Raw genomic sequence first — 90324 nt, 5'->3', positions numbered from 1 at the left:
ACCCCACGCCCCCCCAATACCCCCCCCTCCTTTTATTCCCACCGCTCCCCACGGCCAGACACCTCCCGCTTCGGGCCGCGGCCCCCCCCCCCCCGGCCGGCGCGTTGCCCCCTGCTCCGGGGCGCATTGCCCCGTGGTGGCGGAGCGCGGAACGTGGAGTCCGTTTCCGGGCCGGCCGACAGCCGCGCCGCGACGAACGTGCTGCCGGGCTGCCGACGCAGGACCGGATCGACCGCCCGACGCGGCTGGGACGAAGCCCGTCCCGGCTCGTCTCCTCGTCACTGTCCGAGGACCGGTAACGGGCAGTTCGCAAGGGAGCCGGCGCCCACCCGCGACCGCGACGGAGTCCGAGGCAGCAGTCACCGCACCGGGAAGAGCCGGCCTGCATTCGGTCCCTTCCCGGGGCTGCGGGACAGGGCCGTCCGATTGACAGACCGGGTGAAGCTGAACAGTACGCATGGTGGCTCCGTATGAAGGTTGTGCCCTCTCCGCGGGATCACCATCGGGCCGGGTGCGGCTCCGGTCGCGCCAGGACGTTCTCGTGCCGTGGGCGCTTGCCCACCCGGCGTGGGCGATTCGAGGAAGCGAGGCCCTGCGATGACCCGTTCGGACACCGAAGACGAACTCATTCCCCGGGGAAGGGCGATCCTCCGTCTCCTCTCGGAGGCCGACCTCGTCGAGCGCCTGCGTTCCGGTACCGAGGCCGAAGGGCCTGCCGTCCGGGAGCTGCAGCGGCGGCACCTGCCCGTCGTCGTCGGCTACGCGCAGCTCCACACCGTCAGCGCCCCGGCCGGCAGACAGCTCGCCGACGAGGCGTTCTTCCGCGCGGTGGAGGAAGTCTGTGAAGGCGTCGATCCGTCAGGGACCTGGCGTCATCACGCGCTGACGCACGTCGGCGAAGCCGCGCTCCGCTGGGCCGCGGACGACCGACGGGAATGGCTGAGACCCGACTTCCTGGCCTGGGCGCGCACGGCGGACACCGGCGGCGGATCCACGTCCCCCAACGCCATGATCAGTGCCTTCTACCAGCTGCCGGAACGGCTGCGGTCCGCCCTGTGGTACGCGGTCGTCGACGAAGAGCCGTACTCCGAAGTCGCCACGCACCTCGGCACCACCTCGGGTGCCGTCCCCGATCTCGCAGCCAAGGCGCAGGTCGCCATGCGGGACGCCTATGTGCAGGAGCACTTGTCGCGGCGCGGCACAGCGGAGTGCCGTGGGTTCAGGCGCCTCGTCGAAGCCGCCGCGCGGGCGCGGGGCGGCGACCGGCACCCGGACTTGTCCGCGCATCTGGCCCTTTGCGTCGACTGCGGGGCCCTGCTGTCCGGACTCACCGGACTTTCCGGGAGTCCACGGTCACTGCTGGCCGAGGGACTGCTGATGTGGGGCGGCGTCGCCTACACCGAGCGTGTCCCGACGCGCGGCACGCCCGAGACGAAGCCGCTCGAGCAGGGCACTGCGCACGGATCCGACGGACGGACGACCCAGCCGGACGTTGATGCCGCACTCGGCGAGGTCCCGAACGGTCCCGGCCGTCGCGGGCCCGCTCATCGCTCCGGCTCGGGACACCGGACCGTCAAGGTCGCCGGCGGCGTGGCCGCGGTGGTCGCCGTGGCCGCGGTGGCCGCGGTGGCCGCCTCCGACGTCCTGCCCGAGAGCTGGAACGTCAGCGGTCTCGTTCGCCCCCAGCCGAGCCGTCCGGCCGACCCGTCCCCGTCCTCCACGCCCTCCCGTTCCGCCGGCGGAAGCCCATCGGGCGGTCCGACTCCGGATCCGGGCCGGAAGGCCCCCGGGCCGGTACCTGTCGGCGAGCCCTCCCAGATCGTCCATGCGGCCACCGGGCTGTGCCTGGACGTGGAGAACCAGCTGGTGGACAAACGTGTCAGTGCCGTCGCCGCGCCGTGCGGCTCCGGGGCGACCCAACGATGGACCTACGACACCGACGGGCACCTGCACAACGAGGCCGACTCCGACTACTGCCTCAAGGTCGGCGGAGACAGCGCGGTCGTCGGGATCCGGCCCTGCACGTCCGACGACCCGGAGAAGCGATCGCGGATGACGTTCGTCATCAGTGAGAACGGCGCGATCCAATCCAAGCCACAATCCGACCAGGTCATCGTCCCCGTCACCACGTCCTCCGACGAGGAACGGCCGTTGGTGCTCAAGGAGAGCTCCGGGGCGGGCGACGAACGCTGGGGGACCCGGCCGGTCGGGGGCACCGGGGCGTCACCACTCCCCGCGGCGAGCGCCTCCTGACGAAGGCGCCCCGCGCCGACGCCCGGTACGCCACTCCGCCGACCCGGCGCCGTCGGGGCCGTTCCCGGTGCCGGCGGCTTCGCCGGAAGCACCGGGAACCGGGCCCCGCTCTCTTCGGGTCAGGCCGAAGTGCCGGGGGCCGCATCGGCCCGAGTTCGGTGATCCCCGCGAGCGGACTCCAGCAGGTGTCGCCAGGAGGCCACCTCCGGCCGGCGCCGCAGCAGCGCACGGCGCTGGCGCTCGGTCATACCACCCCAGACGCCGTGCTCGATGCGCTCGTCGAGCGCGTAGGCGAGGCACTCCATGAGTACGGTGCAGCCGGCGCAGACGGTCTTGCTGAAATTCTGCGCGGCGCCCCGGACGAACAGCGCGTCGGGATCGACGTTCCGGCACGCCGCCCGCACACTCCAGTGGTTGTCGGGATCCCCGGGTACGAGATCCGGCCGAGGGTCAGGTGTCCGGCCTCTGGCGGACGCTGCCGATGCCTCGCCCGCCGCACGCGGCCGGGGCGATCGAGGTTCAGGCTTCCGGGAATTGACGGCAGGCTTGCCCATGATGTGCGTCCTCACCGATGCCTACGAGGTTAGCTGTCGGGTTCGGACGTGAGTTGCCCGGCCGGGCCGCGTGATCCGCGGCTCTTCGGCTTCACCCCGAGCCACACCGTCGAACGTCCCAGCGCTTCGGTGTCCTGGTCCGTGCTGCGCTGCCTACGGTCTTCGGTCTGGCGGAAGACTTCGGGTCCCCCGCTCCTGCCTGCGGCGCTTTCGCGTCTGCTGTTCCCGTCGGTCGGTGGCAGGACTCGGCGTTCCGGTCCGGCGGAGCTCGCTGTGGCGGGCTGCAATGAACTAAGCACATCCCCGGGGAGAGTTCAATCCCCTCCGGGGTCGCCCCGTGGGGGAGAGGTGTGCCTGGTCGGTACGGGATTCCGCTGGACGGAAGGGCAGGGCCGTGGGGCGGGGGATGTCGAGACCGGCCGGGAACTCGCTGGGCCGCCCCCGGATCAGTGTGCCGGAGCACAGGACCACCGGGCGGACCCGAGCGGTACGGTCACCCCGCCTGCGTACTCCGCCGGGGTGGCACACGCCACGGCAGGGAACCGGACCCGGTTCCGGAACGACTGTCAGGACGAGCGACAGACGGACGGCACCGGATTGAACACACACGCCGGGGCGTCCGTACTCCGAGGCGAACGCACGCCTTACCGACACTCAGGAGCTGCGCCATGGCACGGAAGCACTACCTCGTCACCGGCATGAGCTGCGGGCACTGCGCGGCGAGCATCACGGAGGAGGTCTCCCAGGTTCCCGGTGTGCACGAGGTGGACGTCGACGTCGCGGCGGGCTCGGTCGCCGTCGGCGGTACGGACCTGGACGACGCGCTGCTGCGTGCGGCGATCGTGGAAGCGGGGTACGAAGTGGCCGAAACGGCCACGGCCTGACGGGACTTCCCGTGATCGGGCGGCCATCGAGCGGAGCCGGACCCGGTGGCCGGCACGGCAGGGAGAGCGGCGCGGCCCCAGCGGAGCGCCGTCGTGCCGGGTCGCACCGGGCTGCGCCTGCCGCACCTGGCCTTCGACCGGCTCGGGTCGGCGCCGCGCCGCGCGTCCGACCCGACGACGAGGAGCGAGGGCGCGCCGGTCCCTGCCGGTCACGCGGTGATGGCTCCGGGTATGGCCGAGATGTTCCTCCCGGTGATCTGAAGCGGTCCCGGGGCTGTCCTGATCCCGGCCTCGTGGCACCGTGACGCCGGTCGGGGGCGTCCGGCTGATGTGATGCACACCATGGAGCGGCGGGGGAACCCGAACGCGCCCTGGACCGACTCCTGCAGCGTCATGGCCGGCTTCGGGTGGAGGGGGAATCACCCGGTTGGCTCGGGATGTGTCCCGGGATCAGTTCCGGGCGGCTACCACGGTGGGCGCCCCGAGAGCGCGAAAGGGTGGGACCCATGAGTGACGTCGACGGGCTGCACGGCCTCGAGCCGGTGGCGACCTTCTGCGGCAACTGCAATTGCGGATGCCCCGAGTTGTTCATCGACCCGGCCGCTCCGGCTGACCGCCGCGTCGTTCTCACGGACGACTTCGGCAGCGGGTGCAGATGAGCGCCGATCAGTTCTCCAACCTGATCGACGACGCCAAGTCCGGGAAGCTGGACGGAGTGGCGACGGCCTGAGCCTGCCGCCGCCCAGTACGCCTCCTCCCGCTCGGGTCGTGACACCGGGCTCTCGGCGGGTCCTCACCCCTGGGGCTGGTGGTAGGACCCCTTCGAAGTCCGCGGCGGACGCCTGATCGCGGGCCGATGTGAACCGAGCGGGAGGGGGCGTGGTCACGCCGGACCGTTCGCGACCGTCACACCGAGGTCCGGAGGCGCGCCGTACCCCTCGTGGCCCTGGGAAACGGCGGGGGAGTGCCGGGCGCATTGCGCAAGACCTGGGCGAACGTCTGCGGTCGAGAGGTGGGGCACGGTGGTGGCGCCCCACCTCCCGCCATCCGCGCCGCGGGAACCCTACCGGCTCGCGTACGGGAGCAACGCCATCTCGCGGGCGTTCTTGATCGCTGCGGCCAGTTGGCGCTGCTGCTGGGCCGTGACGCGGGTGACCCGGCGGCTGCGGATCTTGCCGCGGTCGGAGATGAACCTGCGCAGCAGATCGGTGTCCTTGTAGTCGATGTAGGTGATCCCAGCCGTGTCCAGGGGATTGGGGCGGGACTTGAGCGGCTTGCGGGGGTCTTGGCGGCGGGCCATGCGTATTCCTTCCGTGATGGGTTGCGGGCCGGGCTGTTGCGCGGCCGGGGGCCTATGCGACGTGGTCGAGGAGAGTGTCGAACGCGGCCGGAAGCTGCTCCCATGCCTCGGGCCCTGCGGCGTACTCGGCGTCGGTGAGCAGGCAGGACTCGAGGACTTGTACGAGCCCGTCGCGGTCGAGGCCGGGGGAGGTGAAGACCAGGTGCTGGCAGCGGTCGCCGTGCTCCGGGTGCCAGTCCAGTGCGGCAGCGGCTCGGCGCACGGGCGGGACCAGATCCCAGGCGGCGTCCGGCAGGGAAGCCAGCCACGGGCCGGCGTTCTCCACACACAGGGCTCCGCCGGCGGCGTCCCAGGCGAGCAGGGTGTCGGGGCGGTCGGCGAGCCAGAACCGCCCCCGACTGCGCGCGGCGGCGCAGCAGAGGTCTTCCAGTGCCTGGTAGAGGCGTTCGGGGTGGAAGGGGCGGCGGCAGTGCCAGACGAGGGTGGCGACTCCCGCTTCGTCCGCCTCCTGGGGCAGTAGGGCGCAGGCCGGGTGCTGAGCGGCGGCCGCCGCTTCCACGTCGAAGCCGGCGAAGGCCAGCCCGGCGACTTCACCGGAGCCGGCGGTCACCCTGCGGGCAGTCGGGTGGAGTTGGGCAAGGAGTGCGCGGTCCTCGTCGTCGGCCTCCTCGCTGTCGACGAGAGCGAGCACGGGCGCGTACTCCAGCTGACGGGCCCAGGTGTCGCCGACCGTGCGCTGGTCGGTGGTGGCGGCGGCGAGACCGACTTCGGCCAGGTCGTCGCCGTTGGCGAGGTAGGGGAGCACGAGGGCGGGGTCGACGGCCGTGAACACGTTGGTGACGCGGATCGCGTCCCCGCCGTGGGCGGCGACGACCTCGGTCATCGCCTTGGGTTCGACGGAGTCCCACAGTTCGACGACGGCGAGACGGGTGAGGCCGGCGTCGGCGAGCCGTTCCAGCTCGGGGACCAGGTCCTCGCGCAGCGCGCAGCACGCGCAGTCGTTGACCAGCGGGGTGTCGCCACGGGACAACTCGCCGGAGGCGTCGCGTACCTGGCGCAGGACGGTGCCGTGTTCGGCGGCCGTGGACAGGTCGTGGTGCAGTGCGACGCTGCCGGGGACGGTGTGGAGCAGCCGGTCCACGACCTCCCGGCGGGCCTCGGAGTGGAGCCCGCAGACGATGACGACGGGCAGTGCGCCTTCGTGCCGCATCAGAGGGCTCCGCGTCGGCCGTAGCGGCGCTCGAACCGCTCGACCCGCCCGGCGGTGTCCAGGACGCGGGCGGTCCCCGTGTAGAAGGGGTGGCTCACGTTGGAGATCTCGACGTCGACGACGGGGTAGGTGTTGCCGTCCTCCCAGTCGATGGTCTTGTCGCTGGTCATGGTGGAGCGGGTGAGGAACGCGTGGTTCGCCGCGCGGTCGCGGAAGACGACGGGACCGTACGCGGGGTGGATTCCGGGCTTCATGGGACGTCCTTCAGGTCGGGGTCAGCAGGGTGTGGCGGCGGGGGGTCAGCGTTCCTCGCGGAAGTCGACGTGGCGCCGGGCGATGGGGTCGTACTTGCGCAGGACCATGCGGTCGGGGTCGTTGCGGCGGTTCTTGCGGGTGACGTACGTGTAGCCGGTTCCGGCGGTGGAGCGGAGCTTGATGATCGGGCGTACCTCGTTGCGTGCCATGACGGGTACTATATGGGAATGGTTTCCATTACCAAAAACTAGTTGTCCGTCGAGAGGAAGCAGAGAACCTTGTCCGCCCACTGTCAGCTGACCGGCGCGAAGCCGGGCTTCGGCAACACCATCTCCCACTCGCACCGGCGCACCTCGCGCCGGTTCGACCCCAACATCCAGCGCAAGCGCTACTGGCTGCCGAGTGAGGGCCGGTACGTCCGGCTGACGCTCAGCGCCAAGGCGATCAAGACCATCGACAGCATCGGCATCGAGGCCGCTGTGGCCCGTATCCGCGCCCGGGGAGTGAAGGTCTGATGGCCAAGAAGAGCAAGATCGCCCAGAACGAGAAGCGCAAGGCGACCGTCGAGCGTTACGCGGCCCGCCGTGCGGAGCTGAAGGAGATCATCCGCCGCCCGTCCTCCACCGAGGCCGAACGACGGGCGGCCGTGGAGGAACTCCGGCGCCAGCCCCGCGACGCGAGCGCGACCCGGGTGCGCAACCGGGACAGCGTGGACGGGCGGCCGCGCGGCCACCTGCGCAAGTTCGGCCTGTCACGTGTCCGCATGCGTGAGCAGGCTCATGCCGGGTTCCTCCCTGGGGTCACCAAGTCGTCCTGGTGACCGTGCCGCGCTCGTAGTGGGCGGTACTCCTGGCCGTGACCCGGCGGGGTCACGGCCAGGGCTGCCCCGGGGGCGGTTCCGGCCCTCTGCGAGCGCCCGCCGTCCTCGGCTCTCGGCGCGCCGGTCGACGCTGAGGTGGGCTCGATGTGGCCGTGTCGCCGGTACGGACGGTGGCACCTCGCCCGGCGGCGGGCTCGCCGGAACCTGCACCGGCGCAAGGCGCGCTCGGCGGCGGGGGACGTGGGACTCGCGGCTTTCCGATCCCCACCGGCCGGGGCGTACGGCCCGGGTCCCGCGCACGGTCCACGCGCAGAGCCCGGGAGGTTCGCAGGCCAGGTCCGTGAGTCCTTTGCGATGTGCCGCAGCCGCCACGCCGGATGAGGAGTGATCAACCCATGGCATCACCGAGGATTGCGCGGGGGGTCGCAGCCAGAACCGCAGGTTCCGTTGTCCGGGGGACGGTGAAGATGGGCGAGGCCACCGGTGATCATCGGTGTGTGGAGACTGAAGACATGCGGTGGCCGCAGGCCACGGCGCAATCCCTGCCCGCCGGCAAGGATGTGAAGAAGGGCACGCGCACCGTCGGCGTCCGGCGCCATTGCACCGGCACCGCCGGGAGGATCGAGAACGCCCAGGGCGTCGTGTACCTCGTCTGCGCATGCCGCCGCGGACACGCGGCGGTGGACCGTGAGTTACCACCAACAGGCCGCGAACCAGACACAAAGATCACCATCTGCGGCTGTAGTACCAAGCGCCTACAGCCGTGCCGGATTCGGTGGATCGTGCTGCCACGCGCCTTCCGTCTCCGGTGGGATGCGGGCGATGTACCGGGTTGGGCAGTGCCGTGGCTGCGACCACTGCCCAACCCGGAGTTCTCAGCTCTGAGCCACGAGTTCGGGATGTGCGTGCTCGTGCTCGCAGGTGTCCCCGCCGATGCCGTAGGTGTCCCAGGCGGGGAACGGGTCGTCGGTCGGCGGCGCCTCCCCCTCCGCCAGGAGGCAGTCGGTGAGTGCGGTGTGCAGGGCGTCCGGGCGCAGTCCGGTGCCGATGAAGACGAGCTCCTGGCCTTCGGGCGTATCCCTGTCGTGGGTGCCGGACGGCTCGAAGCGGGCGACCGATCCGGCCTGCGACCACAGGCCGGTGACCAGCAGCCGGCTCGCGAGCCGGAAGAAGCCCTTGGAACGCAGCACCTGACCGTAGGCTCCGCTGTCGAGCCCTTCGGTGACGAACGTCCACAGGCGGCCGGGGTGGAACGGCCGGGCGGAACGGAAGACGGTGCTGGAGATGCCGTACTCATCGGTCTCCGGCACATGATCGCCGTTGAGCTCCATGACCCAGCCGGGCGCCTGTTGGGCACGTTCCAGGTCGAACAGCCCTGTGCCGAGCACATCCTGGAGGGCCACGCGTCCGTGGGTGGCGGTCACGATCCGGGCTACCGGGTTGAGACGGGTGAGCGTAGCGCGAAGCCGCGCGCCCTGCTCCTCGTCGACGAGGTCCAGCTTGTTGAGCACGATCACATCGGCGAACTCGATCTGGTCCATCAACAGGTCGCTGACGGTGCGTTCGTCGTCCTCGTACTGGTCGAGTCCGCGTTCGGCGAGCCCGTCCCCGCCTTCCAGTTCCGGCAGGAAGTTGGCGGCGTCGACGAGCGTGACCATGGTGTCCAGGCGGGCCAGGTCGCCGAGGGTGGCTCCGTCGTCGCGAGGGAACGCGAAAGTGGCTGCCACGGGCATCGGCTCGGAGATGCCGCTGGACTCGATGAGGAGGTAGTCGAATCGGTCCTCGCGGGCGAGCCGGTCCACCTCCTCCAGCAGGTCGTCGCGCAGGGTGCAGCAGATGCACCCGTTGGTCATCTCGACCAGGCGTTCCTCGGTCCGCGACAGGGCCGCCTCGCCGCCGCGTACGAGCGCGGCGTCGATGTTGATCTCGCTCATGTCGTTGACGATGACCGCGACGCGCAGGCCCTCGCGGTTGCTCAGAACGTGATTGAGCAATGTTGTCTTGCCCGCTCCGAGGAAACCGGACAGAACGGTCACGGGAAGTCGGTCGTGCTGCACCGCTCAGCCTTCCGGGCGCAGTAGTCCGCGCTCGTAGGCCTTGGCCAGGCGCTGGGGTACGAGGTGGCTGGCGCCGTCGACGGTGATCAGTACCAGTTGCGGCGCGGTGGCCTTCCACTGGGCGCGGCGGTGGCGGGTGTTGCTGCGGGACATCTTCCGCTTGGGTACGGCCATGGCGTTCTCCTGGGCGAGGTGGACTGCGCCGCACGTTACATGAAAATGGTAGCCATTATCAAAAAGGAGTCCTGTCCCGCAGATCAGCGCCAGGGCGACACCGGTCGGAGACGCAGGGCTGAGGTCGCCCCCGTCGCTCCGAGTCGTCCACCGCGGTGCGCGCCGAGCCGGTGGCCTCACCCGCGGTGCGTGCGCTCTCTCAGCCGGCGGAAGGGGCCCGGTCGAGGTACGGCATCGCCGGCTCCGGGATTCCCCGGACGGAGGTGACGTCGAGGGCCGGCGCTGCGGACGTGGTGCCCAGGGTGCCGCTCGGATGCCAGGTTCCGGTCACCCTGACCCAACTGTCGGCAGGCGGCGCCTTCGCACCGTGCATCGTGACGGACAGCGACTGCGCGTCGGCGGCGCAGCAGGAGAAGAGGAGCCGGGTGAGATCCCAGGTCCCGTTCTCGCCGGGAGTGGCGAAGCCCTGCAGGAGGACGGTGCGGCCCTTGAGGTTCTGCTGTTCCTGCTGCTGCACTCGCGCGATGAACTCGGTCAGCGAAAGGGGGACGGGGTCGTGGGCGGGAAGCGGCTCGAAGTGCTCGTAGTCCTCGACGATCTTCGGATTGTCGCGTGTCGCGCTGTACGAGCCCAGGGCCGGCGGGGCGAAGAGGAGGAGGGCGAGCGCGGGCGGCAGCAGAAGCCAGGCGATGCGAGGCCCGTGGGTGTGGTGGTGGCCGTGCGCCGACTCCGGGGCGGGGTCGGCGCGCGGGCCGTCGTGCCGAGGACGTGAGGGGACGGGAAGCCCGTCGTGCCGGGCGCCGATCGCTCCCAGTGCGCAGAGGACGATCCCGGACGCCACCAGGAAGGGCTGCAGCTCCTCCTTCACATAGCGCAGGCCGATGTCGCTGAACAGGGACACCCGCAGGACCCCGGCGCCGGTCAGCAGGAGCAGCAGCGGCTGGAAGGTGCGTCTCACAGGAGCCACCACCCGACGAGGACACTGCACACGACGGCGACGACGGCGGTGGCCGCCGAGAACCGGAGGGCGAAGGACCGTCCGAACGTCCCTGCCTGCAAGGCGATGAGCTTCACGTCGACCATGGGCCCGACCACCATGAAGGCCAGGCGGGCGGTGGGCGAGAAGCCGGTCAGTGAGGCTGCGACGAAGGCGTCGGCCTCCGAGCAGACGGCGAGGACGATCGCGAGCGCGGCGAGGAACAGGACCGACATCCAGGGCGATGCCGAGAAGGTGTCCAGGAGCGACCGCGGCACGGCGATGTTGAACGTGGCCGCGGCCATGGCGCCGAGTACCAGGAAACCACCGGCGTGCAGGAAGTCGTGCTGGAAGCCGAGCCGGAACTCCTCCCAGCGGCTGTGCCCGTGCTGGTGCCCGGTGTGCCGGGCCGGCATCCGCAGCCACTCCGATCGCCCGAGCTTCAGCCACAGCCAGCCCATCGCGACGGAGACGGCGAGCGAGGCGACGAGCCGGGCGGCGACCATTTCCGGGTTGCCCGGGAAGGCGACGGCGGTCGAGGCCAGCACGACCGGGTTGACCGCAGGCGCGGACAGGAGGAACGCGAGGGCGGCCGCCGGCGTCACACCCCGCCGGATCAGACTTGCGGCAACAGGCACCGAGGCGCACTCGCAGCCCGGCAGCACGATCCCGGCGGCGCCGGCCACCGGTACCGCGAGGGCGGGGTTGCGCGGGAGCACCTTGCCGAACACATGCGCAGGAACGAAGGCGTTGACCGCCCCGGAGATCAGTGTGCCCAGGATGAGGAACGGAAGAGCCTGAACGGTGATGGCGACACAGATCGTCTGCCAGGCCCGGAAACCGGGATGGGTGAGCCAGTCGGCTGCGCCCGCGTTCCAGGCCAGTCCGGCGACGACCAGTACCGAGGCCGCGCCTGCGGTGAGAACGGACGCCGGAGCGGGGCGGCCGGTGCCGGGGTCCGCCCCGTGGGGGCCGGAAGCGTCGACCCTCAGGTGTCTCACCGACCCGTTGGGTTCGTTCACGTCGTCTCCGATTGTTCGAAGGAGGCATCACGATATCCGTGTCGGCAGCCACGTCCTGACGGCCCGGCTGCCGCTCGGCCTCGTCGGGCACACGGTCGGGTCGGCGCCTTGGTCCCTGCCTCGTCAGCCGCCGCTGCTCGGCGGCGTCGGCAAGCATGTGGGCCACAGTGGGGGCGAGCTGTCACGCCGGGTCGGTCTGCGACGTGGCTGCGGCCACCGTCAGAGTCCCGACGTCCGCGTCCCCTGATGCCGAAGTGCATCTGTTTCGCCCTTTATGTGCAGGTGGGCCAGGCGCTCGCCATGGACTCCTATTGAAAATGAGTATCATCATCGTATAGAAGTACGGGGTGCTCATCTCGCGACAGCGGCTGGAGCGCCCGACGGCCGGAGTCCGGCCCTTCGCGCTCACCGCACTCCGGCATCCCATGGTCTCCTCGCTCCTGACGGATCACCGGGCCCTGCTGGCCGACCTCCTGGACGGCCTGGGGTCACCGCTGCACATCGTGCTGCCCGAGATCTTCGAGGAGAACGTCGTCGCACTCCGCCGGGCGTTCGCCGAGGCGGGCGCCACCGCCGACATCCTGTTCGCCAAGAAGGCGAACAAGGCCGACTGCTACGTGAGGTCGGCCGCCGCCCTGGGTGTCGGAATCGACGCCGCCAGCACCCCCGAACTGGTCAAGGCCCTGGCAGGCGGAGTGCCGGGACACCGGATAGGGATATCCGGCCCGGAGAAGGACGACACGCTGCACACCCTCGCCGTCCAGCACGGCTGCCTGGTGGCCGTCGACTCGATCAGTGAACTCCGTCGGCTTGCGGCAACGGCACGGCTCGCGCGGCGGCAGGCCACCGTGCTGCTGAGATCCCGGACGGCCGGCCAACCGGGAAGCCGCTTCGGGATGTCCGCCGCCGAGCGTGAGACCGCCGTCGGTCTGTGCGCGGAACTCGCCGATGACATCAGCCTCCGGGGATTCTCCTTCCACCTGAACGGCTACTCCACCGCGGAACGCGCGACGACGGCGAACGAGATGATCGAGCACTGCCTCGACGCCCGGCGGCGTGGCTCACACTCCGCGGAACTGGTCGACATCGGCGGCGGGTTGCCGGTTCGCTATGTCGAGCCCCGGCTCTGGGACGAGTTCCTGGAGCAGAACGACCCGGCCCATTACCACGCGGCCAAGGACTTCAACGACTTCTATCCGTACGGCGGAGAGCCCGCCGACCGGGCAGTGCGCGCGATCATGAGGCATCCGGTCGGCGGTGGCGAGAGCCTGGCGGCGAAGGCGGAACGCGTCGGCGTCCGGTTCGTCGTCGAGCCCGGCCGGGCCCTGTTGGACCAGGCCGGATTCACCATGTACCGGGTTCAGCAGGTAGACGACCGGCGGGACACCGACGGCTACGCGATCGTCACCGTCGCGGGCAGCAGCTTCAGCCTCTCCGAGCAGTGGTTCAGCAGCGACTACCTCCCCGACCCGCTGCTGATGTCAGCCCGGCCCACCGCCGACGCGACGTTCCCGGCCTGCGTCGCGGGCTCGACCTGTCTGGAAAGCGACCTGGTGACCTGGCGGAAGATCGGCTTCCCGCGGCCCGTACGGCGCGGTGACCACCTGGTCTACCTCAACACCGCCGGCTACCAGATGGACTCCAACGAATCGCCGTTCCACGACGCCGCACTGCCGTTGAAGGCCGTCGTCCGGCTCGGTGACGGCACCGCCCCACCGCGCTGGCGCCTGGACGGCATCTGACGCGACCCGAACGAATCCGATGCGACCCCCAACGAAGGAGTGACCTCGCATGTCACAGGGCTACGCCCCACCCGGGAAGTTGTGGCTCCTGCCGCAGTCCCAGCAAGAAGGGCTGGACCTCGACCACCGGCAGGTGATCGAGGTCGTCGAGAAGGCCTACCGCGCATTGCGCGAAGGCGGCTCGAACAACCCGGTCAAGACGATCATCGACGATCCCGACCATCACTCGCTGAGCTATTCGATGGTGGCCAGGGACGCCGGCAGCGGCACCGTCTGCTTCAAGGCCGTCTACGAGTTCGACCCGCGCCGCACCCGGGACAGTTACCGGTTCCACTCGTTCGTCTTCCTCGTCGACGACGCCACCGGTGCGCCCATCGCGCTGATGGACGTGGTGAAGCTCGGCCCGTTGCGGTCCTCGGCCACCACCGCGCTCTTCGCCCGCGAGGCATGCCCGGACGCACGCAGCGCCCTGGTCGTCGGCACCGGCGTCCAGGGGCAGGCGGCACTGCCGATGCTGGTAGCGGCTCTGCCGAAGCTGGAGCGGTTGCAGGTGTTCGGCACCTATCCCGAGGGTCTGCGCGCCGTCCAGGACAGCGTCGACGGCCGCGAGGTGGAAATCGTCACGGATCTCCGGGAAGCCGCAGGGGAGGCGGACATCGTGATCGGCGCCGCCGGCCTCTCCGCCACGCAGGAGGTCCGGCGCGACTGGATGAAGCCGGGCTCGGTCGCCGTACTGCTCGGGTACGGCGTGCACGCAGACGTGTGCCACGGCGCGGACCACCGGATCGCCACCGACACCGTCCAGATGCACGCCACCTGCGACGACCTGCGCGGCGAGGACGGCAGCCTGCCGTCGGTGGACGCCCAGCTGCCGGACGTCCTGCTCGGCCGGGCACCCGCCCGACGCCATCCGGACGACGTGGTCTTCGCCTACAACAGCGGTATGGCGGTCACCGACGCCGCGCTGGGCCGGTACATAGCCGATCTCGCGCTGGCGAGCGAGCGCGGGGAAAAGGTCGACTTCTGGTGAGCAGTACCCGAACGAACGGCACGACCTATGCGACAGAGACCGGCGTCGGCCGGTGGGTCGGAAACTCGCGGGCGCTGCTCAAGCTCGCGTTGCCGTTGATCCTGACCAACTTCGCCCATGTCGCGCTGACCACGGTGGACATCGTGATGCTGGGCAGGCTCGGCGCGGTGGAGATCGCCGCCGCGGGGCTGGCCCTCGCGTTGTTCAACCAGTTGCGCACCACCGGCACGGGTCTGGTCACCGGCGTCGGCAACCTGGTGGCCGAGGCGCGGGTGCAGGGCGACCGGGAACGCGTCGGCGCCCTGCTGTTCGCCGGCTTCTTCTGGGCGACCGTCTGCGGTGTGGTGTTCTGTGCGGCGCTGCTGCTGATCGGCCCGCTGCTCGTGCTGCTGGGGCAGGACCCCACGGTGGTCGACAAGGCAGGCGAGTTCCTGCTGGTCCTGGCGCCGGGCATGCTGCCGTGCCTGTGGTTCCAGAACCTGCGGCACTTCACCACCGGGCTCAAGCGCCCCGGGCCGCTCCTCGCCATCACGATCGCGTCGGTCGGTGTCACCATCGGCCTCAACTACGTCCTCATCCACGGCAGGTTCGGCCTGCCCGCATTCGGCTTCGTCGGCGTCGCGATCGCGACCGTCACGGTGTTCCTGCTGTCCTTCCTGGCGTTCGTCGCTGTGATCCTGCGCGACGGCGTCCTGCGGCCGTACCTCGTCTCGCCCGACGCACGGCGCTGGGACGGGGACGCGGTCCGGTCCGTCTGGCGTCTCGGCCTGCCGATCTCGGGGACCTATGCCTCGGAGGCCGGGTTCTTCAGCGTGCTCACCCTGATCATCGGCTCCCTGGGCGTCGAGGCCCTGGCCGCGCAGACGGTGCTGAACCAGATCGTCTACATCGTCTTCATGATCTCCGCCGGCCTGTCCCACGCGGCGTCGATCCACATCAGCGAGGCCGGCGGCGGCAACGACTATGCGGCAGCGCGCAGAATGGGACTCCTGGGCACGACCTGGGGCCTGATCGCGACGCTGGTGATCGCCGTCGGGTACCTGGCGATCCCGGAGCGGATCGTGTCCCTGTTCATCTCGGCCGAGCACGCCGGCAACGCGGACATCATCGCGCTCACCGTGACCGGGCTGCTGATCGCGGCCCTCATGCAGGTCTTCGACGCCACCCAGAACATCGGCAACGGCATCCTGCGCGGTATCGGCGACACCGCCGGGCCGTTCCGCATCTCCCTCGTCGGCTACTGGCTGATCGGGCTGCCCGCCGGCTACCTGCTCGGGGTGGCTGCCGACGGGGGCGTCGAGGGCGTCTGGATCGGCCAGACCATCGGCCTCGCGGCCACCGCCGTCATCCTCCTGGCCGCCTTCCTGCGCCGCGTCGACCGGCTCCACCGGGAGACGTCCGGCGCACCCGTCCCGGAACCGGAGTCGTCATGAACCCCGTCCTCGCACCGGCCTCCTCGGCCTCACTGATACGCAGAGAGGTGGCGGGCCTGCCCCGCTACGATCCCGGCGCCGACCCCGACGAGGTGGCGGCCCTCAGCGGCTCCGGTCGCGTCATCAAACTCTCCAACAACGAGAGCCCGTTCACCATCTCCCCGGCGGTCGCGGAAGCCGTACGCCTGGGCCTGGCCGGAGGCGTCTCCCGCTATCCCGACCCGACCGGCAAGCGGCTGGCCGGGGCCATCGGAAAGAGCCTGGACGTACCGGCCGAGCGCGTCGTCCTCGGCAACGGTTCGGAGAACATCCTCGAGCTGCTGTGCCAGGCCGTCCTCGATCCCGGCGATCTGGTGGTCACCCAGGCGCCCGGCTTCAGCCTGCACGAGATCTTCCCGCGTGTCATGGGCGCCCGGGTCGAAAAGGTTCCGGTCACCGCCGAGTTCGGGTTCGACGCGGCCGCCTGGCGCGACGCGCTGGCCGCAGGCCCGAAGCTCGTCTTCCTCGCCAACCCGTGCAACCCCACCGGAGCGATGCTCAGGGCCGGCCAACTGGAGCAAGTCGTGGCCGGCACCCCGGAGTCGGCCCTGCTGGTGCTCGACGAGGCGTACGGCGAGTTCGCCCGGCCCGACCCGGAGTACCCCGACGGCCTGGAGGCCCTGCGCGGGCAGAACCGGCCGTGGATCGTGCTGCGCACCTTCTCCAAGGCCTACGGCCTGGCAGCCTTCCGGGTCGGGTACGGCATCGCCTCCGATGCCGCCCTGATCCAGGCACTGGACCGGGTCCGTACTCCGTACAACGTCAACCAGCCGGCCCAGGACGCCGCCATCGCAGCGCTGGGCGACCACGAGCACCTGGCGAACACGGTCCGCCGGACCGGCCTGGAGATCGCCAGGGTCACCGACCGGTTGCGCGGCGCGGGACTGCGCGTGGTCCCGTCCTCGACCAACTTCCTGTTCATCGACACCGGCTGCCGCTCCGACCGGGTCGCCCGGGAGCTGCACCGCGCCGGAATCATCGTCAAGGCGTGGCGCGAGCCGGGATACGAGAACCACATCCGAGCCTCACTGTCGACCCCCGAGGAGAACGACGTCTTCGTGCGGTGTCTGACGGAGATCTGCGCGAAGGACAAGCCGTGATCAAAAGCAGGGTATCCGACCTGATTGGGCGAACGCCCATGCTCAGACTGTCGGTTGCAGACGGTTCGGCCACCGTCGTGCTGAAGATGGAGCAGTACAACCCCACCGGTACCGCCAAGATCCGGATGGCCAGGAACATGGTGGACGAGGCGGAGGCGGCGGGGCTGCTCGCCCCCGGCGGGTGGCTGGTCGAGTCCACCTCCGGCAACACCGGGCTCGGCCTGGCGCTCATCGCCGCCGAACGCGGATACAAGTTCACCGCCGTGGTGGACAACCACTCCAGTACGGACAAGTTGCGGGGCATGCTCGCCTACGGGGCCGACATCCTCAACGTCGCCGGGGACGAGGACGGGCTCGCCACCGCCGAACGCGACACCGTGGCCGAGCGGCTCGCGGCCGAGCACGGCGCGTACTGGACCGCGCAGCACCGCAACCAGGGGAACCCCAACGGCTACCGGCCGCTCGCCCGCGAACTGCACGACGACCTGGGTGACGACATCCACTACCTGTACGGGGCCGTCGGCACCGGTGGTTCGCTCTGCGGCACGGGCCGCGTCCTGCGGGAACGCATCCCGGATCTGAAGATCATCGGTGTCGAGCCGGTGGGGTCCGTCGTCTTCGGTGGCAAGGGCGCGCCCTACCACCAGTCCGGGACCGGTACGCCCGAAGGCTCGGAGATCGGCGGCGTCGTCGAGTACGAACTGTTCGACCAGGGCCTCAAGGTCAGTGACTCGGAAGCCTTCGAGACCTGCCGCTACCTGGCCAGGAACTTCGGCATCCTGATCGGCGGTTCGGCGGGCGGCGTGGTCTACAAGGCCCTGGAGCAGGCGCAGGGCGCGGGGCCCGGGACCACCATCGTCGTGCTGGTCTGCGACGGCGGTGACAAGTACCTGGACACCGTGTTCAACGACGACTGGATGGCGGCCAACGGCTTGTTCGACGAGCAGGTCGTCCACCGGCTGGCCGCGATGCTGCGGTAACGCCCGCACCGGCGGAACCGTCAGGACCCCGCGCTCCGGGCGCCGGGTCCCCGGGGCGTGCGTCCATGACGCGCGCCCCGGCTCCGTCGGGCACCCCCGTCCCGGTGTGCCCGGACGCCGCTGCGGGCCGCCGCCGAGCGGCGAACTCCCGTGCGCGGAAGCCTCTTCGGCCGCGTTCGCCGGGCTTTCGTCGGCAGCGGGAACAGGGCTTCGGCACCCCCGTCCGACCTGCTACTCTGCAGCAGATGAAAACGAAAACGATTACCATAATAGGTACGGCCCTGGCGGCTCTCTCGGCCACGGGGTGTGCCACGGACTCGTCCACCGATGCCCGCGGTCAGGACGCGAAGTCCGGAAAGAGCGCGACGGCCTACCCGTTCACCCTGAGGAACTGCGGTACCGACGTGACCTACAAGGCCGCGCCGAAGAAGGTCGTCACCCTGAACCAGACCGCCGCCGAGATCCTCATCCACCTGGGGGTGGGGGACCGGATCGTCGGGTCGGGCTACGAGGTCGAGAAGACGCCGGACGCGATCGCCGAGCAGTACGAGAGGATTCCGGTCCTGTCCGCGCCCGGGGCGGAGATCAAGCACGAGAAGCTGCTGGAGGCACAGCCGGACTTCGTGTACGGCTCCTTCGCGAGCATGTTCACCAAGGAGCAGTCCGGCGAACGCAAGCAGTTCCACGACCTGGGCGTTCCCACCTACCTGACCGAGTTCGACTGCACGTACCACGAGAGCGTGGCGAACGCGGACTTCACGATGTTGTTCGAGGAGTACCGCCGGCTCGGCAAGATCATGGGCGTGCCCGAGGCCGGAGAGAAGCTGGCGGCCGAGCAGCAGGCCGTGGTGGACAAGGCGGTGGGCGCCGTCGAGAAGCGGGACAAGCCGCTGAAGGTCATGTGGTTCTACTCCACCTACGAGGGCACCCCGTGGGCGGCGGGCCCCGGGGGCCTGCCGCAGCACATCTCGCAGCTCGTCGGGGTCGAGAACATCTTCGCCGACGCCAAGACCAAGTGGGCCGAGGTGAGTTGGGACGAGGTCGCCGCGCGGAATCCGGATGTCATCATCCTGGCCGACCTGACCCGGGGCGAACCCAACGACACCGCCGAGGAGAAGATCGACCTCCTCAAGAAGGACCCGCTCACCAGCAGGCTCGCGGCCGTGAAGGGCGATCGGTTCGTCACCATCCCCGGCAGTCACATGGATCCCGGCTACGGAAGCGCGTCCGCGGTTCCCGCGCTCGTCGACGGCCTGAACAAGCTCGGGTGACCTGTCGACATCATGACGACGAGTTCACACACGACCGCCGCGCGCACCGGAGAGCCGACCACCAGAGGTGACGAGGTTCCGGTGCGCCGGCGGCGCGCCTCGACCGTGGCGCTCCATCTTCTGGCCGTCGCAGGGCTCCTGGTGTCGATCGTCACCGCGTCGCTGTTCGGGAGCGCCGACATCCGGCCCCTGGACGTGGTCTCCACGATCCTCCGGCACATCGGTCTGGGCGGCATCGCCCCCACTCCTCCACTGCCGGGACTCCTCGACGCACTGATCTGGGAGTCCCGCTTCCCGCGGGTGCTGCTGGCCGTGGCCATCGGCATGGCCCTGGCGGTCTCGGGCGCGGTCCTGCAAGCGGTCACCAGGAACCCCCTGGCCGACCCCTATCTGCTGGGAGTCTCCTCAGGTGCCTCCACCGGCGCGGTCGCCGTACTCCTGCTGGGCATCGGCGGAAGCATCTCTCTCTCGACCGGGGCCTTCGTCGGCGGCCTGGTCTCCTTCGCCCTGCTGCTCCTTCTGCTCGGCGGGGGGCGCGTCGCCAGCCCTTCCCGGGTGGTGCTGACCGGCGTACTCGTGTCCCAGTTCTTCGCCGGGGTCACCTCGGTCGTGCTCATGGTCAGCGGCGACGCGAACTCCACCCGCGGCTTCACCTACTGGCTCCTCGGCACCCTCGGGGGCGCCCGGTGGGAGGGGGTGACCGTCACCGTCGTGATCATCCTGGTCGGGGTGGTCGCCGTGCAGTTCTTCGCGCCCGCCCTCGACGCCTTCACGTTCGGGTGGGACTCCGCCGCCGCCCTGGGCATCAACGTCACCGCGGCCCGCATCTGGCTGATGGTGCTGACCGCGGTCATCACGTCCGCCGCCGTGGCGGCCTCCGGCGCGATCGGCTTCATCGGGCTGCTCATCCCGCATGGCGTTCGCATCCTGACGGGCCCGATGCACCGCACCCTGCTGCCCCTGTCCGCGATCGTCGGCGCCGTCTTCCTCATCTGGGTGGACGTGTTCGCGCGGACGGCGTTCGCGCCCCACGAACTGCCCGCCGGCGTCATCACCGCGCTTCTCGGCGCGCCCGCGTTCGCGCTGGTCCTGAAGCGTCTGGAGTCCTGATGGGTCGTATCACCACCACCCGGCTCTCCTGGTCTGTCAAAGGCCACCGGCTGCTGGACGGCATCGAGATGGCGGCCCACGACGGGAAGGTCGTCGGCCTCCTCGGCCCCAACGGCTCGGGCAAGTCCACACTGCTGCGGCTCCTCGCCGGACTGCGCCGCCCCGACACCGGAACCGTCCGCTACGACGACACGGGCCTGCGCGAACTCGGCCGACGGGTGCTGGCCCGACGGCTGGCCGTCGTCGAACAGGACGTGTCCGCCCACCACCACGTCAACGTCCGCCAGGTCGTGGAACTCGGCCGCACCCCCTTCCGGGGCCGTTTCGGCGCGCTGAGCGAGCGCGACCGGGGGATCGTCGACGCAGCGCTCGAACGCACCGAGATCGCCGACAAGCAGCACCAGAGCTGGCACACCCTCTCGGGAGGGGAGAGGCAGCGCACCCAACTCGCCCGCGCCCTCGCCCAGGAGCCCCGGGAGATCCTGCTCGACGAACCCACCAACCACCTCGACATCCGCCACCAGCTCGAACTCCTCGATCTGCTGACATCACTGGACGTCACCTGCGTCGTGGCCCTCCACGATCTCAACCTCGCCGCCCGTTACTGCGACCACGTCATCGTCCTCGACCACGGGCAGGTGGCCGCCGCGGGCGACCCGGAGACCGTGCTGACCCCGGACCTGATCAGGTCGGTCTACGGCGTCGACGTCCTCGTCGACCGCGAACACGTCACCGGCACCCTCCGCGTCACCTACCTGGCCGCCACCGCCAGGCAGACGACTGCCACGAAGGCGATGCAGCTCGATCACCAGTAGAGCCCACCGGCCGGCGACCACCACGACCTCGGCGCTGCCGCCCGGGGGTTCGGTGCGGCTGTGGTTGCCCGGAGCGCAACGAAGCCTCCGGGCAACCGACTTCAGGTTCCGGAACAGGCCGGGTTTCCGAGGACAGCGAGAACGAAGAAGGGCCGTTCCGGGCGGCGTTGCACTCTTCCCGCCCTCATGCCCGACGCGGCCGTGTCACTCCTCCCGGAAAACGGCCTTTGCCACGAGGTCACCCCGTGCTTCCCGGGACGCGGGTTCAGTCCGGCGCTGCTGCGTCAACGGATCCGGCAGCGCGATCAGACCGCTCGCCGAGTCGCGCGCAGTACGACGTCGTCGACGTGGTGGGTGCTGGCCGCGCCGGAGGGCCGCGGCCGGGTCTCGTGGATCTCGACATGCCAGGTGTCCGGCTCGGCGGTGAGCGCGGCGGCGAACTCGTCGACCCCGACGAACGCCTCCGGGTCGTACATCCGGGTCTGGGTCGCGACGTCCACCGGGTCGTGCAGGGGGCTGAGGTCGTGGTGCACGACCAGGAGCGTGCCGCCGGGGGCCACGGCGGCGAGCAGGCTGCGCAGACCGCGCTGGTCGGGCGTGCGCTTGAACGAGCCGTACTGCAGCGAGACCAGGTCGAAGGTCTCGCCGCCGAAGGGCGCGGGATCGTTGGCGTCGCCTCGGACGAGGTCGACGGCGAGCCCGCGGCGTTCGGCCTCGGCGCGCACCCGGGCGAGCGCGTTGCCGGAGATGTCGGTGGCGGTCACCTTCCAGCCGCGCTCGGCCAGCCAGAGGGCGTCGGCGCCTTCGCCGGTTCCCACGTCCAGCGCCCGGCCCGGGGCCAGGGCGGAGACCTCTCGGACGAGGGTGCCGTTGGGGTTGACGCTCCAGGTCCGGTCGGGGCCCCCGTAGCGGTGGTCCCAGTCGGCCTCCTCGCCCGAGCGCCGGACGGCGGCGCGCAGATCCTCCTCGGCGAGACTGAAGGCGATCACGGCGCCGACCTGGCTGCCCTGGGCGGCCGACGGCAGCACCTGCAGACTCGGGTCGGTGACGTTGCCGGCCGCGTAGATCCCCGGTACGTCGGTCTCGCCGCGCGGGTCGACCGCCAGGACGTCGCCGGCGCCGGTCGGGTGCGGGGTAACGCCGAGCCCGACCCCGGCCAGCACGTCGGCGCGTGCCCGGAACCGCGCACCGACCACGACGGCGTCGGCCTCGAGGACACGACCGTCGCCGAGCTCGACCCCGGACACCTCGCCGTCCGGCCCGGTGAGTACCCGGCGGACCTCGCCGCGCTCGACGACGACGCCGGAGGCGGCAAGGGCTTCGACGACTCCCTCGTCGAGTCCGGCCGGGTCGTGCAGCACGACGGCCAGCCGGTCGGTCAACTGCCGGAACAGCGGGGTCGGGTGGAGACCCAGGGGGTGAGTGACGATCTGCACCAGGCGCTGGTCGCGCACTTCGAAGCCGTGGCAGAACGGGCAGTGGATCACGCTGCGTCCCCACCCCTCGGCGACTCCGTCGATCGCGGGGAGCTCGTCGGACAGGCCGGTGGCGGCGAGGACGCGGCGGGCGACGAGCACATGCCCACCGGTGAGGTCGAGCCGGAACCGGCCGTCGTCGCGACGGTGCACGCCCACGACTCGGCCGGCGAGCACCTCCCCGCCGTACGTGCGTACCTCCGCGCGCCCGGCCTCCATCAGCTCGTCGGGCGCGACCCCCTCGTGCCCCAGGTAGCCGTGCATGTGCGCGGCCGGGGCGTTGCGCGGGGTGCCGTCGTCGACCACGACGACGCTGCGCCGCTGGCGGGCGATCTGCAGGGCGGCGGCGAGACCGGCGGCCGAGCCGCCGATCACGGCGACGTCGCAGTGGCGTTCCAGGGTGGGGTGCTGGACGCGGCTGATGTGCCGGGTGTGCTCGGAATGGGCTGAGTGCCGGCTTTGCGCGGTGTGGTTGCTCATGGGTCCGACGGTACGGGCGTCCGGCGTTCTCGGCAAAGCCCCTTGCGTAATTAGCAAGAAGTGCCAGGATGGGGGCATGAACAGAGTCGCCGACATCGAGGCCCTGGCGCGGTCGCGCCTGCGCAGCATGCGCACCACCCTGGGGTACTCCCTCGACGAGCTGGCCGAGCGCACCAACCTCAGCCCGTCCACCATCAGCCGCGTCGAGACGGGCAAGCGCACGCTGAGCCTTGATGTGCTCGTGCCGCTGGCGAACGCCCTCCAGGTGAGCCTCGACGTGCTCTTCGAGGTACCCGATGACGACGACGTCGTCATCCGTCCCGTCGCGCACAGCAGCGGGACGCGGACGACGTGGCGGCTGAGCCGTCCGGACGGGCGCACGGTCGCGATGAAGATGCGCCTCGAGCCGTCCGACGCGTCGCCCGGCCAACGGGTGCACCCGGGCCACGACTGGTTCCTCGTGCTCGAGGGGCGCGTACGGCTGTGGCTGGGCGAGCGGCAGATCGACGTCGACGCGGGGGAGGCGGCGGAGTTCGCGACGATGGTCCCGCACGCGATCACGGCCCTGGACGGGCCGGCCGAGTTGATCATGGTCTTCGACCGCGATGGACAGCGCGCGCATGTGCACCAGTGAGCTTCATCGAGTCGGCCACCGATCAGGTGGTGGCCGACGAAAGCGCGACGAGCGAGGCCCCGAGTCGGGGTGAATCGGCAGGTGGTCACCGATCCAGCCGGCCGATCCCGGGCAGTCCCCGGACGAGTGGCAGCGCGTCGGCCGAGGTGACGCACCCGAGGGCTGAACCGGGGGATCTGGTCCGTGACTGGTCCGGAAGCACTGGTCAGGAGGGGCGCAATCGTGGGAGGCACCGGGAGTTGGCGCGCAAGCCGCGCTCGGTCGGGAGCGAGCTGAGCGAAAGGCGCCTGACGGGTGAGGACCCAGTTCAGGCGCCTTTCCGCAGGCGTCTAGAAGAAGCCCAGCTTCTTCGGCGAGTAGTGGCCGAGGCGTCGCGGCGGCGGGTTGATCAGTGCCTGCCAGTGCCTCCCGACCCTGACGCCCCCGGGTCATGGTCGCAGAACCACGGTTTGAAGGGGCGGCGCCGGCGCACTATGGCTGTGAGTGCGCTTCCGCTGCTTTTCTCCATTCGTCGGCAGAGTTCCGCTTGGCGTGACCGGCGCTGTTTCCGCAGGTGAGAGACGGACGGTCACACGCCGCGTGAGAGCCGGCGGAAAGGGCCATGGTGAACCGCTTGGGAGCTGAGAAGGGCATTCGCCCAGCTGAGCTGCCTCAGGCTCGCTGCCCCGTGAATTGGCCTGACGGTGTGGGCCCTCCTGGCCTGATGGCGACTCGACCGGGCCGTAGCGCCGTGATGACCCATCAGCGTGCCCTCTGTCACGATGCCCCGGTCAACATCATGATCAGGAGAGACCATGGGCACCTGGGACATCGGCCCCTTCGACAACGACACCGCAGCGGACTTCGGCGGCGACCTTGACGAGGCAACCGCAGGCGAACGTGAGGGTGTCGTTCCCGGCGCTCTCACGCACGTGATCGACACCGTGGGCTACCTCGAAGCACCCGAATCCGAGAGGCCGTAGCCACAGCCGCCCTTGTCGCCTCCCAGTGTCCTGGCGGTGAGCCTGCCGATCCGTTCTATGGACCGGAGGATCCCCTTCCCGACCTCACAGGCCCGCGCGACCTCGCCCTTCAGGCCCTCGAACGTGTTGTGACCGAACCGTCAGAGTTGATGGACCTCTGGGACGAGTCGGATGGCGGAGCCTGGCGCGCAGACATCCGCCGTCTGAAGGATGTGCTGCTGCCGCAGCCTCCAGATGAGCAACTCAACCTGATGTGACCCACCGCAACCGCTCGAGTCCTACCCGAAAGGCCACCATGAGCTGGGACGTGCTCCTCCTCCGCCTGCCTGACGGCGTCACCTCGGTGCAGGAGATCCCCGCCGACTGCAGCCCGGCCCCGCTCGGCCGGCGGCACGACGTACTCGCGGCCGTCACCCAAGCCTGTCCCGAAGCTGATCTCTCGGACCCCACCTGGGGCGAACTCTCCGGTGCTGCTTGGTCCATCGAATTCAACATCGGCTCGGTAGACCCCGTGGACTCGGTCATGCTCCACGTCCGAGGCTCCGGCGACGACGTGCTGATCCATATTTTCCGCCTTGCCGAGGCTCTGCGGTGCGGAGTGCTCGACTGCGCAGAAGGGGACCTGATATCTCCGGGGCAAACGTCGGGCTGGCATTCCTTTCAGCAGTTCCGTGATCGCCTAGTCGGGCCCTCTCAGTGATGCCCCAGGCCGCAGCAACTAGCGGTTGCGTCCTGGGAAGTGGTGTACGGGTTCGACGACTCCTCCGGGCAGCAGCCACCGGTCGTCCTCGCGGTAGGTGGGGTGAACGAGCAGGACGCGGCCGACTTGGTCAGTGACGAGCGCGGCGGCACCGACCCACACCGTGTGCCGGGGGACGGCGTGCTGCCCTGCGGACAGGGCAGCACGCGGTGCGACATCATCCGAACGTGAGACGGGAGTGGTCACTTGGCGGTGCCTTCCTTATCGGTGGGGCGGGCATGGGTTCGGCACGGGACGGGAGCGGTGATCAGGAGGTACCGCCGTTCATCCGTCGCTGCAGCTCCCTCGGCCGGTGAGCAGTGCAGCGGGGCCGGGAAAGATCGGCCAGTCCACGGTGATGCGGGTGTGCTTCTTGGCAAATACGTGCAGTTCGTGGTCTCTGATCGGAGGGGCGCAGCTGGCGGGCGGTGATGCGGGGGCAGAGGGCGCCGCGGTGGTTGTGCTGCCAGTGCCGGACCTGCTCGACCATCTCCTGTGGAGCGAGATGTCCTCGGGTGCCGTGGCCATGGACAACGAACTCGTACAGGCCCTTGCCGTCGTCTCCGTCGCCGATGCGCTCGGTGGCCAGTCGCGCGGGGGAGTTGCCGCGGACGATCGCGGCGCCGGGCCAGTGCTTGGGCGGCGGGTTCAGGACCCCTTTGTCGCCGTCGGAGTCGACCGAGAGGCGGCAAAGCCCGGCAGGGCGCCGGCGAGGTAGAGGGTGAGGGCGTCGAAGGGGTCCTGGCCGCCTACGGTGACGTGGGTGTGTGTCACGGTCGGCTCGCAGGTGAGGGCTGGGGCGAGTTCGTCGACGGGCAACGGGGTGCCGTCTTCCCAGGACAGGTGGACGCCGGTGCCTGGGACGGTGCGGCGATTCCTGTGCCAGGCGCCGTCGCCCTGCATGGCGACAAAACCGCAGACGATGAGCGGCTCGTCGCTGTGCAAGGCCCCGTCGCGCTTGGTGAAGCTGATGGCCCAGTGGTACCCGTGTAGACGCACCGGTGCGAGGAGACGGCCGCCCTCGGCCAGGGCGTCGATCCAGGGCAGATCCCAGGTGTCGACGGTGACCACGATGGCGTTGAATTCGCCGTCCGGCACCACCTCGGCAGGCCGGTGCTCGGCGTCCGCGGTGACCGCGCGGATGCGGCCGTATCCGGTCTCGGTCAGGAAGCGGGTGGTCCGGTCGGTGACGGCTGGGTCGATGTCGAGGGTGGTGACATGGCCGGTCGGGCCGGCGAGTTCGGCGATGAGAGCAGCGTTGTAGCCGCCGGAGCCGAGAAGCCGACGGATTCGCAGAATCTCAAAGGGGAATCCACGGGAACCCGAGGGTTGTCTCGCCTTATTGCTTCCGACGCGTGGGTTCGCTGCTGAATCACGAGCGTGCGGGAGTCACTGCGGCATTCTTCGCGGCCTGCGTATGGCCGCCGATGGGGAGAGTCACGACCTCCGCTTGCGGTGCGTGCCGAGTGTGAGGTGACTGCAGGCGGTGGCCTTTGCTGGGGGGCCGACGGTCGGCGACGTTGGTTGGTGTCGGCGGAAGGCTCGGTGAGCCTTCCAGTGTGGCCCCGCCGCCCAGCGCGTCAGTCGGTCCCGACCAGTCGTCCCTACCGAAGATCACGCGGTTACCGCTGAGTGGGTGGTCGGGCTCCAGCACGTCCCCGTGGTGTGCGGGTCGCCGGCCAGGAAGTCCGGCCATTCCGGTGTGACGATCGCCGCAGTCGGCGTGTGCTACTCCGCGGCGGCGGCCGGTCCCACACCGATCGCGACCCAGGCCAGAGCGATGGCAGCGACTGCTCGTGCGCGTGGGCAGGTGGGCGGCCACTGCCACGGCGTCGATCGCCACGTCCGTCAGCTGTGCCGGTGCTGCGGCGCGCGCCTGTGTGGAGGGATGACGAACGAGCGGGCGGATGCCGAGGTGTAGGCCCGGGCCAGTTCGATTAAGTGGGTCTTCTCGGCCGTGAGAGTTGTCGCGTGCTCCTGGCGGGTGAGGAGCAGCGGCGACTTCCATTGGTCAAACGATTCTGCAGAGGGCTCGCGCCGAGGGCCACCCGCGAGCTTCGCCCGACGGGCCTCCTTCATCACACACGCCAGGACCGCCGCGTCGGCCTGGACAGGGGTGAGGTCCAGGGGCCGGACATGGTCGCGGGCGAGCAGGGGGAGCCCGGGCGGAACGTAATGATCGAGTTCCAGCATGGCGTCCCGGATCTCTATGAGCTTGCGGTAGGAGAGCAGTCTGCGCGGTATCGGAGGCCAGAGGAGTTCGAGGAGTCTTATGCGGCGCTTGGTCAGGACGACATGGGGGACGGCATCCACCAGGTCGTGCCAGAGGGGCCAGAGACGCCACACGGTGCGGGCGTCGGCCAGGGCGCCGGCGAGCGTGACGGCGGTGGGCACGAGGATGGCTGTCGCGCGCAAGAGGGCGTGCAGATTGATCAGGAGCGGGAGGTAGGGCAGAGCCCATGACGCGTCCAGCACGAGGCGGAGCAGCCGACCGATCCAGAAGAGCTCGGCGAGCGCGGTGCCTGAAGCGAACAGCCAGAGAGCGGTGGCGAGGGGGCGGTCGCCCGTGCGCAGGCTGTACCAGCAGCAGACGATCATGCACACGGAGTTGGCCACCACATGGGTGAAGATGAGTGTCAGCCAGTAGGCGAAGGACGGCGACGGGCCTGCGGCGGCGATCACCGAGTGGGAGGGATGTGCCGGGACGGAGAGGTCGAGAATTGTCAGGACGACCAGGATCGTGCCAATAGCACCGCAGAGGCCGACGCGGAGCCGGCGACTCCTGATGGGTGCGGCGACGAAAAACAGGACAGCGCCCGCCGAGACCACTCCGGTCAGGTTTTTCACCAGATCGACAGCGTGGCCGGTGCCGACGAGCTCCGTGGTGATCCTGGTGATGGTGGGGAGGTCCAGCGCCATCGCCACTCCCGCCGTGGTCACAGCCAGCCACAGCCCGCGCTGGTCCGCGGCGCGCAGAGACGGCGCCGCGCGAAGGAGTACGGCGAGGCAGAGGCAGAGACAGCTGGGGTACGTGAGCCACTCGCCGAACGCGCTCAGCACCCGGGGTCCTCGACCCCGAGGGCCGCACTCAGACTGGCGAGCGGGTCGTGTCGTTCACGTCGCGGCGGCTGATCCGCCCCGGTGCGCAGGAGGCTCGCGAGCAGCTCGGCTTCGCGCTCCTGGCGGGTGGAGTAGTTGGTGCGCCCGAGGAGGCGTCCTATCATGCGCGGATCGAGATCCGGCAGGACCGTGCGCAAGGGGTCACCGTCGTCCGCTTCCTCCGTCATCGGATGGTGGTCGAAAAGCATGTGGCCGAATTCGTGCAGCACGATGTGTTCCTGATGGAGCGTGGAGGTGTGCTGCTCGTAGAAGATGTGGTCGTCCGCGGTCGTCGCGAGCCAGAGGCCGCAGGCGCCAGCCGTCGCGGCTTCGAGCGGTAACGCGTGAAGATGCAGCGGTCGTCCACGGTGCGCCGCGACGTGGTCGCGGAAGCTCGCCATGGAGAACGGCTGGGGGAGCTGGATCTGTTCGGCGAGATTCCGGCACCGCCGATGCAGGGTGAGGGATCGCATCACCTACGGCTCCTCGGTGTAGGGCTTGAAAGCGTCCTCCGTCACGTGGCCGTCGTCTCTCCACCGGCTCCGGCGTCCGTGCCCGACCCCTGGTGACCAGACTCGGGGAGGTTCTGCACCTTCCTCGTCTCGTTCACGATGGTCAGCAGGGAGTCGAGGCTCGCGGGCGAGAGCCCCGAGGCCCGCATCGCCAGACTGCGTACCTTGGCATCCCTCAGGGCGGTGGCGAGCGCCAGCTGGGCTTTCACTCTCTGCGACACCTCCTCGTTGAGGAAGTACTCAGGAGGTACCCCGAAGAACTGAGCGAGGACGTCGAGTTGTTCGAGGGTGATGTTGCGCTTCTTGCCCGTGGCGAGTTCCCACAGGTACGTCCCCGAGATGGAGCCACCGGTCTCGGCGCTGATTTCTCGGGCGAGGCGAGCGTATCCCGGCCGCTGCTGTTCATCGGGGTAGACGGCGTGGATCAGTTCGGTGAGCCGCTGATCGAACTTCCGTAGCAGCGGGCGCACTTCGTCCTGGTGCGCCGGTTCCCCACCCATGCGACCCCTCCCTCCCGAAGACACTCCGAGGACACAGGCCATGTGTATCCCTGTTCACGGGAGCGGACAAGAGTGATCCCGGACAGGTTCGGAGGCGGACAAGCCCGTCCGCTTCAGCGGACATGTTGACGCCTCATCATTCGCTGACTTAACGTCACATGCTGGCTGTAGTCAGCGCCTCACGAGGCGTCGTATATCCCTCGAAAGGATCGCGATCGCATGGTGCAGCAGCGTGACACGCAGGACCGGTGGGTGAACCGGTTGAGCGCCGGCCGTCTGAGACCGGCTTCCCCACCGGACGTCACGGCTATGACGAGAACCGGACGTCGGCGCCACGGCAGTTGACAAGTCCGTACCCCGCACCGCTCCGCAACCCTGCACCGCGCACTAGCCTGCAGCCGCTTCCCCCAGCCCTGCTTCCGCCACCCCCCACCCCCACTCGTGATCCCTGCACCCCCCTGTGCAGTGATTCCTCTCTCCGCGCCACCGCTGTACGATCGCGCGCCGCTCTGTCATGCCCGCGGCGGCGGAGGCGTCCCACCGTTCCTGTCATGGATGACGTGCATTCCTGGAGGCATTGATGTCCGCGATATCGGATCAACGACAGGCGTCGACCTTCGACATCGACATACGCACTCTGCTGCCGGCCGACTCGCCACGCTTCGCGCTCGACCAGGCACACGTACGGGCACTCGCGGAGAGCGAGGCAGAGTTTCCGCCGATCCTGGTGCACCGGGCGACCCTGCGCGTCGTCGACGGCATGCACCGGGTGAGGGCCACGGAGCTGCGCAACCGGCACACCATCGGCGCGCACTGGTTCGAGGGCGATGAGCACGCGGCCTTCCTACTCGCCGTGGAGTCCAACACGCGGCACGGACTTCCGCTATCGAGCGACGAGCGGAAGCAGGCCGCGTTACGGATACTGCGCACGCACCCCCACTGGTCCGACCGCAGCATCGCCGAGAAGACCGGCTGGAGCGCCACCGGCGTGGGCGCGCTGCGCCGGGACATCGCTGACCCGGACGCGCGACCGGACGCGCGTGTCGGTCGTGACGGCCGGGTCCGTCCGTCCACCACGGCGGAGGGACGCCGGGTGGCCGCCGAGGTGATCAGTCAGAACCCGGCAGCCTCGCTGCGGGAGATCGCCAGGCGGGCCGGGATCTCCGTGGGGACCGCCCGTGACGTGCGCTACCGGCTGGCCCAGGGGCGGCCGGTGGTTCCCGAGAGCCGCCGGTCCGACGGTCCCACCGCCACCACGGCGCCCGCACCGGGCGAGGGCCGTACGAGTCGTAGAGCCGCGCCCGATCGCGCTCGCCGCATCACCCTCTTCGACGGACTCCGCAACGACCCCTCGCTGCGGCTCAGTGAGAATGGACGGCTTGTCCTGCGCCGACTGCACACGCAGCTGCGGACGGCAGAGGAATGGAAGCGCCTCGCCCCCGCCATTCCCCTGCACGGACGGAGCGCGGTAGCCGACATCCTGTCTGCCTGCGCCGACGAACTCAAGGGAATGGCTCAGGAGCTGCGTTGCGCTGAGGAATCCCTGACTGGTTAGCGCCGTCCGTGCACGGTGGTGGAGCCGAACTCCCCCCGGGCGTAGGTCGTGCCTCGATGGGTGGAGGCCGTGACTCTGTGGGCGACGGCGGTGACGACGAGTCGGCGGGCGACCCGCCACCGCCCATGAAGGGTGTGGAGCGGGCGTCCCTCCTTGTCGTGTCCGGTCCGCAGGAGACGGGCGCGGAAGGTCTGCCGGTACGGGTCGATGGCCAGCTCCGCCTCGCGGAAGTCCAGCCACGTCCCGGTCAGGGGGAACCACGCCTTGTACACGGACTCCTTCGCACTGAAGAACAGCCGGTCCCAGTGGAGCGCGGGACGGGTGTGGCGCAGTGCCGTCAGGTGGCCCTGCTCGGACGGTGACGCGATCCGGCGGAGGAGGCCCGGCGGCACCGGCGCGTGGGGTTCGGCGTCGATACCCAGGGCGGCGACGTCGATACTCCGGGACACGGCGGCGGCACGGTAGCCGTCGCAGTGGGTCATCGAACCCACCACACCCTCCGGCCAGGTCGGCGCACCCTTTTCCCCTGGGACCATCGGTCCGGCGGGTCGCCCGAGGGAGGTCAGGGCCACCCGCGCGCAGTGCCGCACAGTGGCGAACTCCCGGCGCCGGCGGTCCATCGCTCGGCTCAGCACGGCCGCCTCCTCCGGGAAGATCCAGGCGTCCGGGACGTCGCCGAACTCCTCGGCAGTCAGGGCCGTTTCCGGCACCAGCCCAGTCAGGAGCGTGGGCGTCATCGCTTCGCCTCCGACGGCTTCCCGCCCACGGGACGGGCGGGCTCGGCGAGCGGTGCCGCCGTCTCCCACTTCGCAGCCAGCTCCTGCAGATCCGCGCCGACCATCTGACGCGGGTAGGCCCAGCGCAGCAGGGGTGCGGTCATGGCGGTCGTGACGAGGGCCATCACCACCATGAGTGAGTACAGATCCGTGTCGAGCAGCCCCAGTTGCAGTCCCACGCCGAGGATGATGAGTTCGGTGAGACCACGGGTGTTCATGAGGATGCCCAGCGTCGTCGCAGACCTCCCGGACCGGCCCGCGGCCCGCGCTCCGAGGTAGGCGCCACCGAACTTGCCGCCAATCGCCACGAGGAGGATCAGGCCCAGCTCGCCGAGTCCGTCCCCGTCCACCGTGCTCAGGTCAACCTTCAGCCCGGCCACCGTGAAGTACGCGGGCAGCAGCATCCAGGTGATCGTCTCGAAGCGGTCGGTGACCGCCGCGCGCAGCCGCTCCGTGCCGTGGCGTGGCACGATCGCGCCGGCGAGGAACGCGCCGAAGATGAAGTGCAGCCCGAACCACTCGCTCAGCGCACCGGAGATGAGTAGCAGCACCGTCAGCGCTCCGAGCGGCGCGGCACCCGGCTCGCTCGGCTCCCGGGTGGCCAGGAACCTTCCGAGGAGCGGCCGTACCACCGCAAGCATGATCACGGCGTACGGCAGGACCAGCAGCACATGCCAGGAGCTCTGGCTCCCCATGAAGGTGAGGACGGCCGCAAGTAACAGCCAGGCGACGGCGTCCCCGACGGCCGCGCTCGCCATCGCTAGCGCACCGACCCTGGTGTGCTGGATGCCCCGGTCGGTGAGGATGCGGGCTAGGACCGGGAAGGCCGTGATGGACATGGCCGCGCCGATGAACAGCACGAAGCCGAGGCGGTTGCCGACCGCGTGGTCGTTCCAAAGCCACACCGCAAGCAGCACACCAAGTCCGAACGAGCAGACGATCGACCCCACGGACACCCCGACCGCAGCACGCTTGTTCCCACGCAGCAGTCTGTGGTCGAGCTCAAGTCCGACAAGGAACATAAACAGCGCGACGCCGAGGTTGCCGAGCATGCTGAGCATCGGCCGGACGTCCGGGGGGAAAACCGCGTCCGCGAGGGCGCCGTGGAACAGCGTCGGACCGAGCAGGACGCCGGCGAGGATCTCGCCGAGGACGGCCGGCTGGCCGCACCGCCCTGCGAGGCGCCCAAGCACATGCGCGAGCGCGAGGACCAACGCCAGACCGACCATGGTCATGGTTACTTGATGGGTCGTCATGAACATTCCTTCTGTACGGGTCGACGGGCACGCGGCGATGCGCCGTACCCGGTAGGGGACAGCGGAGGGGCCGGGCGCCGGAGATGTCGAATGTGTTAGACACAGCAATCCGGGCGTTGCTATGTTGAGAGGCATGTCGAGTCCTGAGGCGGAAAGAAGCGGGCCACCGGTGATCCGGTGGCTGATCGCGTAAGCCTCTGACGACCCTGCTTCCTCCGGCCCCGTCGCCGAGCAGTGCGTCGCGCATCCGCCACGGATCAACCGCATCGCGGGATCACGCCCTGAGCTCTCTCCAGGACGTCTCCCCCGCGACGCATGACCTTCCGTCCATGCGTCGCGTCTCCTCTTTCTGCGATGTAGTTGGAGCTTCTTTTATGCCATTCGCCATCTACGTTCTTGGGCTGGCCGTATTCGCCCAGGGAACATCGGAGTTCATGCTGTCCGGGCTGGTGGAGGACATGGCCGCCGACTTGGGCGTGTCCCTCCCGGCCGTCGGCTCGCTCACCTCGGCCTTCGCCGTCGGCATGATCGTCGGCGCACCGCTGGTCGCGATGCTGAGCCTGCGATGGCCGCGCCGCCGGGCGCTGCTCGCCTTCCTCATCACCTTCCTCCTGGCCCACGTCGTGGGCGCCCTCACCCACAGCTTCGAGGTCCTCTTCATCACGCGGGTGGTCGCCGCACTGGCCAACGCGGGCTTCCTCGCCGTCGGCCTCGCGACCGCGGCGAGCATGGCAGGACCCCAGGCCAAGGGCCGGGCGACCTCGGTGCTCCTGAGCGGGGTCACCCTCGCCTTGATCGCGGGGGTACCCCTCGGCGCCGTACTGGGCGAGGTCTGGGGCTGGCGCTCAACCTTCTGGGGTGTCGCGATCGTCTGCACCCCGGCGGTCTTCGCGGTGCTGTGGTCCGTACCGGTGACGCCCGTCGACCCTGCGGCTCCCAGCGTCCGCCACGAGCTGCGGGCGTTCCGCACGCCCCGGGTGATCATGACGCTCGTGCTCGGGGCGCTGGTCAACGGAGCGACGTTCTGCTCGTTCACGTACCTCTCGCCTGTCATCACCAATGTGACGGATCTGAGCTCCGGGTGGGTGCCTGCCACGCTGGCACTGTTCGGCATCGGGTCCTTCGTCGGGGTCAACGTGGGCGGCCGGCTGGCGGACAGCCGTCCCGGCCAGGTGCTGGTGGTCGGTGGTGCGGCACTGCTGGCGGGCTGGTTGCTCTTCGCCCTCACGGCCGCGATCCCGGTCGTGGCGCTGATCCTCGCCTTCGTCCAGGGGGCGCTCTCGTTCGGCGTGGGTTCCACGTTGATCGCGCAGGCCCTCTACACGGCATCGGACGCCCCCACGCTGGCTGGCGGCTTCGCCACCGCCGCGATGAACGTCGGCGCTGCTGCCGGACCCGCCCTGGGTGGCCTCGCCCTGGGCGCCGACCTCGGCTACCGCTCGCCGCTGGTTGTGAGCGCAGTGCTCGTCGCTACCGCCCTGGTCCTGGCGGGCGTGGCCCGGGCCACCGGCATCACCGGCGGCAAGAGCGACACCGGCGCCACGGAGAACCGTCCAGCCGAGCGCCCGGTGCAGGCCGGTTCCTGACCGCCGCTCCCCGTGTCCGGTGGCCCGTCCTCCTGGTGGGGACGGGCCACCGGCCGTATGCGCGTAGCGCACGGGACGCCCCTCAGAGCAGGGAGAGGAAATGGGAGACCATCTCCGCCGACTGCTCGGGGTTCAGACGCGGGTCACACGTGGACCGGTAGTCCGTGAACCGCGGCGGCTCGTCTCGCTCCGACACGCACTCGGTGACCGGGTCCGGCGTCAGCTCCAGGTGGAGCCCCGCGGGCCACTGTCCGCGCGCCCGCAGCGCCCGCGTGAAGGACGCGATCTCGGCACGCATCGGCTCGATCAACCGGGTCTTGTGGCCGGACAGCTTTAGCCCGTTGCCGTGCATGGGGTCACAGAGCCAGACGACCGGTGCGCCGTGGCGGGCGACCGCTTCGACGACCGGCGGCAGGAGCCGGTCCACGTCCTTGGCACCGAAGCGCACGATGAACGTCAGCCGCCCGGGAACGCCATCCGGGTTCAACGACCGGCTCAAGGCAACCGCGTCGCACGGCGAAACCGACGGCCCCAGCTTGACGCCGATCGGGTTGTGCACGGCCTGGGCGAGAGCGACGTGGGCGCTGTCCTCCCGGCGCGTCCGCTCGCCGATCCACCCGAAGTGGGCGGAACTACTGTACGTACCGTGCGCGCCCCTTCTCACCAGCGGCCGTTCGTAGGGCAGGAGAAGCAACTCGTGGGAGGCGTAGACCCGTTCCAGGACGGGCCGTCCCGCCCAGGAGTGCCGGATCTCGTCGAGAACGAGCCGCGAGCACGTGTACGCGGTGAGGAGCCGACGGGGCTCCGGGGTCCTGGCCACCGGTTCGAACTCGGGCTCGTTCACGGCGTCACCGCAGTAGCTGGGCATCTGCCGTCCCGAGCCCGAGTCATCCGTCTCGAACGGCGACGAGCGTGGCTTTCCGTACTGGCCGGCGATGCGACCGACTGCCACCGCAGACAGCCCGCTGCCAGCCCGCATGATCGCGGCGAGACCCTGGAGGTTGTCCACCTTCTGCCGGACCAGTTCCGGAACGGCCTCGTGGAAACGTTCGGCGCAGTCGCCGCCTTGGATGAGGAGCGCCGAGCCGCGGGCGACCAGGTCCATCCCGCTCATCAGGTCGACGACCTCGTTCTCGGTGGTGAGGACGGGCAGCCCGGCCAGCTCCCGTTCCACTTCGTCGAGCGCCTCCGGGTCCGGCCAGTAGGGCTGTTGAGCCGCCGTCCGCCCGGTCAGGGGCGCAAGCGTCGTGGTCGCGTGCATCGTGGTCTCCTCCGCCCTCCACGGAAAGGTGCCGTCAGGGCTGAAATGGGTGTCGTGCGAGGTGGTCCGGAGGGAGGGGCTCAACGCCGGCCCTCGGACGTCAGGCTCTCCCGGCTCATCACCCGGTCCTCGACGCGGCACATCTCCGTGATGATCGCGTCGTAGAGGTTCACCAGGAACGTCTCGTCGAGGCCGTGGTCGGACGCGTAGCGGGCAGCCCTCTCCTTGACCAGGTTGACCCGGCCGGGTTGCATCATCGGGACACCGTGCAGGGACTTGTACCGCGCGATGCGGACGCCGCAGTCGATGCGGCGGCGCAGCGTGTCCAGGAGGGTGCCGTCGAGAGAGTCGAGTTCCGTGCGCAGTCGGTGCAGCTCGTCCTGCTCGGTCATCGGTCCGTCTCCCCTTCGTCGTCGGTGCGGTGGATGGTGCGAAACAGCTCCCGGCAGTGGTCCTGTCGCGCCGCGAGCTCGGGTCCCATGAGCTGACGGAGATCCTCAAAGACGCCTCCCAGACCTGTGGCTCCCCGGTGGCCGTCGCCGTCTCTGTTGTCGAGGTCGCGGTCGGGGTCGTCGCCGACCAGCGAGGCGAAGGAGCGCAGCGCGTCGGCGAGCGCCCGACGCGCGGACACGGCCCTGGGGTTGGACCACTGGATCTCCCCGTATACCTCGGGGCTGCCGCCGAGCACACGGGCCAGCAGGGCGAGCAGAACCTGATGGGGTGGCGGTGCCGCCGCCGTCAGCGTGCGGACATCCACGCCCAGCCGGGCGAGGGCGAGCCCGAAGGAGACGATCACCGCGTGCGTCAGAGCCTGGGTGGCCGCGGTCGTCCGGTCGTGCTCCTGCGCCGAGAGCCGTACGGGCCTCCCGCCACCGCGCTCAACGAGCCGCAGCAAGGCGGCGACGCCGGGCCCATCCCTTGTGACCACGGCAGCCACGGGCCTACCAGCCATGCCAGCGGCCGGGGCGAACATCGGGTTGAGACCGACGTGCTCGACTCCGGGGGCGTGGGCCGCGAGTTCCGCAGCCATGCCCGTCCGGACGGAGAGCGTGTCGGCGAGCAGCGCGCCCCGTCGCATGAGCCGGGTCACGGGGGCGACGGCCTTGAGGGCCACCGCCTCGTGAACGGCGAGCAGGACGAGGTCCGCGCGGCCGAGGGCGGCCGCCAGCTCGGGCCCCGGCGCGGTGACGTCGGCCACCAGGCAGGAGTCCCGCTCCTCCGGGGGCGGTGCGACGTCGACGACGAGCGTCTGGCTGCCCGCCTCCCGCAGCAGGCCGGTGAACATGCCGCCCACCGCTCCGCTCCCGCCGACGACGACACTTCGGGCGAAGCCGCTCATCGCGCGCCCGCCACGGCGGTGCCGTCAAGGGCGGAGACCATGGCACGTGCCTTCACCACGGTCTCGGTGAACTCCTCCTCCTGGTCGGAGAGGGACACGATCGCTCCGCCAACGCCGAACTCCGCCCGGCCGGCGGCCAGCACGATGGTGCGGATGACGATGCTGAGATCGGCGGCGCCGCTCAGGGAGAACCAGCCGAGCGCGCCGGAGTACACACCCCGGGGGCCTTCCTCCAGCCGGTCGATGATCTCCATGGTGCGCTTCTTGGGCGCACCGGTCATGGAGCCACCGGGGAAGGCCGCACGAACGCAGGCAGCGGTGCTCGTGCCAGGCCGCAGCCGCCCACGGATCGTCGAGACCAACTGGTGCACGGGCGCGTAGGTCTCCACCTCGAAGAGTCGGGGCACATGGACGGAGCCGATCGCGCAGACGCTGTTGAGGTCGTTGCGGACCAGGTCGACGATCATCAGGTTCTCGGCCCGGTCCTTCTCCCTACCGGCCAGGTCGGCACGGAGCCGCTCGTCCTCCTCGGCCGTGCCGCCTCGGGGACGGGTCCCCTTGATGGGCTTGGACTCGACGCCACCGTCTGAGTCGATCGTGAGGAACCGCTCGGGCGAGGCGCTGAGCACCGACAACTCCGGGAACTCGAGCAGGGCGCCGTAGGGGACCGGGCTGATCGTGCGCAGCGCGGAGTAGAGCGGCAGGGCCATCACCTCCGTCCGCGCCGTGACCATGTTGGTCAGGCAGATCTCGTACGACTCGCCGTTGCGGATCTCCTTGAGGCACTCGTCGATGCGCTTGAGGTACGCATCCTTGTCGTGGCGTGCCTGGGCCAAGGGGCCGAAGCCCGCCGCCGCCTCGGGGGCGCCGAAGGCCATGGCGGGGGTTCGTTCCGCTGGGGCGAGGGCGGCCAGACCGGTGAGGGTCTTGGCCGTATCCCGCAGCCAGGCCCGTGCCCCGTCATCCTGGCCGCGGCGGTCGAGGGCAAGCAGATAGCAGCAGCCGTCCTGGTGGTCAAGCGCGATCATGCGGTCGGCGAAGAGCAGCGCGGCGTCAGGGTGCGGGGACCGGTGCGCGGGGTGGCCGCTCGTCTCGGCCTTCAGCTCGTAGCCGAGATAGCCGACGTAGCCGAGATTGAACTCGAAGGGCAGACCGGGGGCGGTGGGTACGCGTCGGTGGTCGAGCTGCTTCTCCAGGTACGTGAAGAAGGGCTGCGGCGTCTCCGTCGTCCTGCCGTCGGAGCCGCGGACGGAGACGACACCGTCGGCGACCCGGTAGGTGACGTACTCGGCGAGCGGGCCGCGGTCGTCGCCGAGAAAGGAAAAGCGGGAGGCGCCTTCTAGGACGGCGCTGCTGTCCAGCCAGAACGTGGCGCCGTCGCCGGACAGGCAGGCGCGGCGTACCTCGGCAGCGTCCGGCAGCACGTCGACACGGCGCACATGGACCTCGTACGGGGAGGCCGCCGCGCGCCGCCGCGCCCGGTGATGGGCGAGGACGAGGTCGCGGAAGTTGGCCATGATCTCCCGGCCGAAGTCGCTGCCGATCGACTCCGGATGGAACTGGACGCCCCACAGGGGCTTCTCGCGGTGCCGCAGGCCCATGACGACGCCGTCGTCGCTCCAGGCGAGGGGCGCCAACTCGTCGGGGAGGTCGGTAGCGGCCAGGGAGTGGTAGCGCACGGCGGTGAACGGCGAGGGGAGACCTCTGAAGACGTCCTCGCCGGTGTGCCGCACCTCGGAGACCCGGCCGTGCATCGGTTCCGGTGCCAGGCCGACGGTTCCGCCGAAAAGCTGGGCGATGCCCTGGTGGCCGAGGCAGACGCCGAGGACGGGCAGACCGCTCTCGGTGATCGCCTGTCGGCTGATCCCGAAATCCCTCGCCCGGTCTGGGCTGCCGGGCCCAGGGGACACGATGATCGCGTCGAAGTCCTCGACGGACAGCCGCGACCAGTCGGCGTCGTTGGGCACGACGACGGGAGGCTGACCGGTCGCCTCACCGATGTACTGGAACAGGTTGTAGGTGAACGAGTCGTAGTTGTCGATCAGGAGCGTGCGCATGATGGGCACCTTGTCTCGAGAGGCTCGCCGATGGGTGCGTGGGACGGCGTTTCGCGGGTCGAGGGAGCGGGGCCGGGAGAGTGGGCGTCGCTCAGAGGCGCAGCGTCCGTCGGAGGTGCAGCCGCTCGGCGGTCCCACCCTTGTCCCGGACGTGCCGCACCAGCAGGTCGCTGTCCACGATGGCGGGATGGCTCTCGTCGTAGTCGATGGCCATCACGATGCCCATCCAGGGCTCGAGGCCCATCGCGTATACGTAGACGGCATCGGGCTCCAGCGCGTCGACGATCTCTCTCGCCTGGGGGAAGTTGGAGCCGTTGAGCCGCCGGCTCTGGTCGGTCCTGCGGTCCAGCGGCTCACCGTAGAGGGGACCGTAGATCCAGCTGGCCGCCGCGCCGATGCTCTCCATGCCGATGAAGACGGTGTCGACCGACCCGATCATCTCGGCCACCTTCGTGTACATCGTCGGCGAGATGTTTGTGGAGTCGGCGGCGAACAGCATCGAACGCTCCCCGAACCGGAGCAGCCAGCCCGTCTTGCTGCGGATCCGCAGATCGCCGTGTTCCCCCAAGAAGGGCAGGGCGATGACCTCGGCGGAGCCGCAGGACAGTGTCTCCAGGTCATCGACCTCGACGACGTCGGTGAAACCCAGCCGGCGCAGGATGCCGCCGAGTCCGGGATCCACCAGACTGGCATTGGTGGACTTGGGGACCAGGACCCTGCCGACCCGGTGCCGGATCCGCAGCAGGGTCTCGAACAGCATGTGGTCCTGGTGGTTGTGGGTGATGAGCAGGTGGTCGATGCGCTCTGGCAGATCGGCGAAGGTAAACCGGTTCTCCGCCCCGCCGGGGTAGCCGCCGTAGCTCAGAACCGGGTCCACCAGGAAGGTCGTGCCCCGGTAGCGGGCGAACACGCAGGCATGGCCCACGTATTCGAGAACATCGTCGCTGGCCGGGGGAGCGGCCGGTTCCGGGGCGGGCGGTGGGGTGGGCGGTGGGGTGGGCTCGAAGTACGAGGCGAACCGGGCGGCCCGCTCGCCCCGCAGCCCGAACCCTGCGGCCAGGTCTTCGAGTTCGGCCCCGGTCAGACCGCCGCGGAAGACCGTGTCGAGCAGCGGAGAATTCAGTGGGACGTCGACCAGCAGCTGTTCCGGACCGTACTCCAGCATCGGAGTCGTGAGAGCGAACTCGCGCGCGTCCTCCATGATGGGGCGGAAACGCACCTGCTGCCACGACTCGTCGTAGTATTCCGACGCGTACATCAGAGGCTCGATGAAACGGTAGTCGGCCGTGCGGTTGTCCCTGCCGTAGAACACCTCCACGCGACCGGCCAGTGCCTGCGGCAGCTCCTGGTACACGGGATCGAGGCACTCGCCGTGGTGGCGGGGCAGGATGTCCTCCTCCAGCCGCCGGATCGCCTCGAAGAGTTCGTCCAGCCGCGCCCGTCGTGGAGCCGTGTCCCGGTACCAGGCCTCGATGGCGTCGCGGTGCTCGTGGGCGTGGATCCAGGGGCCGCCGTGCATCCGGCGCTGCCGGACGGCCGCCGCGTGGACCTGCGGGTCGTCGAGGTAACTCTCGACGATGCGGGTGAACCGGTTGTGATTGAAGCGGGCAAGGGTCTGTGGCGGCAGCAGATACGACCAGCCGTACCAGCCGGCGATGACTGGCTCCACCGCGATGTCCTGACGTAACGAGTAGCGCATCTCGGCAACGGCTCCGTTCCTGCTAGCGCGGCGACGACGCGTGGGCGGCGCCGTTCTGGGCCTCTGCGATGCTTCCGATCCCTGCCCCGTCCCCGGTCTGGGTGTCCGGCGGCGCGCCGAGCAGACGGCCGAGGATGTCGTGGTCGACCTCGCGGTGGGAGGAGGGCCAGCCCGGGCCGCTCAATGCCGCCTGCATGGCGGCCAGGAGCGGTGAGGGGACTTCTCCGCCGTCCCGCACCCGCTCGAACCATTTGGCGGGCGTCAGGACGTCCGACTCCGTGAGCCCGGTGTGGTGCAACAGCTCGTCGAACGCGTACGTGCGGTGGACCACGACCGCGGACCGGGAGTTCGAGCCCCGGGATTCGCCGCCGGCCGTGCCCGGGCTCGCTCCCAGACTCCCGAGAAGGGTCTCAGCCAGATGGCCGACGTCGCAGACCGGCACGTAGCCGCTGAGACGGGGCATCGCGCGTACCCGGCGCGCCGTCTCGATCAGACCAGTGAACCAGTCGTCCTTGAGGTAGCCGCGGTCCTCGGGCCGGTGCCCGTAGACCAGACCGGGCCGGTAGTGGGAGACCGCGCACCCCAGGACGGCGAGGGTGTTCACGTACTCCTCGCTGATCAGCTTCGACCGTGAGTAGGGGTCACCCACCGCCGTGAGAGTCTCGGCCGACAAGGGGAGGAAGTCCGCTCCGGCCGAAGCGGCCGACAGGAAGACGAAGGAGCGGGCGCCCAGCGCTGCCGCGCCACGAACGACCAGCGCCGTGTTGCGCACGCTGCCACTCATCTGGCTGTCGAGCGGCAGCAGGTGGTTGACGTGGTAGCCACAGTGCACCACAGCGTCGAGGACCGGGCCGCGCCGCCGGTCCACCCACCGCTCCAGTTCGTCGTAGGCGATAGCCCGCACGCGAGCGTAGTCGGCGGCCTCCCGTCCGAACCGTGTGCGGTGCTCGGTCAGGACCCGGTCGGGGTCGCCGGTGCTGACGACCAGGACTGGGCGACCGGCGGAGAGCAGCCGGTCGAGGACATGCCCCCCGATGAAGCCGGACGCGCCGGTGAGGAGCACGACCCGGTCGCCGGCCCCAGCCCACGGCACCGGCTCGTGCCGGGTGTCGTGAAGGAGCACCGGAAGCTCGGCGCGCAGGGCGTCGCACTCGGATTCCACCCGGCGCAGCAGTGCCTCGACGGCGGGCTCCGTCGGGGCGACGGCCTCTCCGCGAAGGTGGCGTAGGAAGGCGGACGGGGCGAAGTCGTAGTCCATGGCGGCGAACGCGGCCTCGACGGCCTCCTCGCCGTACGTCTCGGAGAGTTTGACCTGGATCTGGATCATGGCGAGGGAGCTGCCGCCCGCGTCGAAGATCGACGTGTCCGGGTCGATCTCCTGGCCCAGGACTGCGGTCACGACGCCGAGTACACGTCGCAGCTCCGCCGTGTCCCCGCCCGGGGCGTCGACCGGGGACGCGAGCCGCTCCCGTAGAGCGCTCCGGTCGACCTTCCCGCCGGAGGTCAGCGGGAGCGCGTCGACCAGTACGACCCGGTCGGGCACCTCCCAGGCGGGCACCAGGCCCCTGATCCGGGTTATGAGCGACTCCTCGGTGGTGTCGCCGTCCAGGGCCGTGATCAGCAGGATCGTGTCGCCCTGCCGTACCAGTGCCACCTCCCGGTCCAGATGGCGGGAGAGCGTGGACTCGACGTGAGCGAGGTTCACCCGGTGTCCTAGGCGTTTGATCTGCTCGTCCATCCGTCCGACGTAGGCGAGTCGGCCGTCGTCGGAGAGGGTCACGACGTCCCCGGTGGCGTATGCGGGGGAACCGTCGACCGTTCCAAACACCTTGTTCTCGGCCACGCTCCCGCCGGCGTAGCCCAGGGCCACGCCGTCGCCCACGATGACGAGTTCGCCGGTGCCCGCCGTGGCATGGTCACCGGTGTCGGGGTCGCGGACGAAGGCCCGGAAGCCGTCGACGGGGGTTCCGATGGTCGGCGTGTACTCCGTCAGCTCGGCGAGGGAGAAGCATACGGTGGCCTCCGTTGGGCCGTACGCGTTGAACACCCGGCTGTACCGGGCCGCCTTGTGGTACTCGCTTTCGCCCAGGGCCTCGCCGCAGAACTCCACCTTCCGGATACGGCGGCGTGCCGCGTCGTCGAGCCGCGCGTAGACGGACGGCGACAGCATGGCGAGGTCGCAGCCGTGGGCGGCGAGGTGCCGCGAAACGGACCCCAGCCACGAAGCCTGGTCTCGGACCGGGACGACGAGCGTCGCTCCGGCGTACAGGGTGCCGAGGATCTCGCTGATGGAAGCGTCGAACGAGAGCGACGCGAAGTGCAGGACCTCGTCGTCCGGCGTGATGTCGAGCAGGCGCCGCAGAGAGCGACACAGGTTGAGCAGACCGCCGTGTCCGATGTCGACTAGCTTGGGGTTGCCGGTCGAGCCTGAGGTGAAGATGGAGTACGCGACGCGGGAACGGGTCGGCTCCTCGGGCACGCCGCCCGCCGGCACCGGGTCGGTGGGCCAGCCCACGTCACCGGCGTGCAGGGCGCGGACGCCGGCCTTCTCGGCTCGCACCAGGGCCTCGCGGTCGAAGCAGACGAGGAGCGCCGCGTCCGCGACACGGACGAACTCCTCGAACCGGTCGGCGGGCAGGCCGGGGTTCATCGGGGTGTGAACGGCGTGGCTGCGCATCGCCGCGAGGCCCCAGACCACGGCTTCCGCCGTGTGTTCCCCGGAGACCAGGACGCGGCGGCCTGCGGGGCACTCGTGGTCGATCCGGCCGGCGAGCGCGCTCGTGACCCGGTCGAGCTCCTCGTACGTCCAGGTCCGCCCGGCGGTCCGCAGCGCGGTCCGTCCACGATGGCGCCGGAAGAGGTCAGTCAACAGGTCCGAGAGTTCCACCACTTGCTCCAATTCGCTGCTTGAGTCGGTAGAGGACGTCGGCCGCGTCCCCGGTGGAGAGGAATCCGCGCTTGTACTGCATCCGCAACAGCGGCGGGCCCGGCCACGACCGGTCGGCGAGGAACTTGAGATCCTCGAAGACGCGCGCGCTGCGTACCGGCACCCAGCGCCAGCGGCCCGGCTCCGGACGCATGAACGTGGTGTCGGAGACGACGACGCGGGGCATCCGGCCGCTGGTGAACGCCCGTGCGAAGGCGTCGAGATCGGACATCGTGAACCGGCCCAGCGACTCCTGGCCCTGCCGGGTCTCCGCGAAGTACTCGGGGGTGTACTCCGCGGAGGACCCGGCCCGCACGATGAGCGGCTTGATCTCGACGTAGTAGCCGCCCTTCGTCGCGAACTCCCAGCGGGAGAAGGGGTACTGCAGGACCAGGCCGCCGCCGAGGGTGGGGAGCAGGGCGCTGGTGACGGCGCTGAGCAGTTCATCGAAGGTGACACCCTCGCGGAGCGGGAGCCAGTCCTCCGCCGACGCGGAGATCGTTGGGATCCCCTTGCGGCCCGGTGCGGGCAGGTCGCCGAGGGCCCGGGTGACCTCAGCGGGGTCGGCGGCAGGCAGGGCGGCGTACTGCTCCACGGTCCGCTCGTGGTGGCGGTAACGGGAGCCGATCCGGCCCGGCGCGGCCTCGCCACGCAGATGGGCTCTGATGTGCCGGAGCAGGTCGACCACGTCCGTCAGGTCGACGACCAGATGACTGAACTTGACGAAGACGACGTGCTCGCCGTTCGTGTGCGGCCAGTACGCGAGGTGCACTGCCTCGTCGAGCCCCAGCGGGTGGCTGTTGTGGTACGCGGTGACCAGATCCGCCAGCGAGCCGAGGCCGCCCTCGACCGGTCCCGGCTGCGGGGCGAGGGTCACGACTACGTCCTCCTCCTCCACGTCGACCAGGTGCGCGAGCGCCCGGGTCAGCCCGAGCCGGCCGACGAACTCCCGCCATGCGCCGGGATCCTCGACCCGCCCGGGCTCGACGGTGCCGACAAAGGCCGTGCACGGGTTGACATCGCAGTCCATGCCGAGGTCGGAGAGGAAGCTGTAGATGTCGCGCACGGCGACCGCGGCGGGACGCAGGCCGGTGCGGGCCGCTGTCCCATGGGTGCCGGCGGTCACCGGGTCACCGTCGTGCCCCAGCCGAACTCGACCTGGTCGAGCACGTCCATCTCCGTCAGGAGGGTGTGGATCCCCGAGTGGTCCTGCACGAGGTGGGTGCCGCCCTGGGCCTCCCGCACCTCGGCGGCGGCCTTCTCCCAGCCCGGGACGCCTTCGAACGCGACGATCGTCTCCCAGGTCGTGAAGTCCGGGGCGACGAAGGCCTCCAGGCCCGCCACGACCTTCTCCAGGAGGAAACGGCGCCGGTCGGCCGGGAGCGCCTCGTACACCTGCTTCATCATCTCGCCGGAGATCGAGGCATGACAGTACTCGTCGCGGTTGTGCAGCTTCACCGTGGTGGAGTTGACGACCTGGATGTCCTGGTCGTCGGCGAGGAGGTCGAGGTACGCGTTGATGGAAATTTCGGCGACTGTCGCGAAGCCCAGCGTGGTGAGGCTCCGCTGCCAAGGTTCCCCGCACCGGTCCAGATGCGCCTGGTGGATCGTGGTGATGTGCGAGTCCGGCAGCACGCGGTCGGAGAAGTCGCTCCGGCGCATCCGCCGCGTAACCGCGCTGCCGTTGATGTGCATGAGCGTGTGGTACTGCTCGTCCACCATGGCCTGCGCGACTGCGAGTTCCAGCTGCTGACCGCCGAGACCGGGGTACGCGCCGCCGATGACCAGTTCGAAGGCCGGATTGGCGATCCGTTGCTCGACCAGCACCGTGTTCCGGTTGTAGGCCACCCAGCCCCAGCTCAGCAGACGGGAGCGGGTCTCGTCGGAGAGGCGCTCCCAGATCGGGTGGGCCCGGAAGGGGATCATGTCTTCCCGGAAATCCGGGCGACCTGGATCGAACAGGGCGTAGACGTCCGGCTCCTCGCGCTTCACGGCCGCGCGCCGGTGCCAGTTTCCGACGAGCCGGTTGACGACCGCGTTCTCGGCGGGGTCGTCCGGGTCGAATGCCGGCAGTCCGCCGATCCGGACGTGCCCATCATCGTGCCCGGCCACGCCGGATTTCTCGTCCGTGTGGTTCTGCATGGCCCACCCCTTCCTTCTCTTCCCTTTGCGGGTTCGGCCCTTCCCGGGTCCGGCGTTTTCGAAGTCTGTGGACATCGATCGCCGCCCGCAAGGGTGTGCAGATCACCACCGTGTGCAACTGAAGGAACGGGACAGTTGAACACCCGTCGGGTGCGCCGGCGCTTTGCAAGACCTGTGCGATCCGCACGGATTGAACGACCTTGCGCGGACCAGGGGCGTATGACATAAAAATTCATGCGTTGGTCCGGAGGATCATTCGGTCGCCGACGCGATCTGTTCTGTATTTTGTGCTGGACGGAGACCTGAAGATGACGGAGCGAATCCAGAACGTCGTCGTGGCGGCGCTCGACGAGATCAATCTGACGCGTGAGGAGAGAATTCCCACCGACCATGTGCTCGACTTGTGTCTCTACGGCGATTCCGGTGTCTTCGAGTCGATGTACCTGGTGGCTTTCCTCTCGCTGGTCGAGGAGAACATCGAGGACGAGTTCGGCACCGAGGTGTCGCTCACGTCCGAGAAGGCGGTGTCCCGCAGGGTGAGTCCGTTCAGCAGCGTCCGCAGGCTGATCGGCTTCATCGAGGAAGAGCTGGAACTCGTCGGCGTGCACGGTTAGCGCAGGTCGTCGCCCTCATGATCCTCATGATCACCGGCACCCGGACCGGTATCGGCAAGGCCCTCGCGGAGCACTTCCTGGAGGCCGGGCACGATGTTATCGGGTGCAGTAGAAGGCCCGCGACCATCGACCACCCGCGCTACCGGCATCACGAGGTGGATCTCGCGGACCCCGGTCAGACGAAAGCAATGTTCCGGAGTGTCCGACGGGAGTGCGGAAAGCTCGACGCACTGGTGAACAATGCCGGAACCTCGTCGATGAACCACTTCATGACGACCCCCGACGAGGTTTCCCGCAAGATATTCGACATCAACTTCTTCGCCGTGCTGAACTGCTGCCGCGAAGCCGTCAAACTGCTGCGGAAGTCGACGGAACAAAGCCCTGCGATCCTGAACGTCTCCACGGTTGCGGTTCCCTGGGCCATCGAAGGACAACTCGCTTATTCAGCCAGCAAGAGCGCGGTCGAACAACTCGTCCGCGTGATGAGCAAGGAGTTGTCGGCGTTCGACATCAGGGTGAACGGGATCGGGCTTCCGCCCGTTCACACTGTACTGACTAGAACCGTTCCTCGGCCCAAGATCGACACCCTGATCGCGCGCCAGGCGATATCCCGCCAGTGCACGACGGCCGACATCGTCGGACCGGTCGAGTTCCTACTCGGTCGGCAATCAGAGTTCATCACGGGCGAGACGCTCTTTCTAGGGGGTGTGCACTGAATGCGCGACGAACTGGTGCGGAGGTTCGAAGACTTCGGCACACGGACGGCGCTCTTCGACCGCGGGACCGCCGTCACGTACGCCGAGCTCCTGAAGCGGATTCGCGACACGCGGGAACGACTGGCGCTCCACGGGGTGAAGCCGCGGGAGACCGTAGTCGTCCATGGCGACTACTCCCTGGACTCGGTGGCTGCCCTGTTCGCGCTCTTCCTGGACAGGAACGTCATCGTGCCAGCGGTTACCCTCACCGACACGACGCTCGACACCCTGGTCGAGCACTGCCAGCCGGGTCATCTGGTCGGGATGACCGAGGCCGGCGTCGAGATCCAGGACCTTGCGGCGCCGACGGCCGGTGGCGCAGATCCGGACACCGCCACCGGCCCGGACGCCGCTGAAGGGTCCGGTGCCGTGCACGGCCGGCTCGGTGACCCGGACGCCGCCGGACTCGTTCTGCTCAGCAGCGGCAGCACCGGCGCACCGAAGGTCATCCTCCACAGTCTCGATGTCATCGTCGGCGAGAAGCTCGAGAAGCGACCGCGCCGCCGGTCGAACGCCCTCAACATCCTCATGGTGCTGATGTTCGATCACATCGGGGGCATCAATTCGCTGCTCAGCACCCTCCTCGTCGGGGGTACCGCGGTCTTTCCTCGCCACCGCACCCCGGACGAGATCTGCGCGCTGATCGAACGCCACCGGATCCTCGTCCTCCCCACGAGCCCGACCTACCTCAATCTGATCATGGTCGGCGGCTACCACCACACGTACGACCTCAGTAGCCTGCGCCTGATCACGTACGGCGCCGAGCCGATGTCCGACGAACTGCTCCAACGGGTCCACCGGACCTTCCCGGGGGTGCGGCTGCTTCAGACCTTCGGGACGAGCGAGACCGGCATCGCCACCACCACGAGCGAATCATCGAGCAGTACGTACTTCAAGATCTCCGGCGCCGGTGTGGAGTACCGGATCGTCGATGGCGAACTCCAGCTCAGGAGCCGGACTCAGTTCCTCGGCTATCTGAACTACGACGACGACTCGCTGACCGAGGACCGCTGGTTCAGGACCGGAGACTTGGTCGAGGAGGCAGCCGACGGCTACCTCCGGATAAAGGGCCGGGCCAAGGAGGTCATCAACGTCGGCGGCGAGAAACTCCTCCCCCTCGAACTCGAGTCGGTCCTCATGGGCAGTCCCCTCGTAGAGGACTGCGTCGTGTACGGAAGGCCTAACGCGATCACCGGCCAGTCCGTGTGCGTGGACATCAAGCCCAGGGGCGAGCTCACCCGCGCGGCCCTCCGAAAGCATGTGACGGAGTTCCTCGCTGGCCGGGTCGAACCTTTCAAGGTGCCCTCGAAGATCAACTTGGTCGACACGATCGCGATGTCGGACCGCATGAAGAAGCTGCGGTCCCGGTCGGGCGCCGACGCGGGGTGAAGGTCCTCCTCCCGCCTGCACTGGTACGCCGGTCCCGTCCGGCCACCCCATCCCAGCACGCTCCGTGCCGCACCGGCGCGGAGTCCCGTCAGCCAGTCCCCGTCCCAAGGAGTACGTGATGGCACGATCGAAGGTTGCGATCATCGGCGGAGGGCCGGCCGGTAGTGTCGCGGGCCTCACTCTGCACAAGCTCGGACACGACGTCACGATCTACGAGCGGTCCGCCTTCCCCCGGTACCGCATCGGTGAGTCCCTGCTGCCCGGCACGATGTCGATCCTCAACCGCCTCGGTCTCCAGGAGAAGATTGACGCGCAGAACTACGTCAAGAAGCCCTCGGCTACCTTCCTCTGGGGCCAGGACCAGGCCCCCTGGACCTTCTCCTTCGGGGCCCCCAAGGTCACGCCCTGGGTCTTCGACCACGCCATCCAGGTGAAGCGCGATGACTTCGACAAGCTTCTCCTCGACGAGGCCCGGAGCCGCGGGATAGCCGTCCACGAGGAGACCCCCGTCACCGACGTGGACCTGTCCGCCCCGGACGGCGTGGTCCTGACGGTGCGCACGGGAGGTGAGAACGTCACCGTCGAGAGCGACTTCGTCATCGACGCGGGCGGCTCCGGCGGCCCTCTCGCCCGAAAGCTCGGCGTACGCCAGTACGACGAGTTCTACCGGAACTTCGCTGTCTGGTCGTACTTCCGGCTAAAGGACCCCTTCCAGGGGGACCTGAAGGGCACCACGTACTCGATCACGTTCGAGGACGGCTGGGTCTGGATGATCCCGCTGAAGGACGACCTGTACAGCGTCGGACTGGTCGTCGACCGCTCGAAGGCCGCCGAGGTGCGCGAGCAGGGCGCCGACACCTTCTACTCGGCCACCCTCGCGAAGTGCGTCAAGGCCGTGGACATCCTTGACGGCGCAAAGCAGGTGGACGAGGTCCGGATCGTACAGGACTGGTCCTACGACACCGAGGTGTTCTCCGCCGACCGCTTCTTCCTCTGCGGCGACGCCGCCTGCTTCACCGACCCGCTGTTCTCGCAGGGCGTGCACCTGGCCTCGCAGTCGGCGGTGTCCGCCGCCGCGGCCATCGACCGCATCACCCACCACGGGGACGAGAAGGACGCGGTGCACACCTGGTACAACCGCACCTACCGCGGGGCTTACGAGCAGTACCACCAGTTCCTCGCCTCCTTCTACACCTTCGCCTCTTTCACCGAGCCCGACTCCGAGTTCTGGCGGAAGCGACGCATCACCGAGTCCGACGACGACCGTCTGACCCGGAAGAAGTGGTTCGAGAGCCTGATGGGCAACAACCCGGAAGACTCCGGCGGAACTGTGGCGTCCTTCCGCGACCGGGCGTCCACGATGATCTCCATCGGCCGCCACCAGCGCTCCGAGCTCAGCGACGACTTCAGCGAGGCTGAGCTGAACGCGGCGCGGATCCGCTGGATCAGCGACCTCACCAAGCGGCTGAACAGCATCAGCCGCTTCCGCTGGGCAGGTGGCAAGGCCGTGCTCAAGCCGCACTACCGCGTCGAGCCGATCAGCTTCCGGCTGGAGCAACAGGAGGTCCTGGCCAACGAGGACGGGCTCGACATGGCCCAGTACCCGATGGACGACGACACCCGGCAGATCTTCCAGGACCTCGCCGAGGAGGAGTTCGGCTACAAGACGCTCGTCAAGCGCCTCGGCGCCGTCGGCAGGCAGGAGCTGAGCACCCAGATCGTCGTCCGGCTGATGGAGGCGGGCCTCCTCACCGGCTACGACGAGCAGGGCGACAAGGTCCTCGTCCAGGGCCGGCTCCACTTCGGCGGCGTCGGGGTCGAGTACGAGGTCTGACCGACACCGCACTACCGCCGGGCAGCACCGTCCCGTCCCGGAGCGGACGGGACGGTGCCCCGGCGGCACCCACACCCACCCTCGCGCCCCGAAGGAGGCGGTCCGATGAGACACACGAAAGTGCGGGACCTGGAGGTCTCGCGGATCGGCTTGGGGACCATGGGCATGTCCTTCGGCTACATGGGCTCCGGCTCGGACGACGCGGCGTCCGTCCATGCCCTGCACCGTGCCCTCGACCTCGGTGCGACCTTACTCGACACCGCCGAGATCTACGGGCCCTACACCAACGAGCGGCTCGTCGGCCGGGCGATCGACGGCCGTCGCGACCAGGTGGTGCTCGCCACGAAGTTCGGCCTGGTCTCCCACGCGGGCGGCGGGCCGGGACGGCTCGACAGCAGCCCGGCGAACGTCCGTACCGCTGTGGAGGGTTCGCTGCGGCGGCTCGGGACTGATCACATCGACCTCTGTTACCAGCATCGCGTCGACCCCGACACCCCCATCGAGGACACCGTCGGCGCCCTTGCCGACATGGTCGCCGAGGGCAAGATCCGGCACATTGGCCTCTCTGAAGCGGGACCCGCCACGATCCGTCGCGCGCACGCCGTCCACCCGATCACCGCAGTCCAGTCCGAGTATTCCCTGTGGACCCGCGACCCGGAGGAGGCCGTACTGCCGGTCCTGCGGGAACTGGGCATCGGATTCGTGGCCTACTCGCCCCTCGGCCACGGCTTCCTCACCGGCACGGTCCGCTCGGCCGGGCGTTTCGACGCCTCGGATCTCCGGGCGGACAATCCCCGCTTCACTGCGGAGAACCTGCGGCAGAACCTGCGCATCGCCGACGAGGTCGAGGCCGTCGCCGTCGATGCCGATGCCACCCCGGCACAGGTGGCCCTCGCCTGGCTGCTCGCGCGGGGGGACGACATCGTGCCGATCCCCGGCAGCCGACGGGCCTCCCGCGTCGAGGAGAACTTGGCGGCCACCGGGGTCCGGCTGAGCCCCGAGCAGCTCGCCCGGCTCGACGCCCTCCCGCCCGCTGCGGGCGAGCACCACACGGAAGAGCAGATGCAGATGATGGATCGCGCCTAGTGATCGGCGCGGTCTTCCCGTCGGCGGACCTATGTGACCCGTACCTCCTGCTGGAGTTGAAGCGCAGCTCGCCGACGTGATGCGGCCGTTGACCGCATGATGCCCGCAGGTCAGTCTGTGGCTCACCGCGTCGGGCGAGGCTTAGTCATGTCCTTGCTGGGCAACGCCATTGACGTACGACGCTGCCGGGGAAAGCAGCCAGCTGATTGCCTCCGCGACTTCACGTGGCTCAGCTGGCCGGGTCACGTCGTCCCAGTCATCCAACGACAAATCTCCCACGGTGCCGCCGCGTCCGATGCCCGCGTTGAGCACGAGCCCGTCGAGTCGCCCATGGGCGGCCAGGGTCGTGCGTACGAGATCATCGGCAGCATCGGGGGCACCTACGTCAGAGGGGTATGCCAGTACTCCGGTCTCCTGTTAGAGGTGCCGCAACGGTTCGGCCCGCCGACCGGTGATGACTACGTGGTGCCCACCCTCACGCAGCAGCCTGGCAGTGGCTTCCCCAACGCCCGAACCGTCCTTGACGGCCTTCGAGAGCAGGCGAACCGTCTCATCGAGCAGTCCATGAACGAGTGGCAGCGCGTCAGTCAGGGTGACGCACCCGAGGGCTGAACCGGGGGATCTGGTCCGTGACCGGTCCCGGAGCACTGGTCAGGAGGGGCGCAATCGTGGGAGGCACCGGGAGTTGGCGCGCAAGCCGCGCTCGGTCGGGAGCGAGCTGAGCGAAAGGCGCCTGACGGGTGAAGACCCAGTTCAGGCGCCTTTCCGCAGGCGTCTAGAAGAAGCCCAGCTTCTTCGGCGAGTAGGACACCAGGAGATTCTTGGTCTGCTGGTAGTGGTCCAGCATCATCCTGTGCGTCTCACGGCCGATGCCCGACTGCTTGTAGCCGCCGAAGGCCGCGTGCGCCGGGTACGCGTGGTAGCAGTTCGTCCAGACCCGGCCCGCCTGGATCGCCCGGCCCGCCCGGTAGGCCTGGTTGACGTCGCGCGTCCAGACACCTGCACCGAGGCCGTACAGGGTGTCGTTGGCCGTCTTGATCGCGTCGTCGAAGTCGGTGAACGAGGTCACCGCGACGACGGGACCGAAGATCTCCTCCTGGAAGACCCTCATCCTGTTGTCGCCCTCGAAGATCGTCGGCTGCACGTAGTAGCCGCCCGCCAGCTCGCCGTCGTACTCGATGCGCCGGCCACCCGTGAGGATCTTCGCGCCTTCCTGCTGGCCGATGTCCAGGTACGAAAGGATCTTCTGCAACTGGTCGTTGGATGCCTGCGCGCCGATCATCGTGTCCGTGTCGAGGGGGTGGCCCGGGACGATCGCCTCGGTGCGGGCGATGCCGGCGTCCAGGAACTCGCTGTAGTGGCCGCGCTGGATCAGCGCCCGTGACGGACACGTGCACACCTCGCCCTGGTTGAGGGCGAACATCGTGAAGCCCTCCAGGGCCTTGTCGCGGAGTTCGTCGTCGGCCGACCAGATGTCGTCGAAGAAGATGTTCGGCGACTTGCCGCCCAGTTCCAGCGTGACGGGCCTGATGTTCTCCGCGGCGTACTGCATGATCAGCCGCCCCGTGGTGGTCTCGCCGGTGAAGGCGACCTTCGCCACCCGAGGGCTCGACGCGAGGGGCTTGCCCGCCTCCGTACCGAAGCCGTTGACGATGTTCACCACTCCCGGCGGCAGGAGGTCGGCGACGAGGCCCATCCAGTAGTGGATGGACGCGGGCGTCTGCTCGGCGGGCTTCAGCACCACCGCGTTGCCGGCGGCCAGGGCCGGGGCGAGCTTCCAGACGGCCATCAGGATGGGGAAGTTCCACGGGATGATCTGCGCGACGACGCCGAGCGGCTCGTGGAAGTGGTAGGCGACCGTGTCGTCGTCGAGTTGGCTGAGCGAGCCCTCCTGGGCGCGCAGCACACCGGCGAAGTACCGGAAGTGGTCGATGGCCAGCGGGATGTCGGCCGCGAGGGTCTCCCGGACCGGTTTGCCGTTCTCCCAGGTCTCCGCGACGGCGAGCTCCTCCAGATGGGTTTCCATCCGGTCGGCGATTTTCAGCAGGATGTTCGCCCGGGCGTCCGGCGCCGTGCGTCCCCAGGCGGGCGCCGCAGCGTGCGCCGCGTCCAGGGCGCGCTCGACGTCCTCGGCGGTGCCGCGGGCGATCTCGGTGAACGCCTTGCCGTTGACGGGGCTCGGGTTCTCGAAGTACCGGCCGCGGGCGGGCGGTACGGGCTCGCCGCCGATCCAGTGGTCGTAGCGGGACGCGTAGGTGACGATCGCACCCTCGGTGCCGGGTGCGGCGTAACGGGTCATCTCGGAGGCCTCCCGGTTCGCCGCCGTCCGCCGTCGGACGGCGCTTCGACGCCGAACCTAGGGGGAGGGACGTTGCAGTCCCGTTGCGCCCGCGCCCGGCCTGCCCGGCACCGACGCCCGGCACGGGTCCGTACGACGGGCCGCGGCCCCGGCCCGGTGGCGGGGCCCGCCGGGGTGCCGCCCCCGGGTCAGTCGGGCTCGGTGGCGTCGGCCGCCTCGGTGGCGGTCTTCGCTTCCGGGCCGCCCGCGTCCGGTGCGGTGTCCTCCGGGGTGCAGACGACCTCGTCGCGCGGTGTGTAGTGGGTCGTGAAGTTCTCCCGGCCGACCTCGCGGCCGTCCTGGACGAAGTGGCGTCCGACGGCGACGTCGAAGCCCTCGAGCGGCGTCTGGGCCTCGCACTCCGGGCCGCTTCCCTTGCGGGTTCCCGGCTCCTTGACGTTGGTGCGCGGCCCCTTGGTCGCGCGTACCTCGTCGTACTTCTTCGTGCCGAGGAACGAGATGGTGACCGACGTGTCCGTGGACTCGGCCTTCACATAGACGGCGTGGCCCGAGTCGTTGAGCCAGCGCATGTCGAGCGTGCCCCACGCCACCGTGGCCTCGCGGCCCTCCGGGTAGCGCTCGATGTAGAACGAGTGCGCTCCGTACTCCACCGGCTTGACGCCCGCGAAGAAGACGGCGTTGAACATCGTCGTCGCGACGGCGGAGACGCCCCCGCCGGGGGACTTCACGTACTGACCGTCGTTGATCATGATGCCGTCGACGAAGCCGTTCTCCTTGGTGCGCTCCCCGACCGTGCGGTTGAAGCTCCACTCCTTGCCCGGCAGGACGACGGATCCGTCGATGCGCTCCACGGCGCGGGCGATGTTGGTGACCCGGTAGGGCGCCGCGGGGAACTCGACGGTGAACGAGGAGACCTTCTCCTTGATGCCGAGGCGGCGGGCCGACTCGCCGGTGAACTCCGGCTCGACGGCCTTCGCCGGGATCTCGCCGGTGCGGGCCGCGCCCTCGCGGGTCAGCAGGGGGAGCACGGCCTTGCCGAGCGCCTGCTCCTCGACCTCGTGGCCCACCCGGGCCTCCTCGGTCACGACGACCCGGTCGCCGTCGAGCCCGAGTACCGCGTTCCGCGGGCCCTGCGCGGCCTGGCTCACCTGGCCGGAGACCTCGGGGTCGCCGAGCAGCCCCTTGGCGTCGAGGGCCGGGGTGAGCCGGCCGTCGGCTCCGGGCTTCATGGTCAGATGGCGGCCGAGGGCCGAGGGGCCCAGGGTCACGGCCCTCCCGTCGAGGGTGAGCGTGACGGGGCCGGACATCGCGGGCTGGGCGAAGTCGTTCATGGCCCGCTCGGTCTCGGCGCGGTCCGTGCGCGGCGGCGTCCGCTTCACGGGCATCACGACGGGCGAGCGGTCCGCGCGCAGGTAGCCGTCCCGGAGGGCGTCCGGGGCGCGGTCCTTCACCAGGGACGTGCCGGTGACCGGCGAAACGGCCGTCGCCTGGCCGTTCTCGAAGGATATGGCGCCGTCGCGGACCTCCCGCTCGGCGGCCGCGCCCATGCGCGCGACAGCGTCCCGGTTCCTCTCCTCGTCGACGCGCACCACGGGCTCGATGTCGCGGTTCTCCGCGCCGAAGAGCCGTCCGATGACGCTGACGGGGTCGAGCGACTCGTTCACGGCGCTCCCGGCGGTCGCCGCCGTGTCGACGGACAGGCCGAGCGCGGCGGGATCGGCCTTCTCCACCCGGTCCCCGATCCTCAGTGTGAGAGGGGCGGCGAAGGTGCCCGCGAGCTCGCGGTCCAGGGTTCGCTGGGCCTCCGGCCGGGTCATCCCGCCTATGTCGACACCTCGCACCCGGGTGCCGTCGGGGACGTCGCCGGCCGCCAGTCCCGCCGCGTACAGACCGCCTGCGGCGAGGACGACCGCCCCGCCCGCGATGGGCAGAGCGAACCGCCGGCTGTCCGTTGCGCGGGTTCCGCGTGCCATGAGACTCCCTCGGCGTCGGCCGGCCGCAACGGCGCCCCGGCGGGCCGCCGGTACAGCCCGGTGAACGTGGTCGGACTTACCACCATCCACTAAAACGGGCTAAAAGCGACCTAAATGTGACTACTTTCACGAATCGCTCCTCAAGTGGTCCGGCCCCTGTCCGAGGGCCGGACGTCGCAGGTCAGGCCGCGGGTGCACGGGGCGGTGACCAGGGAGGCGTCCTCGCCCAGGACCGCGTCCCGGCGCGCTGCGCTCCCCTTGCGCGGGCCCCGAGCGGAATCGCTCACCTCGATGAGGCGGTCGTGACAGTCCTCGACCGGGCCCACGTCGAGGGCGGTGCTCCGGTGCTCGTAGACGCGGCCCTCGGCGATCCGGTGGGACAGGGCGCGCGGGACCCGGCTCAGAGCCCCGGCCGCAGGGCGGACCCGCCGCTGAGCCCCGTCGCCGCGCCGGAGGGCGCGGGCGTACTCCCCCGCCGGAGCAGGTCGGTGCGGCCTGCGCGGAGGGTGAGGGCCGCGGTCGCCGCCACGCCCCCGGAAGACCGTCGCCGAGGCCGTCGTCGTGCGGCAGCGGCGTACGAGACCCCCTGCCGAGACCGGTCGGCGGAGCCCTCCCGACGTGGCTGTGCCCAATCCGTCACCACGGCTCCCCGAAGGCGGCAGGCGCCCCGCTCCCGTACTCCCGGTCCAGAGCGCGGGCCCGTGCCAGCGCCGCGGCCCGCCGGGGCTCGGGGAGTGCGGCGGCCAGGGCCCGCCACGCGAGGAGGTCGCCCTCGCCCCACGGGCTGTAGGCCCAGTCCGCCAGCAGGCCCGGGTCGCCGCGGGCGATCAGGGCGGTGCGCAGCTGGTCCCGCAGCCGCTCGCGCAGCCGGGCGACACCCGGCGCCCGCGAAGCGGGCAGCAGCGGCCCGGTGTACTCGCCGACCGCCGCCGAGACCGCGCCCGAGGCGAGCCGGCGCCCCACCGTGTCGAAGTCGGCGTCGACCGGAACGGTCAGCCGGTACGGCCGGGACCCCAACAGCCGAGGGCCCAGCAGCGCCCGCAGCCGGGACATCTCGGCCCGCAGCGTGACCGGGGTGATGTGCTCGTCCTCGTAGAGCTCCAGCAGCAGCTCGTCGCCGCTCAGTCCCTCCGGGCGGTGGGCGAGCACCACGACGATCTCGCTGTGCCGCCGGCTCAGCCGCAGCCTGCGGCCCGCCGCGACCAGCAGCGCCTCGTCCCGGCCCAGTGCGGTCAACTGTGCCGTGTCGCCCTGGGGCCGCGGTTGCAGGAGTGCCAGTTGCGATTCGGCCGCCCGCGCCACGGCTCCGACGAACGCCAGGCTGTGGGGATGCGCCAGCCGGTTGCCGCCGGTGATGTCCACCGCGCCCAGCAGCCGGCCGCTGTGCGGGTCGTGGACCGGGGCCGCCGCGCACGTCCACTCCTGCACCGGGCGCTGGAAGTGCTCCGCCGAGAACACCTGCACCGGCCGGTCGACCGTGAGCGCCGTGCCCGGTGCGTTCGTCCCCGCCACCGCCTCGGCCCAGCGCGCCCCTTCCACGAAGTTCATCCGCCCGGCCCGCTCCCGCGCCCCGCGGTGTCCCTCGACCCACAGCAGCCTGGCCTGTGCGTCGCACACCGCCACCAGGTGCTCGCCGTCGACGGCGTACGCACCCGTCAGCTCCCGGATCACCGGCATCACGCGGGACAGCGGATGCTCCTCCCGATGGGCCGCCAGCTCGTCGTCGCCCAGTTCGACGCTCGCCCTGCCCTCCGGGGCGACCCTGGCACGCGCGGAGCGCCGCCACGACTCGGCCACCACGGGCCGAACCCCCGTCTCCACCCGACCGACCGTCGTGAACTGCTCGTACGCCCGGCGCAGCACACCGACGCGCCGCCCGGCGTCGCCCCCGGGCTCCAGCGCCACCCATGGGTCCGTCAACTCGGCCTCCCGGTCCCCGGTCCGCGTCCGTGCCCATCGTCGTGCGGCCCGGCGCCCCCGACAAGGGTCACGCACCGACGACGCACCGTCACGGCTCCCCGGTGCCCCCTGCGTACGAGACGGGGGCGGCGGGCACCGCGCGGACCACCGCAGGTGCGGCCCCCGGCGGCGACCCGCAGAAGCCCGGGCCCGACACGGTCGGCGCGGCCGGTGCCGAGGCCGGGTCGGGTGCCGGTGGGCCCGCCTGGGACCACGGTGCGCGGCCGGCACGGATGAGCCCCACCAGCGTCCGTCCGCCCCCACGCGCGGCTGCGCCCCCGGCCGCACGGCCCACCGCCCCGTGCCCGCCGCGCGCACGTCCGAGGCGCGGACCGCGGAACCGGCCGGGGCGCCCCTCCCGAGGCCCCGGCGCCCACCGCCCGCGGACAGCGCCTCCGCGGGCATCCGCCGGGCCCGTACCGCCGCGTCCGCGGCCAGGAACCGCTGTGCTGCCGGGTCGATTCCCTCGGGTGCGTCCGTCCCGGTGTCCGGCGGGTCGGGGCCGGTGCCCGCGCCACCCCGCCGCCCCGTCCGCCCCCGGTGGGCCAGAGGGGAGGCCGCGGCCGCACCGGGGAACCGTGGGGCCCGCGGACGCGTTGTCACAGCAGGGAGCGGCGGCCCGTGGGCCGCGAAGGAGGCTGCGAACAATGTCGACAGGTGCGAAGATCGCCATCGGGGGAGTGGCCATCGGCCTTCTCCTGATCCCGCTGATCGGATTCTGGATGTCGCTGCTGGTCATCGTCGGAGTGCCCGCCGTGGCCTACTTCGCGCTCGACCCCTCGCAGCGGCGCCGGCTCCGCCGGATCAACAACCGCAAGCAGATCGGGCGCTGAACGGGCGGGCTCGCCGCCTGCCGGTGTGGGTGGCGGGGCACCTGGGCCCGCTGCCGGATGTCGAGCGGGCCGTCGGCCGCGGTGAGGGGCGGGCCGAGCGGGCCCGGGTGAGGGAGCCCGAGCCGTCAGCTCAGCGCACAGGAGTTCACCACGTCGCCGCCCGCGGGCCTCGGGATCCTCCGGTCCGCGGGCGGTGGCGTGCCCTTCTCCACCCAGTCGGTCAGTGCCGCGAACGCCGATCGGTGGCACGGCAGGATCGGACGCAGCCGGTCGGGGTGGCTGTCGTACAGGGCGTCCGTGTGGGTGCCCGCCTCGACCGTGTAGTAGCGGTGCAGTTTCGAGCGCCCCTTGTCGTCGATCATCCGTGCGTACACATCGGAGTCCTGACGGATCGGCAGCAGGGTGTCGAGGTCGCCGTGGAGAGTGATCATCGGCTTGCCGATCCTGCCCGTGAGGGCCACCTTCGCCAGGGCCCTCCGCACCGACGCGGGACGTGACGCGAGGTCGTAGACGGCGTCCGAGGGGCAGGCCGAGAAGATCTGCTCGGGAGTGGTCCCGGCCGAGGCCCCGGGGCAGTTCCGGTCGTACCCCGGGTCGAACTCGGCCCGGAAGACCTTCTGGGTGAGACCCCAGTACACCTTCTCGTGGTAGGGCCACAGGAACCGGGATCCCGGCGCGAAACCCGCCGCGAGCAGATCCTCGTCACCGGCCTGACCGAGGCTTCGGGCCACGGTGACGGGCAGGTCCGTCAGAAGGTTCGGGCCGCGTGCGGTCCAGAGGGCGCCCTCCCAGTCCACGCCCCCGTCGTAGAGCCCGGGGCGGTTCTCCAGCTGCCAGCGCGTGAGGTAGCCACCGTTGGAGATGCCCGTCATGTACGTGCGGCCCGGCGCGCGCCCGTAGCGCTGACGGGCGGCGCTCTTCGCCGCCAGGGTCAGCTCGGTCACCCGGCGGTTCCATTCGGCGACGGCGTCACCGGGGGAGCGGCCGTCGGTGAAGAAGTCGGGGCCGGTGTTGCCCTTGTCGGTGGCGGCATAGGCGTAGCCCCGGGCCAGTACGTGGTCGGAGATGAGTGCGTCGGTGGCGTACTGGCGGCGGGTGCCCGGGGCTCCCGTGACCACCAGGCCGCCGTTCCACCGGTCGGGGAGCCTGATCACGAACTGGGCGTCGTGGTTCCAGCCGTGGGTCGCGTTCAGACGTGAGCCGTCCGGGAAGTAGCCGTCGATCTGCACGCCCGGTATCCCTGAGGGATTGCGCGTGCCGGCCGCCGCCAGTCCTGCCTGGTCGGCCATGTCGGTGTACGGCGTTCCCGCGAGTCCGGCCGTCGTCAGATCCCCGAGACAGGCAGATCGCTGGTGCGCCGCGCCGGGCACGTCGAGCCGGTCCTGGCCGGCGCAGTGGCCGGACGGAGCCCCGGCCCGTGCCGGGCCGGCGCCGGCGAAGGACGTCGAAGCGAGTGCCAGGAGCAGTGCGGCGAGTACCGGTGCTCTCCTGGACGTACGGGACAGACGCATGGCTGCGGCCTCCGAGTCGACGGCGAAGTGGTGGGTGCGCCGCCCCAGCGTGCTGTCGGCATCGTGACCCGGCCATAGGCGTGGCCCACACCTCGGGCATGCCGATCGTGTGGGACGGCTCCTCGGGATCCCCTCCGCAGGACCGCTCGCGACCGTCCCGTGTACGCCCCGGCCTCAGGTCGGCCGTACCGCCATCCTGTCCAGGGCCTCCAGCAACCCGGGCAGTTCGGGACCGCGGCCCACCGGCAGTACCTCTCCGGGCTCCTCGTCCAGCAGCACGAAGGCGATGTCGTCGGTCCTGGCCACCAGCGACCAGCCGGGGCCGTCCGCCCTCAGCATCCGCGCGCCGTCCGGCGCGAAGCTGGACCTCACCCGCCCGAGCGGCGGCGCGTCGTCGACATAGCCGTGGAGCTCCTTGAGTACCCGCCGCACCCCCTCGTGCGGGGTCGCACGATCCTCCTCGGGGGCGTCCGGCCGCACGAAGGTGATCTGCTCGGCCACCTCCCCGCGCCACACGGCCCAGTGCAGCGCGACCTCGTCCGCGCCGAGCCGCCGCTGCGCGGGACCCCACTCGCTCGTGTCGGGCGCGCACAGCGGCGGACCGCCCGCCTCCTCCTCACCGGGGTCATGGGGCGCGGGCACCCCCGGCGCGACGGTGGCGACGGCCAGTGGCCAGCCGGGCAGCGCGGCGACCACCGAACGGTCACTGGGCGACAGGTCGTACTCCATCCCGCAGTCCCAGGACGCGATCGCCACGGCCACCAGGGACACGTCGTCGATCACGACCGTCCACCGGGCGCCTGCCCCGTCCTGCCCGAGGACCAGCCCGTAGCCGCCGTCCCAGGGCTCGAGTCCCAGGGCCGCGCACGCCGCGGGGTAGTCGTCGCCGAGCACGCTGGGGAACTGCGCGGGTGTGAGCAGCTGCGCGGTCAGCACAAAGAGCGCGTCGTCGTCGGCCGCTTCGTCCGTCCCGGCCACGGCATCCTCCCCATCGGATCGTTCGTCGGCGCACCTTAACCAGTGGGTAACCCCGGCGTCGAGGGTCCGCGGCAGGAAACTGGGGCGACACCTTCCGCGCCCGGCCCCAGGAAGCGGACCTCGCCGAATCGGGGCCGACCCCGCCGAGGAGGGGCGGACCGCGCATGCTTGCGCGCCGCTCCCCCCTCGTCCCGCGGGTCCGGGCCCGTGCCGTCAGGCGACGGGCAGGCCGAGCAGACTGCGTGCCACCGTCCGGGGCGACTCGTCGCGCTCGCGCGCCAGGGCGATCACGGCCCGGCAGGCCAGCTCGTTCACCCCGAACGACAGCGCCTCGGGCGAGACCCAGCCCGACGCCTCCTCGATTCCCTGCTGATCGTCCTCGGCGCACGCGGAGACGTAGGCCGCCGCGGCCTCGAAGAGATTCGGCTGACGCTGCCGGACGACCTTCGCCGGCGGCGTGCCCGCACCGTCCGCCCCGTCGCCCGCCTTCCGCGCCGCGAGCCTACGGATTCCGCTCATCACCTTGTCGAACACCCAGGGCCCCCTTCCACCGCACCGTCACTCTTCCGGTGTACCCCGCCGGTATGACAAGTCTTCCTGCCGTACTCGCCGAGGGCGCCCTCACCGGGAGCCCTCCCTCGGGTGGAAGGGCTCCCTCATGCGTGCGGCCGGGCGGCGGCTTCCCTGGGTCGGCCGGGCGGACGGGCAGAAGGGTGCCCCCACGCGTGCGGCCGGGCGGCTTCGCCGGGCCGACCGGGCCGCTGCGCCGGGCCGTCGCCGCAGGTGCCGCCGCCGACCGGCTGCCGTCCGCGGAAGGGACGCACGCCGGACCTCAGGGCTGCCGCTCCGGCAGGTGTCGCGTGCCCGGATGCGTGGACGGAGAACTCCCGTACCGCTCAGTCCCCCTGGCCGCCAGCGCGAGGAAACGCTCCTCCTCGTCGAGGTACGAGACCAGGCGCCAGCCCGAGGCGGCCAGCAGTGGGCCGAGGTTGGACTCGGCGCGCAGATCGTCGGGAGTGAGCCGGCGCTTCTGCCGGACCGCCAGTGCGGCCCGGCCGATGGGGTGGAAGAGCGCGAGACGTCCGCCCGGACGTACCACCCTGGCCAGTTCACGCAGGTCGTCCGCCGGATTCGGTAGGTGCGCCACCAGCCCGGAGGCGAACACCGCGTCGATCGACGCCGTGCGCAGCGGCAGCCGTGCCGCGTCCGCCTGCACCAGCGCGGCGTCGCGATCGCGTCCGGCGCCGACCGCCGCCCGCAGCATCTCGAAGGTGAGATCGGCGCCGAGGACCGTGCCGGCCGGACCCACCGCCTCGCGCAGGACGGGCAGCGCGCGTCCGGTGCCGCAGCCGGCGTCCAGGACCGCGTCGCCGGGTGCCAGGTCCAGTGCCGCGACCCCGACGACGAACGCGGGCCCGTCGTCGGGGAACCGTACGTCCCAGTCGGCGGCCCGGGTGCCGAAGAACTCCTGCACATGCGTGTGGTCGTCGGTCATGCGCCCATGATCCCGCAGTGCCGGGCCGTCTGGCCGATCGCCACCGGAACAGCCGTGCGGTGCACACGTTCGACCTCGGCACGATCGTTCTGAAACATCAGCTGTCATATTCCAGCAGCTTTCGAAATGCGCCCCCGCCCCGCGCCCCCATCGGGACTACCGTCCCTGAGCCATGGGACACCTGGACCACGCCACGTTCGGCTGGCTGACCCCCGCGCTGTCGTACGCGATGGCCTGCATCGGCGCCGCCCTCGGGCTGCGCTGTACCGTGCGCGCGCTCGACGCGACCGGCCGCTCCCGCCGCAACTGGCTGCTCACCGCGGCCTCCGCCATCGGCACCGGCATCTGGACGATGCACTTCGTCGCGATGCTCGGGTTCGGCGTCACAGGCACCGACATCCGCTACAACGTCCCGCTCACCATCCTCAGCCTGGCCGTCGCCATGGCCGTCGTCGGCGTGGGGGTCTTCGCCGTCGGCCACGGCCGCGACCGGGTCCGCGCCCTGTTCCTGGGCGGGCTGACCACCGGACTGGGCGTCGCCAGCATGCACTACCTCGGCATGGCGGCCCTCCGGCTGCACGGCGACATCACCTACGACCCCCTCCTCGTCGCCCTGTCCGTCGTGATCGCCGTGGTCGCCGCGACCGCCGCCCTGTGGGCCGCGCTCAACATCAGGTCGCCGCGCGCGGTCGCCGCCGCCTCCCTCGTCATGGGCGCGGCCGTCAGCAGCATGCACTACACCGGGATGCTCGCCGTGAGCGTGAGGGTCGCGCCCTCGGACGCGGTGCTGCCCGGGGCCACGACGATGCAGTTCATCTTCCCCCTGGCCGTCGGCCTCGGCTCGTACCTCTTCCTGACCTCGGCCTTCGTCGCCCTCACCCCGACGGCACACGAACGGGCCGCCTACGCCTCCGCCGAGCGGACCACCGAGCCCGAGCCGCAGGTGTCCGTACCGGCACCGACCACGTCGTAGCGCGCCCCCGTCACCCGGTACGCCCCGGACCGTCCCGCCGTCCCGGACCCGCCGCCCCCGCACGGCCGTCCCGCCGCACCCAACACCCCCGTACCCGGAACGAGGAGGCCATGCGCACACCTCGCAGCAAGCCCGGCGCCGAGGCGCCGGCCCCGCGACCAGCGACGGCGGCCGGCTCTCCGGCCGTCCGTGGTCGCCGTGCCCACGCGGGGCCGCCCGCGGACGAACGGGCCGGGTCCGGCTCCGCCCCCGCACCGGCCGACGCACACCGCGGGCAGGCACCGCGACGCCCCGGGGAGCGCCGGCAGTTGCGCCCCCGGACCGTACGCGCCAAGATCATCTCCCTGCTGATGGTCCCGGTCGTCTCCCTGCTCGCCCTCTGGGGGTTCGCCACCGTCACCACCGCGCAGGACGTCGCGCGGCTCCGGCAGCTCCAGGGCGTCGAGGACCGCGTCCGCGGACCCGTCGCGGAGACCGTGACCGCCCTCCAGACCGAACGGCGCGCAGCCCTCCGGCAGATCGCCGCGCCCGACGGCCCGCGCGCCGCCGAACTCCAGCAGCAGGCCAAGGCCACCGACGCCGCACTCGCCGACCTGTCCCTCGACCCGTCCCACACCGTCGCCGACGGGGGCGATCTGCCACGTGACGTCGCCGGGCGGCTGGCCGCCTTCGTCGCCCAGGGCCGCGCACTCGCCGCCCTCCGGGTATCGGTACTCGACGGCAGCACCGACTGGGACAGCGCCTACGAGCGGTACACGAAGGCCATCGGCAGCGGCTTCGCCGTCGCCGGCGCGCTCGCCGGCGTCGAGGACCCCGGCGCGGGCTCGGACGCACGGGTGCAGCTCGAGTTCGCCCGGGCCGGCGAGATGCTCGCCCGCGAGGACGCGCTGCTCACCGCCGCCCGGGCCGCCCGGTCGTTCACCGCCGACAGGCTGCGGCGGTTCACCGGCGCCGTGGAGACCCGTCGTGCGCTCACCGAGTCCGCCGTCGCCGACCTGCGGCCGCGCGAGCGGGCCGCCTGGCGCGAACTCGCGGCGCAGAGCGCGTACCGGGACCTCCGGTCCGCCGAGGACGCCACCGCCGCCGCGCCCGCGGGACGCCGCGCGGCCTCGGCGGTGCCCGTCACCACCTGGGACGCCGCCCACGGCGCGGTCCGCGCCGGGATGCGGGACATCGGGGCGAGCGCCCGGCGCGGCGCGGCGGACCGGGCCGACCCGGTCGGACAGGGCATGTTCACCGCCGCCGGTGCCGCGGTCCTCCTCGGCCTGGCCGCGGTGGCCGCCTCCCTCGTCATCTCCGTACGCATCGGCCGCGCCCTCGTCGTCGAACTCGTCAGCCTCCGCAACACGGCCCTGGGGATCGCCCGTCACAAGCTGCCCCACGCCATGCGGCGCCTCCGGTCCGGCGAGGACATCGACGTGCGGGCCGAGGCGCCGCCGGGGCCGCCGCCGCAGGACGAGATCGCCGAGGTCGGCGAGGCGCTGTCGACCGTCCACCGTGCCGCCCTCAGCGCCGCCGTCGAACGCGCCGAACTCAGCCGTGGCATCTCCGGTGTGTTCGTCAACCTGGCGCGCCGCAGCCAGGTCCTGGTCCATCGGCAGCTCACCCTGCTCGACAGCATGGAGCGTCGGGCCGAGGACCCGGGCGAGCTGGGAGACCTCTTCCGCCTCGACCATCTGACGACCCGTATGCGCCGCCACGCGGAGAGCCTGATCATCCTTTCCGGCGCGGCACCGGGCCGGGCCTGGCGGGTGCCCGTGCCGCTCACCAACGTCGTCCGCGCCGCGGTGTCCGAGATCGAGGACTACGCGCGGGTCGAGGTACGGCAGCTCCCCGAGGCCGCGGTGGTCGGGGCCGCCGTCGCCGACCTCACCCACCTGCTCGCCGAACTCGTCGAGAACGCGGCACAGTTCTCGCCCCCGCACACCAAGGTCAGCGTCAGCGGCGAACCCGTCGGGAACGGCTACGCACTGGAGATCGAGGACCGGGGACTCGGCATGGGCCGGGAGGCCCTCTCGGACGCCAACCGCCGTATCGAGCAGTCCGAGGCGCTCGACCTCTTCGACAGCGACCGGCTGGGGCTGTTCGTCGTCAGCCGGCTCTCGGCACGCCACGACATCAAGGTGAAACTGCGGACCTCTCCGTACGGGGGGACCACCGCGGTCGTCCTGCTCCCCACCGCGCTGCTGCAGAGCGCCCTGCCGGCGGGCGCCGCCCCATCGGCGCCCGGGCGCCACGAGTCCGCACCCGAGACGGCGCCTCGGCCCGTGACCCACCCCGCCCCCTACGCCGTGCCGGACTCCGCGGCGCGCCCGGGATCCCACGACGACCGGTCCCCGGCGGCCCGGCCCGGGCCTCCGGGCATCGAAGCCCGGTCCCGGGGGGAGGCCCCGCCGCCGCCCGGTGTCATCGCCCTGCGGCTGCGCGACCGTACCCCGTCACCACCCCCCGGGGACCCCCACGCCGGACGTCCCGGCGTCCGGCCGTCGGCTCGGGACGAGGCCGCCCGTGGCGACCACCCCGCTCCCGAGGACGCGGGCGGCCTGCCGCGCCGCGTGAGGCAGGCCAGCCTCGCCCCCCAGTTGCGCGAGGCGGCGCGCCTCGAACAGCCGGACCCGTCCGGGCACGCCCCGCACGAGGCCCCTGAACGCACCCCGGAACAGGTCAGGGACCGGATGACCGCCTACCGCGCCGGCTGGGCCCGCGGCGGTGGGCCCGCCCCGGGCAGTCCCACCCACAGCAGCGCACACAGCAGTGAAGGAGACCACGCATGATCGACCACGAGAGGACCCTCCACCCCCGCTCCGGTGAACTCGACTGGCTGCTCGACGACCTGGTGCTACGGGTGGGCGAGGTCCGCCACGCGGTCGTGCTCTCCAACGACGGTCTCGCAGTGGGCGCGTCCGGCGGCCTCACCCGGGAGGACGCCGAGCATCTCGCGGCCGTCTCCTCCGGATTCCACAGCCTCGCCAAAGGCGCGGGACGCCACTTCCGCACCGGCGGGGTCCGGCAGACGATGGTCGAGATGGACGACGGGTTCCTCTTCGTCGCCGCCGCCGGGGACGGCTCCTGCCTCGCCGTCCTCAGCTCCGTCACCGCCGATGTGGGCCTGATCGCCTACGAGATGGCGCGGCTCGTGAAGCGCGTCGGCGAGCACCTCGGCACCCCGCCGCGCATGTCCGCGACCCCGCCCGCCGCCGGCTGACCCGCAGGGAGGCTCCACCGACATGAACGATGCCGACGGCGGCGGCCCGGACCTCCGGGGCAGCCGCTGGTACGACGCGGAGGCGGGCCCGCTCGTCCGCCCGTACGCCATGACCGGAGGCCGCACGGAGCCGGGACCGAACTCCGGGCGCCTCGACCTCATCGCGCTCGTCGACGCCGTCGCCGACGCCGCGGACCGGGCCGCGGAGTCCCTGCTCGGACCCGAGCACCGGGCACTGCTCGACCTCTGCCGCACCGAGACCCAGTCGGTCGCGGAGCTCGCGGCGGACGCCGATCTGCCCGTCGGAGTCGTGCGGGTGCTCGTCGGCGATCTGTTGGAGGGCGGGCACGTCAGGGTCTCCATGCCCGTACCGCCCGCGCAACTGCCGGACGAAAGGATCCTGCGGGAGGTGATCGACGGCCTCAGGGCCCTCTGAGACGTCCTCGGCGGAGCGGGAGCCGGGCGGGTGGGGGTCGGATGGCGGGGACGGTGGGGCCGGGAGGTCCGGAGGCCGCGGACGCCACGCCGGGTCGGCCGCAGGTCCGGGTGGAGCAGACCGGGCGGCGTCCACCGGGGCACACTGGTGGCGTCGTTCCGCGCAAGACCCACCGTTCCGCGCAAGCCCGCCGTTCACCGCAAGCCGCCGCTCCCCGCAAGACCCGCGCGTTCTGGTCCGCGCCGGTACCGGCCGGAGTGGCAACGGCACCCCTTACCGCCGGCGCGCCCCCGCGCCGCCGCCGACGCCGAGGAGCAACGTGTCCGTACCGATCATCCTCGACTGCGACCCCGGGCACGATGACGCCGTCGCCATCCTGCTCGCCGCCGGGGACCCCGGGATCGACCTGCTCGCGATCACCACGGTCGCTGGCAACCAGGTGCTGGAGAAGACGACGCTCAACGCCCGGCGCATCTGCACCGTGGCGGGCATCACCGACGTGCCCGTAGCCGCCGGCTGTGCCCGGCCCCTCGTCCGGGAACTCCATGTCGCGGACGACGTCCACGGCGAGTCGGGCATGGACGGGCCGAGCTTCGGCGAACCGACCGTCGGCACCGTGCCCGAGCACGCCGTCGACCTCATGCACCGGCTCCTGACCCGGCATCCGGAGCCCGTCACTCTCGTACCCACCGCCCCGCTGACCAATGTCGCCCTGCTGCTCACCCGGTACCCCGACGCGGCGGAGCACATCCGCGAGATCGTGCTCATGGGCGGATCGACGGAACGCGGAAACCGCACCCCCGCCGCCGAGTTCAACGTGTACGTCGACCCGGAGGCCGCCGACATCGTGTTCCGCAGCGGGCTGCCCGTGACCATGTGCGGGCTCAACGTCTCCCACCAGGCACTCGTCACCCCCGATGTGCTTGCCCGGCTGGAGGGGCTCGGCACGGACCTCGGGCGCGTCTGCGCGGAGCTGATGACGTTCTTCGCCGCCACCTACCGGCGGCTGTGGGGGTTCCCGGCGCCACCCCTGCACGACCCGGTGGCGGTCGCCCGGGTCATCGACCCGGAGATCGTGGACTGTGTCGATGCGAACGTCGCCGTAGAACTCCGCGGGGAGTTCACACGGGGGGCGACCGTCGTGGATCTGCACCGGTACCTCGACCGTCCGGTCAACGCCCGTGTCGCGGTGGGCCTCGACCAGGAGAGGTTCTGGGACCGGGTCGTCGGTGCCGTCGACAGGCTCGGACGGCGGGCGGCCGGCCCGGTGGGCGCGGAACCGGACGGCCCGCGCACGGAGGACGGCCCGGGATGACCCGCGAGGGGTCCGCCGCCGGCCGCCGGGCGTGCGGAGGTCCGCCGGGGGTGGGGTGCCGGTGCGGAGGTCCGTCGGGGGTGGGGGCCGGGGTGCCGGTCGGCCCCGCCCCCGACCCCTCGCGGGCACACGGACGGCCACCGGGTGACCGCCCGCGGTGGCCCCGGTCCCTCGCGGTGCCCCCTCTCGGCGATCACCGCCGCACGGAGGAGCAGGGCCTGCGCAGCGTCCGGCGGCGCACGGGGCGGCGCTGCGTCGGCCGCGTTTCGCCGTCGGCCGCCACCGCGTCGCGCAGGATCTCGTCCCGCAGCCGGCTGCAGCAACGGTCGATCAGACGGGAGACGTGCATCTGCGAGATGCCGAGGTCCTCCGCTATGCCCCGCTGCGTCATGTCCCGGAAGAAGCGCAGATAGAGAATCCGCCGCTCGCGGTCCGGCAGCCCGTCCAGACGGGGCCTGACCGCCTCGCGGTCGTGACGACGTCCAACGCCGGATCGGGGCCGCCCAGCGCGTCGGCCAGCGTGTAACCGTCCTCGCTGCCCCGCACCTCAGCGTCGAGGGAGAGGGCGCTGTAGCTGTCGAGGGCCTCCAGACCGGCCCCGGCCTCCTCCTCTGTCATGCCCCCCTGCCGTGCGATCTCGGCGGCACTCAGCTCACGGCCGCCGACGGTCTGGTCGAGCTCCTGGCGGGCGGTGCGGACCCGGTTGCGCAGCTCCTGCACCCGGCGCGGCACGTGCACGGTCCACGTGTGGTCGCGAAAGTGCCGCTTGATCTCCCCGTTGATCGTCGGGACGGCGAACGACTCGAACGCGCCGCCGCGGTCCGGGTCGTACCGTTCCACGGCCTTCACCAGCCCCAGCGCGGCGACCTGACGCAGATCCTCCATCGCCTCGCCCCGGTTGCGGTAGCGTCCCGCCAGCCGGTCGGCCATGGGCAGCCAGGCGTGCACCAGCTCCTCCCGCAGCGCGGTCCTCTCCGGCCCGTCGCCGAGCCGGGTCAGCGACGCGAAGGCGGCCGCCGTGTCCGGGGCGTCGTCGTGGGAATGCCTGCCGCGCTCATGCGTCTGCCTGCTCAATCTCAGCTCCTCGTGCGGCTGACGGTGTCGATCGTCCGGAGTCGAAGGCGGTCCGGGCGCGCAGGGTACGCAGGGGCTCCGAAACACGTGTGAGCGCCTGCCCGGGGGCCCTGCCGGCAAACGCCCTCAGGAGGAGTGGCCGGGCACGAAGGGCCGTCCGGATGCGGGAGACTGGACAGCGGCATCCCGATCGCTGCACGGAAACGGAAGAGGCAGGGCTCAGTGACCGAAGCGCACCAGGACGCGTCCCCTCCCGGCACCTCGGCGCTGCGGGCCGACTGCGGTGACTGCTTCGCCCTCTGCTGCGTGGCACTGCCCTTCTCGGCCTCGGCCGACTTCGCCGTCGACAAACCCGCGGGCCGGCCCTGCGGCAACCTCCGTGACGACTTCCGCTGCGGCATCCACACCCGGCTCCGGGAGGGCGGATTCTCCGGCTGCACCGTGTACGACTGTTTCGGCGCAGGTCAGAAGGTCTCCCAGGTGACGTTCGCGGGACGGAGCTGGCGCTCGGCCCCGGGCAGCGCCCGGCAGATGTTCGACGTTTTCCCCGTGATGCGCCAACTGCACGAGCTTCTCTGGTACCTGACGGCTGCTCTGGCGCTGCCGGCCGCCCGTCAGGTGCACCCGGCCGCACGGGCTCTCCGCGAGGAGATCGAGACGGTGACGCTGCGGGACGCCGAGGCGCTGCTCGGGACCGACGTCGCCGCGCTGCGCGGCCGTACGGGCGAACTGCTGCTCAGGGCGAGCGCGCTGGCCAGGGCCGAGGCCGAACCGGGCCCGGGGAAGAACCGCAGGGGCGCCGACCTCCTCGGGGCCCGGCTCGCGCATGCCGACCTCCACGGCGCGGATCTGCGCGGCGCCTGCCTGATCGCCGCCGACCTCGGCGGAGCCGATCTGCGTCTGGCGGATCTCCTCGGCGCCGACCTCAGGGACACCGACCTCTCGGGTGCCGACCTCACCGGCAGCATCTTCCTCACCCAGCCGCAGCTCCAGCAGGCGAAGGGGGACACGGCGACGCGGCTGCCGTCCGGACTCCGCCGTCCCGCGCACTGGGGAGGCTGAACCGGCCCTCCGGGTGGGACCTCCGGTCCCACGGACGTCCAAACCGGCCCTCGAACCCCCTCGCCGGGGAGGCTGCGGCCCGCGCCCGCACCCTCCCGCGCACCGGCAGGGACCCGATCGGCGGGCTCGGCCTCTTGCCGGAGGCGGTCCGGCTCACCGCTGCCGACCCCGGATCGGGGCCGAGCGCGTCCACCCGCGCGCTGCACGCCGCGCCGGCCCGTGTCCGCCGACGACGACACGACACACCGCCCGCACGGATGCGGCGCACCGCCCGCACGGATGCGCCGCATCCGTGCGGGCCCGGCGGACGCCGCGCGGCACCGTCGCGGGACCGGTCCCCGCATACCGGGCACGCGGGCGGGTACGCGCACCGCCGTACAGGCCGGAGCCGGGCGAGCCGGACCGGTGACGCAGAAGCGGGGGAGAGAAGAGCCGCGCCCATGAACATCGCCTTCCTCACGGCGCACGAAGGCGTCGAGCAGATCGAACTGACCGAACCCTGGCAGGCCGTGGCCGACGCCCGGCACACCCCTCGGCTGGTCTCCGTCGAGCCCGGCCGAGTGCAGGCCTTCGACCACCTCGACAAGGCGGACACCTTCGCCGTCGACGAGGTCGTCCCCGACGCCTCGGTGACGGACTACGCGGGCCTCGTACTCCCCGGAGGAGTCGCCAACCCCGACTTTTTGCGCATGGACTCCGATGCCGTCGCCTTCGTCCGGGGGTTCTTCGAGGCGGGCAAGCCGGTGGCGGCCATCTGCCACGCGCCGTGGACGCTCGTCGAGGCCGACGTCGTGCGCGGCAGGACGCTGACCTCGTGGCCCAGCCTGCGCACCGACATCCGCAACGCCGGCGGCACCTGGGTGGACGAGCCGGTGAAGATCTGCCGCAGTGGCCCGAACACACTGGTCACCAGCCGGAAACCGGACGACCTCACGGCCTTCTGCGCGGCCTTCCTCACCGAACTCGCCCGGCAGACCGCCGACGCCGGAGCCGGGGGCTGACGGGCCGCGCCGAAGTACGCAGGCGCCACCCGCCCGGCTCCGTCGCGGGCCCCGAGGCGGTGCTCGCGCGGGCCGCCCCGCCCCGCGCCGAGTCGACGCGGGTGCGCGGCTCGCGGCCCGTGACGCCCGGCCGGCGGTCCTACGTGTGCGCCGCGTCGAGGAGGGCCTGGGCCAGTGCGTGCGGTTGGGAGAACATCGGCCAGTGCCCGGTGTCCAGCTCGACCAGCCGCCAGAGCTCGCCACGCAGCAGTTCGGCCACATCGGGGCTCGGTTCCGCCCCGTCGAGCAGGCACTTGACGTACGTCGCCGGCAACTCGCCGAGCGCCCGTCCGAGCACCGCCGGTTCGGTCAGCGTCGCGCCGGGGTGCGGAGTCGCGCCTGCGACCAGCCGAACCGTCTGCTCGTCACTGAGCCCCTGCCCGGTGCAGTCGGCCCCGGCCGGCGGTGCCCAGAAGCCACCGGTCGCGGCTATCGAGGCCTCGACCCCCGCCCGGCCGTCGGGCCATGCGGACACGAACGACTCACCGTCCGCCGGGACGTTCGAGTCGACGAAGACCACGCGCCGCAGCCGGTCGCCGATCCGCTCGGCGGCCTGACCGACCGGGATCCCCGCGTAGCTGTGCCCGACGAGCACGACCTCGCGCAGGTCGTGCCGCTCTATCGCCTCGACGACGTCCTGGACGTGGGTCTGCTGGCCCGCCGGCACACCGCTCTTCTCCGCGAGTCCGGACAAGGTCACCGGACGTACGCCGTGACCGCCCGCACGCAGCTCGGGTACGACGTCGTCCCATGCCCACGCACCGAGCCAAGCGCCCGCCACCAATACGAAGTTCACCATTCCCGCACCGTAGCGAAGGGGTATGACAACCGCGTCCGGCCGGAGTCCGGGCCGGCTGGTCCATCGGGCGCCCGGACCCGGACACCCGTCCCGCCCGGCCGGTCCACCTGCCCGGACTTCGCAGTCTCCGGGCCCGCGGCCGGACCACCGGCCTGCGGACCGGGCTTTCACCGCGCGGCGGGGGCCGCCCGCCGGTTCAGCGGCCGGGGCGGGGAGGCGCCTCCGTGATGTCGAGGAAGACCTGGTCCGCCTCCGGCCAGCGGTCCAGGACCGCCGCCTTGATCCTCTCGCTCACGAGCTCGATCTCCTCGCTGTCCAGTCCCGGCGCCAGATCGACCCGGGCGGCGAGGAGTACGGAGTCGACCCCCAGACGCATGGTCAGCAGGTCCGCCACATTGTCGATCTCCGGCTGCTCGTCCAGCATGGCGCGGACGGCCCGGCGCATGCCGGGATCGACGGCGACACCGATGAGGAAGTCGCGCGCCTCGCGCCCCAACCGGTACGCGACGTACACCAGCAGCAGGCCGATCGCGAGGGACGCCGCCGCCTCCCAGGCGACGCTGCCGGTGACCAGGTGCAGTCCCATGCCGGCCATGGCGATCAGCACCCCGGCCACGGCGGCTGCGTCCTCCGCGATCACGGTGCGGTGCGCGGGGTCCCTGGCCTCGTCCCCCTCCCTGCGGTACTGGTAGAGCGCGCGGACGAGCGATGTCCCCTCGGCGAGCAGCGCGACGCCCAGCACGGCGAGCCCGGCCGCGTAGTGCCCGGCGGACACCGGCCGGTCGCCCTCGCGCAGTGCCTCGACCCCCTGGAAGAACGAGAAGCAGCCGCCCATGACGAAGATGCCGACGGCCGCGAGCAGTGACCAGAACCAGCGCTCCTTGCCGTAGCCGAACGGGTGCCTGCGGTCGGCCGGCCGCCGGCTGCGGCGCAGGGCGGCGAGGAGGAAGATCTCGTTGAGGCTGTCGGCCACCGAGTGGGCCGCTTCCGACAGCAGCGCGGGCGACGACGCCAGCAGACCGCCGGCCGTCTTGGCCGCGGCGATGACGAGGTTCGCGGCGAGCGCGACGAGAACGGTCAGCCGGGTCCTGCGGTCCGAGTGGTTCCCGCGCTCGCCGTGCTCCCGGTTCACGACCGCTCACCCCGGGGGCCGCATGACGAGTGGCGACGGCCGACGCCGCCGGACGTGGAATCGCCGCGGGAGCCGCCGCACCGGCCGCCCGGGGCCGTGGACAGTCGGGCGCTCACCCGAAGAACCCGTCCCGGCGCAGCGCGTCCAGCCGGCGCCGCGCGGGGCCCAGCGACCTGCCGCGCCGCGGTGCTCCGGCCCACGGATCCGCGGCCGCCTGTTCCGCGGCGTCCGTGATGTTCCACCTGCGTGCCGTGACCTCGGGGTCGTCCAGCTGGTCCCAGCTGATCGGCGTGGCCACCGGCGCGCCTTCGCGTGCCCGTACCGAGTACGGCGCCACCGCCGTCTGCGCGTACCCGTTGCGCTGGACGTCCAGGTACAGGCGGCCGCCACGTGCGGCCTTGCGCGCCTCCGTGGTGAGCCGGTCCGGACGGGAGGCCGCCAGAAGGTCCGCCGTGTCCTTCGCGAACTCCCTGACCTCGTCGAACGTGTGGCGCCGGCTGAGCGGTACGACCACGTGCAGTCCCCGTGACCCCGTCGTCATCAGGACCGACGGCAGACGGAGCTCGCCGAGCAGTTCGCCGAGGAACCGCGCGGTCCGCCGGACGGGCTCGAAGTCGTCCTCCGCGGGGTCCAGGTCGAAGACCATGCGGTCGGGGTGGCCGGGCCGGTCGGCCTTGGCCTGCCAGCGGTGGAGGGTGACGCACGCCTGGTCGGCGAGGTGGACGAGGGTCGCGGTGCTGTCGCAGACCGTGTGGGTGACCGTGCCGCCCTCCTTCGGGAGCTCGGCCCGGCGCACCCAGTCCGGATAGTGCTCCGGCGTGTCCTTCTGCATGAAACGGGACCCGTCGAGACCGTCGGGGAGCCTTTCCAGCATCAGGGGCCGGCCCCGCAGGTGCGGCAGCATGTGCGGGGCGATCGCCCGGTGGTAGTCGACGAGGTCCGCCTTGGTGAACCCGTCGGCGGGGAACAGGACCTTGCCCGGCCGATGGACCTCCACGGTCCGGCGACCGGCGCGGACGGTTGTGGTGCTCATGGCTCGCGGGTACCCCGTACCACCGTCCGGCAGACACCGGCACGGCCGGACGGGGCACTCACGGGTCCGCCGGCGGGCTCGGTCGCCTCAGGGGGCGACGACGCTCTCCACGAGCAGCTTCACGGCCGCCGCGATGGATTCGGCGTCGATCCCGGCGGCGTGAAGCTGTTCCTCGGGTTTCGCGGAGAGGGGCATGCCGCGCACGGCGAGGCGGGCGAGCCTGGGCGCGGGGCGCCCGTCCGAGAACGCCTCCGCGACCGCGTCGCCGATCCCGCCCTCGGGCCGGTGGTCCTCCACCGTGAGGACACATCCCGTGGCCGCCGCGGCGTCGTTGAGCGTGTCCACGTCGACTGGCTTCACCGAGTACAGGTCGACGACCCGGACCGGGATGCCGTCCGCCGCGAGCGCGTCCGCCGCGCGCAGGGCCTCGTGCACCGTCACTCCCGCGGCGACGATCGTCGCCCTGTCCCCCTCGCCGCCGCGCAGCACCTTGCTGCCGCCGATCGGGAACTCCTCGTCGGGACCGTAGATGACGGGTGTCTCGCCCCGGCTGGTGCGCAGATAGCGGACCCCGTCGAGGTCGGCCATGGCCGCCACCAGCCGCGCCGTCTGGTTGGCGTCGCACGGGTACAGCACCGTCGACCCGTGGACGGACCGCAGCATCGCCAGATCCTCGAGGCCCATCTGCGAGGGGCCGTCCTCGCCGATCGCTACGCCCGCGTGCGATCCGACGAGGTTGATGCCCGCCCGGCTCACCGCCGCCATGCGGACGAAGTCGTGGGCGCGGGTCAGGAACGCGGCGAACGTCGACGCGTACGGCACCCAGCCGCACGTCTGCAGGCCGACCGCCCCGGCCACGAGCTGCTGCTCGGCGATGTAGAACTCGAGGTACCGGTCGGGGTGTTCCTTCCCGAAGTACTCCGTGCGCGTGGAGTCCCCGACCTCGGCGTCGAGCGCGACGACATCGCCGCGCGCAGAACCCAGCGCCGCCAAGGCGCGGCCGTAGGCGGTACGGGTGGCCTCCTCCGTGCCGGTCTCGAACCGGGGGAGTTCCAGCGGTCCCAGGTCCCGGTCGGGCCGGCCGCCCGCCGCGGGCGGCTGCTGGACCTCGACCGTGACGAACCGCGGGCCGCCGAGTTCCTCGATCGCCGCCTCCGCGTCGGGAAGCGGCTTGCCGTGCTTGCCCTCCTGGTCCTCGACGGCGGCGACGCCGCGGCCCTTGCGGGTGGCCGCGATGACGGCCGTCGGCCGATCGTCCACCTCGACCGCCTCGGTGAGGGCCTTGTCGACGGCCTCGACGTCATGGCCGTCGACCTCGACGGTGTGCCAGCCGAACGCCCTGAGCCGTCGTGCGTAGGCGCCGAGGTCGTGCTGATGGCGGGTCGGCCCACGCTGCCCGAGCCGGTTGACGTCGACGATCAGCTTCAGATTGGCCAGTTTCTCGAAGGCCGCGTGCTCGACGGCCTCCCAGACAGAGCCCTCCGCCATCTCGCTGTCCCCGGAGAGCACCCAGACCCGGTACGGGAGGTGGTCGAGGTACTTGCCGCCGAGGGCCATCCCCACCCCGACCGGCAGCCCTTGGCCGAGCGAGCCGGTGGCGACGTCCACCCAGGGCAGCCGCGGCGTCGGATGGCCCTCGAGACGGCTGCCCCTCTTGCGGAAGGTCAGCAGTTCCTCGTCGTCGATCGCGCCCGCCGCCTTGTAGAGGGAGTACAGCAGTGGCGAGGCGTGGCCCTTGGAGAAGACCAGCCGGTCGTTGGCCGGGTTCTCCGGGTCGGAGAAGTCGTAGCGCAGATGGTGGGCGAGGAGCACGGCGGCGAGATCCGCCGCCGACATCGAGGACGTCGGGTGCCCCGAGCCCGCGGCGTCGGCGGCCCGTACGGAATCCACCCGCAACTGCTGGGCCAGTTCCGTCAGTTCTTCGTTGCGCATGTCACTCCGTTCGCAGGCGGTCCTGTGACCGGTTCGCGTGTCGTGGTGCGGTCGTCACTGCCGGTTCCGGCCGGGCAGCCGGGCCAGCTCGGGCGACGAGGTGTCGAGCGGCACCGACCAGGAGCTGACGAGGCCGAGCTGCACGGCCTGGCGCGGCAGCGCCGCGTCCAGCAGCCAGTCGGCGGCCACCCGCACCCGGTTGCCCGGCATCGCCGCCAGGTGGTAGCCGCGGGTCACCGCGCCCGCGAGCGGTCCGGACAGCGGTACGCCGAGGGGGTTGGCCGCCGCCTGGACACCGCCGAGGTCGACGGCGAAGCCCAGGTCGTGGTGCCGGTAGGCGCGTGCGGTGCCGTACCCGAGCGACGCCGCGACGTTGTTGGCCGCCACGGCGCCCTGCCGCGTGGCGTGCTGCGCGGTCATCGGGGTCAGTTCGTACCCGGTTCCGTTCCCGTCGTCCGCGCTGTCGCCGCCCGGCACCGGCCGGGTCAGATCCGGTACGGCGGCGGCGTCCCCGCAGGCGAACACGTGGGGATGACCCGGCACGTTGAGCTCGGCCGTCACCCGCAGCCTGCCGCGGTCGACGGGCAGCCCGACGTCGGCCACGAGCGGGTCGGGCCGCACACCGACGCACCACACCAGGGTCCGCGTCGGGACGAACTCGCCGTCGTCCAGCAGCACCCCGTCCGGTGTCGCCTCCTTGATGGAGGTACCGGTGCGCACCTCCACACCCCGGGCGCGCAGCACCCGGTCCGCGGTCTCGGACAGCCGCCGGTCGAGTTCGGGCAGCACCCGGGGCGCGATGTCGAGGAGCAGCCAGCGCGGCCGGGTGTCCGGGGAGTGCCAGGCCGGGCCGAAGGGTTCCTTCGGCCGCGACATCTGGGCGTACAGCTCGTCCGTGAAGATCTTTCCCTGGGCCGCCACCTCCGTTCCCGTGTATCCGGCGCCGACCACGACGAAGGTGCAGCGTGCCCCGCACTCGTCGGCGTGCGGCGCCGCGCCCGCCATCTCGACCTGCCGGACGATGTGGTCGCGGAGGTAGAGCGCTTCGGGCAGGCCGCGGAAGCCGTGCGCGTACTCGCTCACACCGGGGATGGGGAGGAGCTTGTTGACGCTTCCGACGGCGAGCACGAGCCGGTCGTACGCGAGCTCCCCGGGCGAGCCCTCCGGGTCCGTGTAGTGCAGGCGGTGCCCGGCGAGGTCGACCCGCGTCGCCTCGCCCAGTACGAGCCGGACCCGCGGGAGGGTGTGCGCGAGGGAGACGGTGACCCTCCGCGGCTCCAGGATCCCGGCGGCCACCTGGGGCAGCAGGGGGAGATACAGAAAGTAGTCGGTGGGATTGAGCAGAACGATCTCGACCCGTTCCCCGGCCAGGGAACGGGACAGGGCACGGGCCGTACGGTGGCCGGCGAACCCGGCTCCGACGATGACGATCCTGGTCACGCCGTCCCGTTCCGGCCGTGACCGGCCCTGCGGGGACGTGGTGTGCGGGCCCTGTGCGTGAGGGGCCCGGATGTCGTCGGCCTGCACGGCGAATCGCCTCCCGTGGGGTAGGGGCATGCGACGGACGGGACGTTCCGGGTGCCCTGCCGGCGCGGTGTCAAACGCCGTCGCCGCCGTCTGGGAACGTCGTCGTCATGGCGTCCGTACAACCAGCGTCCACCCGTCGAACTGTCGCGGCCACACGAAGTTGGAATGGATTCGGACACTGATTCAGTCCGGAACAATCACATCGCGCAAAAAGCGATCCATGCGCCCCACCTGTGGCTCCGATTGCCATACTGCTCACGTTCGCAGAACAGATGTGCTGGCGCCGGCCCTCCCGGCCGGCCTTCCCCGAGGCGGCGGGGACGGCCGTGACCTGGGGCTCCCTGCTGCCACTTGTCGGCGCACACCCACTGAGAGAAGTGATCGATGGCCCCCGAGCTCTCTGGCGGCATCGGCGGAGACGCCGCCGCTCTCGCGCTGAAAATACTGGTCGCCGGCGGTTTCGGCGTCGGCAAGACGACCCTCGTGGGCGCGGTCAGCGAAATCCGGCCACTGCGTACCGAGGAACAGCTCAGCGAGGCCGGCGAGGGCGTCGACGACACCGGCGGAGTCGACCAGAAGACGACCACCACCGTCGCCATGGACTTCGGGCGCATCACGATCCGCTCGGGACTGTCCCTCTATCTCTTCGGCACACCCGGTCAGGACCGCTTCTGGTTCCTGTGGGACGAGCTCTCGCAGGGCGCGCTCGGCGCGGTGGTCCTCGCGGACACCCGGCGCCTCGAGGACAGCTTTCCGGCCGTCGACTACTTCGAGCACCGGCGGATTCCGTTCGTCGTCGCCGTGAACTGCTTCCCCGGCGCGCGGACCTACGGGGCGCACGAGGTCTCCCGCGCGCTGGACCTGGACCGGGGGACGCCGGTCGTGCTGTGCGACGCCCGTGACCGTGATTCGGGGAAGGAGGTGCTGGTCCGGCTGGTCGAGTACGCCGGGCGGATGCACACCGCCCGGCTGCTCGACTCGGTGGGGTGAGGAGGGCGGCGTCGATCGGACGGCGGGTGGGAAGGCCCGACGAGCGGCCATGCGGCCGGGGAAGCGGAACATGCCGCTCGTCACCGGGGGCGCTCCACTCGGCGCACGGGCCGGCGCGGTCGGGGGAGACACCGTCAGTCGGCGACGTCCGCCATGGCCTGGACCTTCTCGACGCGCACCCGGACCAGCAGCTCGCCGGGCACCCCGTTGCGCGCGCCGAACTCCTCGGCGCGGTCCTCGCCCATGTAGCGTGCGGCGATCCTTGTGGCCCAGTGCAGCAACTGCTCCGGTTCCTCGCCCAGTTCCGCGCGGCCCTGGACGACCACGAACGAGAACGGCGGACGGTCGTCGTCGACACAGAGGGCGACCCTGCCGTCGCGCGTCAGGTTCCGGCCCTTCACCGACTCCTTGCCGGTGTTGAACACCACGTCGTCACCGTCGAGGAGGAACCAGACCGGTGCGATGTGCGGGCTGCCGTCCGCCCGGACGGTCGACAGTTTCGCGGTGCGCGTGCCCTGGGACACGAACGCCCGCCATTCGTCCTGAGACATCTTTCTCGCCATGGGAACCATCCTCGGACGCGACCCGTGGTGAGGGAAAGTCAACTCTCCGCTGCCGTGCGCCGGTGATGACTCCTTGCCGGGACGGGGACTGTACGCGAGGCTTACCCGCGACACGGGGGAACGCGAACACACGAACGGGGAGGAACGCCATGGCAGCGGACAAGGGGCTCGACTGGCTCCTGGACGATCTGACCAAGAGGGTCTCGTACATACGGCACGCGCTCGTGCTGTCCAACGACGGCCTGGTGACCGGGGCGAGCACGGGACTCGCCCGGGAGGACGCGGAGCACCTGGCCGCCGTCTCCTCCGGACTGCACAGTCTCGCGCGAGGCTCGGGCAGGCACTTCCGTGCGGGCCGGGCGCGGCAGACCATGGTGGAGTTCGACGACGCGATGCTCTTCGTCACCGCCGCGGGCGACGGCAGTTGCCTGTGCGTGCTCAGCGCCGCGGAGGCCGACGTCGGCCAGGTCGCCTACGAGATGACGCTGCTGGTGAACCGGGTGGGGGAACACCTGGCGGTGGCCGCGCGGCAGCCCGGGCGGATCACGGTCTCCGAATTCTGACGCTTCGCGTCGAGGCCCTGCGCCCCGCCTGGCACCTGTGCGGGTAGCGTCGTACGGGACCGCGTGACGCCGGCCCTGGCGAGGTGCCCAAGGACACCGTGCCCGGGGCGCGCCGTGGCGGCCCCGGAGCCGAAGTGGCGGCCGCGCGCTCGCGGTGCGGTTCGGTCACGTCCGTACGGCACCGGGCGGCGGCCCTGGGGCGGAGGCGGGCCGGCGCCGCCTCGAGGTGTTCCGGGCGGCCCCGGTCCCGGGCCGGCCGGAGTCTTCCTCTCCCGTCGGGCGGGGACGGGGAGGCCCGGCGTCGTCCGCCGTCCGGGCGGGTGCCCGAGGGCTGCCGGCCCGGTGGCGCCGATTCAGGGACTCCCCGTCGCGCTCTGACTGGGCCGAAGGGCCGCCTCGAACGGTTCGCGCCGGGGGAGGACCGTCGGCGTCCCGACTACCGCTGTGACAGGGGGGTGCCGTCGGCGGTGCCGCGGGGCACCACGCTCGACAGGACCGAGGGCAGTGTGTGCCAGTCCGACGAGACCACGCTCGCGTGCCTTCCGGCCAGCAGAGCGACACGGTCGCGGGCCTGTGCCTCCGTGGGGCTGGTGCTGTCGATCGCGGGCGGCACGCTGTGGGCGCTCGTCATGAGGACGAGGTAGTGGTTCCGGTCGTACCAGGCGGTGTCGATCGAGCCGCCCGCGTAGACGGAGGCGCCTCCGTCGAAGACGACGAACCACGGACGCAGGGAGGCGTCCGAGTAGCGGCCGCGCGGGTCGCCGGCCTGCGCACCGAGTACGGCGGGGAAGGCCGAGGCCGTGGCCAGCCGGCCGGCCGAGGCGAGGTTCCGCAGATGGATGGCGTACTCCCGGTCCGTCCACAGCGTGTCGAACGGGTTCCCCTGCTCGACCGTGCCGGGTATGAGTTCGACGATGAACTTCCCCGCGAGGTCGGTGCGGGAGGGCCAGCCACGGGCGCGTACGGCGGAGTCCAGGTCCGGGTGGCCCGCGGCCAGATCGGCGGGCCGGTACAGCGCGTCACCGAGCCTGGCGGTGAGCAGGGCGTCCAGCGCGGCGGGACCCCGGCCGTGCTTGTCCTGGAAACCGTCCTTCATCTCGACCTTGAGCAGGATCGGCCGGTGTCCCGGGTTCGCTTCGTGCCAGGCGCGGATGTCGGAGAGGCAGCCGCTGAGATCCCTGTTGCGGGACTTGCTGCGCAGCTCGGCGGCGGTCGAGGCGTTCACACAGTTGTTGTCGTTGCCCACCGGATTGTCGTGGGCCACCCGGAAGGATCTGCCGAACACATTGGTCCACACGTCGATTTCGAGCATTCCCGCACCCGAGTCCAAGGCGTCGGCGAAATAGGGGTACTTCGCCTTCTCGTACGCGTTGTGTACGCCGACCGAGGTCGTCGACGAGTACGCCGGTGCCGTCGCCTCGGTGCCCGGTGCGGCCGCCGCGGGCGCCTGTGCCGGTACGAGGGCCACACCCAGTGCGGCGGCGGCGACTGTTGCCGCTGTCGTGCGCGAGAGCTTCCTCATGGTCCCCTGCCTGTGTCGGAAGTGGAGCAAATCCACGGCAGATTAGGGGAGTTGGGCGAAGGATGGGAGGTATCCGCGTGGCGGAGAGGGAATCTTCCGGAACTTCCCCGTGGTTCCGGTGGCGAGCGGGTGGCCGCGGTGTGGCGGCTGGGAGCGCACGCGGCGGCCGTACGCCCATCGCGTCCGGCGTCCGGCGTCCGGCGGCCGACGCCCGCCGCGTCCGCTGACCGGGGCCGTGGACGGGGAGGAGGCTTGTGCCGTCAGGGACCGCGTCCGACCGGAGTCCCCGGGGCCCGGTGCGTCCCGGCGCCGGTCGTGCCGGAACCCGCCCGGGCGGATCCGGACCCCAGGCTCCGGGCCACGCAGGCGCGGCCTCGACCTCCGCGCAGGCCACGCCGGGCCCGCAGAGCGAAGGGGCTTGCGTGCTTGCCCGGTGGCGCACCGCGCCGACCACGGGCCGGTGGCCCGGTCGAGGCCGGAGTCGCCCACCGCCCCGGTCGCGCCGGACCCGGGCCGGGGCACGGCGTGCGGACGGGGGCCGCGGCAGGCACGATGGCCGCATGCTGCTGGCCCGCCTCGCCGATGTGTCCCGGCAGATCGCTGCCGAGCCGTCACGCACCCGGAAGATCGAAGCCCTGGCGTCCCTGTTCCGCGACGCCCGACCGCAGGAGGCCGCGCTCGTCATCTCCTATCTGGCAGGACGGCTTCCTCAGGGCCGGCTCGGCGTCGGCTGGAGCGTCCTCAGGGACCGGCCCGAGCCGGCCGGGGAGCCCACCCTGACCGTCGAGGAGACCGACGCAGGCTTCACGGCACTCGCCGGCGTCGCGGGGGCGGGCGCCCAGGCGGAGCGCAGGCGGCTCGTCGGCGGTCTCATGGCCGCCGCGACCCTGCCCGAGCAGGAGTTCCTGGTGAGGCTGCTGACGGGTGAGGTGCGCCAGGGCGCCCTCGACGCGGTGGCGCTCGAGGGCGTCGCCAGGGCGGTCGGCACACCGGCGGGGGAGCTCCGGCGGGCGGTGATGCTCGACGGTTCGCTTCCCCGGGTGGCCGAGGCGGTACTGGCGGAGGGGCCGACGGTGCTCTCGTCCTTCCGGCTCCGTGTGGGGCATCCCGTGCAGCCCATGCTCGCCCACACCTCGGTGTCGCTGGCCGACGCGGTCCGGGCTCTGGGCGCCTGCTCCGTGGAGGAGAAGCTCGACGGGGTCCGTATCCAGGTCCACCGCTCGGCCGGGGAGGTGCGTATCCACACGCGGTCGCTCGACGACATCACCGCCCGGCTGCCCGACGTGGTGCAGAAGGTGCGGGAACTGCCCGGGGACCGCTTCATCCTCGACGGCGAGGTGATCGCACTCGACCCGGCGGGCAGGCCGCTGCCCTTCCAGGACACCGCCTCCCGTGTGGGTTCCCGGACGGACGTGGCCGCCGCCACCGCGGCGGTTCCCCTGTCACCCGTCTTCTTCGACATCCTCGCGACCGAGGGCAGGGACGTGCTCGATCTGCCCGGGCACGAGCGCCATGTCGAGCTGGCCGCGCTGGTTCCCGAGCCCATGCGGGTCCGGCGGTTCGTCGTCGAGGACCCCGCGTCCCCCGCCCAGCTCGAAGGCGCCGAGGGCTTCCTCGCCGCCACGCTCGACCGCGGCCACGAGGGGGTCATGGTCAAAGGGCTCGACGCACCCTATGTCGCGGGGCGCCGAGGCCGCTCCTGGCTCAAGGTGAAGCCCGTGCACACGCTCGACCTGGTCGTCCTGGCCGCGGAGTGGGGCCACGGCCGCCGCACGGGACTGCTGTCGAACCTCCATCTGGCGGCACGGGGTGCCGACGGGGGTCTGGTGATGCTCGGCAAGACGTTCAAGGGGCTCACCGACGAGATGCTCCGCTGGCAGACGGAACGGCTGCGGGAGCTGGCGGTGGAGGACAACGGCTTCGAGGTGCGCGTCCGGCCCGAACTCGTGGTCGAGATCGCCTACGACGGTCTGCAGCGGTCCTCGCGCTATCCCGCAGGTGTCGCGCTGCGGTTCGCCCGCGTCCTGCGCCACCGTCCCGACAAGCCGGCGGCGGAGGCCGACGCGATCGAGGACGTCCTGGCGGCCACGCCCGTGGCGCTTCCTTCGGGGGACTGATGCGGTGAGAGGTGCTGCCGGGAGCAGCGGGAGGAGGCGTGTCGGTGAGGAGGTGGCCCCGGCCGGTCGGGGGATGCCGGCCGGGGCCGTTCACCGGGTGGGCGCACCGTCACCGATGGTGCGGTCTGCGACCACGCCTGAATGAACGATAAACCATCTTAGAGCGTTCCTCGAACCCGCCCCACGCCCGGGTCCTGCGCCGCCGTGCCGCGGCGCCGGATCCCGCGCCGCGGCCGCGCTGCCGGCGGTCCGAGTGCCGGGTGCGCCGGTCAACGGGGCGCCCCCCCGGCAAGGGCCCTCGGGCGGTCACCTCCGCTCCCAGGCGGGGGAGGGGCGGCCGGCTGAACCGCGTCGCTCCGAGGACGACGCCCGGCGTGCGGCCGTCGCCGGAAGGACTGCCGCGCTCCGTGCGAGGTGTCGGCAGCCGCCGCGCTCGACCAACTGCTGGAACGGCTGGTCGACATCCCCACGCCGGCTGGGGCGACACCCCGAGAGATCGGCGTTCCGGCGACCGCGACGCTCCTGCCGATCGTCGCCGTCAACCAGGGCAAAGGGTGAACTACTTGACAAATCAGATTCCGCAAAGGCATTTGACGCTCACCGGCGCCGGACGATCGGATGACGGCCCATGAGCACAGGGCGCATGCATCCCGGCCAGCATCCCATCGACGACGACCTCGTACAGCGGCTGATCGCTGAGCAGTTCCCGCAGTGGTCGGGGCTACCGGTGGAGCGTTTTCCCTCCGGCGGCACGGTCAACGCCATGTACCGGCTGGGCGACGGCATGGTTGTGCGGCTGCCGTTGGTGCGGGGCGGAGCCAAGGACGTAGCGATGGAGCAGGAGTGGCTGCCCCGCCTCGCGCCCCGGCTACCCATGGCCATTCCGGAGGTCCTCGGGGCCGGGGAGCCCGCCGACGGATATCCGTGGCCGTGGTCGGTGTACCGGTGGCTGGCGGGGGAGCTTCCCGAAGCGGGGGCACTGAGCGAGCCCGTGCTGCTGGCCAAGGACCTGGCCGAGTTCGTAGCGGCGATGCGGAGCATTACCCTGCCGGGGGCGCCGCAGGCCCATCGCGGCGGGCCGGTCAGCTCGCTCGACGCGGAGACCCGGGCGGCGATCGAGGAACTGCGTGGGACACCGCAGGAGGACGTCGACTGCGATGCCGCGGCCGCTGTATGGGAGGACGCGCTTCGGACCCCGGGCTGGGACGGGCCGCACGTGTGGCTGCACGCCGATCTGATGCCGGGCAACCTGCTGGTCGACGGCGGCAGGCTGGCCTCGGTGATCGACTTCGGGTGCACGGGGGTGGGAGATCCGGCCTGCGATCTGTTCCCGGCGTGGAATCTACTGCCGGCCGATGCACGGGAGGTCTTCCGCGAGGCGTTGGGCGTGGACGACGTGACCTGGATCCGCGGCCGGGGGCGGACGCTGTCGCAGGCGCTGATCGCACTGCCGTACTACCGGAGAACGAACCCGGCGATGGCGTACAACGCCCGGCACGTGATCCGGGCGGTGCTGGGAGAGAGCTGAGGTATCCCAAGACTCCGCCCGAAACACTGCGAGTCCGAACCGGATCGCCGGCGACCACCACCTCACAACCTGATTCCACAGAGTCTGCGACTACCTCGCCGATGTCGAGCTGCGGCAGGAGATCCACGAGGGCCTCCAGGTTGTGGAGAACTGGAACCGCGCGAACAAGGGCCTCGCCTGCGGCAAGGACGGCGACCTGGCCGGCGCGGACAAGGAGATGCGCCTGGCACGATGCCGGGCATGAGCCCGACGCCAGAGCTGACACAGAAGACCCTGACCGAACGCGGCTTCCGCGGCTTCGTGCCGTTCCGTGAACTGCCCGACAGCAACGTCCCCACCGGGCATGGAATCTACGTGGTGATCCGTACGGACAGCTCGCCCCCCTCGTTCCTCCCCATCAGCCCTGCCGGACACCTCAAGGGCCGCGACCCGTCCGTGACAACCGACAAGCTCAGCAAGGCCTGGGTGGAGGGGGCAACGGTCGTGTACATCGGCAAGGCGGCGGGCCAGGACGGGCTGAATCAGCGGCTTGCCGACTACCGCCGCCACGGCGCCGGTCTCCTGGTCGGCCACTGGGGCGGCCGCTACATCTGGCAGCTGGCCGACTCGGACGCGTTGCTCGTTGCCTGGCGGCCGATGACCGAAGGTGACGCGGGCGAGGCCGAGCAGGACCTGGTCGACGAGTTCAAAGAACTCCACGGGGGAGCGCTGCCCTTCGCCAACCTCAGGGACAACGCCCGAAAGGCTCCGAAGACAGGAACCGGCCTCCCCGCCCTGCACATCGCGTAGTCGGCGGCACGCTACCGGGGCCAGGCCCACCCAGGGGAAGCTCAGAGCACCCTCAGCTACTTGTCACTCCGTGGCAGCTTCGGGAGCAGAGGGTCCCGCCTGCCCTCACCATGAACACTGCCCCGAGCATCACCCAGCGCTACACGTCCGCTCGCCGTAGCTGTACGAGAACAGGGCCATCCCGTCGAGGTCGCTCGTCCTGCCCTCGTTCCGGCGAGAGCCGATCGGCCACGGCCTCCCGGTCCTCGCGGTCGCTCCGACCTCGAACGGGCTTCCACCGCCGGGATCCCGCACGCGCAATCCGCCGTCATCCGCGCCCCCCGAAGGGCGCCGGTGTCCGGAGACTGTGGCGCGGTCCACGGTGGTCGGACTTGCGTTCGAGGGTGGTGATCGTGATGGGATGAGTCGATGCGACCCCCCACACGCATGACCGCGCATTCCCGCAATCCGTACGAGGAACTTGCCCAACTGGCCGACCCGGAGCCGGACTTCAGTGAGCACGGTGATTCCGCTGCCCGTGCCTGCGGTCACCCGCCCGCACGCGGCATCCCGTCGGACGAGACGCCCGACGAATGGTCGCCGCCCGACCATCGCGGCCGGAGCCGGTTCGGTGCACTGCCGGTGGCGCTGAAGCTCACCGTCGGCGCCGTCGTGTGCGCCACGCTGCTGTGCGTCGGCGACCGACTGGCCCTCGCCTACGCCGAGGACAAGGCCGAGGAGAAGATCCGCGACTCGCTCGGCCTCGGCGCGCGCCCGGACGTCGACATCGCCGGCTTCCCCTTCCTCACCCAGGTGCTCGGACAACGGATCGACCGTGCCGACGTCACCCTGCCCGATGTCGCCGCCGACAAGGTCTCGCTCGCCGAGGTGCACGCCACCGCGCGCCACATCCGGATCGTCGGCGATCTGCCGAGTTCCCTACGGGGCGCCGTCGTCGACCGCATGGACGGCGACGTCCTGCTCTCCTTCGACGACCTGAACCGTGAACTCGGCGCTTCCCGGGTGAAGTTCACCAGTGCCGGTCCGGGCGGGGTCCACATGGCCGGGTCGCTTCCCGTGGCCGACAGGGAGATCACGGTCCGGGCGGAGGCCCGCATCGAGAGGGAAGGACAGCGAGCCGTGTCGACCACCGTCGAAGACATGCGGCTCGACGTCCCCGGGCTGTTCAGCTACCGGCCCGGCAAGGACCCCGGGCGCTCCGGCCTGCGCCTCCACCGCGAGGCGGCAGCGCGCATCAGCCGTGAGGCCGCCCGCGTCAGGGCCCTGCTGGCCCTGCCGGCCGTGGTGAAGCGGTTGGGACTTCCCGAGTCCCAGATCGAACGCGCGCTGCGCAGCGAGAAGGAACTCAGCCGGCTCACCGGAACGCCGCGCTTCCTCCAGAGGCTGATGACGGTCAACCTCGTCGACGTCGTCGTCGACCATCCCTGGCTGCTGGAGAAGGTCGGCATCGATCCCCGGCTGATCGGCGCCCTGCTCGAACTCCGGCCACCGCAGCTCTCCGACCGGCTGTCGCTGTCGTTCGAACTGCCGAGGACGACGGCCGGGGACGTCCGGCTCGAGGACGTCGTGGTGGAGCGCGAGGGCATCCGCGCCCACCTGACGGGGACCGGTCTGACCTTCGGCAAGCCCCCCGCCGGCCGCCCTTCGGCCGCCGGTCCTGCCGACGCCGGCCTCGCCCACGGCCGCCCCACCGGCGTGCACCGCGGGAGCCCGGCTCCGACCGCCGCCTCCGGCGGGCACTCAGCCGTCGGGACCGGGGCGGGGCGCGATGCGGTGGTGGAACGCGACCGCGCCGGGGTCGACGGCCGTCACTCCTCCGTCGACGGTCAGCGTGGCGCCGTTGACGAACGAAGCGGCGGGTGACAGGAGCCAGGCGACCGCCTCGGCGACCTCGGCCGGAACGCCGGGTCGGCGTGCGGGGACGAGCCGGGTGGCTTCCTCGTACGCCTGCTCCGTGCCGTCGGCGGAACCCGCGCCGGGCAGTCCGGCCTCGTCGGCGAAGCGCGCCATGCGCCGGTCGGCCATGTCCGTCCTCACCCAGCTCGGGCAGACGGTGTTGGCCCGCAGACCCCGCGGGCCGTAGTCGACGGCGACGGAACGGCACAGCTGCAGCAGCGCCGCCTTGGACGTCGCGTAGGCGGCATTGGCCCGGCCGTTGCGCAGCGCGGAGACCGAGGCGACGGCCACGACGGCGCCGCGTGACCGGAGCAGATGGGGGAGGGCCGCGCGGAGGAGCAGGAACGGGCCGGTCACGTTGGTCCTCATGACCGATTCCCAGTCCTCGTCCGGCAGATCGCCGACGGCACCGCTGCGGGCGATGCCCGCGTTGAGCACGAGCCCGTCCAGGCGGCCGTAGGCCGTGACCACCGCCTCGACCAGCCCCTCCACCGCCTCGCGGTCGGCCGTGTCGGCGGCGTGCGCCAGTGCCCCGGTCTCCCGCGCGATCTCCTCCAGCGGGCCTGGGCGCCGCCCGGAGACGACGACATGATGACCGTCCGCCCGCAGTCTGCGCGCGGTGGCGGCTCCGATGCCGGTCCCCCCGCCGGTGACGAGGTGGACTCCGCGCTCGGCAACTCCTGTATCGCTCATGGCTCTTGACCTTACGCGCCGCGGTCTCCCCGCGCGGCGGCACCGTCCTGGCGCACCTCGCGCGGGGAGGCGCGCAGGGGGCGCCGGCCGCCCGGGATTCGTCCGGGGCACGGTGATGTCCTCCTGGTCCGTACGCCGCGGACAGCGCCCGTGCGCCGGTGGTCGGGTCCGTGGACCTCGAAGCCCCAGCGGCCGGGTCTCCCTCGCCGACCACGGGCTGTTCCTCGGCGACCCGGGGCGAGGCCCGGGCAGGGCCCGTGACATCGGGCCGCGGCGGCGGCTGGGCGATGTCGTGCGGGGCCACCGGGCCCGGCGTGATCAGGCGATCCGTCCCTCCGGGGCATCGCGCGGACGTGCCCCGTGCGGTGTGCGGTTCCTGCGTGGCGCCGCCGGTTCGCGCGGTGTTCCGTGGCAGCGTGGGGCGGGTGCATGTGGATCTGAGCGGCAGGACCGCCATCGTCACGGGCTCCTCGCAGGGAATCGGCCTCGCCATCGCCGTCGGCCTGGCCGGGGCGGGCGCCACGACCGTCCTCACTGGCCGCGGCGAGGAGCGCCTGCGCGAGGCGCGGGAGCAACTGCTGGACCAGGTCCCGCACGCGCGGGTGACGTCCGTGGCGTGCGACCTGACCACCGAGGAGGGTGCCGCACGGCTGCGGGCCGAGGTGCCGGAGGCGGACGTCCTCGTCAACAGCCTCGGGATCTTCGGCCCCACCGATCCCCTGGAGATCACCGACGAGCAGTGGCGCACCTACTTCGAAGCCAATGTGCTCAGCGCCGTGCGTCTCATCCGCACCTATCTGCCGGGCATGAAGGACCGCAGATGGGGCCGGATCCAGAACATCGCCAGCGACTCCGCCGTCGCCACCCCCGCCGAGATGATCCACTACGGGATGTCGAAGACCGCCCTGCTCGCGGTCTCCCGCGGCTTCGCCAAGGACGCCGCCGGCACCGGTGTGACGGTGAACTCCGTCATCGCCGGCCCCACCCACACCCCGGGCGTCGAGGACTTCGTGTACGACCTCGTCGGCCGCGGCCGCCCGTGGGACGAGGCGCAGCGCGAGTTCATGCGTCTGCACCGGCCCCAGTCGCTGCTGCGCCGGCTGATCGAACCGCCCGAGATCGCCAACCTGGTGGTCTACCTGAGTTCGGAGTACGCGTCGGCGACGACCGGGGGAGCGGTCAGGGCCGACGGCGGATACGTGGACTCGATCCTTCCCTGACGGCCCTGACGGCCCTGACCGGGCGGGTCAGCCCTCGGCGGGGCGTGCCCGTACGTGCATCCGCTCCCCCTGCGGCCCGAACAGGGACAGGAACTCCACTGGCCGGTCCCCGGCGTTGGCGAAGCCGTGCGGGGTGCGGGTGTCGAACTCCGCGGCCTCGCCCGCG

The 90324-nt window shown here is 71.2% G+C and carries 78 protein-coding genes, 6 pseudogenes and 1 riboswitch (1 of these 85 only partly in view); of the genes and pseudogenes, 41 read left to right on the top strand and 43 right to left on the bottom strand.

The window, feature by feature from the left end; genetic code table 11:
- The first annotated feature begins 597 nt into the window (after nt 1-597).
- A complete protein-coding gene (locus AB0J10_RS03280; RefSeq protein ID WP_363057257.1) occupies nt 598-2253 on the top strand; it encodes a ricin-type beta-trefoil lectin domain protein in 1656 nt (551 codons plus the stop codon).
- 119 nt (nt 2254-2372) lie between these two features.
- Here AB0J10_RS03280 and AB0J10_RS03275 read toward each other — a convergent pair whose 3' ends face one another.
- Nucleotides 2373-2657: a WhiB family transcriptional regulator gene (locus AB0J10_RS03275; RefSeq protein ID WP_363057255.1), complete on the bottom strand. Its 285-nt coding sequence runs from the start codon at nt 2655-2657 to the stop codon at nt 2373-2375.
- A 153-nt stretch (nt 2658-2810) separates the two neighbouring features.
- A riboswitch (cyclic di-AMP (ydaO/yuaA leader) is annotated at nt 2811-3024 on the bottom strand.
- A 451-nt stretch (nt 3025-3475) separates the two neighbouring features.
- Here AB0J10_RS03275 and AB0J10_RS03270 point away from each other — a divergent pair.
- The 3 genes and pseudogenes from AB0J10_RS03270 (at nt 3476) to AB0J10_RS03260 (ending at nt 4421) form a co-directional block, all read left to right on the top strand.
- Nucleotides 3476-3691 (top strand): heavy-metal-associated domain-containing protein, encoded by a 216-nt coding sequence (locus tag AB0J10_RS03270; protein ID WP_363057253.1) that lies wholly within the window; start codon nt 3476-3478, stop codon nt 3689-3691.
- A 93-nt stretch (nt 3692-3784) separates the two neighbouring features.
- A complete protein-coding gene (locus AB0J10_RS03265) occupies nt 3785-3952 on the top strand; it encodes a hypothetical protein (protein WP_363057251.1) in 168 nt (55 codons plus the stop codon).
- A 245-nt stretch (nt 3953-4197) separates the two neighbouring features.
- Nucleotides 4198-4421, top strand: a pseudogene (locus AB0J10_RS03260) (hypothetical protein).
- 333 nt (nt 4422-4754) lie between these two features.
- Here the strand turns inward: AB0J10_RS03260 and rpsR are convergent.
- Genes rpsR through rpmG form a run of 4 tightly spaced genes read right to left on the bottom strand, consistent with a single transcriptional unit; the run spans nt 4755 to nt 6665 of the window.
- Nucleotides 4755-4991 carry a 30S ribosomal protein S18 gene (rpsR, locus tag AB0J10_RS03255; protein WP_363057249.1) on the bottom strand — a complete coding sequence of 79 codons (237 nt, stop codon included), beginning with the start codon at nt 4989-4991 and terminating at the stop codon, nt 4755-4757.
- A gap of 52 nt (nt 4992-5043) precedes the next feature.
- Entirely contained in the window at nt 5044-6201 is a 1158-nt protein-coding gene (locus tag AB0J10_RS03250) for a GTP-binding protein (protein ID WP_363057247.1), read from the bottom strand.
- A complete protein-coding gene (locus tag AB0J10_RS03245) occupies nt 6201-6455 on the bottom strand; it encodes a type B 50S ribosomal protein L31 (RefSeq protein WP_363057245.1) in 255 nt (84 codons plus the stop codon). Before AB0J10_RS03245 ends, AB0J10_RS03250 begins: the two co-directional genes overlap by 1 nt.
- Nucleotides 6456-6500: 45 nt before the next feature.
- The gene (gene rpmG / locus AB0J10_RS03240; RefSeq protein WP_129802794.1) at nt 6501-6665 is read right to left on the bottom strand and encodes a 50S ribosomal protein L33; all 165 of its coding nucleotides are present in this window, start codon (nt 6663-6665) and stop codon (nt 6501-6503) included.
- 69 nt (nt 6666-6734) lie between these two features.
- On the opposite strand from rpmG, the gene rpmB reads away from it, so the two are divergent.
- The 3 genes and pseudogenes from rpmB to AB0J10_RS03225 form a co-directional block, all read left to right on the top strand.
- Nucleotides 6735-6971, top strand: coding sequence for a 50S ribosomal protein L28 (gene rpmB / locus AB0J10_RS03235; protein WP_017947306.1), 237 nt, complete (start codon nt 6735-6737; stop codon nt 6969-6971).
- Entirely contained in the window at nt 6971-7276 is a 306-nt protein-coding gene (gene rpsN, locus AB0J10_RS03230) for a 30S ribosomal protein S14 (protein WP_363057242.1), read from the top strand. Before rpmB ends, rpsN begins: the two co-directional genes overlap by 1 nt.
- Nucleotides 7277-7827: 551 nt before the next feature.
- Nucleotides 7828-7971, top strand: a pseudogene (locus tag AB0J10_RS03225) (IS701 family transposase); the annotation flags it as partial.
- Between the two features lie 180 nt (nt 7972-8151).
- On the opposite strand, the gene AB0J10_RS03220 reads toward AB0J10_RS03225, so the two are convergent.
- The 4 genes from AB0J10_RS03220 to AB0J10_RS03205 all read right to left on the bottom strand — a co-directional run bounded on the left by AB0J10_RS03220 (nt 8152) and on the right by AB0J10_RS03205 (nt 11505).
- Nucleotides 8152-9333, bottom strand: a complete 1182-nt coding sequence (locus tag AB0J10_RS03220; RefSeq protein ID WP_363057240.1) for a GTP-binding protein — start codon at nt 9331-9333, stop codon at nt 8152-8154.
- A 3-nt stretch (nt 9334-9336) separates the two neighbouring features.
- On the bottom strand, nt 9337-9507 hold the full coding sequence (gene rpmF, locus AB0J10_RS03215) for a 50S ribosomal protein L32 (protein WP_363057238.1): 171 nt from the start codon (nt 9505-9507) through the stop codon (nt 9337-9339).
- Nucleotides 9508-9706: 199 nt separating this feature from the next.
- Nucleotides 9707-10465: a TIGR03943 family protein gene (locus tag AB0J10_RS03210; RefSeq protein WP_363057236.1), complete on the bottom strand. Its 759-nt coding sequence runs from the start codon at nt 10463-10465 to the stop codon at nt 9707-9709.
- Nucleotides 10462-11505 (bottom strand): permease, encoded by a 1044-nt coding sequence (locus AB0J10_RS03205; RefSeq protein WP_363057234.1) that lies wholly within the window; start codon nt 11503-11505, stop codon nt 10462-10464. The genes AB0J10_RS03210 and AB0J10_RS03205 overlap by 4 nt, the downstream gene beginning before the upstream one ends.
- A gap of 347 nt (nt 11506-11852) precedes the next feature.
- Here AB0J10_RS03205 and AB0J10_RS03200 point away from each other — a divergent pair, with 347 nt between their 5' ends.
- The 8 genes from AB0J10_RS03200 to AB0J10_RS03165 all read left to right on the top strand — a co-directional run bounded on the left by AB0J10_RS03200 (nt 11853) and on the right by AB0J10_RS03165 (nt 21025).
- Nucleotides 11853-13247 (top strand): alanine racemase, encoded by a 1395-nt coding sequence (locus tag AB0J10_RS03200; RefSeq protein WP_363057232.1) that lies wholly within the window; start codon nt 11853-11855, stop codon nt 13245-13247.
- Nucleotides 13248-13296: 49 nt separating this feature from the next.
- The gene (locus tag AB0J10_RS03195) at nt 13297-14277 is read left to right on the top strand and encodes an ornithine cyclodeaminase (RefSeq protein WP_363057230.1); all 981 of its coding nucleotides are present in this window, start codon (nt 13297-13299) and stop codon (nt 14275-14277) included.
- Complete coding sequence (locus AB0J10_RS03190; protein ID WP_363057228.1) at nt 14274-15710, top strand: MATE family efflux transporter; 1437 nt, start codon at nt 14274-14276, stop codon at nt 15708-15710. Before AB0J10_RS03195 ends, AB0J10_RS03190 begins: the two co-directional genes overlap by 4 nt.
- Nucleotides 15707-16849, top strand: coding sequence for a histidinol-phosphate transaminase (gene hisC / locus AB0J10_RS03185; RefSeq protein WP_363057226.1), 1143 nt, complete (start codon nt 15707-15709; stop codon nt 16847-16849). The genes AB0J10_RS03190 and hisC overlap by 4 nt, the downstream gene beginning before the upstream one ends.
- On the top strand, nt 16813-17829 hold the full coding sequence (locus AB0J10_RS03180) for a cysteine synthase family protein (RefSeq protein WP_363057224.1): 1017 nt from the start codon (nt 16813-16815) through the stop codon (nt 17827-17829). The genes hisC and AB0J10_RS03180 overlap by 37 nt, the downstream gene beginning before the upstream one ends.
- 245 nt (nt 17830-18074) lie before the next feature.
- Nucleotides 18075-19100: an ABC transporter substrate-binding protein gene (locus AB0J10_RS03175; protein ID WP_363057222.1), complete on the top strand. Its 1026-nt coding sequence runs from the start codon at nt 18075-18077 to the stop codon at nt 19098-19100.
- 12 nt (nt 19101-19112) lie between these two features.
- Nucleotides 19113-20210 carry an iron chelate uptake ABC transporter family permease subunit gene (locus tag AB0J10_RS03170; RefSeq protein WP_363057220.1) on the top strand — a complete coding sequence of 366 codons (1098 nt, stop codon included), beginning with the start codon at nt 19113-19115 and terminating at the stop codon, nt 20208-20210.
- Nucleotides 20210-21025 carry an ABC transporter ATP-binding protein gene (locus tag AB0J10_RS03165; RefSeq protein WP_363057218.1) on the top strand — a complete coding sequence of 272 codons (816 nt, stop codon included), beginning with the start codon at nt 20210-20212 and terminating at the stop codon, nt 21023-21025. Before AB0J10_RS03170 ends, AB0J10_RS03165 begins: the two co-directional genes overlap by 1 nt.
- A 305-nt stretch (nt 21026-21330) precedes the next feature.
- On the opposite strand, the gene AB0J10_RS03160 is transcribed toward AB0J10_RS03165, so the two are convergent.
- Nucleotides 21331-22980 (bottom strand): bifunctional NAD(P)/FAD-dependent oxidoreductase/class I SAM-dependent methyltransferase, encoded by a 1650-nt coding sequence (locus AB0J10_RS03160; protein WP_363057216.1) that lies wholly within the window; start codon nt 22978-22980, stop codon nt 21331-21333.
- 76 nt (nt 22981-23056) lie between these two features.
- On the opposite strand from AB0J10_RS03160, the gene AB0J10_RS03155 reads away from it, so the two are divergent.
- From AB0J10_RS03155 to AB0J10_RS03145, 3 genes and pseudogenes are all read left to right on the top strand, one after another.
- A complete protein-coding gene (locus AB0J10_RS03155; RefSeq protein ID WP_363057214.1) occupies nt 23057-23614 on the top strand; it encodes an XRE family transcriptional regulator in 558 nt (185 codons plus the stop codon).
- A 794-nt stretch (nt 23615-24408) separates the two neighbouring features.
- A pseudogene (locus AB0J10_RS03150) lies at nt 24409-24833 on the top strand (DUF4259 domain-containing protein).
- Between the two features lie 38 nt (nt 24834-24871).
- Entirely contained in the window at nt 24872-25276 is a 405-nt protein-coding gene (locus AB0J10_RS03145; protein WP_363057212.1) for a hypothetical protein, read from the top strand.
- A gap of 18 nt (nt 25277-25294) precedes the next feature.
- On the opposite strand, the gene AB0J10_RS03140 is transcribed toward AB0J10_RS03145, so the two are convergent.
- From AB0J10_RS03140 to AB0J10_RS03120, 5 genes are all read right to left on the bottom strand, one after another.
- Nucleotides 25295-25522, bottom strand: coding sequence for an NUDIX hydrolase (locus AB0J10_RS03140; RefSeq protein ID WP_363057210.1), 228 nt, complete (start codon nt 25520-25522; stop codon nt 25295-25297).
- 441 nt (nt 25523-25963) lie between these two features.
- A complete protein-coding gene (locus AB0J10_RS03135; RefSeq protein ID WP_363057575.1) occupies nt 25964-26605 on the bottom strand; it encodes a hypothetical protein in 642 nt (213 codons plus the stop codon).
- A gap of 558 nt (nt 26606-27163) precedes the next feature.
- Complete coding sequence (locus tag AB0J10_RS03130; protein WP_363057208.1) at nt 27164-28375, bottom strand: MAB_1171c family putative transporter; 1212 nt, start codon at nt 28373-28375, stop codon at nt 27164-27166.
- Nucleotides 28369-28887, bottom strand: coding sequence for a hypothetical protein (locus AB0J10_RS03125; protein WP_363057206.1), 519 nt, complete (start codon nt 28885-28887; stop codon nt 28369-28371). Before AB0J10_RS03125 ends, AB0J10_RS03130 begins: the two co-directional genes overlap by 7 nt.
- A gap of 41 nt (nt 28888-28928) precedes the next feature.
- The gene (locus tag AB0J10_RS03120) at nt 28929-29426 is read right to left on the bottom strand and encodes a hypothetical protein (protein ID WP_363057204.1); all 498 of its coding nucleotides are present in this window, start codon (nt 29424-29426) and stop codon (nt 28929-28931) included.
- A 580-nt stretch (nt 29427-30006) separates the two neighbouring features.
- On the opposite strand from AB0J10_RS03120, the gene AB0J10_RS03115 reads away from it, so the two are divergent.
- Complete coding sequence (locus tag AB0J10_RS03115; protein ID WP_363057202.1) at nt 30007-30981, top strand: transcriptional regulator; 975 nt, start codon at nt 30007-30009, stop codon at nt 30979-30981.
- Here the strand turns inward: AB0J10_RS03115 and AB0J10_RS03110 are convergent.
- Both AB0J10_RS03110 and AB0J10_RS03105 read right to left on the bottom strand, forming a co-directional pair.
- Nucleotides 30978-31718, bottom strand: a complete 741-nt coding sequence (locus AB0J10_RS03110; RefSeq protein ID WP_363057200.1) for a 4'-phosphopantetheinyl transferase superfamily protein — start codon at nt 31716-31718, stop codon at nt 30978-30980. The genes AB0J10_RS03115 and AB0J10_RS03110 overlap by 4 nt on opposite strands.
- A complete protein-coding gene (locus AB0J10_RS03105; RefSeq protein ID WP_363057198.1) occupies nt 31715-33013 on the bottom strand; it encodes a cation:proton antiporter in 1299 nt (432 codons plus the stop codon). The genes AB0J10_RS03110 and AB0J10_RS03105 overlap by 4 nt, the downstream gene beginning before the upstream one ends.
- Before the next feature lie 374 nt (nt 33014-33387).
- Here AB0J10_RS03105 and AB0J10_RS03100 point away from each other — a divergent pair, with 374 nt between their 5' ends.
- The gene (locus AB0J10_RS03100; protein WP_363057196.1) at nt 33388-34599 is read left to right on the top strand and encodes a Cmx/CmrA family chloramphenicol efflux MFS transporter; all 1212 of its coding nucleotides are present in this window, start codon (nt 33388-33390) and stop codon (nt 34597-34599) included.
- 82 nt (nt 34600-34681) lie between these two features.
- On the opposite strand, the gene AB0J10_RS03095 is transcribed toward AB0J10_RS03100, so the two are convergent.
- From AB0J10_RS03095 to AB0J10_RS03060, 8 genes are all read right to left on the bottom strand, one after another.
- A complete protein-coding gene (locus AB0J10_RS03095) occupies nt 34682-35860 on the bottom strand; it encodes a 3-deoxy-7-phosphoheptulonate synthase (RefSeq protein WP_363057194.1) in 1179 nt (392 codons plus the stop codon).
- Nucleotides 35861-35940: 80 nt separating this feature from the next.
- On the bottom strand, nt 35941-36252 hold the full coding sequence (cmlD, locus tag AB0J10_RS03090) for a 4-amino-4-deoxychorismate mutase CmlD (protein ID WP_363057192.1): 312 nt from the start codon (nt 36250-36252) through the stop codon (nt 35941-35943).
- Nucleotides 36249-37199, bottom strand: a complete 951-nt coding sequence (gene cmlC / locus AB0J10_RS03085; RefSeq protein WP_363057190.1) for a 4-amino-4-deoxyprephenate dehydrogenase CmlC — start codon at nt 37197-37199, stop codon at nt 36249-36251. The genes cmlD and cmlC overlap by 4 nt, the downstream gene beginning before the upstream one ends.
- The gene (gene pabB, locus AB0J10_RS03080) at nt 37196-39256 is read right to left on the bottom strand and encodes an aminodeoxychorismate synthase component I (RefSeq protein ID WP_363057188.1); all 2061 of its coding nucleotides are present in this window, start codon (nt 39254-39256) and stop codon (nt 37196-37198) included. Before pabB ends, cmlC begins: the two co-directional genes overlap by 4 nt.
- A 91-nt stretch (nt 39257-39347) precedes the next feature.
- A complete protein-coding gene (locus tag AB0J10_RS03075; RefSeq protein ID WP_363057186.1) occupies nt 39348-40955 on the bottom strand; it encodes an MBL fold metallo-hydrolase in 1608 nt (535 codons plus the stop codon).
- 22 nt (nt 40956-40977) lie between these two features.
- Complete coding sequence (locus AB0J10_RS03070; RefSeq protein WP_363057184.1) at nt 40978-43842, bottom strand: AMP-binding protein; 2865 nt, start codon at nt 43840-43842, stop codon at nt 40978-40980.
- Complete coding sequence (locus AB0J10_RS03065; RefSeq protein ID WP_363057182.1) at nt 43817-45007, bottom strand: hypothetical protein; 1191 nt, start codon at nt 45005-45007, stop codon at nt 43817-43819. Before AB0J10_RS03065 ends, AB0J10_RS03070 begins: the two co-directional genes overlap by 26 nt.
- Nucleotides 45004-46023: a diiron oxygenase gene (locus AB0J10_RS03060; protein ID WP_363057180.1), complete on the bottom strand. Its 1020-nt coding sequence runs from the start codon at nt 46021-46023 to the stop codon at nt 45004-45006. Before AB0J10_RS03060 ends, AB0J10_RS03065 begins: the two co-directional genes overlap by 4 nt.
- 308 nt (nt 46024-46331) lie before the next feature.
- On the opposite strand from AB0J10_RS03060, the gene AB0J10_RS03055 reads away from it, so the two are divergent.
- The 5 genes from AB0J10_RS03055 (at nt 46332) to AB0J10_RS03035 (ending at nt 51701) form a co-directional block, all read left to right on the top strand.
- On the top strand, nt 46332-46637 hold the full coding sequence (locus AB0J10_RS03055) for a hypothetical protein (protein WP_363057178.1): 306 nt from the start codon (nt 46332-46334) through the stop codon (nt 46635-46637).
- Nucleotides 46638-46654: 17 nt separating this feature from the next.
- Entirely contained in the window at nt 46655-47353 is a 699-nt protein-coding gene (locus tag AB0J10_RS03050; protein WP_363057176.1) for an SDR family oxidoreductase, read from the top strand.
- Nucleotides 47354-48781, top strand: coding sequence for a fatty acid--CoA ligase family protein (locus tag AB0J10_RS03045; protein ID WP_363057174.1), 1428 nt, complete (start codon nt 47354-47356; stop codon nt 48779-48781).
- A 118-nt stretch (nt 48782-48899) separates the two neighbouring features.
- Nucleotides 48900-50615, top strand: a complete 1716-nt coding sequence (gene cmlS / locus AB0J10_RS03040) for a chloramphenicol-biosynthetic FADH2-dependent halogenase CmlS (protein WP_363057172.1) — start codon at nt 48900-48902, stop codon at nt 50613-50615.
- A gap of 105 nt (nt 50616-50720) precedes the next feature.
- The gene (locus AB0J10_RS03035) at nt 50721-51701 is read left to right on the top strand and encodes an aldo/keto reductase (protein ID WP_363057170.1); all 981 of its coding nucleotides are present in this window, start codon (nt 50721-50723) and stop codon (nt 51699-51701) included.
- A 141-nt stretch (nt 51702-51842) separates the two neighbouring features.
- On the opposite strand, the gene AB0J10_RS03030 is transcribed toward AB0J10_RS03035, so the two are convergent.
- The 4 genes from AB0J10_RS03030 to AB0J10_RS03015 form a co-directional block, all read right to left on the bottom strand.
- Entirely contained in the window at nt 51843-52103 is a 261-nt protein-coding gene (locus AB0J10_RS03030; protein ID WP_363057573.1) for an SDR family oxidoreductase, read from the bottom strand.
- Between the two features lie 373 nt (nt 52104-52476).
- Nucleotides 52477-54000 carry an aldehyde dehydrogenase family protein gene (locus AB0J10_RS03025; protein WP_363057168.1) on the bottom strand — a complete coding sequence of 508 codons (1524 nt, stop codon included), beginning with the start codon at nt 53998-54000 and terminating at the stop codon, nt 52477-52479.
- Nucleotides 54001-54188: 188 nt separating this feature from the next.
- Nucleotides 54189-55973: a VanW family protein gene (locus AB0J10_RS03020; RefSeq protein WP_363057166.1), complete on the bottom strand. Its 1785-nt coding sequence runs from the start codon at nt 55971-55973 to the stop codon at nt 54189-54191.
- 636 nt (nt 55974-56609) lie between these two features.
- Nucleotides 56610-57893 carry a GAF domain-containing protein gene (locus tag AB0J10_RS03015; protein ID WP_363057164.1) on the bottom strand — a complete coding sequence of 428 codons (1284 nt, stop codon included), beginning with the start codon at nt 57891-57893 and terminating at the stop codon, nt 56610-56612.
- A 686-nt stretch (nt 57894-58579) separates the two neighbouring features.
- Here AB0J10_RS03015 and AB0J10_RS03010 point away from each other — a divergent pair.
- The gene (locus tag AB0J10_RS03010; RefSeq protein ID WP_363057162.1) at nt 58580-58765 is read left to right on the top strand and encodes a hypothetical protein; all 186 of its coding nucleotides are present in this window, start codon (nt 58580-58582) and stop codon (nt 58763-58765) included.
- A gap of 125 nt (nt 58766-58890) precedes the next feature.
- Here the strand turns inward: AB0J10_RS03010 and AB0J10_RS03005 are convergent, their stop codons facing one another.
- The 4 genes from AB0J10_RS03005 to AB0J10_RS02990 all read right to left on the bottom strand — a co-directional run bounded on the left by AB0J10_RS03005 (nt 58891) and on the right by AB0J10_RS02990 (nt 62749).
- Nucleotides 58891-60276 carry a tannase/feruloyl esterase family alpha/beta hydrolase gene (locus AB0J10_RS03005; RefSeq protein WP_363057160.1) on the bottom strand — a complete coding sequence of 462 codons (1386 nt, stop codon included), beginning with the start codon at nt 60274-60276 and terminating at the stop codon, nt 58891-58893.
- A gap of 174 nt (nt 60277-60450) precedes the next feature.
- Entirely contained in the window at nt 60451-61254 is an 804-nt protein-coding gene (locus AB0J10_RS03000) for a hypothetical protein (RefSeq protein WP_363057158.1), read from the bottom strand.
- A gap of 213 nt (nt 61255-61467) precedes the next feature.
- Nucleotides 61468-61788 (bottom strand): hypothetical protein, encoded by a 321-nt coding sequence (locus AB0J10_RS02995; protein ID WP_363057156.1) that lies wholly within the window; start codon nt 61786-61788, stop codon nt 61468-61470.
- Between the two features lie 298 nt (nt 61789-62086).
- Complete coding sequence (locus AB0J10_RS02990) at nt 62087-62749, bottom strand: class I SAM-dependent methyltransferase (RefSeq protein ID WP_363057154.1); 663 nt, start codon at nt 62747-62749, stop codon at nt 62087-62089.
- A 172-nt stretch (nt 62750-62921) separates the two neighbouring features.
- On the opposite strand from AB0J10_RS02990, the gene AB0J10_RS02985 reads away from it, so the two are divergent.
- The 5 genes from AB0J10_RS02985 (at nt 62922) to AB0J10_RS02965 (ending at nt 68678) form a co-directional block, all read left to right on the top strand.
- Complete coding sequence (locus AB0J10_RS02985) at nt 62922-63722, top strand: MHYT domain-containing protein (protein WP_363057152.1); 801 nt, start codon at nt 62922-62924, stop codon at nt 63720-63722.
- Nucleotides 63723-63832: 110 nt separating this feature from the next.
- Complete coding sequence (locus tag AB0J10_RS02980) at nt 63833-66496, top strand: nitrate- and nitrite sensing domain-containing protein (protein ID WP_363057150.1); 2664 nt, start codon at nt 63833-63835, stop codon at nt 66494-66496.
- The gene (locus AB0J10_RS02975; protein ID WP_269726936.1) at nt 66493-66927 is read left to right on the top strand and encodes a roadblock/LC7 domain-containing protein; all 435 of its coding nucleotides are present in this window, start codon (nt 66493-66495) and stop codon (nt 66925-66927) included. Before AB0J10_RS02980 ends, AB0J10_RS02975 begins: the two co-directional genes overlap by 4 nt.
- Before the next feature lie 22 nt (nt 66928-66949).
- A complete protein-coding gene (locus AB0J10_RS02970; protein WP_363057148.1) occupies nt 66950-67363 on the top strand; it encodes a DUF742 domain-containing protein in 414 nt (137 codons plus the stop codon).
- 319 nt (nt 67364-67682) lie between these two features.
- Nucleotides 67683-68678, top strand: coding sequence for a nucleoside hydrolase (locus tag AB0J10_RS02965; protein ID WP_363057146.1), 996 nt, complete (start codon nt 67683-67685; stop codon nt 68676-68678).
- 193 nt (nt 68679-68871) lie between these two features.
- Here the strand turns inward: AB0J10_RS02965 and AB0J10_RS02960 are convergent.
- Nucleotides 68872-69752, bottom strand: a pseudogene (locus AB0J10_RS02960) (SigB/SigF/SigG family RNA polymerase sigma factor).
- 222 nt (nt 69753-69974) lie between these two features.
- On the opposite strand from AB0J10_RS02960, the gene AB0J10_RS02955 reads away from it, so the two are divergent.
- Both AB0J10_RS02955 and AB0J10_RS02950 read left to right on the top strand, forming a co-directional pair.
- Nucleotides 69975-70814: a pentapeptide repeat-containing protein gene (locus AB0J10_RS02955; RefSeq protein ID WP_363057144.1), complete on the top strand. Its 840-nt coding sequence runs from the start codon at nt 69975-69977 to the stop codon at nt 70812-70814.
- A 440-nt stretch (nt 70815-71254) separates the two neighbouring features.
- Nucleotides 71255-71815 carry a type 1 glutamine amidotransferase domain-containing protein gene (locus AB0J10_RS02950; protein WP_363057142.1) on the top strand — a complete coding sequence of 187 codons (561 nt, stop codon included), beginning with the start codon at nt 71255-71257 and terminating at the stop codon, nt 71813-71815.
- 139 nt (nt 71816-71954) lie between these two features.
- Here AB0J10_RS02950 and AB0J10_RS02945 read toward each other — a convergent pair whose 3' ends face one another.
- The 5 genes from AB0J10_RS02945 to AB0J10_RS02925 form a co-directional block, all read right to left on the bottom strand.
- Nucleotides 71955-72653 carry an alpha/beta fold hydrolase gene (locus AB0J10_RS02945; RefSeq protein ID WP_363057140.1) on the bottom strand — a complete coding sequence of 233 codons (699 nt, stop codon included), beginning with the start codon at nt 72651-72653 and terminating at the stop codon, nt 71955-71957.
- 196 nt (nt 72654-72849) lie between these two features.
- On the bottom strand, nt 72850-73785 hold the full coding sequence (locus tag AB0J10_RS02940; protein WP_363057138.1) for a cation diffusion facilitator family transporter: 936 nt from the start codon (nt 73783-73785) through the stop codon (nt 72850-72852).
- Between the two features lie 112 nt (nt 73786-73897).
- Nucleotides 73898-74818: a non-homologous end-joining DNA ligase gene (gene ligD / locus AB0J10_RS02935; RefSeq protein WP_363057136.1), complete on the bottom strand. Its 921-nt coding sequence runs from the start codon at nt 74816-74818 to the stop codon at nt 73898-73900.
- A gap of 87 nt (nt 74819-74905) precedes the next feature.
- Nucleotides 74906-76750, bottom strand: coding sequence for a transketolase (locus tag AB0J10_RS02930; protein ID WP_363057134.1), 1845 nt, complete (start codon nt 76748-76750; stop codon nt 74906-74908).
- Nucleotides 76751-76804: 54 nt separating this feature from the next.
- Complete coding sequence (locus AB0J10_RS02925; protein WP_363057132.1) at nt 76805-78190, bottom strand: NAD(P)/FAD-dependent oxidoreductase; 1386 nt, start codon at nt 78188-78190, stop codon at nt 76805-76807.
- A 471-nt stretch (nt 78191-78661) separates the two neighbouring features.
- Here AB0J10_RS02925 and AB0J10_RS02920 point away from each other — a divergent pair, with 471 nt between their 5' ends.
- Complete coding sequence (locus AB0J10_RS02920; protein WP_363057130.1) at nt 78662-79267, top strand: ATP/GTP-binding protein; 606 nt, start codon at nt 78662-78664, stop codon at nt 79265-79267.
- A gap of 134 nt (nt 79268-79401) precedes the next feature.
- On the opposite strand, the gene AB0J10_RS02915 is transcribed toward AB0J10_RS02920, so the two are convergent.
- Nucleotides 79402-79830: a PPOX class F420-dependent oxidoreductase gene (locus AB0J10_RS02915; RefSeq protein WP_363057128.1), complete on the bottom strand. Its 429-nt coding sequence runs from the start codon at nt 79828-79830 to the stop codon at nt 79402-79404.
- A 149-nt stretch (nt 79831-79979) separates the two neighbouring features.
- Here AB0J10_RS02915 and AB0J10_RS02910 point away from each other — a divergent pair, with 149 nt between their 5' ends.
- Nucleotides 79980-80393, top strand: coding sequence for a roadblock/LC7 domain-containing protein (locus tag AB0J10_RS02910; protein WP_363057126.1), 414 nt, complete (start codon nt 79980-79982; stop codon nt 80391-80393).
- Between the two features lie 436 nt (nt 80394-80829).
- On the opposite strand, the gene AB0J10_RS02905 is transcribed toward AB0J10_RS02910, so the two are convergent.
- The gene (locus tag AB0J10_RS02905) at nt 80830-81915 is read right to left on the bottom strand and encodes a phosphatidylinositol-specific phospholipase C domain-containing protein (protein WP_363057124.1); all 1086 of its coding nucleotides are present in this window, start codon (nt 81913-81915) and stop codon (nt 80830-80832) included.
- Between the two features lie 560 nt (nt 81916-82475).
- On the opposite strand from AB0J10_RS02905, the gene AB0J10_RS02900 reads away from it, so the two are divergent.
- The 5 genes and pseudogenes from AB0J10_RS02900 to AB0J10_RS02880 all read left to right on the top strand — a co-directional run.
- Nucleotides 82476-84032: an ATP-dependent DNA ligase gene (locus tag AB0J10_RS02900; protein ID WP_363057122.1), complete on the top strand. Its 1557-nt coding sequence runs from the start codon at nt 82476-82478 to the stop codon at nt 84030-84032.
- A gap of 628 nt (nt 84033-84660) precedes the next feature.
- Nucleotides 84661-85560 carry an aminoglycoside phosphotransferase family protein gene (locus tag AB0J10_RS02895; RefSeq protein ID WP_363057120.1) on the top strand — a complete coding sequence of 300 codons (900 nt, stop codon included), beginning with the start codon at nt 84661-84663 and terminating at the stop codon, nt 85558-85560.
- Between the two features lie 94 nt (nt 85561-85654).
- Nucleotides 85655-85804, top strand: a pseudogene (locus AB0J10_RS02890) (Tn3 family transposase); the annotation flags it as partial.
- Entirely contained in the window at nt 85801-86349 is a 549-nt protein-coding gene (locus tag AB0J10_RS02885; protein ID WP_363057118.1) for a hypothetical protein, read from the top strand. The pseudogene AB0J10_RS02890 and the gene AB0J10_RS02885, both read left to right, overlap by 4 nt.
- A 408-nt stretch (nt 86350-86757) precedes the next feature.
- A pseudogene (locus AB0J10_RS02880) lies at nt 86758-87483 on the top strand (DUF2993 domain-containing protein); the annotation flags it as partial.
- Between the two features lie 606 nt (nt 87484-88089).
- On the opposite strand, the gene AB0J10_RS02875 reads toward AB0J10_RS02880, so the two are convergent.
- Nucleotides 88090-88938: an SDR family oxidoreductase gene (locus AB0J10_RS02875; RefSeq protein WP_363057116.1), complete on the bottom strand. Its 849-nt coding sequence runs from the start codon at nt 88936-88938 to the stop codon at nt 88090-88092.
- Nucleotides 88939-89363: 425 nt separating this feature from the next.
- Between AB0J10_RS02875 and AB0J10_RS02870 the strand changes: the two genes are divergently transcribed.
- On the top strand, nt 89364-90158 hold the full coding sequence (locus AB0J10_RS02870; protein WP_363057114.1) for an SDR family oxidoreductase: 795 nt from the start codon (nt 89364-89366) through the stop codon (nt 90156-90158).
- 27 nt (nt 90159-90185) lie between these two features.
- Here the strand turns inward: AB0J10_RS02870 and AB0J10_RS02865 are convergent, their stop codons facing one another.
- A protein-coding gene (locus AB0J10_RS02865; protein ID WP_363057112.1) for an XRE family transcriptional regulator crosses the window boundary here: on the bottom strand, nt 90186-90324 show its end. 455 nt of this gene lie beyond the right edge of the window; 139 of the gene's 594 nt are visible here — the last part of the coding sequence; its start codon lies off the right edge, out of view — the gene reads right to left on this strand; its stop codon occupies nt 90186-90188.

Origin of the sequence: Streptomyces sp. NPDC049887, assembly GCF_040656535.1 — a bacterium.
In the GTDB taxonomy this organism is placed as follows: domain Bacteria; phylum Actinomycetota; class Actinomycetes; order Streptomycetales; family Streptomycetaceae; genus Streptomyces.
The sequence above is the reverse complement of the archived record's forward strand: the minus strand, read 5'-3'. Positions and strand labels throughout refer to the sequence as shown.

Bases quoted from the DNA above. Each gene is read 5' to 3' on its own strand.
- AB0J10_RS03075 (WP_363057186.1), bottom strand. From the start codon at position 40,955: ATGCGCTACTCGTTACGTCAGGACATCGCGGTGGAGCCAGTCATCGCC.
- AB0J10_RS02875 (WP_363057116.1), bottom strand. From the start codon at position 88,938: ATGAGCGATACAGGAGTTGCCGAGCGCGGAGTCCACCTCGTCACCGGC.
- AB0J10_RS02975 (WP_269726936.1), top strand. From the start codon at position 66,493: ATGATCGACCACGAGAGGACCCTCCACCCCCGCTCCGGTGAACTCGAC.
- AB0J10_RS03050 (WP_363057176.1), top strand. From the start codon at position 46,655: ATGATCCTCATGATCACCGGCACCCGGACCGGTATCGGCAAGGCCCTC.
- AB0J10_RS03010 (WP_363057162.1), top strand. From the start codon at position 58,580: ATGTCGACAGGTGCGAAGATCGCCATCGGGGGAGTGGCCATCGGCCTT.
- AB0J10_RS03195 (WP_363057230.1), top strand. From the start codon at position 13,297: ATGTCACAGGGCTACGCCCCACCCGGGAAGTTGTGGCTCCTGCCGCAG.
- AB0J10_RS03110 (WP_363057200.1), bottom strand. From the start codon at position 31,718: ATGACGCCCACGCTCCTGACTGGGCTGGTGCCGGAAACGGCCCTGACT.
- cmlS (WP_363057172.1), top strand. From the start codon at position 48,900: ATGGCACGATCGAAGGTTGCGATCATCGGCGGAGGGCCGGCCGGTAGT.
- AB0J10_RS03165 (WP_363057218.1), top strand. From the start codon at position 20,210: ATGGGTCGTATCACCACCACCCGGCTCTCCTGGTCTGTCAAAGGCCAC.
- rpsN (WP_363057242.1), top strand. From the start codon at position 6,971: ATGGCCAAGAAGAGCAAGATCGCCCAGAACGAGAAGCGCAAGGCGACC.
- AB0J10_RS03155 (WP_363057214.1), top strand. From the start codon at position 23,057: ATGAACAGAGTCGCCGACATCGAGGCCCTGGCGCGGTCGCGCCTGCGC.
- AB0J10_RS02910 (WP_363057126.1), top strand. From the start codon at position 79,980: ATGGCAGCGGACAAGGGGCTCGACTGGCTCCTGGACGATCTGACCAAG.
- AB0J10_RS02915 (WP_363057128.1), bottom strand. From the start codon at position 79,830: ATGGCGAGAAAGATGTCTCAGGACGAATGGCGGGCGTTCGTGTCCCAG.
- AB0J10_RS02930 (WP_363057134.1), bottom strand. From the start codon at position 76,750: ATGCGCAACGAAGAACTGACGGAACTGGCCCAGCAGTTGCGGGTGGAT.
- cmlD (WP_363057192.1), bottom strand. From the start codon at position 36,252: ATGACCGAGCAGGACGAGCTGCACCGACTGCGCACGGAACTCGACTCT.
- AB0J10_RS03250 (WP_363057247.1), bottom strand. From the start codon at position 6,201: ATGCGGCACGAAGGCGCACTGCCCGTCGTCATCGTCTGCGGGCTCCAC.
- AB0J10_RS02945 (WP_363057140.1), bottom strand. From the start codon at position 72,653: ATGGTGAACTTCGTATTGGTGGCGGGCGCTTGGCTCGGTGCGTGGGCA.
- AB0J10_RS03020 (WP_363057166.1), bottom strand. From the start codon at position 55,973: ATGGCACGCGGAACCCGCGCAACGGACAGCCGGCGGTTCGCTCTGCCC.
- rpsR (WP_363057249.1), bottom strand. From the start codon at position 4,991: ATGGCCCGCCGCCAAGACCCCCGCAAGCCGCTCAAGTCCCGCCCCAAT.
- AB0J10_RS03060 (WP_363057180.1), bottom strand. From the start codon at position 46,023: ATGCAGAACCACACGGACGAGAAATCCGGCGTGGCCGGGCACGATGAT.
- pabB (WP_363057188.1), bottom strand. From the start codon at position 39,256: ATGCGCACGCTCCTGATCGACAACTACGACTCGTTCACCTACAACCTG.
- AB0J10_RS03145 (WP_363057212.1), top strand. From the start codon at position 24,872: ATGAGCTGGGACGTGCTCCTCCTCCGCCTGCCTGACGGCGTCACCTCG.
- AB0J10_RS02900 (WP_363057122.1), top strand. From the start codon at position 82,476: ATGCTGCTGGCCCGCCTCGCCGATGTGTCCCGGCAGATCGCTGCCGAG.
- AB0J10_RS02885 (WP_363057118.1), top strand. From the start codon at position 85,801: ATGAGCCCGACGCCAGAGCTGACACAGAAGACCCTGACCGAACGCGGC.
- AB0J10_RS02985 (WP_363057152.1), top strand. From the start codon at position 62,922: ATGGGACACCTGGACCACGCCACGTTCGGCTGGCTGACCCCCGCGCTG.
- AB0J10_RS02970 (WP_363057148.1), top strand. From the start codon at position 66,950: ATGAACGATGCCGACGGCGGCGGCCCGGACCTCCGGGGCAGCCGCTGG.
- cmlC (WP_363057190.1), bottom strand. From the start codon at position 37,199: ATGAGCGGCTTCGCCCGAAGTGTCGTCGTCGGCGGGAGCGGAGCGGTG.
- AB0J10_RS03170 (WP_363057220.1), top strand. From the start codon at position 19,113: ATGACGACGAGTTCACACACGACCGCCGCGCGCACCGGAGAGCCGACC.
- AB0J10_RS03120 (WP_363057204.1), bottom strand. From the start codon at position 29,426: ATGGGTGGGGAACCGGCGCACCAGGACGAAGTGCGCCCGCTGCTACGG.
- ligD (WP_363057136.1), bottom strand. From the start codon at position 74,818: ATGAGCACCACAACCGTCCGCGCCGGTCGCCGGACCGTGGAGGTCCAT.
- AB0J10_RS02990 (WP_363057154.1), bottom strand. From the start codon at position 62,749: ATGACCGACGACCACACGCATGTGCAGGAGTTCTTCGGCACCCGGGCC.
- AB0J10_RS03245 (WP_363057245.1), bottom strand. From the start codon at position 6,455: ATGAAGCCCGGAATCCACCCCGCGTACGGTCCCGTCGTCTTCCGCGAC.
- AB0J10_RS03105 (WP_363057198.1), bottom strand. From the start codon at position 33,013: ATGACGACCCATCAAGTAACCATGACCATGGTCGGTCTGGCGTTGGTC.
- AB0J10_RS03175 (WP_363057222.1), top strand. From the start codon at position 18,075: ATGAAAACGAAAACGATTACCATAATAGGTACGGCCCTGGCGGCTCTC.
- rpmF (WP_363057238.1), bottom strand. From the start codon at position 9,507: ATGGCCGTACCCAAGCGGAAGATGTCCCGCAGCAACACCCGCCACCGC.
- AB0J10_RS03115 (WP_363057202.1), top strand. From the start codon at position 30,007: ATGTCCGCGATATCGGATCAACGACAGGCGTCGACCTTCGACATCGAC.
- AB0J10_RS03045 (WP_363057174.1), top strand. From the start codon at position 47,354: ATGCGCGACGAACTGGTGCGGAGGTTCGAAGACTTCGGCACACGGACG.
- AB0J10_RS03125 (WP_363057206.1), bottom strand. From the start codon at position 28,887: ATGCGATCCCTCACCCTGCATCGGCGGTGCCGGAATCTCGCCGAACAG.
- AB0J10_RS03095 (WP_363057194.1), bottom strand. From the start codon at position 35,860: ATGCACGCGACCACGACGCTTGCGCCCCTGACCGGGCGGACGGCGGCT.
- AB0J10_RS03055 (WP_363057178.1), top strand. From the start codon at position 46,332: ATGACGGAGCGAATCCAGAACGTCGTCGTGGCGGCGCTCGACGAGATC.
- AB0J10_RS03035 (WP_363057170.1), top strand. From the start codon at position 50,721: ATGAGACACACGAAAGTGCGGGACCTGGAGGTCTCGCGGATCGGCTTG.
- AB0J10_RS02950 (WP_363057142.1), top strand. From the start codon at position 71,255: ATGAACATCGCCTTCCTCACGGCGCACGAAGGCGTCGAGCAGATCGAA.
- AB0J10_RS02905 (WP_363057124.1), bottom strand. From the start codon at position 81,915: ATGAGGAAGCTCTCGCGCACGACAGCGGCAACAGTCGCCGCCGCCGCA.
- AB0J10_RS02980 (WP_363057150.1), top strand. From the start codon at position 63,833: ATGCGCACACCTCGCAGCAAGCCCGGCGCCGAGGCGCCGGCCCCGCGA.
- AB0J10_RS03005 (WP_363057160.1), bottom strand. From the start codon at position 60,276: ATGCGTCTGTCCCGTACGTCCAGGAGAGCACCGGTACTCGCCGCACTG.
- AB0J10_RS03160 (WP_363057216.1), bottom strand. From the start codon at position 22,980: ATGAGCAACCACACCGCGCAAAGCCGGCACTCAGCCCATTCCGAGCAC.
- AB0J10_RS02895 (WP_363057120.1), top strand. From the start codon at position 84,661: ATGAGCACAGGGCGCATGCATCCCGGCCAGCATCCCATCGACGACGAC.
- AB0J10_RS03280 (WP_363057257.1), top strand. From the start codon at position 598: ATGACCCGTTCGGACACCGAAGACGAACTCATTCCCCGGGGAAGGGCG.
- AB0J10_RS03100 (WP_363057196.1), top strand. From the start codon at position 33,388: ATGCCATTCGCCATCTACGTTCTTGGGCTGGCCGTATTCGCCCAGGGA.
- hisC (WP_363057226.1), top strand. From the start codon at position 15,707: ATGAACCCCGTCCTCGCACCGGCCTCCTCGGCCTCACTGATACGCAGA.
- AB0J10_RS02920 (WP_363057130.1), top strand. From the start codon at position 78,662: ATGGCCCCCGAGCTCTCTGGCGGCATCGGCGGAGACGCCGCCGCTCTC.
- AB0J10_RS03025 (WP_363057168.1), bottom strand. From the start codon at position 54,000: ATGACCCGTTACGCCGCACCCGGCACCGAGGGTGCGATCGTCACCTAC.
- AB0J10_RS03270 (WP_363057253.1), top strand. From the start codon at position 3,476: ATGGCACGGAAGCACTACCTCGTCACCGGCATGAGCTGCGGGCACTGC.
- rpmG (WP_129802794.1), bottom strand. From the start codon at position 6,665: ATGGCACGCAACGAGGTACGCCCGATCATCAAGCTCCGCTCCACCGCC.